This window comes from Mycolicibacterium sp. XJ662 (genome assembly GCF_053484035.1).
Window position 1 is genome coordinate 1 of sequence record NZ_JBEFTL010000004.1, and the last position, 112881, is coordinate 112881.

Consider the following 112881-nt stretch of genomic DNA (forward strand, 5'->3'; position numbering starts at 1 on the left):
CACCAAGATCATGTCGTCCTTGTTCATCACGCCGACCTTTCTGAGTTCCTTACCGTATGGCCAACAGTTTAGCTTCCGGACCGTTGCCGTGGCGTATAACGTTGTCCTAGCGACAACCTACGGCGACGTGAGGTGAAGATGTCCCGAATAGCACCGTCAGCGGCGTTCGATTCCATACCGACCGACGGTCTGGGTCAGGGTGACCGGATCAACCTCGGGGTGGCGTCGATACTCGGCCATCGGCCCGAAGTCGCCGGTGCACTCGGCACCCTGAAGGCGGCGCTGGTTTCGAGTGGGACGTTGGCGCCCCGGCTCGTCGAGCTGGTGCGCTTGCGCATCGCGTTTCACAACCAGTGCCGAAGCTGTATGTCGGTGCGCTACCAGAGCGCGATCGACGACGGTCTGACGGAGGCTGCGGTGTGTTCGCTGGAGAAGCCCGGTGACGCCGACGACCTGTCGCCCGCCGAGAGCAGTGCGCTGCGGTTCGCCGACCTGTTCGCCACCGATCATCTGGCGATCGACGACGCGGTATATGACGATCTGCGACGCCATTTCACCGAGCAGGAACTCGTCGAGCTCGGTGTGCACTGCGCCTACGCGCTGGGGATGGGCCGGTTGACCGCGACGTGGGACGTCACCGACGATGTGCCCGACGCGTTCCGGGCGACGTCGGAACCACGTGTGGCGCCGTGGGATTCTGACGGCGTCGTCGCCTCGGGCTAGCCGGTACGGCGGCCAAATGCCGGTCGAGGCGGTCTGGCATGATGTCCCTTCTCCAGATCTAGACCAGATCTCGCACGGGGGGACGAAATGAGCGCCGACACCGCCGATCCCGATCTGGTTAGTGGGATCCCTCGCCGGCGCATCGTAGTTGCGTCGATGGTGGGCACCACCATCGAGTTCTACGACTTCTACATCTACGCGACCGCCGCCGTCTCGGTGTTTCCACACCTGTTCTTCCCGAAAGGCGATCCGACGACGGCGCTTCTGGCGTCGCTGGCCACCTTCGGCCTGGCCTTCGTGGCCCGTCCGCTGGGCTCGGTGCTCTTCGGCCACTTCGGCGATCGCGCCGGTCGCAAGGTCACGCTGGTCGCCTCCCTGCTCCTGATGGGAATTGCGACGTTCGCGATCGGGCTGCTGCCGACCTACCATCAGATCGGCCTCGCCGCGCCCGCGTTGCTGGCCATCATGCGCTTCTCGCAGGGCTTGGCGCTGGGCGGGGAATGGAGCGGGGCGGCCCTGCTGGCGACCGAGACCGCCAAACCCGGCAAGCGAGCCTGGGCCGCGATGTGGCCGCAACTCGGAGCACCGTTTGGCTTTCTGCTGGCCAACGGACTCTTCGTGTTGCTGCTGCTATGGATCGGACACAGCAACATCGCGCCCGACCTTGACGGACCTTTCCTGACGTGGGGCTGGCGTATACCGTTCCTGCTGAGCGCGGTGATGGTGGCCATCGGTCTCTACGTTCGGTTGCGCCTCGTCGAGACGCCGGTATTCGCCCGCGCGGTTGCCCGCGGCGAGAAGGTGAAAGTTCCTCTTGCCGAGGTATTTCGAACCAGCTGGCGTCCGCTGATCATCGGCACCTTCGTGATGCTGGCGACCTACACGATGTTCTATCTCATGACGACCTGGGCGCTGAGCTACGGGACGGCGAAGCGGACACCAGACGGCGGAGGTCTCGGGTTCGCGTACGTCGACTTTCTGGAACTACAGCTGTTCGCCGTGTTGTTCTTCGCCGCGACGCTGCCGCTGTCCGGTGTGGTCTCCGACCGCTTCGGCCGCCGGGGACCCCTACTGGTCGTCACTGCGGCCATCATGGCCTTCAGTGCCCTGTTCGTCCCGTTGCTCGCCTCGGACACGGCCTCGCATGGCACGATGTTGCTCTTCTTGATCGTTGGAATGACGTTGATGGGGTTCACGTTTGGTCCCATGAGCGCGGTGTTGCCTGAACTGTTCCCGACGAATGTGCGCTATACGGGCTCAGGGGTTTCCTACAACGTGGCAAGCATTCTGGGTGCTGCGGTGGCGCCGTTCATCGCCACCTGGCTGGCAACACAATACGGCGTCGGCTGGGTCGGCCTGTATCTTTTCGTCGCGGCGTCACTGAGCTTCATCGCGATACTGGTCATGCGCGAGACCAAGGACGCCTCCCTGGATAGCGTCGAGGTGTTGGCTCCAGACCGCTTGCTAGGCTGAGAACCCAATCCCCTCAACATTATTCGCTGCGCAGGTAGATGGCCCGGACGGTGTCCACGGTGTCGGCCTCGGCGGGGCTCTTGTCGTCGCGGTAGCGCAACACCCGGGCGAATCGCAGCGCCATCCCGGCCGGATACCGCGACGACGTCTGCACTCCGTCGAGCGCGATCTCGACGACCTGCTCGGGACGCACCTTGACGACATAACCGTCCGTCGGGCCGTCGGCCAGTTCGAGGAACCTGGCGGTCTGCCATTGCAGCATCGCGTCGGTCATGCCCTTGAAAGTCTTTCCGAGCATGACGAACTCGCCGGACTCGGGATCCCTGGCGCCGAGGTGGATGTTGGACAGTTTGCCGGTGCGACGGCCCGAGCCCCATTCCACCGCCAGCACGACGAGGTCGAGCGTGTGCACGGGTTTGACCTTGAGCCAGCCCGCGCCGCGGCGCCCGGCCTCGTACGGCGCCGTCGGCGACTTCGCCATGACGCCTTCGTGACCGGCGGCCAACGTCGCATCGAGGAACTCCTGCGCGGCATCGACATCGTCGGTGACCAGGCGGTCGACCCGCTGACCGTCGGGAATGATGGTGTCCAGCACCGCGATGCGCTCGCTCGTCGGGTGGTCCAGCAAGTCGACACCGTCGAGGCGCAGCACGTCGAAGACGAACACGGACAAGGGCTGCGCCGTGCGGGCCGCCTCGATGTCGACCGACTTGCCGAACCGCGACGCGGTGACCTGAAACCGGTGCGGACGGTTGTCGGAGCGCAGCGCGATCGCCTCGGCGTCGGCGATGAGCTCGGTCACCGGCCACGCCAGGGCGGCGTCGACGACTTCGGGTAGCCGTGTGGTGACGTCGTCGAGGCTGCGGGTGTAGATCGACACCGCATCGCCGGCCCGATGGATCTGCACCCGGGCGCCGTCGAGCTTTGCCTCGAAAACCGCTGTGCCACTGAGGCGTTCGAGTGTTTCCGCGACCCCGGTGGCAGTCTGCGCCAGCATCGGTCCGACCGGCCTGCCGACCTCGAGGGTGAACTGCCGCAGGCCCGCCTCGCCGTCGGTCAGTGCGGCGGCCGCGACGGCGGGAAGCGCGCCGCCGAGCATGGCGGCGCGGCGCACCGTGGCCGCGGGTACGTCGGCGGCCTTGGCCACGGCGTCGGCCATCACGCCGGCCAGCGCGCCCTGACGCAGTTCGCCGCTGAGCAGCCGGCGCAGGAACGTCTGCTCGCCGTCGGTGGCGCGGCCGAACAGATCGGTGAGCAGCCCGGCGCGTCGCGCTTGTGACCCCTTGCCTGACACCGCCCCGATCTCGGTGAACCGCGCGTCGACCTCCAGCACCGTCAGCGACGGTTCGGCCGCCGGCGCCGGCACCGAACGCAGCGCCGCCCACCCCACCCCGATCTGGCGTTGCGGCAACTCGCCCGACAACCACGACACCGCCACCGCGACCAGTCGCGCGTCGCCGTCGTCGCCGGCACGCCGCAGCAACTCGGCGATCCGGGCGATCTTGGCCAGCCGCGACGACGCGGCGCCCACCTCGGCCGACGCGGCGGCGACGTCAGACAGCAGCACCAAACCAGCCTGTCATGGCCCCCACGACCGCGCGAGCGTGCGTGAACTCTCGACAGTTCACGGCGTGTCGACCGCAGAACCGCACGCTCGCCGGTGCCGCGCGGGTGGTCACGTCACCGAGAACGACACCGCATGCCAGCCGGAGGCGCCGTCGGGCACCGGGGGCGCCACGTCTGCGGTCTGCACCGCGCCGGTGTTGTCGATGGCCCGCACGGTGATCGTGTGCGGGCCGGGTTCGGCCTGCCAGGCAAAGCTCCACAGCCGCCAGGTGTCGTCGGAGTAGCTGTCGCCGAGGTCGGCCGGGCGCCAGTCGCCCGAACCGCCGGGGCCGTCGATGCGGACCTCGACGCCGCGCACGCCTCGGGGTTGTGCCCACGCGACGCCGCCGAACGTCACCGGACCCGCCGCGACGGCCTGTCCGCTGCGGGGCACGTCGATGCGCGACTGGGTCTTGATGGGTCCGCGCGCGGACCACCCCAGCTTGGTCCAGTACGCCTCGGCGCGGTCGAACCGGGTGACCTCGAGGTCGACGACCCATTTGGTGGCCGACACATACCCGTAAAGGCCGGGTACGACGAGGCGGGCGGGATATCCGTGTGCGGTGGGTAGCGGCTCGCCGTTCATCCCGACCGCCAACAACGCCTCGCTGTCTCCGGTGAGCGCTTCGACGGGTGTGCCCGCGGTGAACCCGTCGGTCGACGTCGACAGCACCATGTCGGCGTCGGCGTGAATCCCGGCCTCGGCCAACAGGTCCCGCACCCGGTAGCCGGTCCACGCGGCGTTGCCGATCAGGTCGCCGCCGACCGGGTTGGACACGCACGTCAGCGTCACGAGCTTCTCGACGGCCTCGAACCGTTCGAGATCGTCGAAGCGGTAGGTGATTTCGTGGTCCACCATGCCGTGGATCCGAAGCTGCCAGTCGTCGCGGCTGAGCTGCGGCACCGTCAATGCGGTGTCGATCCGGTAGAACTCGTCGTTGTCGGTGATGAACGACGTCAGGTCAACGTCTTTGGGCTGCACGGCGGGCCCGGGCGGTGGGGCGGCGACGTCAGGACGCGGCAGCGCGAACGCGTCGCGGTCAGACGCCACCGACGACGTCAGCCGCGACAACACCACACCGACCACCCCGGTGGCCGCCCCGGCCGCTAATAACCCGAGCGCCAGCAGCGACAGCCGCCTGCCGGGCTCGGCCCGGTCCTCGGGCGGCGGGTCGGTGAAACGCCCGGAGACGAGCAGGCGCAACACGGCCACTCCGCACGCGGTCCCCACCAGCGTCGGCACGACGTCGGCGAGCGTCGCACCCGCGCGCGACAGCACCGCCGCACACCCGGCGGCGCCGGCCAGCACGATCGCGATGCTTCCCACCGGGACGCGGCGGCTCTCGAGCGCAGCGGTCAACGCGGCGACGAGCGCGATCACCCCCAACACCGCCACGGACAGGAAGAGCTTGTCGGCCATGCCGAACGTCGCGATCGCCCATTCCTTGACGGGGGCCGGCGTCAGGTCGATGACCACCGAGCCGACGGCGGTGCGCGCGTCAGCCTGCGGGCCGAACGCGACGGCCAGCAGTTGGGTCACGCCCAACGCCACCGCCGCGGCAGCAAGACCCGCCAGCATCCGCGTTTCCCGGGCGGGTACGGCCATGCTGCCAAGGTACTGCCCGAACGGACCCGAAACGCCGACCGGACGAGGCCGTCGGCTAAGTTGCTTTACGATTCGACGAAATTTTGGAAAGGCGGCTAGATGGAGATCGAGGGTAAGAAGGCCATCATCGTCGGGGGGGCGTCCGGTTTCGGCAAGGCGACCGCCGAGTTGCTGGCCAAGCGCGGTGCGAGCGTGGCAGTGCTGGACCGCCCGCAGTCGAAGGGCAAGGAAGTTGCCGACGCGATCGGTGGCTCCTTCTTTGAGGTCGACGTCACCGACTTTGAGGGCACCGAGAAGGTGCTGCAGCAGGCGATCGACGAGCTCGGCGGACTGCACATCATCGTGACCACCGCCGGCGGCGGCGCGGCCGAGCGCACCGTCAAGAAGGACGGCCCGCACAGCCTGGAGACCTTCCGCAAGAGCGTGGACCTCAACCTCATCGGCACGTTCAACATCAGCAGGTTGGCGGGCTGGCAGATGAGCAAGCAGGAGCCGGTCGACGACGAAAAGGAAGAGCGCGGCGTCATCATCAACACCGCCTCGATCGCCGCGTTCGAGGGCCAGATCGGACAGGTGGCCTACACCGCGTCCAAGGCCGCGATCGCGGGCATGTGCCTGACGATGGCGCGCGACATGGGCAGCCTGGGCATCCGCGCGCTCGCGATCGCGCCGAGCCTGTTCGCGACCGGCCTGACCGAGGGCATCCCCGACGAGTTCGCCAAGGCGCTGACCAAGGATGCGGCGTTCCCCAAGCGGCTCGGCAAGCCTGAGGAGTACGCGAAGCTGGTCGCCGCGATCGTCGAGAACCCGATGCTCAACGGCCAGTGCCTGCGTTTGGACGCGGGCCAGCGCTTCGCCCCCAAGTAACTGGTGATTTCGGCGCGCTCATGGACCGTGACGGGGCGTGAGCGCGCCGAAACCGCATTAGGGTGGGCGGGGTGGCGACCGTCGCCGAACACCTCATCGACGCCCTGCGGGTCAGCGGCGTGCGCCGCGTGTACGGGCTGCCCGGCGACAGCCTCAACGGGTTCACCGACGCGATCCGCCGATCGGGCGAGATCAGCTGGGAACACGTTCGCCACGAGGAGACCGCGGCGTTCGCGGCGGCCGCCGACGCGGCGCTGACCGGCGGGCTGGCGGTCTGCGCAGGCAGCTGCGGCCCCGGCAACCTCCATCTGATCAACGGCCTGTTCGACGCGCAGCGCAGCCGGGTTCCGGTGCTCGCGATCGCCGCGCACATACCGCGAGTCGAGATCGGTTCGGACTACTTCCAGGAGACCCATCCGCAGGACCTGTTCCGCGAGTGCAGCGTCTACTGCGAACTCATCAGCACCCCGGAGATGGCGCCGCGGATCCTCGAGATGGCGATGCGGGCCGCCGTCGAGGACAGCGGGGTGGCGGTGGTGGTCATCCCGGGGGAGATTTTTCTGCAACGCGCCGACGCGTCGGCCTGGAACGCGCGTCCGGTCACCGCGACGCGCTCGGTCGTGCGCCCCGACGACGAGTCGCTGCGGCAGGCCGCCGCCATCCTCAACGACGCGCGCGCCGTCACGATCCTCGGCGGCGCCGGGGTGGCCGGCGCGCACGACGCGCTGATCGAGCTGGCCGGCACCCTCAACGCGCCGGTCGTACATGCGTTGCGCGGCAAGGAGTTTATCGAGTACGACAACCCGTTCGACGTCGGCATGACGGGTCTGCTCGGGTTCGCCTCCGGCTACAAAGCCATCAAGGAGGCCGACGCGCTGCTGATGCTGGGCACCGACTTCCCCTATCCGCAGTTCTATCCCGACGACGCGAAGGTCATCCAGGTCGACATCCGGGGCCGCCACCTCGGCCGGCGCACGCCGATCGATCTCGGGCTGGTGGGCACCGTCGCCGACACGGTCGCCGCGCTGGCGCCGTTGCTGCGACCCAAGACCGACCGCGAGCACCTCGACCGTTCGCTGCGCCACTACCGCAAGACCCGCAAGTCGATGGACGAGCTGGCCGTCAACGACCGCGACCGCACCCCGATCCGGCCGGAATACGTTGCGGGCCTTACTGATCAGCTCGCCGCCGACGACGCGGTGTTCACCGTCGACGTCGGCTCACCGGTGGTGTGGGCGTCGCGCTACCTCACGATGAACGGCCGGCGCCGGCTGATCGGATCGTTCAACCACGGCACGATGGCCTGCGCGCTACCGCACGCGATCGGCGCGCAGACCGTACAGCCCGACCGGCAGGTCGTCGCGCTGGCCGGTGACGGCGGGCTGACGATGCTCTTCGGTGAGCTGGTGACGCTGATCCAGAACAAGCTGCCGGTCAAGGTGATCGTCTTCAACAACTCGTCGCTGAATTTCGTTGAGCTCGAAATGAAAGCCGCCGGGATCGTCAACTTCGGCACCGACCTCGTCAACCCCGACTTCGCCGCCGTCGCGCAGGCGATGGGCATCTTCGGCAGGCGCGTCGAGCAACCGGGCGACCTGCATCGGGCCCTCGTCGACGCGTTCGCCGTCGACGGGCCCGCGGTGATCGATGTGGTGACCGCGCGCCAGGTGCTGTCGATACCGCCGGCCATCACCGTCGAACAAGCCAAAGGCTTCTCGCTGTACGCGATTCGGACGATCATGGCCGGGCGGGCCGACGAACTTCTCGATCTGGTCACCACCAACGTGGCCCGCCGCATCCTGGACTGAACGCTCACGCCGGCCGCGGTACCGCCGACAGCAGCGATTGGCCGATCCACGTCGGAACCGCGCGGCGCACCTCGGCCGGCCCGGACACCGCGACGCTGCCGTCGAGCAGCGCGTGCTGCCACGTCACGTCGCCACGCCAAATCCGGGTGAGGGTCCGCAGGCTCGCTTCGACGGTGCCGGCCACGTCGTAGCCGGGATCGAAGTCGCACACGTCAGCCTGATCATCGGCCACCACCAGCCACCACCGTGCGGCTTTCGGCGCCACCTCGGTCAGCCGAAATGCCAACGTGGTCCGCTTGCGCGGCCATTCGGCGATGGGGATGGTGCGCCGGATATCCCACATCAGCAGGTGCGGGTCGAGATCCTGTTCGCCGAGTTCGCCGATCCACCGCACCCCCCATGCGCCGAGCGCGTCGACGACCTCGGCGAGTTCCTTGCCGCACGCCGTGAGCGTGTAGGTGGTGCGGCCGTCGACGTCGGCGCGTTCCACGACACCGGCGCGAACCAGCGATTTCAGCCGCTTGGACAACAGTGCCGGCGACATCTTCGGCACCCCGCGACGCAGATCGTTGAAGTGGCGGCTGCCGAGCAGCAGCTCACGCACGACGAGCATGGTCCATCGTTCGTCGAGCAACTCCATCGCCTTGGCGACGGGACAGAACTGGCCGTATCCGGGCATGTGCGTACCTCCGGGCCGCAACGGGCAGTACAGATATCGAACCAGGGCGGGTACAGATTTGGAACTGGAATGCGGTGATCGGCGTGCGCGACGATATCCGCACCGAGCAGGAAGGAACTGCGATGAACGACTCCGCCACCGCCGTCGACGACGGCCAGATCGCCGCCAAACACCGGGTCATGTGGGCCTCCGGGGACTATCCGAAGCTCGCGGCCGAGATCGTCTCACCGCTGGGCCCGATCCTGGTGCAGGCTGCCGGGATCGGCCCCGGTGACCGTGTGCTCGACATCGCCGCGGGCACCGGCAACGCGGCCATTCCGGCTGCGCTCGCGGGCGCCAACGTCGTCGCCAGCGACCTGTGTCCGGAACTGCTCGAGCACGGCGGCCAGCGGGCCGTCGAGCGCGGTGTCACGCTTGAATGGCGCGAGGCCGACGCACACGAATTACCTTTCGGTGACGCCGAATTCGATGTAGTGATGTCGTGTATCGGGGTGATGTTCGCGCCGTTTCACCAACGCGCGGCCGACGAACTGGTGCGGGTGTGCAGACCGGGCGGCCGGGTCGCGTTGCTGAGCTGGACCCCCGAAGGCCAAATCGGTGAGCTGTTCGCCACCATGAAGCCCTACGTCGCGGCGCCCCCGCCCGGCGCGCAACCGCCACCGCTGTGGGGCAGTGCGGATCACGTCCGCGCCCTGCTCGGCGACCGCGTCACCGACGTCGTCACCGAACGACGCACGCTGAGCGTCGGGCACTTCGGCGACGGCGCCGCGTTCCGCGACTACTTCAGGTCGATGTACGGGCCGACGATCGCGGCGTACCGCAACATCGAGGCCGACCCGGACCGGGTCGCCGACCTCGACGCCGACCTGGCCCGCCTCGGTGACGGCTTCCTGCGGGGCGGTTCCACGATGGAATGGGAGTACCTGCTGCTGACAGCGCGCAGAGCCTGACACGATGGCGGTATGTCCGATGCCGCACAGCAGCTACCCACCCTGTCCGACGACGACCAGAAGGCGCTGCAGCGCTGGGTGCGCGACCAGCGCCTGGGTTCGACTGTCACCGACGTCGAACCGCTGACCGGCGGCACCCAGAACATCGTCGTGCGGATCCGGGTCGACGGGCGGCCGATGGTGTTGCGCCGGCCGCCCCTTCACCCGCGCCCGACGAGCGACAAGACCATGCTGCGCGAGATCGCGGCGCTTCGCACCCTGGCCGGCACCGACGTCCCGCACCCGGAGTTCATCGCCGGATGCGACGACCTCGACGTGCTCGGGGTGGTCTTCTACCTGATGGAAGAGGTCGACGGCTTCAATCCCGGCAGCGAGGTCGACGAGGCCTACGTGCGCGATCCGGGCATGCGCCACCAGGTCGGCCTGTCCTACGCGGCCAGCCTGGCCCAACTCGGCAACGTGGCGTGGGAGGGCAGTCCGCTCGCCGAACTCAAACGGCCGGGTTCCTTTCTGGAGCGCCAGGTTCCGCAGTTTCTGCGGCTGCTGGAAAGCTACCGTCACGACCGGTACGACCCCGCGTCGCTGGCCGTCACCGAGCTCGCCGAATGGCTGGAGACCACCCGGCCGCCCGACGGGCAACCCGGAATCCTGCACGGTGACCCGCATCTGAGCAACGTGATGCTGCGCCGGGACAAGCCGGAACTGGCGGCGTTCGTCGACTGGGAGATGTGCACGATCGGCGACCCGCTGCTGGACCTCGGTTGGATGCTGATCTGCTGGCCGCTGGAGACCAACACGATCACCGCGGGCGCCGCGCTCGCTGCGCTCGGCGGGTTGGCGAGCCGGCGTGAGCTGCTGGATGCCTATCTCGACGCCGGAGGTCGCGAAACCTCAAGGCTGGACTGGTATGTCGCGATGGCATGCTTCAAACTCGGGATCGTGATCGAAGGTACGTGGTCGCGCTTCCTGGTCGGCCAGGCCAGTCGTGACGCGGGGGAGCGGTTGCATGCCAACGCGCAGAACCTGATCGACATCGGCACTCGAGTCGCCAAGGGCGACAGCCCGTTCGGGATCTGACGCGATGCGGTCTCAGCCATAGGTGTCGAGGGCCAGCTTGACCGCCACCGCCAGACCGGCCACGCCGATCAACACCCGCATCGGACCGGCGGGGGTATGGCGGACCACGACGGGGCCCAGGCGCGAGCCGATGAGGCAGCCGAGTCCCAGCGGCACCACGGCCCACCACTGCACCGGCGCGACACTCGCGAACACCACGGCGGCGACTAGGTTGGCGATGCCGAGTAGGAAGTTCTTGCTCGCGTTGGCGCGCGCCAGCGTCGTGTGGCCGATACGCAACAGCAGCGCCAGCAACAGCACACCGGCGGCCGCGCCGAAGTAGCCGCTGTAGATCGAGATCAAAAAGATCGACCCGGCTTCGAAAACCGTCCTCGCGGTACGACGGCGCCCCTTCGCGGTCGCCACGTCGGCGTTGCTGCTCCGCGGTAGCAGGATCGCCAGCGACGCCACCCCCAGCAGTACCGGCACCAGACGCTCGAAGCTCCCCGGCGGCGTCGACAGCAGCAGCAGCGCGCCGAGAGCCCCGGCCAGCGCGGCCAGCGGCATCATCCGCAACAGCCACCGGCCCTGTCCGCGAAGCTCCGGGCGGGACCCGAGCACCGAACCGACGCCGTTGAACACCAACGCCACCGTGTTGGTGACGTTGGCGGTGACGGGCGGTAACCCCGCGACAAGTAGCGCCGGGTAGGTGGCTACCGACGCGAGTCCCGCGATGCTGCCGGTGAGTCCGCCGATCACACCCGCCGCGAATAGCAACGCCCAGTTCATCGGCGGCTCACGTTACGTCCTGCGCACACCGCCGGCATGTCGGGCACCGAGTGCGGGAGGAAAAGCAATTGCACACCTGCTCGCCGAGCGTCTAGCATCGGCACCGTGCCAAGGCGACTTGTAGTAGTAGCAACCCGCAGCGGGGTCTGATCACGACCGACCCCTCGCTGTGGGTCGAAGCTACTACTTCCGTCGGTCACTCCTATGAGCAGAAGACCGGCACATGTCCCTTGCAGTCACCACACGACCCACCCTCACCGGGGCGGCGCGCTTTGGAATCCCGTTGCCTCGCGGCCTACGTGAGGAGGCCGATGCAATGTCGTTTGAATCGTTCGTCAGCGAGTACGCGCCGAGCGCCGGGCCGCTGCAGTTGCGTACCTGGTCCTGCGCCGACGGCCACCGTCGCGCGACGCGGCTGGGGCCGCAGGCCCGGTCTTACCAGGCAACCCTGGCCATCGGTGAGCGGGTCAGCACGTCGTCGGCGGCGGCGTCAGGTCCGGTCGCCGCGTTGACGGCGATGCTGTACGACGACCTCGGCATCGCCGTCGAGACCACCGCTTTCCACCAGGTGCCCGCCGGTGAGCGCACCGCGACGTTCATCCGCGGCTCCGACGGCGCGCGCTCGGAGTGGGCGATGGGCCTGTCGGACGACCCGACGCGGTCGGCGCTCGACGCGGTGATCGCCTGCGCCAACCGGCTGATCACGGTGCAATAGGCCCCGGTCAGCGCAGCGGGCGCAACACGATCGGCATACCGTCCATCGGCATGGGCATACCGGCGTAGTCGTAGCTCGGCTTGTAGCCCGGCCGCGGCAGCTCGAGGCGGTACTTGCGCAGCAGCCGGTGCATCACGGTCTTGATCTCGAGCTGACCGAACACCATGCCGATGCACTTGTGCGCGCCGCCGCCGAACGGGGCGAACGCATAACGGTGCTTCTTGTGCTCCGCGCGGGGTTCGGCGAACCGGTCGGGATCGAACTTCTCGGGGTTCGTCCACAGCTCCGGCAGCCGGTGGTTCATCCCCGGCCACGTCACGACGTTGGTGCCGGCCGGAATGTAGTGACCCAGCAGATCGGTGTCGCGCACGGTCTGGCGCACGTTGAACGGCAGCGGGGTGACCAGCCGCAGCGATTCGTTGATCACCAGGTCGAGGGTTTCCAGCTTCTCCAGCGCCTCGATGTCCAGCGGCCCGTCACCCAGCCTGGCCGACTCGTCGCGGCAGCGCTCCTGCCACTCGGGGTTGGCGGCGAGGTGGTAGCCCATCGTGGTCAACGCCGACGTCGACGTGTCGTGGGCGGCCATCATCAAGAAGATCATGTGGTTGACGATGTCTTCGTCGGTGAAGCTGTTGCCGTCCTCGTCCTCGGCATGGCACAGCACCGAGAGCATGTCGGTGCCCCCGGCGTGGCGGCGCTCCTTGACCCGCTCCTCGAAGTAGTCCTCGAGCACCTTGCGGGCGCGCAGCCCGCGCCACCACTTGAACGGCGGGACGCTGGTGCGGATGATCGCGCCGCCGGCGCGGGTGGTGATGGTGAACGCCTCGTTGACCTTGGTGACCAGTTCCTGGTCGGTGCCGGGCTCATGTCCCATGAACACCACCGAGGCGATGTCGAGGGTGAGTTCCTTCAGCGCCGGATGCAGCAGGAACCGCGCGTCGTTGGCCACCCAGTCCTCGGCGACCACCTTTGACGCCACCTTGTCGATGTGTTCGACGTAGCCGGTCAACCGGGTGCGAGTGAACGCCTCCTGCATGATCCGGCGGTGGAACATGTGCTCTTCGAAGTCGAGCATCATCAGGCCGCGGTTGAAGAACGGGCCGATGACCGGATGCCAGCCCTTCTGCGAGTAGTCCTTGTTCTTGTTGGAGAACACGGCCTGGGTGGCGTCGGGCCCCAACGCCGACACCGATGCGAGGGCCGGGGAGTGGGCGTAGTGCACGGGGCCGTATTTGCGGTAAACCTGCAGCACATAGTCCGGTCCGCCGCGGAAGGCCTCGATCATGTGCCCCAGAATCGGCAGGCCTGAATCACCCATGACCGGTTTGAGCCCGCTGCCCGCCGGCGGCTCCGCCAGCACGAACTGCGGCCACTCCCGGTTGTTCAGCCGCCGCTCGAGAGGACCGAGCGGCAGGTTGTTCAACGTCGGGGTCAACCGGCGTTTCGCCTGGTCGATGAGGTAATCCTTGGTGCTGATGGTCGGCATCGGACACTCCTGAAAACGGCAAGCTGTGGTGGATGTCACCTGACACCCATCCTGGTATTCTCTCTTGACGCCTGTCAAGTTTGGGCATAGGTGCGTCGCGATGAAAAGGTCTTAAGCCATGACGGCTGAAGTGAAGGAGACACGTCGGAGCCGCGGTGATCGTCAGCGCGATGCGATCGTGCGCGCGGTGCGCGAACTGCTTCAGGAACGATCGTTCGCCGACCTGTCGGTGAGCACCATCAGCGAGCGCGCCGGGGTGGCCAGGTCCGGCTTCTACTTCTACTTCGATTCCAAGTACGCGGTGCTGGCGGTGATCCTCGCCGACGCCGGCGAAGAACTCGACAAGCTCACGCACAACTTCGCGCCCCGTGAACCGGGGGAGACCCTGTCGGATTACGCCAAGCGGATGGTCGGCAGCGCCGCGGCCGTCTATGCGACCAACGACCCGATCATGCACGCCTGCGCGGTGGCCAGAAACACCGACGCGCAGATTCGGGAAATGATGGACGATTTCGCCGACGGCATCATCGACAAGATCGTCAGCCTGGTGGAGCAGGACGCCGACGCGCGTCCCATCTCCGATGATCTGCCCGCCCTGGTGCGCACCCTGGCGGCGACGACGACGATGACACTCACCCACGACAGCGCGTTCATCGGCCGCGGGCGCGATCCCGCGCGGGCCATCGAGATCGTCGAGCGGTTGTGGCTGTACGGGCTGTGGGGCGGGTCGGACCTGCGCGAGAACCAGCGCGACGGGTAGGTAATCTCACCGCCATGGCGCAGCGAGGCGGTTTCAGCGGTAAGCGTTGTTTTCTGACCGGGGCCGCCAGCGGCATCGGCCGTGCGACCGCGTTGAAACTGGCCGCCGAGGGCGCCGAGCTTTTCCTCACTGATCGTGACGCCGAGGGTCTGGAGACCACCGTCGCCGACGCGAAGGCGCTGGGCGGCCACGTGGCCCAGTACCGGGCCCTGGATATCTCCGACCACGACGCGGTGGCAGCCTTCGCCGCAGACATCCACGCCGAGCATCCTGCGATGGACGTCGTGATGAACATCGCCGGGGTGTCGGCGTGGGGCACCGTGTCGACGCTGACGCATCAGCACTGGAAGTCGATGGTCGACATCAACCTGATGGGCCCGATTCACGTCATCGAGGAGTTCGTTCCGCCGATGGTCGCGGCGGGCCAGGGCGGGCATCTGGTCAACGTGTCATCGGCGGCCGGGCTGGTCGCGTTGCCATGGCACTCGGCATACAGCGCAAGCAAATACGGGTTGCGCGGCCTGTCCGAGGTGCTGCGGTTCGACCTCGCCCGCCACCGCATCGGGGTGTCGGTCGTGGTGCCCGGCGCGGTGAAAACCGGTCTGGTGCAGACGGTTCAGATCGCCGGTGTGGACCGCGAGGATCCCCGCGTCAAGAAGTGGACCGACAGGTTCAGTGGCCACGCGATATCACCGGAGCACGCTGCCGACAAGATCCTCAAGGGCGTGCGCCGCAACCGATTTCTCATCTACACCTCGGCCGACATCCGGGCGTTGTATCTGTTCAAGCGGGTCGCATGGTGGCCCTACAGCGTCGCGATGCGTCAGGCCAATGTCCTGTTCACCCGCGCGTTGCGCCCTGACGCACGGCGCCGCTAGCGGTTGCCCCAGTCCCACGGCGGCGCGGTCAGCAGTCCCAGTCCGTCGACACGGGTTTCGCCGAGATCCTTGTACAACCCGATCTCCACTGCAGTCGCTTCCTTGTCGGCCGCCTCGGCGACGGGCAAGGTGTCCAGGAACTCCAGCAGCGCCTTCGAGTGCGTGACGACGACGACCTGGGTGGTGGTTGCCGCCGCGCGGATCAACGTCGCCAGCGGGCGCACCAACTCGGGGTGCAGCGAGGTCTCCGGTTCGTTGAGCACCATCAGCGACGGCGGTCGTGGGCTCGACAGTGCGGCCGCCCACAGCAGGAACCGCAGTGTGCCGTCGGATAATTCCGCGGCGCGCAGCGGTCGCAGCATGCCCTGTTGGTGTAGCCGAAGGTCGAACAGGCCGTCGTGCACGGCCACCGACACGGTGGCCCCGTCGAAGGCCTCCGCGACGGCGTGCGGCAGATCGTCGAACCCGGCCTCGAGCGCGGTCTGGATGGCCGCGGCCAGATCACTGCCGTCGTCGGACAGCACAGGCGTGCGCGTGCCGACCTGACGCTGACGCGACGGTGCGGCGGCGTCCACCCGGAAACCGTCGTAAAACCGCCAGTCCCGCAGCCGGTCTCGCACGGCGGCGAGTTCGGGATGCGCTCCGGGGTGGGCATATTCGGCGAGCACGCTGCGGTACGGCGGCAGCGCCTGTGACAGCTTGTCGAATCCCCGGCCGGATTCCGCGCGCGCCTCGGCGTAGTCACGGGTGCGACGCACCAGCGTCGAGACGGGACGCATCACCGGGCCGACGAACACCGCCTCGCGCTTGATTTCCGGATCCCGCGCGAACAGGGAATTGTGCCCGGCCATCTGGGGCAGCCCGAGATCCACCAGGTAGCCGAAATCATCTGAGGCGAAACCTAGTTCGAGTGAGACGGGGCCGATGCGGGTGGTGCCCTCGACGCGGCCGCTTTTGCGTGCGGCGCCCAGTTGCTCGGGACCAGCCCACAGCACGGACTCCAGCCCGCCCTCACGGGCCAGCGAGCCGATCACCTCACCGCGCCCACAGTCGGCCAGCAGCCGAAGCGCACGGTAGAGCGACGACTTGCCGGTGCCGTTGGCGCCGGTGACCACGGTGAGCGGGGCCAGCGGCAACACGATATCGCGCAGCGACCGGTAGCCGCGGATCGCGACGGTCTGCAGCACTTGTCAGCACCCGCCTTCCGGTGGTGCGGTGGCACGGATCCCGGCAAGTACCACGTCGACGATGCGTTCCGCGTCCTTGCGAGTGAACGTGCGGGTGCCGCGGTTGACGATCAGGCGTACTGGACCGGCCATCATCTCGCCGAGGAATACGCTGTCAACTGCCGGCAGCTCACCTCGGTCCTCGGCGAGGTTTACCCGATGTTGTAAGGCAGCTCCCCGCTCTTCGAGGATCATGGTCACGGTCTGTCGGACGGCGGGGTTGTCGTCGGTGACCTTCATTGCCTGTTCGAGTGCTCGGCCGAACGGGGTCTGCAGGCCGGAGGCGATTCCCATCAGGTAGTCCACCAGATCATTGCGGAGGTCACCGCTGTCGGTGACGGACGCGAGACGCTCGGCGTATTGCAGCAGGGCGGCGGTGACCAGCTTCTCGCGGTCCGGCCAGTTGCGGTACACGCTGGCCCTGTGTACGCCGGCGAGCTCGGCGACTTCCTCGTAGCGAAAGCCGGTGATTCCGTGCCGCGCGACGAGTTCGGCTGTCGCGCTGAGAATCTGAGCGCGCACGCGGGCGTTGCGACCGCCAGGGCGGCGGCCCGGCGACCGATCCGCGGTGCCGTGGACCATTCTTCCGCCCCTGTCTTTCCGTCGGGTGTCGATTCTTGTCAGGTCCGATGTTGCGGTGCAAGCGTGTCTGCGTCTAGTGTGCAATTAAAGCGACGATTTGTCGATTTAGAGTTTCCGTCGATCGGCTGGTTCGCCGCGACGAGAGGTCGTCACGTTCAGGCTCCGTAGCCGGTTGTCGCACCCGCCCGTGCAAGCCATTTGGGGAAGGACCGTTCTTGAACGACAGGTCAGCTGCACCAGCCTCGTCGTCGCGGGAACACAAGTGGAGTGGGCGGCTGATCCTGTGGACGGTAGTCCTCGTCTGCGCGAACGTCCTCGCCGACGTCGTCGTCGGTTCGCCCATGATGGTGCTGCCGCAGTTGCTCGATCATTTCGACACCGACCAGGCTGCTTGGTTGAACGCCAGTGCCATGCTGGCCGGAGCCATCTGGTCACCACTGCTCGCCAAGAGTTCCGACATCTTCGGCAAACGCCGCATCTTGATCGGCACCCTGCTATTGGCGTGCGCCGGGGCGCTGATCTGCCTTATTGCCCCCACCGTCTGGATCTTCCTCGTGGGACGTTTTCTCCAAGGTGCCGCCTTCGCCGCGGTCTTTCTCACGGTGACCCTCGTTCGCCAGATCTGCTCTCCCCGCACGGCGATGGCTGTGGTCGGGGTCTTGACCTCAGGATCGTCGATCGTGGGCGTCGTCGAGCCCTTCCTGATGGAGCCGGTGATCGAGGAGTTCGGTTTTCGGGGAGTGTTCGTCGTCGCGGCGTTGCTCGCCGCGACGGCCGCGCTGTGTGTCCGCACTTTCATTCCGGAGTCCCCGATTCGCGGAGCCGGACGCGTCGACGTGGCCGGCGCGCTTCTCCTCGGTGGCGGACTCGGCGCGGTCCTGGCGTACGCCAGCCTCGGACGAGACGTCGGGTGGTTGTCCGGGGGCATGCCCGCGCTGCTGGTCTTCGGTTGCGCTGCGTTGATCTGCTGGGCGTTCAGAACACTTCGCGTCGACGAACCGATCATCGACATCCGTGCCCTGACCCGGCCAATCCTGTTGACGCTGCTGGCTTTGGTTTTGGCCGCGGGCGCCTTCCGAAGCATGCTGCAACTGACCAGTCTCGTCGCGCAGGTGCCAGCGCACCTCGGGCTCGGCTACGGGCTGGGCAGCGGAGAGGCGGTCGCCATGCTGCTCGCCGCCCCCAACCTCGGCATCGTCATCGGCGGTGTCGGCGCCGGCTGGATCGCCGGGCGCGTCGGCCCTGAACTGCCGCTGCTCGGCGGCGTGGCACTCGGGATCGGGGGAACGTTCGCGATGTTGGCGGGCGTGTCAGTCGTCGCGCTCGCGGTCGTCTGCGCCGGCGTGCTCGGTATGGCCGCCGGGGCGATCGGCGCATCCGGATACAACCTGGTGACGAGCCTCGAGACGCCGGAGAGGCAGGGCACGAGCGCCGGTCTGGTCTCGGTCGTGCTCGCTTTGGGTTCGGTGATCTTCAATGTCGCCGGAGGCGAGATCCTCAGGGCCACTCGAGCAGGCGGTCACTTCGCCGGCGACGTGGCAGTGAGCACCGCGACCGGTGTCTACTTCTACATCTTCATGGCGGGCACCGTCATGACGCTGGCGGCGGTGCCTGCGACTGTGCTGATCCGAAACCGGTGGGTGTCACATCGGGCGCCCGCGCTGCTCGATCAGTAGCCGCCTTCGGGCGGCGCCAGTTCCAGTCGCACACCCAGCAGCCGCACCGGCCGGTCCAGTTCGAACTGGCCGAGCAGATCCAGTGCCGTCGCCGTGATGATCTGCGCGTCGACGGTCGGCGCGGCCAGCTTGCGGATCTTGGTCCTGGTGTAGAAGGTCTTGGTACGCACTGTCACCGCCACCCGGACCACGACGCGGTTCTGCTCGACGACCTCGGTCAGCGTCTGCCGCGCCAGGTCGACGACCGCCGCGTCCATCTCTGCGCGGTCGGTGAGATCGGTGGGGAAGGTGACGACGTGGCTGCGTGATCGGGGTATCCACGGCGTTGCGCTGACGTCGGCGTCGCCACCGCCCTTGGCCAACAACAAGATCCACAGCCCGGTCGTGGGCCCGAACGTCGACGTCAGCGTCGTGGCGTCGGTGACGGCCAGATCGGCGACGGTGGTGATGCCCATCGTGGCAAGTCTTTTGGCGGTCTTGGGCCCGACGCCCCACAACGCGTCGACCCCGCGGTCACCCATCACCGCCGTCCAGTTCGCGTCGGTCAGCACGAAAACACCCGCCGGCTTGCCGAACCCGGTGGCGACCTTGGCCCGCTGCTTGTTATCGCTGATGCCGACCGAACACGACAGGCCCGTCTCGTCGGCCACGACCTCGCGGATCCGTTCGGCCAGCGCGACGGCGTCGGCCGCGTCGTCGAGTTCGGCACCGACATACGCCTCGTCCCAACCCCACACCTCCACCGGGTGGCCGAAGTCGCGCAGCAGCCCCATCACTTCCTCGGAGGCGGTGTCGTAGGCGTCGGTGTCCAACGGCAGAAACGTCGCATCCGGGCACTTGCGGGCCGCGGTGCGCAGCGGCATGCCCGCGTGCACCCCGAACTCGCGCGCCGGATACGACGCGCACGTGACAACCTTGCGGGGTTCGTCGGGGATCCCGTTGCCGCCGACGATGATCGGCAGGCCTTCGAGTTCGGGGCGTCGGCGTACTTCGACGGCGGCCTGGAACTGGTCGAGGTCGACGTGCAGGACCCAGCGCGTCATTGCCCGCACAGTTTGCGGGCCACCGACTCCCACGCATCGCCGAGGCTGTCCAACGTCGCACCACGCTCGACGAGTTGGTGGTGCACGTAGTCGACGTCGAGCAGCGCGAGCAGCGCGGCGGCCTGCGCGTCGAGGTCACCGGAGGTGCCCGCTTCCTCGAGCAGCACTCGAAGGTGGCGGTGATGCAGCGTGATCGGCGGGCTGAACCGCGTCTGCGGATCGCGGTTGGCGTCTGACATCAGCGCGTGGTGGATGTGGACGAACTCGAGACGGCTGCGCCCGTAGGCCAGCAGCCGCTCCACTGGCGGCGCCCCGGGGCCGAGCGGGGGAGGGCCGAACAGGAAGGCCTGCTGTGCGGCCTTCTCGTCCTCGTCGAGCAGCACGATCATCAGTCCCGCCCGGCTGCCGAACCGGCGAAACAGCGTGCCTTTGCCGACGCCGGCGGCCGCGGCGATGTCATCGGTGCTGACCGCATCGGCGCCGCGTTCGGCGATCAGGCGACGCGCGGCTTCGAGAAGCAGCATGCGATTGCGCGCCGCATCGCCTCGCTCCTGAGGCTCTTGGTCGGTGACCGGCAACTCGGTGAGGGGACGAGGTGCGGTCATCACACCAGTTTAAGTCAAGCGGAATTAATCGGACTATAGTCCGGTTCTGCTGTGAGAGATTTCGAACGAACCGAGAAGGAACGCGACATGGTGGACATCAATGTGTTGGTGCTGGTGGGCAGCTTGCGGGCGGGCTCCATCAACCGTCAGTTGGCCGAGTTGGCGGCCGAAACCGCTCCGGACGGGGTGACTCTGCGGCTCTTCGACCGGCTCGGCGAGCTGCCCTTCTACAACGAGGACATCGACAACGACGCGGAGCACGGGGGCGTCCCCGAACCGGTTGCGGCGTTGCGTCAGGCGGCCACCGACGCCGACGCCGCGCTGGTCGTCACACCCGAGTACAACGGCTCCATCCCCGGCGTGCTCAAGAACGCGATCGACTGGCTCTCGCGGCCGTTCGGCGCCAGTGGGCTCCAGGACAAGCCGTTGGCCGTGATCGGCGCCGCGCTGGGTCGCTACGGCGGCGTGTGGGCGCACGACGAGACGCGCAAGTCCTTCGGGGTCGCTGGGCCGCGGGTGGTCGAGGATCTGCACCTGTCGGTGCAAAGCACCGTTTTCGACGGTAAGCATCCCCGCGAGAACGCCGAAGTGGCCGCCAACCTGCGCGACGTCGTCGGCAAGTTGGTCGCCGAGGTCGGTTAGCCGGCGGCGGCCGACGGCCTCCGGCGGGGCCACCGATTAGTTTGCTGGCGCGGGTGTGCGCCCGGTCGGGCAGCCGGGTTTTGTCGGAGCGGGGTGGTAAACCGAGCGGTGTGGGGCGCCGCACGCGACGGTGTGATGTACGACACGCCGGGGGTGTCGGACCGGACGGCTTACGACCTGCGAATTTCAGAAATGTTATTCAGAACATCTGGTATCCCTTCGCAATGTCGGACACTAGGTGTAGTGTTTCGAGCACCGACAGACCACCGCGGTACGTGTACCGCTTCAGGGTCAGCCGGGGCCCCCGAATCCGGCGCGGTCGGTTTCCGACCCTCCGAAGAGGGAGTACCGGCAGCCAGGAATTTCGGAGGTCTTCGGGCCGCTGAAGTAGAGCGGGATGTAGTAACCGACGAGTTGCCAGTCTCAGTGCAGTGACAGTTGTAGAGGAGCCGTACCGAAGATGAGCCAGCCATCGATCACCGTGTACACCAAACCCGCCTGCGTGCAGTGCAACGCCACGTACAAGGCGCTCGACAAGCAGGGCATCGCCTACGAGACGGTCGACATCAGCCTCGACACCGAGGCCCGTGACTACGTGATGGCGCTGGGTTACTTGCAGGCGCCGGTCGTGGTGGCCGGTAACGAGCACTGGTCGGGCTTTCGGCCCGATCGCATCAAGGCGCTGGCAGGCGCGGTCGCGGTTACGGCGTAGCGGCCGCATCCGCGGCGCAACAAATAGAGGAATCGGATAGCCGAAGACATCAGGAAGGAGTCGGCGATGAGCAATCTCGTCTACTTCTCCAGCGTGTCGGAAAACACCCACCGCTTCGTCGCGAAGCTGGGGCTGCCGGCCATCCGGATCCCGCTGCACGGACGCATCGAGGTCGACGAACCTTATGTGCTGGTGTTGCCCACCTACGGCGGTGGGCGCGCCACACCGGACATCAACGACGGTGGCTATGTCCCCAAACAGGTCATCGCATTCTTGAACAACGAACACAACCGGTCGTTGCTCCGCGGCGTCATCGCCGCGGGTAACAACAACTTCGGCGCGGAATTCGCCTACGCGGGCAACGTGGTGTCCCGCAAGTGCGGCGTGCCGTACCTCTACCGCTTTGAACTCATGGGAACTCCCGACGACGTGCAAGCCGTTCGTGCGGGCCTGGAAGACTTTTGGAAGGACCAGACGTGCCACCAACCGTCACAGATGCAGAGCCTGTAACCGCCGCGACCACCACCGGCGGTGGCCATACGCTGCCCGGCGAAACGGATTACCACGCGCTCAACGCGATGCTGAACCTGTACGACGCCGACGGAAAGATCCAGTTCGACAAGGACCGGGAAGCCGCGCACCAGTTCTTCCGCGAGCACGTCAACCAGAACACGGTCTTCTTTCACGACATCGACGAGAAGCTCGACTATCTGATCCAGCAGAACTACTACGAGCGTGAGGTGCTCGACCAGTACTCGCGCAACTTCGTCAAGACGCTGCTCGACCGTGCGTATGCGAAGAAGTTCCGGTTCCCGACGTTCGTCGGCGCGTTCAAGTACTACACCAGTTACACGCTGAAAACCTTCGACGGCAAGCGGTATCTGGAGCGCTTCGAGGACCGCGTCGTGATGGTGTCGCTGACACTGGCGGCCGGTGACACCAAGTTGGCCGAGCAGCTGGTCGATGAGATCATGGACGGCCGATTCCAGCCGGCCACCCCGACGTTCCTGAATTCAGGTAAGAAGCAGCGCGGTGAGCCGGTTTCGTGCTTCCTGTTGCGCATCGAAGACAACATGGAGTCGATCGGGCGCTCGATCAACTCCGCGCTGCAGCTGTCCAAGCGCGGCGGTGGGGTCGCGTTGCTGCTGAGCAACATTCGCGAACACGGCGCACCGATCAAGAACATCGAGAACCAGTCCTCGGGCGTCATCCCGATCATGAAGCTGCTGGAGGACTCGTTCTCCTACGCCAACCAGTTGGGTGCGCGCCAGGGGGCGGGTGCGGTGTATCTGCACGCCCACCATCCCGACATCTACCGCTTTTTGGACACCAAACGCGAGAACGCCGACGAGAAGATCCGCATCAAGACGTTGTCGTTGGGTGTGGTTATTCCCGACATCACGTTCGAGTTGGCCAAGAAGAACGAGGACATGTACCTGTTCTCGCCGTACGACGTCGAGCGGGTCTACGGCCTGCCGTTCGCCGACATCAACGTCACCGAGAAGTACTACGAGATGCTCGACGACGCGCGCATCCGCAAGACCAAGATCAAGGCGCGCGAGTTCTTCCAGACGCTGGCCGAGTTGCAGTTCGAGTCGGGCTATCCGTACGTCATGTTCGAGGACACCGTGAACCGGTCGAACCCGATTGACGGCAAGATCACCCACTCGAACCTGTGCTCGGAGATCCTGCAGGTCTCCACACCGTCGCTGTTCAACGAGGATCTGAGCTACGCCCGTGTGGGCAAGGACATTTCGTGCAACCTGGGATCGCTGAATATCGCCAAGGCGATGGACTCGCCGGACTTCGCGCAGAGCGTCGAGGTGGCGATCCGGGCGTTGACCGCGGTGTCGGATCAGACCCACATCTACTCGGTGCCGTCGATCGAGCAGGGCAACAACGACTCGCACGCGATCGGGCTGGGGCAGATGAACCTGCACGGGTACCTCGCGCGGGAGCGGATCTTCTACGGCTCCGAAGAGGGCATCGATTTCACCAACATCTACTTCTACTGCGTGCTGTATCACGCGTTGCGGGCGTCGAACCGGATCGCGATCGAACGGGGTTCGGCGTTCAAGGGATTCGAGCGCTCCAAGTACGCCTCGGGCGAGTTCTTCGACAAGTACACCGAGCAGGTCTGGGAGCCCAAGACCGCCAAGGTGCGCGGATTGTTCGACGATGCGGGCATCCGCATTCCGAACCAGGATGACTGGCTGCGGCTCAAGGAGTCGGTGCAGAAGCACGGCATCTACAACCAGAACCTGCAGGCGGTGCCGCCGACGGGGTCGATCTCCTACATCAACCACTCGACGTCGTCGATTCACCCGATCGCCAGCAAGGTCGAGATCCGCAAGGAAGGCAAGATCGGGCGCGTGTACTACCCGGCCCCGTACATGACCAACGACAACCTGGAGTACTTCCAGGACGCCTACGAAATCGGCTACGAGAAGGTCATCGACACCTACGCCGCGGCCACCCAGCACGTCGACCAAGGGCTGTCGTTGACGTTGTTCTTCAAGGACACCGCCACCACCCGTGATGTCAACAAGGCGCAGATCTACGCCTGGCGCAAGGGCATCAAGACGCTGTACTACATCCGGTTGCGTCAGATGGCGTTGGAAGGCACCGAGGTGGAGGGCTGCGTCAGCTGCATGTTGTGACGACCGGTCGCCGAGTGTGGGCTTGTCGTACACGATTTGCGGGTTGAGCGTGCATTAAGCCAACACTGGGCGCTGACGCGTTGCATACTGCGACATGCGCTACGACGCGTTCATCTCCTACTCGCACGCGGCCGACGGCCGGCTGGCGCCGGAGTTGCAGCGTGCGCTTCAGCGACTGGCCAAACCCTGGTACCGGCGCCGGTCGCTGGAGGTCTTCCGCGACGAGACCGGGCTGGCCGTGGACCCGCACTTGTGGAACGCGATCGTGCGGGCGCTGGATGAGGCCGAATGGTTCCTGCTGCTCACCTCGCCGCAGGCCGCCGCATCGGTGTGGGTGAACCGAGAGATCGAGCACTGGAAAGCGCATCGGCCCGTCGACCGGATCCTCCCCGTCCTCACCGACGGGCACTGGGAGTGGGACCCGGACAAGGGCGACTTCACCGACGACTCCGACGCGGTGCCACCCGCGTTGCGCGGGGTGTTCACCGACGAGCCGCGCCACCTGGATCTGCGCTGGGCACACGAAGAGGACCAACTCGACCTGCGCAACAGCCGATTTCGCAATGCGGTCGCGGAGGTGGCCGCGCCGCTGCACGGCCGCACCAAAGACGAGATCGAGGGTGAGGACGTCCGCCAGCACCGTCGTACCAAGCGCATCGCCTGGTCGGCCGTCTCGGCATTGGCCGTGTTGACCATTGCCGCGATCGCAGGCGCCGGCATCGCGGTCTACAACGCGAATCAGGCCGAACAGCGCCGGGTGCAGGCCGAAGCGCAGCGGCTGGCCGCGCAGAGCAGAACCGAACTCGAACGACCCGACCTCGCGTTTCTGCTCGCCGCGCACGGTTACCGGATGCACCCCGGCCTGCAGACCGAAGGTGCCCTGCTCACCGCCGTCGCCAACCTGCCCGAGTTCAAACAACGCATCCCCGTCGACGCGCCGGTGACCGCAGTCGCCGTATCCGACGCCGCCGACCGGGCGTGGATCGGCACGGCAGACGGCAAGGTCGTGGCCCATAGTTTCACTACCGGCGACGAAATCGGCCGTGCCGACGACCAATTCGGCCGCGAGGTGGTCGCGATGGCCCCCGCCGCGGCCGGCGCCGACGCGGTTGTGGTCACCGACGGCACCGTCGTCGCCACACTCGACAGCGCGTTACGGGCGGCCGTGGTGCGCACACCGGATACCGCGGTCACCGCGCTGGCTGTGCACCCGGCGACGGGCCGCATCGCGGCCGGCACGACCGCAGGCGGCGTCCTGGTGTGGGATGCCGACAGTTCCGCGCCGACGACGACTTTCCCCGTGGTGCACAACGCTCCCGAGCAGTTGTCGTCGGTCACCGCGCTCGCGTGGACGCCCGACGGCGGGCTGGTGGTTGCGGGCCAGGACGGTGCGATTCGGCTCTTCGACGTCACTAGACCCGACCGGCCCGTATGGGAGCAGTCAAAGGCCGGAACTTCGGCCGACGAGGGACCGGTGAGTTGGGTGTCGGCACTGACCGTCGTCGACGACGGCACCGTCGTCACCGGTGGCAGTGACGGAACGGTGGGGTTCTGGAACGGCGCGGACGGAACGCCGACGCCCGCCGGCCGCAACGAAATTCACGCCGATGCGGTGACCGGGCTCGTCACCACCGGTGACGGTCCCGAGGCCGGGTCGGTGGCCTCGGTGTCCGAGGACGGGTTCGCCATTTATTGGAACCACCTCACCGGTTCGCCACCGCTGCCGCCGGTCAAGGTCGACGAGCAGGCCGCCACCGCCGTGGCATGGGATCCCGCGGATCCCGCCCAGGGCGTCACCGGCGGAACTGCAGGCGGCGCTTTGCTTCTGGACTACGGCGAAGACCGCCGCCGCCCCCTGGCCCGCCCCGTCGAAGGCTGGACCGATGCGGTGGCGGTCGCCATCTCACCCGCAGCCGACCGGCTGGCCGTGGTGCGTGCGACCGTCGAACCCTCGGGCTCCGGTGAAAGTGCACAGGGGCAACTGACCACCGAGTTAACGCTCACCGACGTGGCCGAACCCGATCCGGCGGGCCCGTCGGCGACGATCGACGGCATGGTGGACGAGGTCGTGTTCACACCCGACGGCACCCGCGTGTTGGCCAGCACCACCGAAGGCGACGTGGTGGTGTGGGACGGCGTCGCGGAGGCGCCCACCGCCACCCGGGTCGCGCCCGGCGAACCGGCGAGCCAGCTGGCCATCTCACCCGACGGCGTCACGGTGGCCACCAGGTGGATGAACACAGCGTCCCAGTCGTTCGAGGCCGCGCCCGTGCGGCTGTGGCGGTTGGACGGCAACGAACTCGTCGAACAGGGTCAGTTCGCGGGCCCGCCACTGGCTTTCGGTCTCGCGTTCACCCCGGACGGGTCGCGTCTGGTGATCGGCGGCTCCGGTGAACTGGTCATCCATCGTCTGGCGGACGGCACGACCACCACCGTGGAACTGGACAACGATGAGACGCGTTCGTTGGCGGTCGCACCCGACGGCAACACCATCGCGGTCAGCCTGTGGAGCGGCCCGGTCCGGTTGTTCGACACCGAGACCGGCAAGCCGACCGGGGACGATCTTCGGGTGGCCAAACGGGTAACCGACGTCGCGTTCCGGGGCAACAGTGAACTGGCCACCGTCTCGGAGGACGGCAGCATCATCTTCTGGGATCTGACCAGTCGGACCAGGCTCTCGGATCGACCGCTGACGGCTGTGGACCGCGGCGCGGGCGCGGGTTTCGCGTTGGCGCCCAGCCTGGCGCTCGCGCAAGATGTGGCCTTGACAGCCTCGGTGGCCGATCGCCGCCTGGTCCGCTGGTCGCTGAACCCGACGGACTGGATCGCCGAGGGGTGCGCCGTGCATCAGCGCGACCTGACCGACGCCGAGAAGGACCGCTACGACCTCGAGGGCGCCGACCCGATCTGCGAAGGAACTCAGAAGAACCGGTAGCCCTGCCGGCTGATCGAAAAGCCGCGGCCGGTCTCGACGTCACGACACGTGATACCCGACGTCGCGCTCTCGCACCGCAACACGCCCGCGCTGGTGGACTGTCCGTACCCGAGCGGCCCGCCGCCGGCGAGCGCGGTGTCACCGGCGCAGACGAACCGAGGTGACGCGCCGGCGTCGAGAATCAGTCCCTGGCCGTAGTTGTACGGGCAGTCCGGCGGCGGAGGCGGTGGCGCCCAATCGCGTTCGCGGATATCGCAGCGCACCTGCGACGAGTCCATGATGCAGCCGATGTTGTCCGACGGCGACGTGAAACCGAACAGGTCGTCGGCGGCGTGCGCGTCGGGCGGCGCAACGGTGAGTAGCGCACCGGCTACCGCGGCGGCGGCGAGACCCATGGTGACCCGCGTGCGCGGCGGTGTGCGATGTGATGTCATGTGCGGCCCTTTGCTGGTGTCAGTGTGAGAATCCCACGCCGACGGGTGTTTCGGTGAGTGGTCCGTCATATCGCCGGGTGAACTGCTCGCCGGGCACCACCCACTGTTCGCCCTGCTCGCCCTGCACCACCCAGTCACCGTCGGCGGCGCGGGCGGGACCTTCGAGCGTGGCGACGGTTTCGCCCGCCTCGGCGGGCCTGGCCTTGACGATGCCGCGCCGCTGCCAACGGTCGCCGTCGATGTGCTGGTAGGTGTCGCGGAAGATGTCGTCGCGCACCGACCACCAATCGCCGCCGTCGGCGTCGCGCACAGCCCAGTCACCCGCCTCGGCGGCCATGGTTTCACCTGAGCCCGTCGTCCAGGTCCACGCGCTGTCGCGCTGTTCGGCGACCACCTGGCCGGTGCGGCGAAAGTGCTTCCATCCGTTGTCGTTTCGCGGCGGGCGGGACCGGTAGCCGAGTTCCCGCAGCTTCGACAGGGTGGCGGCCAGGCTGGCCAGCGCCGCCTTCAGCAGATCCGGATCGGCTTCGATGCGTGACCAATCCACCAGTTTGTCGTGAATTCTGCGCGCATCGTCACGCTGCGTGCCGTAGCGCCAGCCCGCGGCACGGTAGTAGCGGCACCAGTCCTCGTGTTCGGCGCGTGCCATGGCGATCGCCTTGTCGCGCTCAAAACCCAACAGCCGCAACTGCTCAAGTGGCTGCAAACCGCGAAGGTTGGGCGCTTCCACCTCATCGGTCGTGTCGTTCCACGCGTTCCAGGTGTGCCCGCCGATCTGCTCGACCATCCACAGGGCGTTGCGGACCTGACGTCGATTGGACCCGCGGTAGAACTCGTCGAGCTCCGCCCACGGCCGGCTCGCGGCGCTGCGATGGCCGGCCTCGGCGGCGTAGCGATCGTGAATCAGCCGGGCAGCGCGCTCCCACGCGTCTTGTGCCTGACCATCGGGCAGGTCCATGCTCAGCCGGTAGGTTCGCAACCTGCCGACCAGCGACAGCCGATCTTCGGTGACCCGCGCCGTCGCATCCCACGCGTAGATCGGTGTGGTGGGAAACCGGGCGGCCAGCCGGGTGCCGGTCGTCGTGTCGACAGATGAGGCGGTGGAGCTGTCGCGGTCGACGAAAACCACTGCGGTGCCGGCGGCGTCGTCGGCGAGCAACGACGCCAGCAGCGGCACCGATGCCGTCTCGGTCACCGCCTTGACCCGCATGCTGCGTGCCGACAAGCCCAACCGTCGCCGCGACAGCGCGAAATCCTGCTGGTACTCCTCGGCGTTCTCGGCGACGAGGACCAGGCGAGGCAGCGGCTTGGCGTCCGGAGCGGCGTAATAGTCACGCTCCAACTGCCGCTGGGCCATGTTCGAACACAACGCCAGCGTGAGCGGGGACGTACCACAGATCAGGATCTGCGCGACGCCGTCGGTCGAAATGATCCTGTCCAGCAACCTACGGGCGGTGACCTCGTACTTGCCGACGGCGTCGGCGGCCCACCGGGTGTCCGAACCGCCGAAATGCATTGCCCGCCACGCCTCGGCCTGCCACGGGTCGTCGATGCGGACGATCAACGGCAGGCGCCGTTTTCGGCTGGTCTCATCCAGCCGATCCGCAATGACCTTCAGCCGCAACAGATTGCTTGACGGATCGGACGAGAGCAGATACAGCCGGTCGAGCTTGCGCCACAGGGACAACGCCCGCAGGGTCTCCGGTCGGTCGAAGTCCACCGCGATCACCCGTGCACCGTGGTTGCGGACCTCGGGCACGCACGGATGGTCAAGGCTGGTGGTGATCAACACCAGCGTGCTACGTCCCTCCATGGTCCGGGCGATGGCGCTGACCATGGACAGCGTGTCATCGTCGACGTCCACCACCGCGGTGACCGACCGGGCGAAATGCACACGAAGCCGGTCCGCTCGCGACCGAAACAACGCCGCCGCCACGCCGACGACGCTGAGGAAGATCGCCGCCAGGGCCGACAGCCGCGCGATCTCCAGCGCCACCGGGGTGGGCGAGGGGCATGTCTGGCCGCTCAGCGATTGATCGGCCGTGCCGCCCTTGACCACATACGCGGTGAACATCAGGGGCCGGAAGAAGCGCGGATGCGCGTCGTCGTGGCAGTCCCAGTACGACGCCAGCCCCAGTGCGGTGCTGATCAGCGCCAGCCCGGCCACGATCGCCACCGGAGCGCCGGGGCGTCGCACCCCCTGCGAACGGACGAGCAGAACTGCGAGCACCACCAGGACCGCCACCACGAAGGCGATCGTCGGCACCGACCCCGGTTCGCCGAACCACCGCAGCGACGAAGGCGCCCGGTCTCGAAGCTGCGGGGCCAGCGCCAGAGCGAGAAGGTAGCCGAGCACCGGCAGCGCGATGACTGCTGCGACTCTCACGCCCCAGACCCGGGCCCCGGTGTGCACTGACGACCTCCCCTCTGCGGTTTCGGTAAGTGTGGCGTCGAGCGTCGCCGGACGCAGTGAAATGCGACGACATAGTCGCGAAGAACACAGGAGGTAAGGCTTGCCTAATGGCTGGTGGAGGCATAGGTTTAGCCGAAATAGATTCCTCTAAATGGAGCCCGCGATCGGAAGGACACGACCGGAATGACTGAGAGGCAAACGCTTCCGCTCGCAGAGCGCTCCGATGCCGACCTGCCCGGCCACTGGCTGCTGGCCCGCCTGGGTAAGCGGGTGTTGCGCCCCGGCGGTCTGGAGTTGACGACGCGGATGCTCTCGGTGGCGCGTGTCGGCGGCGCCGACGTCGTCGAACTCGGACCCGGCCTGGGACGCACCGCACGCGACATCGTCGCGTTGCGCCCGCGGTCTTACGTCGGGGTCGACGACACCGCGGCGGCGGGCGAGGCCGTGCGGGAGATCGTCGAACCGGTCGCGGGAAAGGTGGTCGTCGCGAGCGCGGCGGAGACCGGTCTGCCCGCCGACAGCGCCGACGTGGTGATCGGCGAGGCCATGCTGACCATGCAGGGTGACAAGACCAAGCGTGCGATCGTCGCCGAGGCGTTTCGGGTGCTGCGCCCCGGCGGCCGGTACGCCATCCACGAACTGGGTCTGCAGCCCGACGAGATCGCCCAGGAGACCAAGGACGACATCCGCCGCGAGATGTCCCGCGCGATCAAGGTCAACGCCCGTCCGCTCACCGCCAACGAGTGGGTGCAGATGCTCAGCGATGCCGGGTTCACCGACATCACCATCGACTACGCGCCGATGGCGCTGTTGAATCCGCGGCGGGTGCTGGCCGACGAAGGTCTGCTCGGGGCGTTACGGATCGCCGGCAACCTCATCGTCAAAGCTTCCGCCCGCCGTCGCGTCCTGGGCATGCGGCGAACCTTCCAGCGGCACCGGCGATCGTTGACCGCGGTCTCCGTCGTCGGTGTCGTCCCGTCGTCCTAACCGCTGACGCGATGCCGATGCGGCACCACGGAGTCGTTTCGCTGGCCGAGCGGACGGCAGGACAACAGCGGCAGCGGGTCATGGGCCTGATTCGGACCGCGGAGGGTCCCATCGACGCACAGCACGTCGCCGACCAGTTGGGCGTTCACGTCACCACGGCCCGGTTCCACCTGACCGCGCTGGAAGATCAGGGCCTCATCCGGCGCGGCGACGGCATCAAAGGTGCAGGCGCCGGACGGCCACGGCTCACCTACGAGCTGGCGCCGAGCCTGGACTACGCCGACATCGTCGCGCTGTTCGCCGCGCATCTGGGCGGCACGGCGCAGGAACGCGAACAGCGTGCGCTGCGCATCGGCGCGGACCTGGCGCACCGGGTGCGGGTGGCACGCCGCCGTGAGGAGACGACGATCACGGATCTGGTGGTTGCGACGTTGGGGGAGTTGGGGTTTGAGGCGCGCTCAGTGCTCAACTCGTTCGACGAGGTGACGGTGCAGATCTGTACCTGTCCGCTGGCCGAGGTCGCCGCCACCGCACCTGAGGTCGTGCGCGGGATCCAGCAGGGCCTGATCCAGGAAGTGATCGACTGCAACGTCGAGGCGATCGGCCGGCGCTACCTGGCGGCCGTCACCCCGGATGCGCGCGCGGGCTCCTGCGAAGTGAGCCTGATGCTGCGGCCCGGCTAGCCCGCAGCCCCGCCGATGGTCAGCGTGCCGTCGTCGTTGATGGTCCAGTCGGGGTTGACGGCGACCTCCCATACGTGGCCGTCGAGGTCGGCGAAGTAGCCGGAATACCCGCCCCAGAACACCTTTTCGGCCGGTTTGAGAAGCGTGGCCCCCGCGGCCTGCGCCTGGGCCAGCACCGCGTCGACGTCGGCCTCGGTGCGCTGGTTGACCGCGATCGTGATGCCGCTGAACCGGCCGTCGATGCGCTGCCGGGTGTCCTCGGCGAGGTCGTCGCGGCCGAACAGCGCCAACGCGACACCGGGTAGTTGATAGAACACGACACCCTCGGCCGACTGGGTGGCCGTCCAGCCCAGGCCCTCCTCGTAGAAGCGCCGGGCCCGCGCCAGATCGTCGACGCCGAGGGTGATCAAGCTGATGCGTTGTTCCACGCCGGGCACGTTACGCCCGACGGGTGACAAGTCGGCTATTTCACCGTGTGCTGCGGACCCTGCGCCTTCTTGTACAGCGCCTTGAGCATGCGGTCGCGGAACGCGGCGTTGTCGATGAGCTTGACACCGGCGTTGGCGAACCTGGGATAGCCCAGCATCTTGTGGAAGTAGCGGCCGCGCCGGTACTCCCTGCCCCACGCCTCTTCCATCCGCAGCGCGTAGTTGGTGAAGTCGTCAGGCCCGCTGTTGGTCAGCGCAGCGATCGCGCATTCGCCTGCGGCCAAACCGGATTCGAGCGCCTTGGAGATACCGGCGCCGGAGGCCGGCTTGCCCGCACCCAGCGAATCGCCGGCGAACAGCACACCGGGACGCCACGGCGGCCAGGCGGTGAAACCCATCGGCAGCCGCCAGGCGCGCACGCTCTTGTTCTTTTTGAGTTCCTCGATCGGCGGCAATTCCCACTCCGGCGGCAGCGTGCGCAGGAACTCGCCGAGGAACTTCGTCGCGTTGATCGACTGCCAGTTCTTGTAGCTGTTGACGTAACCCAGCCCGATGTTGAACACGCCGTTCCCCATCGGGAACACCCAGCCGTAGCCCGGCAACTGATCACCTTCGAAGGCCAGCTTCAGGTAGATGTCGAGGCTGTCGGAGTCGGGCCGGTTGGCGGGCATCTCCGAGCGGATCGCGATCGCCGAATAACCGTTGTACTCCGAATCGATCTTCAACGCCCGCTTGATCGGGGAGTAGGCGCCGTCGGCGGCGATCACCGCGTCGCCGTAGACCTTCTCGCCGCTCTTGAGCGTCACACCGACGACGCGGCCGTTCTCGACGATCGGGGCGCTGACCTCTGCGCCCTGGCGCACCTCGGCGCCGGCGGATTCGGCATGTTTGAGCAGCACCGTGTCCAGGTGCGTGCGGCTGACGGTGTGGCCGTGGTCGGGCATGCCGGGACGGCGGGGGAACGACAGCTCCCACTGGCTAGGGCTGAACACCGTGACGCGGTTGACGCGGTGGAAGGTGGCGACCTCGTCGGCCAGGCCCATTTTCTGCAGGTAGCTGACCGCCCGGGCGGTCAGGCCGTCGCCGCACGGCTTGTCGCGGGGAAACTCGGCCTTGTCCAAGACCACTACCTTGGCGCCGGTCTGCGCGGCCTGCCACGCCGCCGCCGACCCCGACGGCCCGCCACCGGCAATGACCAGGTCGTATCGCTGCGTCATGAATCTCGTCTCGTCGATCGGTTGTCGCCGCGATATTACCCGCGTCGGCGCTGTCCTTCTCGTCGGAGGACCGCGGCGCAACGTCGCTGGACCAGCGCCGTTTCGAGCCGTCCCCGGCATGGTCTGAGCAGGTCAGCCGGTTCCAGCGGTACAGTGATCGGGTGCGACGAGGGGCGAGGCCGCGCGCAGCCGGCGAAGCGGGTGTCAAGGTCGACGCCCGCAGCGAACGCTGGCGTGAGCACCGCAAGAAGGTGCGGGCCGAGATCGTCGACGCCGCGTTCCGCGCGATCGACCGCCTCGGACCCAATGTGAGCGTGCGCGAGATCGCCGAGGAGGCCGGGACGGCCAAGCCAAAGATCTACCGCCATTTCGTCGACAAATCCGACATGTTCGCCCAGATCGGCGAGCGGATGCGCGACATGTTGTGGGCGGCGATCATCCCGTCGATCAACGTGGAGACCGACTCCGCCCGCGAGATCGTCGGCCGCGGCGTGCAGCACTACGTCGACCTGGTCGACCAGCACCCCAACGTCGTGCGGTTCCTGCTGCAGGGCCGCTTCGCCGACCAGTCCGCGGCCGCGATGACGACCGTCAACAAGGGACGCGACATCACGCTGGCCGTCGCCGACATCATCAGCAGCGAGCTCGAGGACATGGCCCTGGACCCGGCCGCGTTCGAGTTGGCGGCGTTCGCCATCTTCGGCACCGCGGCCTCGGCGACCGACTGGTGGCTGGGCGCCGACGACGACAGCCCACGTCGCATGCCCGCCGACGAGTTCATCGCGCACATGACCACGATCATGATGGGCGCGATCAACGGCACCGCGGAGTTGCTCGGCGTCAAGATCGACGTCAACGAGCCGCTGCACACCGCGGTGCGCCAGCAACCCGTCGCGTGAGGCCCGATCCGGCCGAACGTGGGTTACCCGCACGCATCCGGCCGCGGGAGTGTGCGTCGACGCCACACTCGGCACGGTGAGTGTCGGCGTCATTGACACCCGCCCCCGTGAGCCGGAGACTTGAGTAAGTACCCGGTACCGGCGTTCCCAGGAAAGAGGCCCAATGATGACGGTGGCCGAGCAGGCGGACCAGGCAACGGCCGCCAAACCCGTGCACACCCGCACGTTGATCATCGGTACCGGATTCTCCGGTCTCGGGATGGGCATCGAGCTGCAGAAGCAAGGTGTCGAGTTCCTGATCCTGGAGAAGGCCGACGAGATCGGCGGCACCTGGCGCGACAACACCTATCCGGGATGCGCATGTGACATCCCGTCGCACATGTACTCGTTCTCGTTCGAGCCCAAGCCCGACTGGAACCACATGTGGTCGTTTCAGCCCGAGATCTTCGACTACCTCAAGGGAGTGGCCGACAAGTACGGGCTGCGTCGGCATATCCGGTTCAACCAACACGTCGACCGCGCGCACTGGGACGACGCGGAAATGCGCTGGCATGTGTTCACCAAGGACGGCCGGGAGTACGTTGCGCAGTTCGTGGTGTCCGGTGCCGGCGGATTGCACATCCCGATGATCCCCGACTTCGAGGGACTCGACGAATACCAAGGTGCGGCTTTTCATTCCGCGGAGTGGGACCACAGCGTCGACCTCACCGACAAACGGGTCGCGGTGATCGGCACCGGCGCTAGCGCGATCCAGATCGTACCCGAGATCGTCAAAGACGTTGCCGCACTGCATCTTTACCAGCGCACCCCGGCGTGGGTGATGCCGCGGCCCAACAACCCCATCCCGGAGTGGATGCAGCAGGTGTTCACCAAGGTTCCGGGCACCCGCCAACTGCTGCGTGCGGCCATCTACTGGGGTCACGAAGCTGTCGGCTTCGCGATGACGCGCCAACCCCGGCTGCTGAAGATCGGTGAGCTGCTGGGCAAATGGAACATCAACCGGTCGATCAAAGAACCCGAGTTACGCCGCAAGCTCACCCCGGACTACCGGGCCGGCTGTAAGCGGATCCTCAACTCAGACACCTATTACCGCGGCATCGCCAACCCGAAGACCGAGGTGATCACCGAGGGCATCGCGCGGTTCACGCCGCGGGGCATCGTCACGGCCGACGGGACCGAACGCGACGTCGACGTCGTCGTCTTCGGCACCGGCTTTCACGTGACCGACTCGTACACCTACGTGCACATCAAGGGCCCGGGCGGTGAGGACCTGGTGGACCGGTGGAACCGGGAGGGCATCGCGGCGCTGCGCGGCATCACGGTCGCCGGCATGCCCAACCTGTTCTTCCTGCTCGGCCCGAACACCGCGCTGGGGCACAACTCGGTGGTGTTCATGATCGAGTCGCAGATCCGGTACGCCGCCCAGGCCATCGCCGCCGTCGACCGGGCCGGTGTGCAGGCGTTGGCGCCGACCCGCGAAGCGCAGGACCGCTACAACGACAAGCTGCAGGACGAACTCGCGGACACGGTGTGGAGCACCGGCGGGTGCCAGAGCTGGTATCTCGATGAGCACGGCGTCAACCGGACGCTGTGGAGCGGGATGACGTGGCAGTACTGGTTTGCCACCCGCCGATTCGACCCCTCGGAGTACCGGTTCTGGGACCGGCCGCGCGACACGCCAACACAAGATGTCGCGGTTCCAAACGTAGTCGCCCCCCAGGGGTAGTGTCCGGGGCAGAGGTTTCCAACGGGTTTCCAACGTTCCAAGGTGGGTGCTGTGAGCGAAGGCGTGAAGCTGATCGATCGGGTCTCGGCGATCAACTGGAACCGGCTGCAAGACGAGAAAGATGCCGAGGTCTGGCACCGGCTGACCGGCAATTTCTGGTTGCCGGAAAAGGTGCCGGTGTCCAACGACATCCCGTCATGGAACACGCTGACGCCGGCCGAGAAGCAACTCACCATGCGGGTGTTCACCGGCCTGACGCTGCTGGACACGATCCAGGGCACCGTCGGCGCGGTCAGCCTGATCGCCGACGCGATGACCCCGCACGAGGAAGCGGTCTACACCAACATCGCGTTCATGGAGTCGGTGCACGCCAAGAGCTACAGCAACATCTTCTCCACGTTGTGCTCGACGGCTGAGATCGACGATGCGTTCCGCTGGTCGGAGGAGAACCCGAACCTGCAGCGCAAGGCCGAGATCGTCATGCAGTACTACAAGGGTGACGAGCCGCTCAAGCGCAAGGTGGCCTCCACGCTGCTGGAGAGCTTCCTGTTCTATTCGGGCTTCTATCTGCCGATGTACTGGAGCAGCCGCGCCAAGCTGACCAACACCGCCGACATGATCCGGCTGATCATCCGCGATGAGGCCGTGCACGGCTACTACATCGGCTACAAGTACCAGCGCGGCCTGGCCGCCGAGGACGCCGCCAAACAGCAGGAGCTCAAGGACTACACCTACGAGTTGCTGTTCGAGCTCTACGACAACGAGGTCGAGTACACCCAGGACCTCTACGACGAGGTCGGCCTGACCGAGGACGTCAAGAAGTTCCTGCGCTACAACGCCAACAAGGCGCTGATGAACCTCGGCTACGAGGCGCTGTTCCCGCGTGACGAGACCGACGTCAACCCGGCGATCCTGTCGGCGCTAAGCCCCAATGCCGACGAGAACCACGACTTCTTCTCGGGGTCCGGTTCGTCGTATGTCATTGGGAAGGCGGTCAACACCGAAGACGAGGACTGGGACTTCTAACGTCGGCGCTCAGCCGTTCTTGTGCGGCAGAAACTCCTGGGCCTTGGTCTTGAGGCCCGTGACGATGAAGCCCCAACGGTCCTCGTCGCCCTTCAGCACCGCCGTCGCGGCTGCCTTGGCCTGATCCCACTCCGCGTGCGGCGGAATCGGCGGCATGTCCGGGTCGGTGAACACGTCGAGAACCGTCGGCCGGTCCGCGGCCAACGCATCGCGCCACGCATCGTGGAGTTCTTCGGGGTCCTTGATCACCATCGCGTTCAACCCGAGCCCGGCCGCGAACGCCGCATAGTCGACATCCGGAAGAGACTGGGACTCAACGAATTTTGGCGCGCCGGCCATCGCGCGCATCTCCCATGTCACCTGGTTCAGGTCGTTGTTGTGCAGGATCGCGACGATCAGCCGCGGATCGTCCCACTCCTGCCAGTACCGCTTGACCGTGATCAGTTCGGCCAGCCCGTTCATCTGCATGGCGCCGTCGCCCTCGAACACGATGACGGGCCGCTCGGGTGCGGCGAATTTGGCGCCGATGCCGTAGGGCACCCCGGGACCCATCGTCGCGAGCGTGCCCGACAGCGACCCGCGGATATCGTCGCGGAAACGCAACATCCGGGCATACCAGTTGGCCGCGGAGCCGGAGTCGGCGGTGACGATCGCGTTGCTGGGAAGCTGCGGGGACAACTCGGCGAAAAGCCGCAACGGGTTGATCGCGTCCGTGGAGACCATGGCCTCCTTGTGCATGGTCTCCCACCACCGCGCCACCGTCGACGCGACCGTTTCCCGCCACGACCGGTCCGGTTTGCGTTCCAGATGCGGAATCAGCGCGCGCAACGCGGCCTTCGCATCCGCCACCACGTTGACCTCATACGGGTAGCGCATGCCGATCATCTTGGGGTCGATGTCGATCTGCACGGCGCGGGCCTGGTCGAACGGCGGCAGGAACTGCGAATAGGGAAAGCTCGAACCGACGGTCAGCAACGTATCGCAGTCGCGCATCAACTCATAGGACGGGCGAGTGCCAAGCAGCCCGATTGCACCTGTGACCCAAGGTAATTCGTCGGAGAGCGCATCCTTACCCAGCAACGCTTTCGCCGCGCCGGCACCCAGCAGGTCGGCCACTTCGGCGACCTCCTCGTGCGCTCCGCGCGCACCCGCGCCCACCAGGATCGCCACCTTCTCACCCGCGTTGAGCACCTCGGCCGCCCGCGCGATCGCCGCATCATCGGGCGCCGGCATCGGCCACTCGGTCCCGAGGCTCGACGGCACCATCTTGAACTCGTGCGTCGGCGGTGAGTACTCGAGTTCCTGCACGTCGCCGGGAATGATCACCGCGGTGGGCGCCTGCTCGCTGAGTGCGACGCGGATCGCGCGGTCCAACACGTTGGGCAACTGTTCGGGCACCGTCACCATCTGGACGTAGTCGCTGGCGACATCCTTGTAGAGGCTGAGCAGGTCGACCTCCTGCTGATAGGAGCCCCCGATCGCGGTGCGGTCGGTCTGACCGACGATGGCGACGACGGGGACATGGTCGAGTTTCGCGTCGTACAACCCGTTGAGCAGATGGATGGCGCCCGGCCCCGACGTCGCCATGCAGATGCCGACCTTGTTGCCGAACTTCGCGTAGCCGACGGCCTCGAACGCGCTCATCTCCTCATGCCGGGACTGGATGAACCGCGGGTTGTTATCGGCGCGGCCGAACGCCGCCAGGATCCCGTTGATCCCGTCGCCGGGGTAGCCGAAGACGTGCTCGACGTTCCATGCGCGCAACCGCTCGAGCAGGAAGTCGGCGACATTCTGGCTGGCCATGAAGTCTCCCTTCGATTCGGGCGTATTGCGTCGGCCGCTGCGCGAGGCGCGCGGCGGGCCGGTCACCCTCGCTCATCTCGTACCCCCTCAGCGCTCGCCCATACCCGACGATTTCTGTGCGTCGGCTGGGAACTAGCTGAGGGTCTCCTGCTGGCCGATTGTTGCGATGACGCAAATTCGGCTAATATCGTTGCCACGCAACATAGTTCACCCGTTAAGCGAAGGCGACTCGGGATTATGCGCGAGACACGCCGGCCAACCGTGTTTAGAGATAGATCTGCCGGTCTACAGAAGAAGTACGGGGTGATGAGCGACCCCCCGGTTGCTCGACGGACGGCAGGAGTGGCTGATGCCTGAGGTGGAATTGCATCACGACGGACACCCGGAGTTTCGGCGCAAAGTTCGCTTCGACTGGTCGAACCTGCCCGTGCACTGGGTGCCGGGCAACCCCTTCTGCACGCACATGGTCAACGTCCTGCACCTGTTGCTGCCCGAGGGGGAGCGCCACTTCATCAAGGCGGTGTTGGAAGCGTCGTCGCAGGTCGACGATCCCGAACTGGAAGCGGCCATCAAACCATTCATTCAGCAGGAGTCTTGGCACGCGTGGGCGCACCAGGTGGTGTTGGACCGGATGGCCGAACAGGGCATCGACACCGCCGGCTACACCGACCGCCTGGGACGGACGTTGTCGGTGACGCTCGGTGATCCGCCGAGGTTCTTCCCGGCGCCGCTGAAGCGGTGGTGGTTGTATCGGCGTCTGGCCGATGTGGCGTCCCTCGAACACTTCACGGCCGTGCTCGGCCAGTGGATCCTGCAGAACAAGGGCCTGGAGAACGCGGGCGCGCACCCCGAGATGCTCGACCTGCTGCGCTGGCACGGCGCCGAGGAGGTCGAGCACCGCTCACTGGTGTTCGATGTCTACCAAAACGTGTGCGGAAGCTACTGGATCAGGGCGTCCTCCATGTTGATGACCGCGCCGCTGTTCGTCGGCTGGTGGATCGCCGGCGCCCGCTACCTGATGGCCCACGACGCATCCATCGATACGAAATGGCGCTGGCGGGACTGGCGGCGCGCCGCGCGCAAGGATCTGCTGCCCGACCCCTGGCACATCCTGGTGGCCGTCCCGCTGCGATACATGCGTCGCGGGCACCATCCCGGTCCCGAGGCCGACACCCAGATGGCGCTGGATTACCTCGCGTACTCGCCGGCGGCGCGGGACGCCCGTGAACGCGCCACAGCACACGAGCGGGAGGCCGCGGTGCAGGCGGCCCACAGCTAGATAGGAGCGACGGATGAAGGTGTACGTCGACCTCGACACCTGCGACGGCAACGGGGTCTGCATGAGCATCTGCCGCGAGGTGTTCGACGTCCGCGACGACGGTCTTCACCTCCTGCAGGAGCAGCCAGACGAGGACCTACAGCAGAAGCTGGTCGGCGCGCAAGTGTCGTGTCCAACCCAAGCGATCACAGTGCAGGACTGACCCATGGCATCGGATCGTTCCCCGCGGAAGATCGTGGTCGTCGGCGCCGGAGTGGCCGGCGCCATGGCGGCGCAAACGTTGCGGACCGAGGGCTACGACGGTGAGCTGACGCTGATCGGTGCCGAACGGTACGCGCCCTACCACCGGCCGCCGTTGTCGAAGAAGCTGCTCACCGGCGAGGTACACCGGGCCGGTATCGACATGGCGCCGCAAAACGAGTTCAGCGCGCGGGTGCTGCGCGGCGCCAGCGCCGTCGGCGTCGACATGGCATCGCGCACCGTCGCCGTGCATGACGACGGCCAAGAGCAGACCGTGGAGTTCGACGGCCTCGTGATCGCCAGCGGCGCCGACGCCCGCCGCTGGCCCGGCGGCCCGGCGCCCGACGGCGTGCTGGCGCTGCGCACGGTCGACGACTGCCTGGCGATCCGCTCCAGACTCGGCAAGCGCTCCCGCGTCGTGGTGATCGGCGGCGGGTTCATCGGCACCGAGGTCGCGGCGAGCCTGAACTCGATGGGACACAAGGTCACTCTGCTTTCCCGAACCGAATCACTGCTGCAGGCGGCACTCGGTGTGGAGATGGGAAACTGCTGGACCGATCTTCATCGACGGCACGGCGTGGACGTGCGCGTCGGTGTCCACGTCGACGGGTTCGTCGGCGACGAGCATGTGAAGGCTGTCCGGCTGAGCGACAAGTCAAAGATCAAGGCCGACCTGGTGCTCATCGGCCTCGGGGTCGAGCCGGTCACCGACTGGCTGCAGGGCTCCGGCATCAGAATCGACAACGGCGTGGTGTGTGACGCCACCGGTGCGGCCGAGGGCGTGACCGGTGTCGTGGCCGCTGGCGATGTCGCGCGCTGGTGGCATCCGCTCTACCAGGAACATCTGCGTATCGAGCACTGGGATCACGCCTCGCGGCAAGGGATCACCGCGGCACGGAATTTGCTGGTTGGGCCCGACGACGCCCAAGAGTACGACGCCGTGCCGTACTTCTGGTCCGACCAGTACGATCTCAAGCTCCAATTAGTGGGCGTACCAACAGGTTACGACACTGTCGCGGTCGTCGAAGGCGACTTGGGCGCAGGGCAATTCGTCGCCGCCTACGGTAAGCGAGGCCGCACGATCGCGGTGCTCGGCACCATCCCGGACCGAGTGCACGAGTACCGAGAAATCATCACCGACGGTGCCGCGTTTCCGCCGCGCCGTCAGATGCAGCCCGCTTAGCGGCATCCGGACGAGTTCACGGGAAACCGGCCTGTGGTGATCAGGGCCGTGAGAACATTTCCGGCTGAAGGTGATGGCGTGAACGGGACATGGAGACCGACATGATTCGTCAGGCAGCGACGGTTCTGGGGGCGGCCCTTGCCGGTGCGCTGATGCTGGCGCCGCAGGCGGCGGCCGAACCGGGGCAGCAGGTACTGGTCGATTCCGGTGCGGTGCGGTGCGATCTGAGCGCCGACAACCACGCGTTCGGGACGGGGCCGGTGGCGGTCTGCGCGCTGACCAACGGCCAACCCTGGGGTATGGCGCCGTACGAGTCATCCAAATGGAACCAGCGGCTGAACCTGCTGGTCACCCGGGGCACCGGTGAGTTCTATTGGGACCGAGGCGATCTGCCCGAACCGGCGTCGCCTCCGGTGCCCGTCGACGGCGGGGAGTACCAGGTCAACGGTTGGACCGTCCAACCGGAGGGGCTGCGCACCAAAATCACCTACGTACCCACCGGCCACGGGATCTACGTCAACGCGGGCAACATCCGTAAGTTCTGATCAGTTGATCGGCGCGTTGATCCAGCGCAGGTCTTCCAGCACGCCGCGGGCGGCGACGATGCCTCCGCCGCCGTGCCATACCTCGTTGTTGACCGCGAACACGCGGTTGTCACGGTTGGCCGACAACCTCTTCCACGCGTCGCTTTCCATCACGGTGGTGGCGTGCTCCTTGGCCTCGGTCGTGGTGAACGAGACGTAGACGATGTCGCCGTCGGCGGCGGACAGATCGGGGGAGTCCGACAGGTCGGCGTCGGTAATGCCGATCTCGGTGTAGGGCCTGTCGGTAAACCGTTGCGCCGCAGGACGGTCCACGCCGACATCGGCCAGCACGCTGGCCGCAAAGTTGTTCGCGCCGTAGACCCGCATCGTGGTGTCGGTGAACTGCACCACAGACGCCTGGAAATGGGTCGCGTCGTTTTCGGCTCCGGTCCTGTCGGCGGCCCTCTCGAAGCCCTCGATCAGGCCGCCGGCAGCGTCGGCACGTCCGGTCGCCGCGCCCACCGTGCCCAGGTTGTCCTGCCAGGCCGCGCCCGGGGCGCCGGTGAACACCGTCGGCGCGATCTGCGATAACGCGCCGAACTCCTCGGGTGTCAGCGCTTCTGACCCCAGAATCAGGTCGGGCTCCGCGGCCCGGATGCCCTCGAGATCCGGTGCGCTGCGCGTGCCGACACCCGGCACATCGTGGATCACCGAACCGAGGTAGGACGGTTGCTCGGAGTAGCCGTCCGGCAGCGCCGCGGCCACAATGCGCGATTGCAGCCCCAGCGCGCACAGGGCGTCGAGTTGATCGCCGGAGAGCGCCACGATGCGTTGTGGGTCCGCACGCACCTCCGTCTCGCCCGCGGCGTGGCGGACGAGGCGATCCGGCGGCCCCGGGTCGACGGCAGCGGGTTCGGGGGCACACGACTCGTCGGGGCGGCGTTGGTTGCCGAGCACACCGGCGCCAGCAATCTTAGTCGTGCTGGTAACGACCGACCCGGCCTCGGGTCCCGGGGCCTCGCCGCCGCCCTGACCGCATCCGCTGATCAGCGCCACCGTCGCTGCGGCAGTGATGAGCGGCGTCGCCGACCGGGCAGCCCACACGCCGATGCGCGCTCTGCTGATCAGCACGTCGCCGACGGTAACATCCGCGGCGCTCCACGCTGGTCAATCACCGTTACGGGCGAAGTACGACGTTATGTAGGACCACCCCGACACCCGTCTTTTAGGGAAGCTAGGATTCATCGTTGATGACTGGGGGTGTAGCCCCGACCAGACGTATGGAGGACCTGTTGGTAGCGCAAGCGCCCCCAATCGGACAGCTCGAAGCTCGTCGTCCTTTTCCCGAGCGGATGGGGCCCAAGGGCAACCTGCTCTACAACCTGATCACGACGACCGATCACAAGCTGATCGGCATGATGTACTGCGTCGCCTGCTTCATCTTCTTCTTCATCGGCGGGCTGATGGCGCTGTTCATGCGCACCGAGCTGACGGCGCCGGGACTGCAGTTCCTGTCCAACGAACAGTTCAACCAGCTGTTCACCATGCACGGCACGGTGATGTTGCTGTTCTATGCGACCCCGATCGTGTTCGGGTTCGCCAACCTGGTGCTGCCGCTGCAGATCGGCGCCCCCGACGTGGCGTTCCCGCGGCTCAACGCGTTCTCGTTCTGGCTGTTCTTGTTCGGCGCCTGCATCGCGCTCAGCGGCTTCATCACCCCCGGCGGCGCGGCTGACTTCGGCTGGACCGCCTACGCCCCGCTGTCCAACGCGATGCATTCGCCGGGCGCGGGCGGTGACCTGTGGATCTTTGGCCTCGGCGTGTCCGGTCTCGGCACGATCCTGGGTGCGGTCAACATGATCACGACCGTGGTGTGCATGCGCGCCCCGGGCATGACGATGTTCCGGATGCCGGTGTTCACCTGGAACATCCTCGTCACGTCGATCCTGGTGTTGATCGCGTTCCCGCTGCTGACCGCCGCGCTGTTCGCGCTGGCCTACGACCGCCACCTCGGCGGCCACATCTACGACCCGGCCAACGGCGGTGTGCTGTTGTATCAGCACTTGTTCTGGTTCTTCGGCCATCCCGAGGTGTACATCATCGCGTTGCCGTTCTTCGGCATCGTCAGCGAGATCTTCCCGGTGTTCTCCCGTAAGCCGATCTTCGGCTATACGACGCTGATCTACGCGACAATCGGTATCGCGGCGCTGTCGATCGCGGTGTGGGCGCACCACATGTACGCCACCGGGGCGGTGCTGCTGCCGTTCTTCTCGTTCATGACGTTCCTGATCGCGGTGCCGACCGGTATCAAGTTCTTCAACTGGATCGGCACGATGTGGAAGGGGCAGTTAACCTTTGAAACGCCGATGCTGTTCTCGGTCGGCTTTCTGCTGACGTTCCTGCTCGGCGGCGTCACGGGTGTGCTGCTGGCCAGCCCGCCGCTGGACTTCCACGTCACCGACTCGTATTTCGTGGTGGCGCACTTCCACTACGTGCTGTTCGGCACCATCGTGTTCGCCACGTACGCCGGCATCTACTTCTGGTTCCCGAAGATGACCGGGCGAATGCTCGACGAGCGGCTGGGCAAGCTGCACTTCTGGCTGACGTTCATCGGCTTCCACACCACGTTTTTGGTGCAGCACTGGCTCGGCGACCAGGGCATGCCGCGGCGCTACGCCGACTACCTGCCCACCGACGGGTTCACCACGCTGAACGTGGTGTCGACGGTCGGCGCGTTCATTCTCGGGGTGTCGGTGCTGCCGTTCACCTGGAACATCTTCAAGAGCTGGCGTTACGGCGAACCGGTCCTCGTGGATGACCCGTGGGGCTACGGCAACTCGCTGGAGTGGGCGACCTCCTGCCCGCCGCCGCGGCACAACTTCACCGAACTGCCGCGCATCCGCTCCGAGCGGCCCGCCTTCGAACTGCACTACCCGCATATGGTGGAGCGGATGCGTGCCGAAGCTCACATCGGACGTTCCCATGTACCTGCGGACAGCCCGCTCGTCGACCAATCCAGTTAGCGGATACGGCGTTCGGCGATGAGCATGCCGAGAGCGTGGCCGCCGGTCGAGCCTCCCGGTGAGTGCTCATGACCGGCAAGAAGCGCAACCGCTCATCGCTGTTGATCACCGTCACCGGACGCGATCAACCGGGTGTCACCTCGGCGTTGTTCGGGGTGCTGTCCCGGCACAAGGTCGAGTTGCTCAACGTCGAACAGGTCGTCATCCGCGGAAGGTTGACGTTGGGGGTGTTGGTGGCCGCCGCGGCGGACGTCGCCGCCGGTAACCAGTTGCGCGACGAGGTGACGACCGCGATCCATGGCGTCGGCCTGGACGTGACCATCGAACCCAGCGACACCCTGCCCGTGCTGCGCGCACCGTCGACGCACACCATCGTCGTGCTGGGCCGGCCGATCACCGCCGAGGCGTTCGGCGTGGTGGCCCGGGAACTGGCGGGCCTGGGGGTCAACATCGACACCATCCGTGGCGTATCCGACTATCCGGTAACGGGTTTGGAGCTGCGGGTGTCGGTGCCGGTGGATGGCGACGTGGAGCAGGTGCAGAGGGCGCTGGCCCGCGTCGCGGTCGCCGAACGCATCGACATCGCGCTCGAGGACTACAGCCTGTCGCGACGAGCCAAGAGGCTCATCGTCTTTGACGTCGACTCCACGCTGATCCAGGGCGAGGTCATCGAGATGCTGGCCGAGCGCGTCGGCGCGGCGGCCGCGGTGGCCGAGGTCACCGAGGCCGCGATGCGCGGGGAACTCGACTTCGCCGAGTCGCTGAACCGTCGCGTCGCGACGCTGGAGGGCCTGCCCGCGTCGGTGCTCGAGGACGTCGGCGAGCAGATCGAGCTGACCCCGGGCGCCAGGACCACGTTGCGCACGCTGCGCCGTCTTGGCTATCACTGCGGCATCGTGTCTGGCGGCTTCCGCCAGGTGATCGCGCCGCTCGCGCACGAGTTGATGATGGACTTCGTCGCCGCCAACGAACTCGAGATCGTCGACGGCAAGCTCACCGGCCGGGTGGTCGGGCCGATCATCGACCGGGCCGGAAAAGCCAAGGCGTTGCGTGATTTCGCCCAGCAAGCCGGGGTGCCGATGGAACAGACGGTGGCCGTCGGCGACGGCGCCAACGACATCGACATGCTCGCCGCCGCCGGGTTGGGTGTCGCGTTCAACGCCAAACCCGCGCTGAAGGAAGTCGCCGACGCGTCGCTGAGCTATCCCTATCTGGACACGCTGCTGTTCGTCCTCGGCATCACCCGCAGCGAGATCGAGGCGGCCGACGCCCGCGACGGGGTGATGCGCCGCGTCGAAATCCCCGACGACGAATAGCCTTTCCTCCGCGAGCAGCTGTAAGTGCGCTAGACCACCACGGTCGTCGGCTCCGGGGACACCGACCCGGTGACGCTGTGCCATGCCCGGGCCAGTAACTCCACAGCCGCGCTCAACTGCGCCTCGGGCAGCGTGTAGGGCACGCGGACGAACCGCTCGAGCGTGCCGTTGACGCCGAACCGGGGACCCGCGGGCAGGTCGAGGCCCAGGCGCGAGGCCGCCGCCGACAGGGCGGTGCTCATCGGCGCGGGCAGCCGCACCCACAGCGACATGCCGCCGACGCCCGGGCCCGGCTCCCAGTCGGGCAAATGATGGCACAACAGCTCCAGCAGGTGTGCGCGACGGATGCGCAGCATTTCCCGGCGTTCGGGCAGCAGTTCGTCGTGGCGCACGAGAAGCCTTGCCGCAGCGCACTGTTCGAGAACTGCGGTGCCCATGTCGACGGATGGACGCATCGCCGCGATGGTCGCGATCGTTGAGCGCTCGGCGCGGATCCAGCCCACCCGCAGCCCGCCCCAGAACGACTTCGACATCGACCCGACCGTGAGCACCAGATCACGCCGTGAGCGCATCTCCGCGCCCAGCGGCGCCGGCGCAGGCTGGTCCAGCCACATGTCCAGGATCGACTCATCAATGACGGTGCGGGTGCGGGTTTCGGCGATGATGCCGGCCAACCGCTTGCGGTCCCGCACGGGCATCGTCAACCCGGTGGGGTTGTGGTTGTCCGGAATCAGGTAGGCCAGGCTCGGCGACATCTGGTGCACCGAGGCCGCCAACGCGTCGAGGTCCCAGCCGTCCTCGATCATGGCGACCGGAACGGGTCGCGCCCCCGCGGCGGTGATCGACGACAGCGCACCGTGATACGTGGGTTGTTCGACCAGCACGCGGTCGCCGGGTTGGACGTAGGTGGTGAGGATCAGGCCGATCGCGTGCAATGCGCCCGTGGTGACCATGACCTCGTCGGGGTCAGTGGGAAGCCCACGCTCACAGTATCTTTCGGCGATGGCGGCGCGCAGCGCGGTGATGCCGACGAGCTCGTGACCCGGTTCATGCAGGTACGGGGTCACGTCGTGGGTGGCCTGGGTGAACGCATGGACGACGGCGGCGGCGGGCGCGGACAGCGCCGCCGCGGCCAGGCTCACCGACGGCGGTGCGGCCTCGGCGCGCACCTCGGGGGCGACCGGCAACGCGGTGGTGCTGCGCGCACCGCGGCGCGCGTGGAGATAGCCGTCGTCGCGCAACTGGGTGTAGGCGGCGGTGACCGTGGTGCGCGACACCCGCAGCGCATCGGCGAGCGCCCTTTCACTGGGCAGTTGCGCACCGACCGGTAGGCGGCCGTCGACGATCAGCAACCGAATGGCATCCGACAGTGCCCGATACGCGGGTCCACTGCGACTGGATGTACGCCAGTTCCCCAGTTCACGGGCCAAATGGCCGACGCTGAGGGCAGGTCCGGGCAGATCGGTCGTCATTTACATGCCAGTATGTGCCAACTGGCTATTGAAAGACAATCCAGTTGGCCGAAACTATCGCAGGATGGGAACGAAGTGGACATCGTGGCTGGGCCAGGAGCTGAGCAGGTTGTTCAGTTGGCAGGTGCCGAACGGTTGCGCCGAATTCGTCGACCGTGACGCCGAACGGATGGCACGTGAACTGGAGCTCATCCGGATGCGCTTTCCGCACCACTCCTGAGCGGCTTCGGCGTGGCCCGTCACGGTGAGCGTGACCGAATGCGCCGAATTCACTTGACTACGATGGGCGCGTGCCAGTCGCCGACGATCCAGCCGACCCTGACCTGCTGATCGATTTCACCGAGGTCACCCTGCGGCGCGGCGGCCGGACCCTCGTCGGCCCGATCACGTGGTCGGTCGAACTCGACGAACGCTGGGTCATCATCGGCCCCAACGGGGCAGGCAAAACGTCGCTGCTGCGCATCGCCGCCGCGATGGAACACCCGTCGTCGGGCGCGGCGTACGTGCTCGGGGAGCGGCTCGGCCGGGTCGACGTGTCCGAGCTGCGGTCGCGGGTCGGCCTGAGCAGCTCGGCGCTGTCGCAGCGGGTGCCCGAGGCCGAGCTGGTGCGCGACCTGGTGGTCTCGGCCGGCTACGCGGTGATGGGCCGGTGGCGCGAGCGCTACGACGAGGTCGACTACCACCGGGCCGTCGACATCCTGGAGAGCGTGGGCGCCGAGCACCTGGCCGACCGCACCTACGGCACCCTGTCGGAGGGCGAACGCAAGCGGGTCCTCATCGCCCGGTCGATGATGACCGACCCCGAGTTGCTGCTGCTCGACGAACCGGCCGCCGGGCTCGACCTCGGCGGGCGCGAGGAACTGGTGGCCCGCCTGGCGGATCTGGCCGCCGACCCCGATTCACCGGCGCTGGTGCTGGTGACCCACCATGTCGAGGAGATCCCGCCGGGCTTCACGCACTGTCTGCTGCTGTCCGAAGGACAAGCCATCGGTTCCGGGCTGCTGCCCGACGTGTTGACCGCGGAGAACCTGTCGACGGCATTCGGGCAGTCGATCGCCGTCGATGTCATCGACGGGCGCTACTTCGCCCGTCGCACCCGCTCAAGGGCGGCCCATAGGAGACGTGCATGACCGAAGAACCCCTGACCCCGCGCCCCGCCGCGACCGTGATGTTGATCCGCGACAAGCACCCCGACGCCGGCAGGGGAGTCGAGGTGTTTTTGATGCGGCGGCATTCGGCGATGGAGTTCGTCGGCGGCGTCATGGTGTTTCCCGGCGGCGGGGTCGACGACCGCGACCGCAACGCCGATATCGCGTGGATGGGCCCGGAGCCGTCGTGGTGGGCGCAGCGGCTCGGTGTGGATGTGGAACTGGCCGAGGCGCTGGTGTGCGCGGCGGCCCGCGAGACGTTCGAGGAGTCCGGTGTGCTGTTCGCCGGTGCCGCCGACGATTCCGACGTGCTCGTCGACGACGCGTCGGTGTACCGCGACGAACGCCAGGCGCTGGTGGACCGGTCGCTGTCGTTCGCCGACTTCCTGCGCACCGAGAAGCTGGTGCTGCGCGCCGATCTGCTTCGGCCGTGGGCGAACTGGGTGACGCCGAAGGAAGAGCGCACCCGCCGCTACGACACCTACTTCTTCGTCGCGGCGCTGCCCGACGGTCAGCGGGCCGACGGTGAGAACACCGAGACCGACGCGGCCGACTGGATCACCCCCGAGGACGCCCTTGAGGACTTCGCGGAGTCGAAGACGTTCCTGCTGCCGCCGACGTGGACACAGCTGGACTCGCTGGCCGGGCGGACGGTCTCCGAAGTGCTTGCGGTGGAACGTCAGATCACCGCGATCGAACCGCATCTGGCCGCCGAGAACGGCAACTGGGAGATCGAGTTCTTCGACAGCGACCGCTACAACGCCGCCCGCAACCACCGCGCGCCCGACAACTACACCCCGGGCGCACCGCTGGCATGAACGAGTTCGTCGCCGTGCACACCGGCGATCAACAGCCCGGCATCGCCACGCTGCTGCTGTCGCGCGCCCCGACCAACGCGCTGACCCGCCAGATGTACCGCGAGATCCGCGCCGCAGCCGCCGACGTCGGCAGCCGCGACGACGTGCGTGCCGTCATCGTCTTCGGCGGCCACGAGATCTTCTCGGCAGGCGACGACGTCGCCGAGCGGCGGACGCTGAACACCGCAGAAGCCGCCGTCGCCGCCCAGGAATGCCGGGCGGCCGTCGACGCGCTGGCCGCCGTCCCCAAACCCACCGTCGCCGCCATCACCGGCTACGCGCTGGGCGGTGGGCTCACGCTGGCGCTGGGCTGTGACTGGCGGGTCGCCGGCGACAACGTCAAGTTCGGCGCGACGGAGATCCTCGCCGGCCTGGTGCCCGCGGGCGGCACGGCACGGCTGGCCCGCGCCGTCGGCCCGAGCAAGGCCAAGGACCTGGTGTTCAGTGGCCGCTTCGCCGGTGCCAAGGAGGCGCTGGCGCTGGGTCTGATCGACCAGATGGTGGCACCCGACGGTGTCTATGACGCGGCGGTGGCGTGGGCCGAACGGTTTGTCGAGCATCCGGCGCAGGTACTGGCTGCGGCCAAGGCCAGCTTCGACGTCTAGGCTGCCTGCCATGAGCCTTGACGAATCCGGTGTGCGCGAGCCGGCTCCTAATCCGCATGCCACCGCGGAGCAGGTAGAGGCGGCCCGTCACGACTCCAAGTTGGCGCAGGTGCTGTACCACGACTGGGAAGCCGAGAGCTACGACGACAAGTGGTCGATCTCCTACGACAAACGCTGCGTCGACTACGCCCGTGACCTCTTCGATGCGACGGTGCCCGAACACGAGCTGCGCAACCTGCCCTACGACCGGGCACTGGAGCTCGGCTGCGGCAGCGGGTTCTTTCTGCTGAACCTGATCCAGGCAGGCGTGGCGCGGCGCGGCTCGGTCACCGACCTGTCGCCGGGCATGGTCAAGGTCGCCACCCGCAACGGCGAGAACCTCGGGCTGGAGATCGACGGCCGGGTGGCCGACGCCGAGGGCATCCCCTACGACGACAACACCTTCGACCTGGTGGTCGGCCACGCGGTGTTGCACCACATCCCCGACGTCGAACTGTCGCTGCGCGAAGTGGTCCGGGTGCTCAAGCCCGGCGGCCGCTTCGTGTTCGCCGGCGAGCCGACCAACGCGGGCGAAACCTACGCGCGGCCCCTGTCGACGCTGACGTGGCGGGCCGTGACGAACGCGACCCGGCTGCCGGGGCTCGGCGGGTGGCGCCGACCGCAGGCCGAGCTCGACGAGTCCTCACGCGCGGCGGCGCTGGAGGCGGTCGTGGACCTGCACACGTTCGACCCGGCCGACCTGGAACGGATGGCCGCGAACGCCGGTGCGGTCGAAGTATCCACCGCCACAACGGAATTCACCGCGGCAATGTTGGGCTGGCCGCTGCGCACGCTCGAGGCCGCGGTGCCGCCCGGGCGGTTGGGTTGGAACTACGCCAAGTTCGCGTTCCACAGTTGGATCACGTTGAGCTGGGTCGACGACAACGTGTGGCGTCGCTTCGTGCCGAAGAGCTGGTTCTACAACGTGATGGTGACCGGGGTCAAACCGTCCTGAAGTTCGGCCTCGACCACGTCGGCTACCTGCGCAGCGACGCCGGCGCGCAGGCGTTGCGCGAAATCGCCGGGCTCCCGTTGACCCACTCCAGCCTGATCGCCGATATCGCTTGGGCGCGTGAGCGTTTCGGCGAGCACGCCGCGGTGCTGGTGGAGACGACGGTGCTGCGTCGCAAGGCCGCGGCCAAACTGCCCGCCGCCGACGGCTGGTTGTTCACCGACGAGGCGTTGCAGCAGGCCACCGCCGAACCGGTGGCACGCCACCGCGCCCAACGCTTGGCGGGCGCACACGTGCATGACGCCACCTGCTCGATCGGTACTGAGCTTGCCGCGCTTGCGGATTCGGCCGACATCGTCCTCGGCAGCGATATGGATCCGGTCCGGCTCGCGATGGCCCGGCACAACGTGCCCGCCGTCGATCTGTGCCGCGCCGACGCGCTGCGCCCGATCACCCGAGGTGCCGTCGTCCTGCTCGATCCGGCGCGGCGCCGCGGTGGACGACGCCGGTTCGACCCGCGCGACTACACCCCGGCGCTCGACGCGCTGCTGCAGGTGTACCGCGAGCACGACGTCGTCGTGAAGTGCGCTCCCGGAATCGATTTCGGCGCGGTGCGCCGGCTCGGCTTCACCGGGGAGATCGAGGTGACCTCGCTGGCGGGTAGCGTGCGCGAGGCCTGTTTGTGGTCGGGCGCGCTGGCCGAGGCGACCGTCACCCGGCGCGCCACGATCCTGGACACGGGCGAGCAGCTCACCGACGCCGAGCCCGACGACTGCGCGGTGGCACCGGTGGGCCGCAGGATCATCGACCCCGACGGCGCCGTCGTACGTGCCGGTCTGGTGCGCCACTACGCGGCCCGGCACTCGCTGTGGCAGCTCGACCGCGACATCGCCTATCTGTCGGGGGACCGGCTGCCCGACGGTGTGCGCGGTTTCGAAGTGCTGGAGCAAATCGACTACAGCGAACGGCGACTGCGCCAGGCGCTTTCGGCGCGCGACGTCGGCGCCCTGGAAATCCTGGTACGCGGGGTCGATGTGGACCCCGACAGGCTGCGGTCGCGGTTACGGCTGCGCGGATCGACGCCGGCGTCGGCAATCATCACCCGGATCGGAACCGGTCCGGCAAGCCGGGCAACGGCATTCATTTGCCGTCCGTCGCGGTGAGCGGTTACGTACCCTGTCCCTGACGCGCCGGTGTGGTTGCCGGCGCCTGCTGCAAGGATGTCCGACGATGCGCATGCTCACAGGAACTGCCCTATTGGCAGCAGGTGTGGTTGTCGGCTCCCTCGGCGCTCCGGTGGCGTCGGCGCAGACGGCCTGTCAGGAACTCGGCGGCGTGGTCAACGCCGACCAAATGTGCCAGGTCCACGCCGAAGGGCCCACCTACCAACTCGACTTCAAGTTCCCCACCGGTTACCCGGATCCCGCACCGGTGGTGGCTTACCTGACGCAGGCTCGGGACGGCTTCGTCAACGTCGCGGAGATGCCCGCTTCCTACAACCTGCCCTACGAATTGGACGCAACAGGCGCCAGCTACCGCTCGGGTCCGCCGAACGCGGGCACCAGGAGCCTGGTGTTCACGTTGTGGCAGAACCTCGGTGGCGCCCATCCGCAGACCTTCTATCAGGCGTTCAACTGGAACGTCGGCAAGAATGCGCCGATCACGTTCGACAACCTGTTCAAACCGGGCAGTAAACCGCTTGACGTGATCTACCCGGAGGTCGATCGGTACCTGCAGAACGAATACGGCACGGTCAACCCCGTTCCGCCCGGCAGCGGTAAGGATCCGATCAACTACCAGGACTTCGCGCTGACCGACGACGCCCTGATCTTCTTCTTCACCCAGGGCTCGTTGCTCCCGGAGTCCGCGGGACCGGTGGAGGCGTCGGTGCCGCGCTCCGTCGTCGCGCCCATTCTGGCGCTCTAAGCGGGCGCGAAGCCGTAGACGACACCGTCGCTGGTGGCGGTGACGACGCGGCCGTCGTCGCCGATCGAGACGCCGACGGGCCAGCCCGTCGCCTCGGGCAGCGGATAGGTGTTGACGGTGTGGCCGTCGGCGGGGTCGAACGTCATCAGCGCCAGCCCGTCCTCGCCGTCGCGGACCACGGTGTAGGCCACGTCGGATCCGGCCTGGCTGGACGTCGACAGGGTCGTGACGTCGTCGCGGGTCCAGAGCACCTCGCCCTCGTCGCCGGTGTCTTTGATGCCGACGAGTTTTGCGCCGGGTCCGCCGCCCGCCACAATCAGCCCGTCCGGCGAAACCGACGGTGGCGTCTGCGCGAGATAGTCCAGCGGCACCGACCACTTCGGGGTGCCGTCGGCGGCGTCGAGCGCCCAGAGTCGCTGGTCGCGGCCGTTGACGTACACCGTCGTACCGTCCGCCGAGAAGACGGGACTGGCCAACGGTCCGCCGCCGACGGCGTCGCTGGTCCAGTCGCGGGTCAGCAGCGGAGTCTGGCCGGGCCGGTAGCGCAGCGCGACGAGGACCGGCGCGTCGGCGCCGGGTTCCCACAGGCTCAACACGATCAGTCCCGGCGTCGGCGCGAACGCCGGCGCGGCGGCCACCGGGCAGCGCGCGCGGGCCGGTTGGCAGTCGGCGAGCCCGCGTTCGGAATCCGTCGGGTCCACGCCGGCCACCAGGTCCAGCGGCGTACCCACCACGACGCCGTTGTGGGCGTCGAACACCAGCACCTGACCGAGGTGGGTGACGACCAGCAGGTGCCCCGGCTCCAGAATCCGTGGTGTGGTCGGCATTCCGATCACCGGTTTGCGCCATCGGATCCACTGTGTGGTCGGAAAAGTCAGCACGGCGCCGGGTTGGCCGACATAGAGGTTGTCGAACCCGTCAAGAAGCGGGCTGAACACGCCGCCGCCCTGCACCAGCCGGGTGCACCAGCGTTGGCGGGCGTCGTTGTCGGCCTCCCACACCATCAGCGAACAACCGGCCGGGGTCTGTGCGTTGATCCCCAGGTAGCCGTTGTTTCCCAGCGCGACGGCGGACTGCAGATCCCCCTTGACTGAGCGGGTCCAGTCCAAGCGGAGCGTGTCGGCGCCGGGATGGGGCGTGTAGCTGCTGTTGCGCGCGTCGCCGTATTGGGCCGGCCAACCCTCAGCGGGCTTCGCCTCCACCCAGGAGTCGGTGTTGCCGCACCCCGCCAACGCGGCCGTGACCAGCGCCGTCGACGCGAGCACGGTCAATCGCCGCAACACGGGTTCCTTCCTCTGCGGAGTACGCGAAGCACACGTGAGGGTAACCGCTCGAGGCCAGAGCCCTCGCGTAGGCTTTCCGGCCATGACGACCATGTGGGGCGCACCGCTGCACAAGCGGTGGCGGGGGTCGCGGCTGCGTGACCCGCGCCAGGCGAGGTTCTTGACGATGGCGTCGCTGCGGTGGGTCCTGGCCAACCGGGCCTACAGCCCGTGGTATCTGGTGCGCTACTGGCGGTTGTTGAAGTTCAAGCTCGCCAACCCCCACATCATCACCCGCGGCATGGTGTTCCTCGGCAAGGGCGTGGAGATCCAGGCCACCCCCGAGCTCTCGACGATGGAGATCGGCCGGTGGGTCCACATCGGCGACAAGAACACCATCCGCTGCCACGAGGGTTCACTGCGGTTCGGGGACAAGGTGGTGCTCGGTCGCGACAACGTCATCAACACCTACCTCGACATCGAGTTGGGTGACTCGGTGCTGATGGCCGACTGGGTGTACATCTGTGATTTCGACCACAGGATGGACGACATCAACGTGCCGATCAAGGATCAGGGCATCGTCAAGGGCCCGGTGCGCATCGGCCCGGACACCTGGATCGCCACCAAGGTGACGGTGCTGCGCAACACCTCGATCGGGCGCGGCTGCGTGCTGGGGTCGCACGCGGTGGTCAAGGGTGAGGTGCCGGACTTCTCGATCGCCGTCGGCGCGCCCGCCAAGGTCGTCAAGAACCGGCGGCTGGCGTGGGAGACCTCGGCGGCCCAGCGCGCCGAACTGGCCGCGGCGCTGGCCGACATTGAACGCAAAAAAGCCTCGCGCTGACCCGTTTGCCCCCCTTTTTGCGTGAGCGTGCGTGTTTGAGCCCGACACGCCGTCAGTTGGGCCGAGTTTGCGCACCGTCGGCGGCTGACCTCAGCGGTCGGGCAACGCGTGTTCGACGATTGTGCGGCGCCGATGCGGTTGGCGCTCAGCGCGTTTGGCGGCCAGGTACACCTGGGCGGTCTCCTCGGCGACGGTGTCCCAGGCGAAGTCTGACGTGAGCCGTTCGCGCGCGGCGACGGCCATCTCCTGAGCGGCCCGCGGGTCGTCGAGCACGGTGCGTACCGCGGCGGCCAGGCCGGCGATATCCCTTGGGGCGTAGGACATGCCGGTGCGACCGTTGATCACGGCCTCACCCAAGCCGCCGACGTTGGAGGTCACCAACGGGGTGCCGGTCGCGGCGGCCTCCAGCGCGACGATGCCGAACGGTTCATAGTGGCTGGGCAGCACGGCGGCGTCGGCGGTGTGTAACAAGTCGACCAGGTCGGCGTGGTTGAGATGGCCGACAAACGATGTGGCCTTGAGCACCTTGTGCTTTCGCGCCTGCTCGACGAGCCAAGTGTGCTGGGTACCGGTGCCCGCGACGGTCAGCGTGGTGCCGGGGTGGGTGCGCCGGATACGGGGCAGTGCGGCGATGGCGTCGTGCACGCCCTTCTCGTACTCGAGCCGGCCCAGGTACAACAGCTGTGGCGGGCCGGTGCGTGGCTGTCGCTTCGCGAAAGGCCAGTGCGCAACGTCGATTCCGTTGCGGATCACCCGCGTCTCGGCCAGGCCGGGACCGAACAACTCGGTGATCTCGTCGGCCATCGATGCCGAACAGGTGATCAGCGAGTCGGATTCGTGAACCAGCCACGACTCCACCGCGTGCACCTGGCGGCTGATCGGTCCCGACACCCAGCCCGAGTGCCGACCCGCCTCGGTGGCGTGGACGGTGGAAATCAGTGGTACGTCGAAGTATTCGGCCAGCGCGATCGCCGGGTGCGCGACCAGCCAATCGTGCGCGTGGACGACGTCGGGTTTCCACGGTTCGGCATCGGCTCCCTTGATCGCCAACCCGGCCCGCACCATCGCGTGCCCCATCGCCAACGTCCAGGCCATCATGTCGGTGCCGAAGTCGAACTCGTGCGGGTCCTGGGCGGCGGCGACGACGCGCACACCCTCGCGAGTGTCGTCGGAGGTGGGGTGGCTGCTGGGGTCGGTGCCGCTGGGGCGACGGCTGAGCACCACCACCTCGTGTCCGGCGTCGGCCAGTGCCGTGGCCAGATGGTGCACGTGCCGGCCGAGGCCGCCGACGACCACCGGCGGGTACTCCCACGACACCATGAGGACTTTCACGCGATACCGCCGATGCGACGCGTGGGCCGCTGGGCCCACCGCTTGCGAGGGGAACACGCACGCTCGCGCATGAGGGCGGGGGCGGGGACGGTCATCGGGGTAACCGCCTGGCGTCCAGCGCACCGAACAGTCCGTCGGCGCGGTTCCAGCCCCCGGCCAGTCGCTGCGCCTGATCGGCGCGACCCGAGGCCATCGCGTCGGCGATCTCGCGGGTGGCGTGTGCATGCAGATGCGCGCGGTAGCGCGCATAGTCCGCGGCCGTGTCCTTGCTCACCATGAACGGCCAGTCGCTGGACACCGTCAACAGCGTCTCGCGAAGAATCTGGTCGGCCACGAAATTGCGCGCAGGCGGGGTGTCGGTCTCGCCGAGCGCCTTGTCCACGGTCGACAGCGCGGTGTCGACGACTTCGCTGTTCAAGAGGACCATGTCGCTGACCTTCTCACCGGCCCACACCTGCCAGTCCTTGCCCGAACCCCATGAGCTGGGCGGCAATTCGACAGCCGGGCCGACGTAGCCGTCGGCGATCGCATCGGACAACGTGCCGATCCGCACCCCCGCCTCCGGCAGCGCGCGCAGCACCCGGCTGAGCCATGCGGGGCCCTCGTACCACCAGTGTCCGAACAGCTCGGTGTCGAACGCCGCGATCACGTGGGCGGGCCTGCCGATCCGGTCGCTCTCGTCGATGAGCCGCCGGCGCACCAGGTCGACGAAATCCGCGACGTGGTGTTCGATTGCGCGCTCGGCGCGCTGCGGATCGTAGGGCGCCTTGTCCTCCGACGCGACATTGCGGCCGGTCACCCGCGCGGGCTTGAGCCCGGTGGTGTGGTCGTAGGTGTGGAAATCGCGGTACGCCGAGTGGCCGGGATAACCCGACTTGGGCGACCACACCCGGTAGCTCACCGTCAGGTCGCGGCCGAATGCGACGACGTCCGAACCGGCCACGGTGCGGCCCAGCGCGGTGTCGCCGTGCAGCGACGGCCCGTCGACCATGAAATGGCCGACACCCGCTGCGGCATAGTCGTTTTCCATACCCGGCGCGTACGCGCACTCGGGTGCCCAGATTCCCTTCGGCGTGTGCGCGAACCGCAGCGATGCGTCGGCGAGGCCTTCGCGCAGCGCGAACTCGCGCAGCCGCGGATGCAGCAGCGGCTGGAACGGGTGCGCCAACGGGCCGCCGAGCAACTCGATCGTCTCGGCGTCGATCAGCTCGCGCAGCAGCGGGCTGCCGCCGTGCAACCACAGCGTCTCGAAGTCGGCAAGCGCGCGCTCAGTCTCGGCCAGTTCGCGAATCCCGAACTGGCGCAACGGCGCACCGAGTGTCGTCGCCTCCACCGCGCGCAGCTGCCAGTTCGCCAGCCAATGGTGCATACCGGTCAGGCAATAGGGGTCGTCGAGCTGGGCGGTGAGCACCGGTGTCATACCGAGCGTCACAACGTGGCGACGCTCTGCTGCGGCGAGCTCACGAAGGACACGCATCAGCGGCAGGTAGGCCGCCGACCACGACTGGTAGAGCCACTCCTCGCCGACCGGCCAGCGACCGTGATGGGCCAGCCACGGCAGATGGGTGTGCAAAACGAGCGTGAACAAACCCGGTACGGGCGTCGAAGTCGTCACGGCCGCACCGCGATTGCCACCAGGTCAAGGCTGTCGTCGATGTTACCGTCCGCGGCGTCGACGAGATCGAAATCCTCGGTACGCACCGACGCCACGTCGGCCAGCAGATCGGCGGGCCAGGGTGCGTCGGCCAGCGCGCGGGCGATCTGGGCGTCGATGATCGAACCGCCGTGGCGGGCGTCGAGTTCGCTCAGCCGGCGCCCGTGGAAAACCCCGCACATGCGCTCCATCCGAAAACCCGCGGCGCTCAGGAGGTCCGTCAACTCCGCGGCGTTGAGCTCGCGGGTGTGGAACGGGTTGACCGGCGTGTCGCGGCCGGGGGAGAAGGTGATCCGGTTGGGCGTGGACATCAGCAGCACACCGCCCGGCCGCAGCACCCGCAAGCACTCGGTGACGAATTGCCCTTGGTCCCAGAGATGTTCGATCACCTGGAAGTTGACCACCACGTCGACCTCGCCGTCGGTCAGCGGTAACGCGGCCAAACTTCCGTGGCGCATCTCGACCCGTGGATAGCGTGCGCGCACGTGAGCGACGGTCGATTCGTCGTAATCCAGACCGATCACGCGGCGCGCGACGTCGGCGATCAGGTCCGCGCCGTAACCCTCGCCACAGCCCGCTTCGAGGACGTCGCGGCCCGCGCAGCGGTCCGCCAGCCGCTGGTACACCACCTCGTGGCGGCGGAACCAGTAGTTCTCCTCCGGCAGGCCCGGAACCGTGCGTTCCCCGGTCAGGGGGAGGTCCGAACCGCCAGCAACGAATGCGCTCATTGCAAGGCAGGCTAACGCGTATCGGCTCGGAGGCGAACGGTTCACCACCTACGTGCTGCAAGAACGCGAGCTTCGACCCGCTATTGTGTTCCTGCGAACCGCCATAAGTTACTCACTAGTAACATGGTGTTTGTTGCTTCAAACGTGGTAAAGCAGGCCGGCCCCTCCGGCCTCTTCAAGGAGGACGAACCAGACTCATGACGAACATCGTGGTCCTGATCAAACAGGTCCCAGACACTTGGTCGGAGCGCAAGCTCACCGACGGCGACTTCACCCTCGATCGTGAGGCCGCCGACGCCGTGCTCGACGAGATCAACGAGCGTGCTGTTGAAGAAGCGCTGCTGATCAAGGAGAAAGAGGGCGGCGACAGCACTGTGACGGTGCTCACTGCCGGCCCCGAGCGCGCCACCGAGGCCATCCGCAAGGCCCTGTCGATGGGCGCCGACAAGGCCGTGCACCTTGTCGATGACGGTATGCACGGCTCCGACATGGTGCAGACCGGCTGGGCGTTGGCGCGCGCGCTGGGCACCATCGAGGGCACCGAGCTAGTCATCGCCGGCAACGAGGCCACCGACGGCGTCGGGGGAGCGGTTCCGGCGATCGTGGCCGAGTACCTGGGCCTGCCCCAGCTGACCCACCTGCGCAAGGTGACGGTCGAGGGCGACAAGGTCACCGGCGAGCGCGAGACCGACGACGGCGTCTTCACACTCGAAGCGCCGCTGCCTGCAGTGGTGAGCGTCAACGAGAAGATCAACGAGCCGCGCTTCCCGTCCTTCAAGGGCATCATGGCCGCCAAGAAGAAGGAAGTGACCACGCTGACGCTGGCCGACATCGGCGTGGAGGCCGACGAGGTGGGCGTCGCCAACGCGGGCTCGAAAGTGCTGTCTTCGACGCCGAAGCCGCCGAAGACGGCCGGCGAGAAGATCACCGACGAAGGCGACGGCGGCACCAAGGTCGCCGAGTACCTGGTTGCTCAAAAACTCATCTAGTTCCGACTTCGCAGAAAGACGTAGAAACTCATGGCTGAAGTACTCGTGCTCGCAGAGCACGCCGATGGTGCCCTCAAGAAGGTCACCGCTGAACTGATCACCGCGGCCCGCGTGCTGGGCGAACCGTCCGTTGTGGTGGTGGGCCCGCCCGGGAGCGCCGAGCCGCTCGTCGAGGGGCTGAAGGAGGCCGGCGCCGCCAAGATCTACACCGCCGAGTCCGACGAGGCGCAGAACTACCTCATCACCCCGTATGTCGACGTGCTGGCTTCGCTGGTCGAGTCGGCCAGCCCCGCAGCGGTGCTGCTGGCCGCGTCGGCCGACGGCAAGGAGATCGCCGGCCGGCTGGCCGCGCGGACCGGCGCGGGTGTGTTGACCGACGTCGTGGACGTGCAGGAGGGCGGCAAGGCCGTCCACTCGATCTTCGGCGGCGCCTACACCGTCGAGGCCGAGTCCACCGGTGAGCTCGCGGTCATCACGTTGCGTCCCGGTTCGGTGGAGGCCGCGGCCAGCGCCGGGGCCGGCGAGGTCGTCAGCGTCGAGGTGCCGGCACAGGCCGAGAACGCGACGAAGATCACCAAACAGGAACCTGCGGTGGCAGGCGACCGTCCGGAGCTCACCGAGGCCACCGTCGTCGTCTCCGGCGGCCGCGGCGTCGGCAGCGCCGAGAACTTCTCGGTCGTCGAGGACCTGGCCGATGCGCTCGGTGGCGCCGTCGGTGCGTCGCGCGCCGCCGTCGACTCCGGCTACTACCCGGGCCAGTTCCAGGTGGGCCAGACCGGCAAGACCGTTTCGCCGCAGCTCTACATCGCGCTGGGTATCTCCGGTGCCATCCAGCACCGCGCCGGTATGCAGACGTCGAAGACGATCATCGCGGTGAACAAGGACGAGGAGGCGCCGATCTTCGAGATCGCCGACCTGGGCATCGTCGGTGACCTGTTCAAGGTCACCCCGCAGCTGACCGATGCGGTCAAGGCCCGCAAGGGTTAACCGACCGGCAGCACGCGAACGCCCCGACGCATGCGTCGGGGCGTTTTGCGTTGTCGGGGCACCGCAAGGACTACGGATTCTCAAGGGTTCGACGGACACCACGTGCGTGCGAGCGTGATCGTGCGACCGCAACGAAAGGTGTTCGACATGAAGATCACGGTTATCGGTGCCACCGGCCTCATCGGCTCCAAAGTGGTTCCCCTGCTCGAAGCCGGCGGCCACACGGTGGTCGCGGCGTCCCGCGGAAACGGGCTGGACGTGCTCACCGGCGAAGGTGTGGCCGACGCGCTCGATGGCGCCGACGCGCTGGTGGACCTGACGAACTCGCCGTCGTTCGAGGATGACGCGGTGATGCAGTTCTTCACCACCTCGACCACCAACCTGGTGCGGGCCGCCGCCCACGCCGGCGTCGACCACTATGTGGCGTTGTCGATCGTCGGTGCCGATGGGCTGCCCGAAAGCGGCTACATGCGGGCCAAAGTCGTCCAGGAGAGGATCCTGCGCGAATCGGGGCTGCCCTACACGATCGTGCGGGCCACGCAGTTCCAGGAGTTCGCCGAGGCCATCACCGAATCGCTGACGATCGACGGTCAGGTGCGCGCCCCCGACGGGATGATCCAGCCGATCGCAGCCGACGACGTCGCGGCACAGGTGGCCGGCGTGGCCGCGGCGCCGGCCCGCAACGGCTACGTCAACATCGGCGGACCCGACAAGATGTCGTTCGCCGAGATGGCCAGGTCGGTGCTGCGCGCCAAAGGCGACGACCGGCCCGTCGTCGTGGACTCGCAGGCCACCTACTTCGGCACCCCGGTCGATGACCACAGCCTGGTCACCGGCGACGACGCCGTCATCACGCAGATCCGCTTCGCCGACTCGATGGCCAACCGGTAGCGGCAACTCGTCACCTAGCGCTCACGGACACGTCACTTGCGCGATGCCGTCCGGAGATGCGGCGGCGCGACCGTGCAGCCATGAGCACTGCTTCTGTCCTCATCCCCGCCGGCCAGGCCGGCACCGTTTCCGCTCCGCGCTACACCCTGCTGCTGTCCACCGACGCCGCGCTGATCGAGGCCGCGCAGCGGCTGCGCCACGACGTGTTCAGCACCGAACCCGGCTTCCAACTCAATACCGCCACCGACGCCGACCGGTTCGACGAGTTCTGTGACCATTTGCTGGTCCGCGACGACGCCTCCGGGGAGCTGGTCGGCTGCTACCGGATGCTGCCTCCGCCAGCGGCCATCGCCGCGAAAGGGCTCTACACCGCAACCGAATTCGACGTGCGCGGGCTCGACCCACTGCGCCCTCACCTGGTCGAGATGGGCCGCGCGGTGGTGCGTGCGGATCACCGCAACGGCGCGGTGGTGCTGCTGATGTGGGCCGGCATCCTGGCCTACCTGGACCGCCGCGGCTACGACTACGTGACCGGCTGCGTGTCGGTGCCGATCCACGGCGCCGACGACGCCGTCCCCGGGCGGCAGATTCGCGGGGTGCGCGACTTCGTGCGGCGCCGACACGCCGCCCCGGCGACGTACACCGTGCACCCGTACCGACCGGTGATCGTCGACGGTAAGGGCCTCGATGACATCGACCCGCCCGCCAAGGTCAACGTCCCGGCGCTGATGCGCGGCTACCTGCGCTTGGGCGCGCAGGTGTGCGGGGAGCCCGCGCACGACCCCGACTTCGGGGTGGGCGATTTCCCGGCGCTGCTGGACAAACGCCGCGCCGACACCCGCTATCTGCGCCGGCTCAGATCGGTGCAAGTGGCCGGCGGGATCGCGTCGTGACCAGCCCGTGGCTGCCGCAGGCGACGTGCGATGCCGGCTGCGTCGACGCCGGCGCGACGACGCCCGGTAACCGTGTGGTGGTCGCGTGGCGTGTCGCGGTGCGCGTCACGCTGGCGCTGGCGACGTTGTCGGCGACGCCGCTGATCGCCACGCCCGTGCCGGGCAGATCCCGCGTCCAGCGCAGCTACTGCCGGCTGATGTTGCGCTGCCTCGGTGTGCGAATCACCGTGTCGGGCGGGCCGATTCGCAACCTGCCCGGTGTGCTGGTGGTCAGCGGGCACGTGTCGTGGGTCGACGTGTTCGCGATCGGCGCGGTGATGCCCGGCCGCTTCGTCGCCAAATCGGAACTGATCAGCTGGCCGGGTCTGGGGTTGCTGGCCCGGCTGGTGAAGGTCATCCCGATCGAGCGGGCCAACCTGCGGAGGCTGCCCACCGTCGTCGACACCGTCGCCGCCCGGCTGCGCGCCGGGCACACCGTCGTCGCGTTTCCGGAGGGCACCACCTGGTGCGGGCTGGCGCACGGCCCGTTTCGGCCCGCGATGTTTCAAGCCGCCGTCGACGCGGGCAGGCCGGTCCAACCGCTGCGGCTGAGCTACCACCACCGCGACGGCCGGCCGTCGACCACCGCCGCCTACATCGGCGACGACAGCCTGCTCGCGTCGATCCGCCGGCTGATGACCGTACAGCGCACGATCGTGCGGGTGCAGGTCGCGTCGCTGCAGTTGCCGGGCGGCGACCGCCGTGAGCTCGCCGCCCGCTGCGAATTTGCGGTGCGTGGCAGCCGGACCCGCCGGGGCGGAGCGCACGCGTTGGCGGCCTGACCGCGGGACCCGGACCATGCCGACCCGGCCGCTAGACTTGAACGGTTATGACCTCGCCGACTTCGCGCCCGAGGGGCTCATCAGGGCCGGTCTACCTCGATCACGCCGCCACCACCCCGATGCACCCCGCTGCCATCGAGGCGATGACGGCCGTGCTGGGCACCGTCGGCAACGCATCCTCGCTACACGGCACCGGGCGCGCGGCGCGCCGCCGGATGGAGGAGGCCCGCGAGGCGCTGGCCCACCTGCTGGGCGCGCGGCCGTCGGAGGTGATCTTCACCGCGGGCGGCACCGAGAGCGACAACCTGGCCGTCAAGGGCATCTACTGGGCCCGCCGCGACGCCGAGCCCCGACGCCGCCGCATCGTCACCACCCCCGTCGAGCATCACGCGGTGCTGGACGCGGTGCAGTGGCTCGTCGAGCACGAAGGCGCCGAGGTGAGTTGGCTTCCTGTGCAGCCGGACGGTTCGGTGCCGCCGGCCGCGCTGCGCGAGGTGTTGCAGCGCCACGACGACGTCGCCCTGGTGTCGGTGATGTGGGCCAACAACGAAGTCGGCACGATTCTGCCGGCCCCCGAACTGGCGGCCGTCGCAGCCGAATTCGATGTGCCGATGCACAGCGACGCCGTGCAGGCCGTCGGCCAGATCCCGGTCGACTTCGCGTCCAGCGGCCTGTCGGCGATGAGCGTCACCGCACACAAGTTCGGCGGGCCCACCGGTGTCGGGGCGTTGCTGCTGCGCCGCGACACCGCCTGTGTGCCGCTGCTGCACGGCGGCGGCCAGGAACGCGATGTCCGTTCGGGCACACCGCATGTCGCCGGCGCGGTGGCGATGGTAGCGGCCGCCAAGGTGGCAGTGGAGGGTCTGGACGCCCACAGCGCCCGGGTGACGCGACTGCGCGATCGGCTGATCGAGGGCGTGTTGTCCAGCATCGACGACGTGCATCTCAACGGGGCCGTCGGGTCGGGCCGGCTGCCGGGCAACACCCACTTCACCTTCCGTGGCTGCGAAGGCGACTCGCTGTTGATGCTGCTGGACGCCAAGGGAATCGAGTGCTCGACGGGTTCGGCGTGCACCGCGGGGGTGGCGCAGCCGTCGCACGTCCTGATCGCGATGGGCACCGACCCCGCCCACGCCAGGGGGTCACTGCGGTTCTCGCTGGGGCACACCAGCACTGAGGCCGACGTCGAGGCCGCGCTTGCGGTTCTACCCGCCGCCGTAGAGCGCGCCCGTCAGGCGGTGCTGGCCAGTTCGGGAGCGGTGGACTAGTGCGGGTCCTCGTGGCGATGAGCGGTGGTGTCGACTCCTCGGTCGCCGCCGCCCGGATGGTCGATGCCGGCCACGACGTCGTCGGCGTGCACCTGGCCCTGTCGGCAGCGCCCGGCACGTTGCGCACGGGGTCGCGGGGATGCTGCTCGAAGGAAGACGCCGGCGATGCCCGACGCGTCGCCGACGTGCTCGATATTCCGTTCTACGTATGGGATTTCGCCGACCGCTTCGCCGAGGACGTGGTCGAGGACTTCGTATCGTCATACGCGCGCGGTGAGACGCCGAACCCGTGTGTGCGGTGCAACGAACGCATCAAGTTCTCCGCGTTGGCGGCGCGCGCGTTGGCGCTGGGCTTCGACGCGGTGGCCACCGGCCACTACGCGCGCCTGGTCGACGGTCGGCTGCGCCGCGCGGTGGACCGTGACAAGGACCAGTCCTACGTGCTGGGTGTGCTGACCGCCGAACAATTGCGCCACGCCCTGTTCCCGATCGGCGACACCCCCAAGGCCCAGATCCGCGAGGAGGCCGCGCGTCGCGGCCTGGCGGTGGCTGATAAGCCCGACAGCCACGACATCTGCTTCATCCCGTCCGGGGACACCCGCGCGTTCCTCGGCGCCCGCATCGGCGTGCGCAGGGGAGCCGTGGTCGACACCGGCGGTACGGTCCTGGCCGAACACGACGGTGTGCACGGCTTCACCGTCGGACAGCGCAAGGGGTTGGGCATCGCCGGCCCCGGCCCCGACGGTCGGCCCCGCTATGTCACCGGAATCGATGCCGAAACGAGCACCGTGTACGTCGGCGCCGCCGAGGAACTGGACATCTGGACGCTGGCCGGCGAACGCCCCGTGTTCACCTCGGGCGTCGCGCCGACGGGACCGGTGGAGTGCGTCGTACAGGTGCGCGCCCACGGCGGGATCGCCGACGGTGTAGCGCAACTGAGCGACGAACAGTTGGTGGTCGACCTGCGCGCTCCACTGCGCGGGGTGGCGCCCGGCCAGACCATGGTGCTGTATCGCCCCGACCCGCAGGGTGACGAGGTCATCGCGAGCGCGACCATTCGTCGCTGAACCACAGACGGTGGTTCCGTCCCCGGATAACGGCTAATATAAATGAGTCACATCCGTTAAATCCGGGATCGGAGGCCGCCGAGTGGACGACGAAGCCCAAGCGGCCGCGGCCCGGCCGCCACGAGATCGGTTGCCGCGCAACCGGCAACGAGAACGAATCCTCGCGTTGGTGCGCAACCACGACGGCGCGGTGGATGCCGCCGCAATCGCATCGCAGATGGGCCTGCACGTGACGACCGTGCGCTTTCATCTGGACGCGCTGTGCGACGAGCAGGCGATCGTGCGCACGCGGTTGCCCCGCGCCGGGGCCGGTCGGCCGCGCACTGGCTACCTGGCGGTGCAGGACCGCCTGGACTACCGGGTTCTCGCCGAGGTGCTGGCCATGGAACTCGGCAGAACCGAGGAGGTCCGCCGCGAGCGGGCCGAGCGTGCCGGGCGACGCTGGGTGGACCGGATGAGTTCGGCGCCCGAGGACGATGCGGGGTCGGGCGAGGCGGCCGGTGATGCGCTCGAGCGCCGGGCTGTTGCGGCAGCCAAAGTCTTTGCCCGCATGGGCTTTGCGCCCGAGCTCCTCGCGCCGGAGCGATCGTGTCAGCGGCGCGAGCGGATCATCAGGCTGCATGCCTGCCCCATACGTGAACTGGCGCGGTCGCACCCCGAAGTCGGCTGCGGCCTTCACCGCGGGGTGTTGGCGGGACTGGTTCGCGATACAACGATGTCCGCGGAGCTCGAGCCGTTCGTCGAGCCCGAGCTCTGCCTGGCGAGGGTGGTGTCAAATGACTGAAGCTGCAGGATATGTGCAACTGCTCGTGCCGACCCTGTGGCTCGGCATGGTGCTGGCCATATCGTTTCTCGAAGCACCGCTGAAGTTCGGGGCGCCCGGCGTGACGCTGCCGATCGGGCTCGGCATCGGCCGACGCGTGTTCAAAGCCCTCAATGGTGTCGAGATCGTGCTTGCCGTGGTGCTTTTGGCGGCCACCCTGATTGCCAAGCCCTCGACGGCGGTGTTGATTCTGGTGTTGGTGGCAGCGGCGGTGCTGGCCGTTCAGGTGGTCTTCGTGCGTCCGCCGCTGACAAAGCGCTCGAACCGGGTCCTCGCCGGTGAGACGCTGCCCCGCTCGAACATGCACTACGTCTACGTGGGCCTGGAGCTCGTCAAGGTCGGCGCGCTGATCGCCCTGGCCATCGTGTTGGTCTCCCGGGTGGTCGAATACCTGCTTTGACCGTCGATTCAGTGCGGCGTCAACGCGCGGTTGCGAATGTGGGCTTCGGCGCGAATGCGCGGCACCATGTGGGGATAGTGCAGTTCGAACGCGGGCCGCTCGGAGCGGATGCGCGGTAGTTCGGTGAAGTTGTGCCGCGGCGGCGGGCATGTGGTGGCCCATTCCAGCGAGTTGCCGTAACCCCACGGGTCATCGACGAGAACCGGTTCGCCGTAACGCCAGCTCTTGAACAGGTTCCAGGTGAACGGCAGCATCGAGACCCCGAGGGTGAATGCGCCGATTGTGGACACGACGTTGAGCGTGGTGAAGCCGTCGGTGGGCAGATAGTCGGCGTAGCGGCGCGGCATGCCCTCGTTGCCGAGCCAGTGCTGCACCAAAAACGTGGTGTGGAAGCCGATGAACGTCAGCCAGAAGTGCAGCTTGCCGAGTCGTTCGTCGAGCATTCGCCCGGTCATCTTGGGAAACCAGAAGTAGATGCCGGCATAGGTGGCGAAGACGATGGTGCCGAACAGCACGTAGTGGAAGTGCGCCACGAGGAAGTAGGTGTCGGTGACGTGGAAGTCCAGCGGCGGGCTGGTCAGCATCACCCCGGACAGGCCGCCGAGCAAGAACGTGAGAAGGAAGCCCACGGAGAACAGCATCGGCGTTTCAAAGGTCAACTGGCCCTTCCACATCGTGCCGATCCAGTTGAAGAACTTGATGCCCGTCGGCACCGCGATCAGATAGGACATGAACGAGAAGAACGGCAGCAGCACCGCGCCGGTGGCAAACATGTGGTGCGCCCAGACGGCGGTGGACAGCGCCGCGATGCCGACGGTGGCGTAGATCAGCGTGGTGTAGCCGAAGACCGGTTTACGGGAGAACACCGGGAAGATCTCGGTGACGATGCCGAAGAAGGGGATCGCGACGATGTAGACCTCGGGGTGGCCGAAGAACCAGAACAGGTGCTGCCAGAGAATGACGCCGCCATTGGCCGGGTCGTAGACGTGCGCGCCGAGATGGCGGTCGTAGGCCAGGGCGAACAGCGCGGCGGTCAGCAGCGGAAAGACCATGAGCACCAGGATCGAGGTGACCAGGATGTTCCAGGTGACCACCGGCATCCGGAACATCGTCATCCCGGGTGCGCGCATGCACACCACCGTCGTGATCATGTTGACCGCGCCCAGGATGGTGCCAAGGCCGGCCAACCCGAGCCCGAAGATCCACAGGTCACCACCGGCACCCGGGGAGTGGATGGCGCTGCTCAACGGCACGTACCCGGTCCAGCCGAAATCGGCTGCACCGCTGGGGGTGAGGAAGCCCGACACGGTGATCAGCGCACCGAACAGGTAGAGCCAGTAGCTGAACGCGTTGAGCCGCGGGAAGGCCACGTCGGGGGCGCCGATCTGCAGCGGGAGGATGCAGTTGGCGAACCCGAACACGACGGGTGTCGCATACAACAGCAGCATGATCGTGCCGTGCATGGTGAACAGCTGGTTGTACTGCTCGTTGGATAAGAACTGCAGGCCGGGCGCCGTCAGCTCGGTGCGCATCAGCAGCGCCATCAGCCCGCCGGCCACGAAGAAGGCGATCGACGTCGCGATGTACATGATCCCGAGGACCTTGGGATCGGTGGTGGTCAGCAGCTTGTAAACCAACGAGCCCCGCACAGCTCGGGTGGGCGGGGAAGGTCGGGTGGGGGCGAGCTCCTCAAGGACGCTCATGAGCCGTCACGCTCTGTGGCGCAATCTGTTTCAACGATCGGACGCATAGTCGTCCCCTTTTCGCCGAGTACGTTGTTTAAATGACTATAGTCCTCTAAATCTGACGGCGGAATATCGGGCTGTGGGGTTTCTTACAACTTCTAGTTGTAGTAACGTGCGGGGTATGACGTACGTAATCGGTCAGCCCTGTGTGGACGTCAAAGACCGCGCCTGCGTAGAAGAGTGCCCAGTGGACTGCATCTACGAGGGCGGCCGCATGCTCTACATCCACCCTGACGAATGTGTGGACTGCGGTGCCTGCGAACCGGTGTGCCCGGTGGAGGCGATCTACTACGAGGACGACCTGCCCGAGGAACTGGAGCCCTACACCGAGGACAACGCCAGGTTCTTCACCGAGACGCTACCGGGGCGCAGCGAGCCGCTCGGTTCGCCCGGCGGCGCGGCAAAGCTGGGCCCCATCGACGCCGACACCGAACTGGTGACCAACCTTCCGCCCCAGGGGGAGTGATGCGCCGGCGGCGGCGCGATCGCATACTCGACGCGTTGCGTAACTCCGCCGAGGCGCGCAGCATCGCCAGCCTGGCAAGCGAAATCGGAGTGCACCCCAACACGATTCGATTTCACGTCGATGCGCTGGGAAGGAACGGCCTCGTCGAGCAGGTGCCCGATCGGGCGGCGACACGGGGTCGCCCGCCGGCCCGGTACCGTGCCACCCGCAGGATGGATCCCGCCGGGCCGACGAACTATTTCCTTTTGGCGGCGGCGATGACGGACTACTTCGCGGCCCACGCGCCCGACCCGGTACGCGACAGCACCCGTTTGGGCCGATCGTGGGGTACGACGCTGACCAAGGACCGGATGCAACGGGCGTCGTCTGCGCGGCAGGCCGTCGACGACCTGGTCGATGTGCTGGCCGAGACGGGGTTTCGTCCTGAGCAGCCGACGGGGCGGGTCGTGCGCGACATCAGGTTGCGGCACTGCCCGTTCCTCGAGGTGGTCGACCGTCACCAGCCCGTGGTCTGCGCGCTGCACCTCGGGCTGATGCAGGGAGCGTTGACCGCGATGCAGTCACCGTTGGCCATCGACGGCCTGGACCCCTTGGTCGAACCGGATCTCTGCGTCGCGCACCTGCGAAACTAGTTCGGAACCTTGTCCAGGATATTGGCCATCACGATGGTGGGCACCGAGGCCGGAAACCTGCACGCCGTCACCTCGACCAGCACGACGTTTTTCACGCGGTACTCCCGTCCGCACCCGTTGTCGGTGCGGGTCTGTAAAGAATCGGCTCCGAACGTGGCCTCACCGACGAACATCGGTCCCAACGGCATTGCCCGACAATCGTCTGCGCGCGCGACCAGATTGTCGAAGGCCCGGCGCGCGGTGTCGGGATCGCGGTAGGCGGCCGCGCCCTGCGAGATCAGGCCCCCGCCGGGTGGATGCTGAAACGTCGTCTTGTGGAACTCCTCGATGTCAGGGCCGAAGATCTGGGTCTCGGCGAACACCCATCGGCACTGCGGCGGTGTCGATTCGGCGAACTGGTCGATATCGACGGGGATCTTGCCGTCCATCGTCGGAATGACGGTGAGGTCGTCGCCGGCTCCGGTGATGGCGCGCATCTGCGCCTGGTCGAGCATGATCGTGTCAACGTCCAACGGGGACAACGAATCATCGTCGATGCCCGGTACGGCCCGCACGGCACTGCCGCTGATCGCCTGAGTGCAGCCGGCCGCCACCAGCGCCGCTGCGCACCACAGGACCGCCGATCCCGCCGCTACCCGCATGGCCTTCCTCCCAACCCTTGAGAAACGAGGTTAGCCCGATCGCATACTGTCAAACGAGTGAGCGTTTTCGCTGCCGCGACCGGAATCGGATCCTGGCCTGGAACATCGGCGCGTCAGGCCGCCGAGGTGATCGTCGGCGAACTGCACACGCTGCCGCACCTGGCCGAGTTACCGGCCCGCGGTGTCGGCGCCGACATGATCGGACGCGCGGGCGCGCTGCTGGTCGACATCGGCATCGACACCATGCCGCGCGGCTACCGCATCGCCTCGGGTCGCAGCGCGGTGTCGCGGCGCTCGATGAGCCTGCTCGACGAGGACATCGACGCCTTCGAGGAGGCGTGGGAGAAGGCGGGTCTGCGCGGCGGATCGCGGACGGTCAAGGTGCAGGCGCCCGGGCCGATCACGCTGGCGGCCCAACTCGAGCTCGCCAACGGCCACCGCGCCATCACCGACCGCGGCGCGCTACGCGATCTGGCGGCGTCGCTGGCCGAGGGGCTGGCCGTGCACCGCGCGCAGCTGGCCCGGCGGCTGGAGGCCGCCGTCGTCGTACAGGTCGACGAACCGCTGCTGACCGACGCCCTGGACGGCAGGCTCACCGGGGTGACCAGCATGACACCCGTGCACCCGGTCGACGAATCGGTCGCGATCGAGCTGCTCGACGACTGCGCGGCCACCGTCGGCGCCGATGTGATACTGCACAGTTGCGCCTCCGAGGTGCCGTGGAATCTCTTGCAGCGCACCGCAATATCGGCGGTATCGGTCGACGTCGGCACGCTGGGCGCCGCTGACCTCGATGGGATCGGTGAGTTCGTCGAATCCGGTCGCACGGTGCTGCTGGGCGTCGTCCCCGTCGCGGCGCCGGCGGTCCGCCCGGACGCCGAAGAGATCGCCAAGGCGGCGGCCGCCGTCACCGACCGGCTCGGGTTACCTCGATCAGTGCTGCGGGAAAGGATTGGCATCACGCCGGCCTGCGGGCTCGCCGGAGCCACGCCGCAGTGGGCGCGCACCGCCGTCGAGCTGGCGCAAAAGGTCGCCGACGGGTTCGCCGAGGATCCGGACGCGATCTGACGGGGCCGGCTCGCCCCGGCTCGCCCCTTCGCCCCGCTCGCCCCGCTCGCCCCGCCGATTTCTGCGCCAGGGCTGTGCCTCGCGCCGGATCGCGACCCTCCGGCAGAAATCAGCGAAGAAACGCAAACAAAACGCAACCGCAGGGTTGCGCATCGGGTGTCCGCCCGTTAGCGTCACAGGCAACCAGGAGGTTGCACATGAATTCCGATCGAATCGAAAAGCAAATCGTGCTGAAGGCTCCGCTCGAACGGGTCTGGCGGGCCATCAGCGACGCCGACGAGTTCGGCCAGTGGTTCGGCGTCCGTTTCGACGCGCCGTTCGTCGAAGGCGCCGAGCTCACCGGGGTCATGACGCCGACGGCGGTCGACGAGGACATCGCCAAAAGCCAAGAGGCGTATGAGGGTATCGCGGAGACCTGGTGGATCGTCGCGGTCGAACCACCGCGGCGACTGGCCTATCGCTGGCGCCCATACGTCGTCGAAGAAGGCGAGGACGGGCCCACCACGCTTGTCGAGTTCACGCTGCAGGAGACCGCCGACGGTGTGTTGTTGCGCATCGTCGAGTCCGGTTTCGATGCCATCCCCGCCGATCGTCGGGCGTCGGCGTTCGAAGACAACAGCACGGGATGGGCGACGCAAACCGAACTGGTGCGCAGGTACGTCACGATGAGCGAGACGGTGTGAGCGCCTCGGCCCTCGTCGAGCGGGCACCGGTGTTCGATGCGTTGGGCGACGCCAACCGGCTGCGCATTCTGACCCGGCTGTGCGACGGCGGGCCCAGTTCGACGACCGAAGTGACGCAAGCGGTGCCGGTCACCCGGCAGGCCGCCACAAAGCATCTGGTGCTCTTGGAAGCTGTCGGCCTGGTGAGCAGCCAGCGTCGTGGTCGGGAACGCATCTGGCGGATCCAGCCCGAGCCGCTGACCGACGCCAGCGACTACCTGACGAGTTTGTCGCGTCGCTGGGATCGTGCGATCGACCGATTGCGCGCTTACGTCGAAGATGAATAGTGAGCAGGTCTGACAATTTGCGTGGCTTAGGCGAGATTGTCGATGTTCGCCATTGCCGCGTGCGACAATCATGGTGGTTCAGCGCCGAATCGTCTTTGCCAGTCGCAGGAGAGTAATGGTGGCCCGACTAAACCCGCGCGGGGCGGCGGTCGTCGGTGTCGTATCGGTATTTCTCCTGATCGGCGGCCCCGGCATGGCGACGGTGACAGCGGATCCGGGCGGTTCGCGCGGCGGCGGCTCGGATCGCGGATCCAGCGCCGACCGCGGCGGCGGGCACGGTCGCGGCGGCTCGAAGAGCAACCACAACCACCGCGGCGATCGCCACGACTTCGACCGCGGACGCCGAGGCGACGACCGCGACAACAACGGCGGCTGGAACCGCGCCGGCAGCGACGGCCCCCAGTCCCGCGTCGGCTCCGGGCGCGAACTACCTCAGCAAGCCGCACCGAACGCACGGGCCGGCGTCGCCGCCCGCGCTCCGGTCAGCGAGGCGCCGCCGCGGGCGAACCCGCCTGCGATCGGCGGCCGTTCGGCCATCGCCAGCAGCCCGCCCGTCGAGGCACCGGCCCCGGTCGTCCCTGCACTCGAGACCGGCGCCACCGGCGCGGACGGCTCCGAACCGGCCGCCGGACCGGCGAACACATTCGAGGCGCCCCGGGTCATCGTCGGCAACGGCCGCGAACCCGGCCTGCAGAGCACCGATCCGGCGCCGCGTTGGCAGGCCCCCGCGCCGACCCCGGCCGTCGCGCCGCCTGCGCCCCCGCCTGCGACACCTCCGCCCCATCCGACCCCTCCGGCACCGCCGAGGTGGCTGCCCCATTTCTCCGCGCCGCCGGCCTTGGCGAAGCAGTTCTCGGTCGCGCCGACGGCCGACTGGACGTCGTTGTGGGGTCTCATCGGGTTGCTGTTGCTCCCCGCCGCCGGTGCCGCGTTGGGCTACCGGCAGGCGCGCGCCGCGCAGACGGCCGACCGCCTGCACCGGCGCTGAGTCAGCTACGCAGGTCCTTGCGCAAAATCTTCCCGGACGCCGATTTGGGGATCGCGTCGATGAAAGCTACCTGACGCACCTTCTTGTACGGGGCGACCTGACCGGCGACGAACTCCATCACCTCGTCCTCGGTCAGCTGTGCGTCAGACTGCTTGACCACGAACGCTTTCGGTACTTCTTCGCCGTCGGCGCCGGGCACCCCGACCACCGCCGCGTCGGCGACGCCCGGATGACCCAGCAGCACCGCCTCGAGTTCGGCGGGTGGCACTTGATAGCCCTTGTACTTGATCAGTTCCTTGAGGCGGTCGACGATGTACACGCAGCCGTCGGCGTCGATCTGCGCCAGATCACCGGTGTGCAACCAGCCCTCGTCGTCGATGGTCTCCCGGGTGGCGGCCGCGTTGCCGAGGTAGCCGGCCATCACGTTGGGCCCCTTGAACCAGAGCTCACCGGTTGTGCTGAGACCCTCTGCGGGCGGGAGGATTTCGTCGCCGGTCTCGGGGTCGACCAGCTTGGACGCGGCGTTGGACACCGTCCAGCCCACCGAGCTCAGCGGCGCGACCATGCCCATCTCCTGGCGTCCGCCGTCGAACGGGGTGATGTGGCTGACCGGGCTGAGCTCGCTCATCCCGTAGCCCTGAACCACGGTGCAGCCCAACCGTTTGGCGACGGCGTGGCCGAGATCGGCGTCCAGCGGTGCGGCCCCCGACATCACGGTGTTCAGCGACGACAGGTCGTATTCGTCGACCATCGGGTGCTTGGCCAGCGCCACGGCCACCGGCGGCGCGATGAACACGATCGTGCACTTGTGGGTGGCGATGTTGGACAGGAAGGCCTCGAGGTCGAAGCTGCCCATGATCACCAGCCGGGCGCGCGCATGCAGTGCGGCGTTGAGCAGCACCGTCATTCCGTAGATGTGGAAGAACGGCAGCACCGCCAGGATCGTGTCGTCGGGCACCATGCCGTGCAACGGCCTGATCTGCGCGACGTTGGCCACCAGGTTGCGGTGCGTGAGCATCACGCCTTTGGGGTTGCCGGTGGTTCCCGCACTGTAGGGCAGCACCGCCAGATGTGTCGACGGTGCGAAGCTGACGTCGGGCGGTCGCAGGCCCGGTTCCATCAGATCGGCGGCGTTGGGATGGCCGGTGGCGGCCAGCCCGTCCCCGTCGAGCACGACGAGGTTCTCGTCGGCCAACCCGACCGCGCGTGCGGCCTCTTGAGCTTGGGCCAGCAGCAGTGTCACGGTGACCAGCATCTTGGCTTTCGAATCGGTCAGCTGCTTGGCGATGTCCTTGGCGGTGAACAGCGCATTGACGGTGGTGGCCGTCGCCCCGGCACGCAGGATGCCGTGAAACGCCACGGCGAACCCCGAACTGTTCGGCGACAGCAGCGCGACGACGTCGCCGACACCGATCCCGCGTCCGGCCAGGGCGCCGGCGAACGCGTCGACGCGGCCGATCATCTCGCGATAGCTGGTCTCGCGGCCGGACTTGGCGTCGATCAGGGCGATCCGGTCGAGGTCGTCCTCGGCGATATCGCCGAACAGGAAGTCGTAGACGTTGGTGGACGGAATGTCGACTTCGGGAAAGGGACTGGCGAAACTCAAGACGCCTCCGATCGGATGATGGTCCGCCGCTTACCCGCTCACCCTACGTCGAGGCGGTTGATGAGCTTCTTCGGCGCTACCAATCGAAACGACGCGTCGATCAGCTCACGCACCTCGCCCCAGTCGATCTTCTTGGTCGCGGTCAGATCCAGGCCCAGCCACCCGGACGGCCCCATGTAGGCGGGGTAGTAGAAGCGGCGGTCGGCTTCGAGCGCACGGCGGTCGCTTTCGTCGACCTTGACCAGGACCGAATGCGGGTACTGGACGTATTGGCCCTTGGTCTCGGTCTTGGCGCTGCCGCCGTACATGGCGAAGATCTTCGGGGCGCAGAACACCGGCCTGCCCCAGGAGATTTTCTCGAACGCCTCGGGAAACCCCAACGCGATCTCACGCACCTGCGCCAGCCCAAGGTCGTCGTCGCGGAACATGATCGGGTGCGGCATGCCCGACAGGGTAACGGCGGGACTGCGCGCCGGTGACGTCAAACCGACGCAATGGTCGATTCGGCGGCCGGAAACCAGCCGAAGCGTCGGTCTGGAAGACACCGCTGATCTGGGCGCACGACGGTGGCTGTCGGCGGGCTCGGTTAGCCTTCGAGGGTGAGTTCCGAGGCAACGCCGGACCCCGAGAAGACGCTGGCCGAACAGGTCGAGGACGCCCCCGACGCCGACGTGCGACGGCGCTGGCAGGAACTGGCCGACGAAGTGCGCGAGCATCAGTTCCGCTACTACGTGCGCGACGCGCCGATCATCTCCGACGCCGACTTCGACAAGCTGCTGCGGGAACTGGAGGCGCTCGAGGACGAGCATCCCGAGTTGCGCACCCCCGACTCGCCGACGCAGTTGGTCGGCGGCGCCGGCTTCGCGACCGACTTCACCGCTGCCGAACACCTGGAGCGGATGCTCAGCCTGGACAACGCCTTCACCCCCGAGGAGCTGGCCGCGTGGGCCGCGCGCATCAAAGACGAGATCGGCGACGACGCACACTTTTTGTGCGAGCTCAAGATCGACGGGGTGGCGCTGTCGCTGGTGTACCGCGACGGTCGGCTGGAGCGCGCCGCGACCCGGGGTGACGGACGCACCGGCGAGGACGTCACGCTCAACGCCCGCACCATCGACAACGTTCCCCAAAAGCTCACCGCCACCAAGGAATGCCCGCTGCCGAAGGTTCTGGAGGTACGCGGCGAGGTGTTCTTCCGGGTGACCGACTTCGAAGAACTCAACGCCGGCCTGGTCGCCGAAGGCAAGCCTCCGTTCGCCAACCCGCGCAACAGCGCGGCCGGATCGTTGCGGCAGAAGAACCCGGCCGTCACCGCGCGCCGCAAACTGCGGATGATCTGCCACGGCATCGGTCGCGCCGAGGGCTTCCGCCCGGACTCGCTGCACGAGGCGTACCGCGCGCTGCGGGCGTGGGGGCTGCCGGTTTCCGAGCACACCGCCCGGGTGCAGGGGATGGAGGCCGTCACCGAGCGCATCGCCTACTGGGGTGAACACCGCCACGAGGTCGAGCACGAAATCGACGGCGTGGTGGTCAAAGTCGACGAGGTGGCGCTGCAGCGCCGACTCGGGTCGACGTCGCGGGCGCCGCGGTGGGCGATCGCCTACAAGTACCCGCCCGAGGAGGCCCAGACCAAACTGCTCGACATCAAGGTCAACGTGGGCCGCACCGGCCGGGTGACGCCGTATGCGTGGATGGAGCCGGTCAAGGTCGCCGGTTCCACGGTCAGCCAGGCCACGCTGCACAACGCCTCGGAGGTCAAACGCAAGGGCGTGCTGATCGGGGACACCGTGATGATCCGCAAGGCCGGCGACGTGATCCCGGAGGTGCTGGGACCCGTCGTGGATCTGCGCGATGGCTCCGAGCGCGAATTCGTCATGCCCACAACGTGTCCGGAGTGCGGCACCACGCTGGCGCCGGCCAAGGAGGGCGACGCCGACATCCGCTGTCCGAACACCCGGTCCTGTCCGGCGCAACTGCGCGAGCGAGTGTTTCACCTGGCCGGCCGCGGCGCGCTCGACATCGAGGGCCTGGGCTACGAAGCGGCCGTCGCGCTGCTCACCAGCGGGGTCATCACCGACGAGGGTGACCTGTTCACGCTCGGCAGCGAAGACCTGTTGCGCACCGAGCTGTTCCGCACCAAGGACGGCAACTTGTCGGCCAACGGCAAGCGGCTGCTGGTCAACCTGCACGAAGCCAAAACCCGTCCGCTGTGGCGGATCCTGGTCGCGCTATCGATTCGGCACGTGGGCCCGACGGCTGCGCGGGCACTGGCCACCGAGTTCGGCAGCCTGGAGGCGATCATGTCGGCCTCCGAGGAACGGCTGGCCGCGGTCGAGGGTGTCGGGCCGACGATCGCCGCGGCGGTCACCGAATGGTTCACGGTCGACTGGCATCGCGCGATCGTCGACAAGTGGCGCGCTGCGGGGGTGCGCATGGCCGACGAACGCGACCAGAGCATCGAACGCCACCTCGAGGGGCTCTCGATCGTCGTCACCGGGTCGCTGGCCGGGTTCTCCCGCGACGACGCCAAGGAAGCCATCGTCGCGCGGGGCGGTAAGGCGGCGGGTTCGGTGTCGAAGAAGACCGCCTATGTGGTCGCCGGTGATTCACCCGGGTCCAAGTACGACAAGGCGGTCGAACTCGGTGTGCCGATCCTCGACGAGGACGGCTTTCGCCGGCTGCTGGAAACCGGACCCGACGGGGTGTGACTTCTTTCTCCTCTCCCCGAGATCGACGAAATGGCGAGAACTACTCGCACTTTCCCGCGCAAATGTCCCTGTCGGCGACAGGGGAGGTGCGGTGAAGGAGAGCCGCGCGCGTTTGTCACCCCGGCCCACCGGGCACCCGAGTGGACGAGTGACAAGGAGTTCTGATGGCAATCTGCGATACCTGTGGCAATGAGTACGACAAGGCGTTCACCGTGACGTGGGGCGATGGTGAGAGCGCAACCTTCGACAGCATCGAATGCGCCGCCTCGCAGTTGGCGCCCGAATGCGCACACTGTGGCTGCCGCATCCTGGGCCACGGCATCGAAACCCCCGACGCGATCTTCTGCTGCGCACACTGCGCGCGCAAAGACTCCAACGCCGACGTCAACGACCGCTACCCGGTGCCGGCCGGCGGCTGACTCACCGGTAGCCCTTGCGGATATCGTCGACGATGCGCGGATGGTCCAGCGTCGACGGCGCCAACCACTGCGGACGCACGTCGCCGCCGAATACCGTCGCCGCGTCGAGCACCTGCTGATCGAGGTACCGCAACTTTGGTGCGTCGGCGGGAACCGTCGGCGTCGGCGCGCTTGACCCGTTGCGCGCCAACACCATGCCCCAGTCGCCGAACGTCGGCACATGCACGTGGTAGGGCGTGACGGCGTAGCCGGCCGCCCCGATCGTGGAGACCGTGCGCCAGAACGCCGTCGGCGTCGCGAACGGGCTGCCGGCCTGCACCGCCATCAGCCCGTCGGCGGCCATCACCCCGCTGATCAACGCATAGAACTCCACCGAGTACAACCGGCCCAGCGCCGGGGTATCCGGGTCGGGCAAATCGACGATCACCGCGCCGAAACCGCCCGGCGGTAGGCGGTCGGGCGGGGTCTCGCGCAGCCACCGCATCGCGTCGTCGAGGACGACATCGACCCGCGGATCGTCGAGCGCGCCGCCGTTCGCCTCGCGCAGCGTGGTGCGGGCCATCTGCACCACCGCGGGATCCAACTCGACCTGCACGATCGTGTCGACCCCGGGCTGGCGCAACACTTCCCGAGCAGCCAGGCCGTCACCGCCACCGAGGATCAGCACCGAGCGCGCACCCTCACCGAGCGCGGGATAGACCAGGCTCTCGGTGTACCGGTACTCGTCGCGGGTCGAAAACTGAAGCCCGCCATCGAGATACAGCCGGGTGTCATCGCCGCGGCGGGTGACCACGATCTCCTGGTACGGCGATCGTTCGAGCGCGACGATCGGATCGGCATACAGCCGTTGCCGTGTCGAGGTCTCGATGTCGCCGGCGCGCACCAGCAGCGTCACCAACACCGCCAGTGCGGTCGCCAAAACCGCCAGTGCCGTGGCGAATTCGCGTGCGCTGACAATCCGGCGCAGCAGGAACACCGCCACCACCGCGGCCGCCACCACATTGATGACACCCGTGGCCGCGGCACCGCGAATCATGCCCAGCTGCGGCAACAGAATGAACGGCCAGATCAGCCCACCGATCAGCGCACCCAGATAGTCGGCGGCATTGAGGTTGGCCAGCACCCGCCCGGTGTCGGCGGCGCCGGAGATGCGGCCTCGCTGCAGCAGGGTCATCAGCAGCGGCACTTCGGCGCCCACCAGGCTGCCGATCAACAGGGTGCCCACCACGAGCACCCACAGTGAACCGCCGACGAACGCGAACGCCACGTACAGCGCGGCCGCCGATAGGCCGCCGATCAACGCCAACAACGTCTCGACGGCGATGAACGTGATGGCCGCCCGCCCCAGCAGCGGTTTGACCAGCAGCGCCCCGGCCCCGAGCGCGGCGACATAGCCCGCGACGATCAACGACATCGCGACGATGCCACCGCCGTGCAGGCTCGCCGACAGCGTCAGCAGGGCCAGTTCGTAGACCAGTCCGCACGCCGCGCACGCCGCGACCGCCGCGAGCAGCAGGGCGCGCCACCGCGTCGTCCCGACCTGCGGCGCCGCCTCCGGTGGACGCTCGGTCGCCGTCATGACAGCGCGGCGGCGTTCACCCCTCCCACGGCCAGCAACGTCACGGCGGTGGCGATGGCCGCGGGATGCAGACGCTCATCGGCGATGAGGTCGCGGAAGCGCCCGGGGACCACGATTTCGAGCACGATGAGCGCCACGCCCTGCAGCGCCACCCCGACCAGCCCGTACACCGCGGCATCCACCAGGCCCTGGCCCAGTTCGCTGGAGCTGGCGATGATCGCGGTGGCGACCACCAGCGCCAGCGCGGCGTACATGCCGCACGCGACGGCGACGGCGTTGGGTCGCCGCTCGACGAACACCAGCTGGCGCAGGTTGCCCGGCGTGAGCGCGTCGACCATCACAAAACCGGCCGCCAGCACAAAGACGCCGATCGCGAAGTACAGCAGCGCGGCAACGACGTTCTGCACGAGGTTTTCACCGCTGACCGTTCCGAATTCGACGGCGGCGGAATACATGTCGAGGGGCATCTGCTCTCCTTAACTCATTGGTCTTGGTGCGCACATCATTTCGACCCACCCGGGCCGCCAGGACTGCCGCCCGCACCGCCCGCCGGAGACCCGGGGAAGAAACCGGGCCCCAGGAATATGAAACCGCCGTGGCTGTATCGGGCGTTGGTGTCCTCGACGCGGATACTGCAGGGGCGATTGCCGTCCGGCCCGACGATGACGATGTCGTCGTCGTAGCGCAGGTACTGCGAGCCGCGGTCGGTGGCGCGCGCCTCCGGGCTCTTGTAGTCGGCCAGCCGGTCGGCCACCTCGGCCGGTGAGCCGTTGCACTCGTAGCTGGTGGCCTGTGCGCCGTGCGAATACGCGGGGTAGGTCTCGGCCACATGTGTTCGGATGTCGGGCAGCATCGACACGCCGATGATCAAGCACACGATCCCGCCGAGGGCGAGCCCGCCGGACAGCCAGAACAGGCCGGTGCGGCTCATGGCCGCCACCGGCTGCTCGTGTGCACGACGGTGCCGCCGCCATCGGGATCCGGGTAGAGGTGCCAGGTCCGCCACCGCCACCCGTGGCCGTCGGGTTCGGCGGCCAACGCCGTCAACGCGGCGTCATCGCCGGGGAACGCGCCGCCCAGCCATCCGGGCTCCCGCGCGCAGCGGGTACGCAAAAGCTGCGCCAGCGCCCGAAAGCTGCTCTCGCCGTGGGTCTCCTGACGTGACTCGAGCAGGTAGCCGGCGGCGGCGGCGCGGTGCGGCAACTCGGTGGAGGCCTCGGCAGTACACGAAACCTCCTCCGAGAAAGCATGTTTCGGGTGTTCGACGGTGACCATGTGGGAGGCTCCGAGCACCCCGAGCACGAGTTCGCCGCCGTCGGGATGGGTCAGCCGGCAGGCGGCCAGGGGTGTCGGCGCGGCGGCGTTGAGCGCGAGCCGCAGCCCGGCCCCGGAAACGTCGGCCGGGCTGACGGCCAGGTGGTGCAGGGGCAACGACGTTCCTAAGCGTTGGGTGGTGGAGCCGGGTACACGGTCAATTCGCCTGGAAGCACCGGGTTTCCGACGGAAACCTCCCACGGCATGTCCGCTGCCCAACGCTCGAACCCGAGAAACGACGTCTCGTCGGCATCGGCGTAGTCGACGAATTCCATCTCGCCGCCCGCGGGTAGGCCGGTGGTGCCCTCGGTCGTGAAGGAGGCGCGACCGCGTTCGGTCTGCCGGTAGGAGACCCCGTCCACCTCGAGTGGACCGTTGGGTTGTTGCGTGACGTCCTTGCGCCGCCGCCACGTCATCAGTTCCAGCCGGCCCTCGTCTTCTTCGACGCTGAACCACAACGGTTCGCTACCGCCTTCGAGTAGGTGCTCCCACCACACGAACGGTCCCTGACGCAGTGTGACCGAACCGCGCACGACGTAGTCCAGCCCGCCGTGGGAGACGATCGCGCCTGGCCCGAGCTGGCGCGGCCCGAATTGCGGCATGGTCGCAGCGAACTTCAACGGGTCTTGGCGTCCGGTGTCGGTTTCGGACTTCTTCGGCCGGCGCAACGCCACGACCAGCACGACGATTGCCGCGATGAGCAAGATGATGGCGACCAGGATTAGCAACGTGTCCACGCAGAGCCCTTCCGTACGGTTTGCGGCGGTGCGTCAAGCGGATATCAGCTCACGGTACAGGCTGGCTGGTGTCCCGGGTCAGCGCAGAATCGTCGCGACGATCCCGGCCAGGTAGCCCAACCGGGCGATCTCCGAGGGCCGGAACTGCGGTCCGCCCGGTCGCCCGACCACGAGCGCCGTGTGAGGATCACCAAGGGGCGCGGCGGCCAGCGTCGTATTCATTTCGCGCCACAGGTCGGGCACCCAGTCGGCCGTCGCGTCCAGCGCTTCGGGACGCTCCAGCGGCAGCCAGGGTGTTTCGGCCGTTCTCGTCTCCGGTGCGCCCCCGCTGCCGACGACGCGGTGCGGCCCGGATTCGGCCAGCCGGACCACCGAGGCCCACCCGACCCGCAGCACCCGGGGCGCCTCGTCGACGAGCACCTGCAGCTTGTCCTTGTCGGAGGCCGCCGCCACGCGGTCGATGAGCTCGAGTTCACGATGGGCCTCCAGCAGCCCGGTGTGCGGACGTACGGAATCGACGCGGACGCCGTCGATCTTCTCGGCGGCGGTGATCAACATGTCGGGCATCGCACCAGGCGGCAGCTCGACGACGAGGTCGTCGATCGCGATTCCCGAACCCCGTTCGACCACGTCGAGGGACAGGATGTCGGCGCCCACCGAACCGAGCGCCACGGCCAATCCGCCGAGGCTGCCCGGCCGGTCCTCGAGCTGGACGCGCAGCAGATACGAAGGCACGCGCACACTGTTACACAGCCTCCGGTGATCGGCAGCGCGGGCGCTGATCCGGCGGTCGTTAGGGTTGACGGCGTGTCACAGATCTCTCGAGACGAGGTTGCCCACCTCGCGCGCCTGGCCCGGCTCGCCCTGACCGATGACGAGCTGGACGGCTTCGCCGGCCAGTTGGACGCCATCATCGGTCACGTCAGCCAGATCCAGGCCGTCGACGTCGCCGGCGTCGAGGCCACCGACAACCCGCTGAAAGACGTCAACGTGTTTCGGCCCGACGAGGTTGTGCCGTCGCTGACCCAGGACGAAGTCCTGGCAGCGGCGCCGACGGCCGTCGAGGGCCGGTTCGGCGTTCCGCGCATCCTCGGGGAGGCCGAATGAACGAGCTCCTGCGGTCGGACGCGGCGACGTTGGCCCACAAGATCGCCACCAAGGAGGTGTCCTCGGCGGAGGTCACCAGGGCGTGCCTCGATCAGATCGCTGCCACCGACGAGCGCTACCACGCGTTCCTGCACGTCGCCGAGAACCGCGCGATGGCCGCGGCCGCCAGGGTCGACGCCGCGGTGGCGGCCGGGGAGGCGTTGCCTTCGCCGCTGGCCGGTGTCCCGGTGGCGCTCAAGGACGTCTTCACCACGACCGATATGCCCACCACCTGCGGGTCCAAGATCCTCGACGGCTGGCGCTCGCCGTACGACGCGACCGTGACCGTGCGGCTGCGGGCGGCGGGCATCCCGATCCTGGGCAAGACCAACATGGACGAGTTCGCGATGGGCAGCTCCACCGAGAACTCGGCATACGGCCCCACCCGCAACCCGTGGGACGTCGAGCGGGTGCCCGGCGGATCCGGCGGCGGCAGCGCCGCAGCGTTGGCGGCGTTTCAGGCGCCGCTGGCCATCGGTACCGACACCGGCGGGTCGATCCGGCAACCCGCGGCGCTCACCGCGACCGTCGGGGTGAAGCCCACGTACGGGACGGTGTCGCGCTACGGGCTGGTGGCGTGCGCGTCGTCGCTGGATCAGGGCGGGCCGTGCGCGCGTAGCGTGCTCGACACCGCGCTGCTGCACCAGCTGATCGCCGGACACGACCGGCGCGACTCCACGTCGTTGGACGTCGAGATACCCGACGTGGTGGGTGCGGCGCGCGCCGGCGCTTCCGGTGACCTCAAAGGTGTGCGGGTCGGGGTGGTGCGCCAGCTGCGCGGCGACGGCTATCAACCGGGGGTGCTCGAGTCGTTCAACTCCGCGGTCGCCCAGCTCACCGCGCTGGGCGCCGAGGTGACCGAGGTGGATTGCGCGCACCTCGACTACTCGACGGCCGCCTACTACCTGGTCCTGCCGTCGGAGGTGTCGTCGAACCTGGCGCGGTTCGACGGTATGCGCTACGGCGTGCGCGTCGGCGACGACGGCACCCACAGTGCCGAAGAGGTGATGGCGTTGACGCGCGCTGCCGGCTTCGGTCCAGAAGTCAAGCGCCGCATCATGATTGGCACCTACGCGCTGTCGGCGGGCTACTACGACGCGTACTACAACCAGGCCCAGAAGGTCCGCACGCTGATCGCGCGTGACCTCGACGAGGCCTATCAGCGCGTCGACGTGCTGATCTCGCCGACCACCCCGACCACCGCATTCGGGCTGGGGGAGAAGGTCGACGACCCGTTGGCGATGTACCTGTTCGACCTGTGCACGCTGCCGCTGAACCTGGCGGGCCACTGCGGTATGTCGGTGCCGTCCGGCCTGTCCTCCGACGACAACCTGCCGGTGGGCCTGCAGATCATGGCGCCCGCGTTGGCCGATGACCGGCTGTATCGGGTCGGCGCCGCCTACGAAGCCGCGCGGGGTCCGCTGCCGACGGCCATCTAGCCGCCGGGCGCACGCAAGTTGTACGCAAACGTCGAGTAGGGGCGCAAACAACCGTGCGCTCGGGAAGGATGGGGGCATGCGTATCGGAGTTCTGACCGGTGGCGGTGACTGTCCTGGCTTGAACGCGGTGATCCGGGCGGTCGTTCGCACCTGCGACGTGCGATACGGGTCCTCGGTCGTCGGATTCCAGGACGGCTGGCGGGGCCTGCTGGAGAACCGACGCATCCAACTCGCCAACGACGACCGCAACGACCGGCTGCTGGCCAAGGGCGGCACGATGCTCGGCACCGCCCGGGTGCATCCGGAGAAGTTGCGCGCCGGGCTGGAGCAGATCAAGCAGACGCTCGACGACAACGGCATCGATGTGCTCATCCCGATCGGCGGCGAAGGAACGTTAACCGCCGCGCACTGGCTCTCCGAGGAGAACGTCCCGGTGGTCGGGGTGCCCAAGACCATCGACAACGACATCGATTGCACGGACGTGACATTCGGTCACGACACCGCACTCGGCGTGGCCAGCGAGGCCATCGACCGGTTGCACAGCACCGCCGAATCCCATCAGCGGGTGATGCTCGTCGAGGTGATGGGCAGGCACGCCGGCTGGATCGCGTTGAACGCCGGCCTGGCGTCCGGCGCGCATATGACGCTGATTCCCGAGCAGCCCTTCGACGTCGAAGAAGTGTGCCGGTTGATCAAGGCACGGTTCGTGCGTGGTGATTCGCACTTCATCTGTGTGGTGGCCGAGGGCGCCAAACCTGCCCAGGGCACGATGCAGTTGCGGGAAGGCGGGCTCGACGAGTTCGGCCACGAGCGCTTCACCGGGGTGGCGCAGCAACTCGGCATCGAGGTGGAAAAGCGCATCAGCAAAGAAGTCCGGGTCACGGTGCTCGGGCATGTGCAGCGCGGCGGTACGCCCACGCCCTACGACCGCGTGCTGGCGACCCGGTTCGGCGTCAACGCCGCCGACGCCGCGCACGCGGGGGAGTACGGGATGATGGTGTCGTTACGGGGTCAGGAGATCGGCCGGGTCTCGCTGGCCGATGCCACCCGGCAGTTGAAGTTGGTGCCGCAGAGCCGATACGACGACGCCGCGGAGTTCTTCGGCTGACGACGACGGTGCTCATGTGCTGTCGAGGGCTTCACGGCGCAGCATCTGCCACATCGTGGGAACCTGCTCGATTGTCGAGACGACGACGGTCTTTGCCGCGGTGGTCATGTCGCCGACCAGCCGGGTCATGTAGTCGGCGAGGTCGACGCGCGCTGTGAACGCGCCGACCGGATTCACCTCTCCGGCAACATATTCGGTGGGAGTGGGCAGATCGAACAGCCCGGACGGTCGCACCACCGTCCAATCGAGGCCGCTGCCGTACACGATGTTCTCCATGCGGCGCTGGTCGTCGTAGGTGCTCTTGCCGATGGTGCGCGTGATGACGGGTTCGATGATTCGCAGGGCGAACGGGGGATCGACGCGGTTGGGATAGTCGTGCGCGCCGGTGGAGCTCACCGCGACCAGCCGACGCACGTCGTTGGCGCGCATGGCCGCCACGATGTTCTTCACCCCGACGGAATACGTGTCGATCGGCCCGAAGCGAAACGACACACCCAGGCTCGACAACACGGCGTCGGCTCCGGCGACGACGCCGGCGATGGCCGCGGCGTCTCGTGCGTCGGCGCCTGCCACCTCCAGCTGGTCGTCGGCGAACGGAAAGTCGGCCGGTCGCCGCGTCACCGCGATTGCGGAGTGGCCGGCGTCCAGTACGCGCCGGGTCACCAGTCGGCCGGTCGGTCCGTTGGCGCCGAAGATCGCGATACGCATAAATCTCCTAACTAGTCATGGCAGTATGATTATCACGATAGGTGACTATCACCATGAGTGCTAGTCTCGCCGGATGGGTGAGCGCTCGCACGGCATCAGTGCGCTGCACGAACGCATTCCGTTCCTGTTGTCCCAACTCGGCGTGTACCTCGCCGAGGACTTCGTGCGCCGGCTCGAACCGTTCGGCGTCGAGCCACGCACCTACGCGGTGCTCAAGGCTCTATCGGCCGACGACGGCCAGTCGCAACGCCAGCTGTCCGCGCAGCTGGGCATCCACCGCAACGTGATGGTGACGGTGGTCGACAAGCTCGAGGCGCAGGGCCTGGTCACGCGGATGCCGCATCCCGGCGATCGCCGGGCGTTCGCCGTGACGCTAACCGACAAGGCGCGCAAACTGCTGCCGGAGCTCGACGCCGAGGGCCGCGCGCAGGAGGACGAAATCACCGCGACGTTGACGGCCGCCGAGCGCAAGAACGTGTTGCGTCAGCTGCAGCGGATGTCCGCCGCAGCGGGCCTGATACCCGGCGTGCACCCAAAACTGGGCTGACCGCACCCCACTAGACTTGCGGGCATGACTGTCGCCGCTCCCGAACTGCTCGACTACGACGACGTGATTGCGCGCTACGAGCCGGTGCTGGGCCTCGAGGTGCACGTCGAGCTGTCGACGGCGACGAAGATGTTCTGCGGCTGCGCCAACAAGTTCGGGGCCGAACCCAACACCCAGGTGTGCGCGGTGTGCCTGGGGCTGCCCGGTTCGCTGCCCGTGCTCAACGAGAAGGCGGTCGAATCGGCGATCCGCATCGGGCTGGGGCTCAACTGCGAGATCGTGCCGTGGTGCCGGTTCGCGAGGAAGAACTACTTCTATCCGGACATGCCGAAGAACTACCAGATCAGCCAGTACGACGAGCCGATCGCGATCAACGGCTATCTCGACGTCCCACTCGACGACGGCAGCACCTGGCGCGTCGAGATCGAGCGGGCGCACATGGAAGAGGACACCGGCAAGCTGACGCATCTGGGCAGCGAGACCGGCCGCATCGAGGGCGCGACGACATCGCTGATCGACTACAACCGCTCCGGTGTGCCGCTGATCGAGATCGTCACCAAACCCATCGAGGGCGCCGGCGAACGCGCACCCGAGATCGCGCGTGCCTACGTCACCGCGTTGCGGGATCTGCTGCGCGGGCTGGATGTTTCGGACGTGCGGATGGACCAGGGCTCCATGCGGTGCGACTCCAACGTCTCGCTCAAACCGATCGGACAGGCAGAGTTCGGCACCCGCACCGAGACCAAGAACGTCAACTCGCTCAAGAGCGTCGAGGTCGCCGTCCGCTACGAGATGCGCCGTCAGGCAGCGGTTCTGGAGTCCGGTGGTCGAATCACCCAGGAAACCAGGCACTTTCACGAGGACGGACACACCTCACCGGGACGTAGCAAGGAAACCGCCGAGGATTACCGGTATTTCCCCGAACCCGACCTCGAGCCGGTGGCGCCCGATGCGGAGTGGATCGAGCGGCTGCGCAAGACCATCCCGGAGCTGCCGTGGGTGCTGCGCAAGCGCATTCAGGACGACTGGGGAATCTCCGATGAGGTGATGCGCGACCTCGTCAACATCGGTGCGCTCGACCTGATCGCCGCCACCGTCGACCACGGTGCCTCCAGCGACGCGGCCCGGGCCTGGTGGGGAAACTTCCTGGTGCAGAAGGCCAACGAGGCCGGAGTCGAACTCGACGCGCTGCCGATCACGCCCGCGCAGGTGGCCGCGGTGGTCAAGCTCGTCGACGACGGCAAGCTGTCGAACAAGCTCGCCCGTGAGGTCGTCGAGGGGGTGCTCGCCGGCGAGGGCGAACCCGAACAGGTGATGGCCGACCGCGGCCTCGAGGTCGTGCGCGACGACTCGGCGCTGCAGGCCGCCGTCGACGAGGCGCTGGCCGCCAACCCCGACGTCGTCGAGAAGATCCGCGGCGGCAAGGTGCAGGCCGCGGGCGCGATCGTCGGCGCCGTCATGAAGGCCACCAAGGGTCAGGCCGACGCGGCGCGGGTCCGCGAACTGGTGCTCGCCGCCTGCAGCTGACCCGCGGTGAAACGGGTTACGTCTGGTCCTCGTTGCGACGCGGGAACCCACCGCCCTGCGGGAACAGCGGGAAGACGACGTCGTCGAGCTTCTCCGCATCGCCCGCGGTCTTGTTGACCGTCGCGCCCCACACGTTGCCGTCCGGTGAGAGCGCCAACGCCCACGCGTGGCCGTGCTGGTCCTGGCGCACCACCTCCGGGTCGCCGGTGACCGCGCCGGTGTCCGGGGCCAGCCGCACCGCGACCGTCTGCTTGGTGTCGACCAGGTTCACCAGCACCGTGCCGTCGAGCGCCGCGCAGCCCGCCACCCCCGGACGGTCCGGCCAGGTCCACACCGTCGAGGTCTTCGAGTCCTTGGTGATGCGCTGCAGCCGATCAGCGGTCGGGGTGCGGTCGGTGATGTAGAGCGAGCCGTCCGAATGGTCGATGCACATGCCGCCTGCCGACCCCATCCCTGCGAGCGCGGTCGTCGTCGGCGCCTGGTTGACGGTCGTGGGCTGCTCGATACGCAGCACCTTGCCGGCCAGCGAAGCCGGGTTGGCGGCATCGGCGGGGTTGCCCGCGTCACCGGTCTGCACCAGCAGCGTCGTCGGACTGGTGAAGATCAACGAGCCCGTGTTGCCGGCCGCGCCCTTGGGGATGCCGGTCAGGATCGGCTTGGGAACGTCGCCGTCGGCGATACGGATCACCCGGTTGTCGGTCGGAGTGCTGACGTAGGCGTACATCAGCCGGTCCTGCGAATACGTCGGCGACAACGCCATGTCCATCAACCCGCCGTCACCGGACCCGTCGACCGGCAGCGTGACCTTGACCTTCGGCTCGGCCCGTACCGACACCTCCTTGACGGCGCCGGTGACCCGCTCGGCGACCAGCGCCGACTGGCTGTCGGGAAGCATGATCAACCCGCTGGTGCTCTCCAGGCAGCCCTGCATGACGCCGGGTGCCGGACACTCCTTCGGGAACGGTTTGGGCGGCAGCGGCGGCGGAGGTGTCGGCGTCGTCGTGGGCCCCGGCGCCAGCTGCGGCTCGGTGGTGAACGGCTGGGACTGCGCGTCGTCGAACCGGGCACATCCGGACCCGACCAGCAACGCCGCGCATACGACGGCGAACACGGTCCGCATCGGCCGGCGCAGTTTCATGCGAGCCAGGTTACGGATCGTTCGGCGATACGCGCCACGCAGACCGCCGCGACGGCTGCGTCAACCGGGCGAATAAGCGGCGAAAGCGCCGTGCCAATCCTCGGTTCCGGGGTGACAAGCACTTACTCTGGCAACGTGACCAGTCAACCCCAAGACCCACGCGCCTGGCAGCGGCCCGACGACGCGGCCCACCGGCCCGTGTCGGCAAGCCTGGTCGACCCCGAGGACGATCTGCCGTCCGCCAACTACGCGGGGGATTTCGAAACCACGACGATCCCGCATTACGACTCGAGCGGCTCGGCGCCGGCGGCGTCGGGGTTCGGGCTGCTCAACGATCCCGAACCGTTGCCGTACGTGCAACCGGGGCAGGCGACGGGCACCTACAGCCCCGAACCGGCCGCGATCCAACCCGATCCGTACGCCGGCGGAAGCGACCGCCGCGGCACCCAGGACCTGGGCCTGCTGCTGCTGCGGGTGGCCGTGGGCGTGCTGTTCATCACCCACGGACTGCAGAAAGCATTCGGGTTGTGGGGCGGCCCCGGCCTGGACGGCTGGAAAGCCGACCTGGCCGCGATGGGCTTCCAGTACCCCGACATCCTGACCTATGTGGCGACCGGCGGTCAGATCGCCGCCGGTGTGCTCTTGATCCTCGGCTTGTTCACCCCGGTCGCGGCTGCCGGGGCGCTCGCCTACCTCGTGACCGGGGTGCTGGCCGAGGCGATGATCGCCCACGAGGAAGCCAGGCTCGCGTCGTTCCTCACCGACGGCCACGAATACCAGGTGTTCCTGGCGGTCGCCGTCGCGGCGATCATCCTCGTCGGACCCGGCAGGTACGGGCTCGACGCCACACGCGGCTGGTCGCGGCGGCCCTTCATCGGGTCGTTTGTCGCGTTGCTGCTCGGCGTCGGGGCCGGCGTGGCGATCTGGGTGCTGCTCAACGGCGGCAACCCGCTCGGATAGCGGCTACGCGTACGGGTTGGGGACGCGACCTCCGCTGGCCTCGGTCAACAACGGCAGCGTCGAGAACGTCACCGCGGGCAGCCGCACCCGTCGACCGTCCTTGAGGTGGGCGTAGGCCGACGTGCCCTTGTCGAACTGCAGGCCGGCGACGTCGTCCCAGTTCATGGTCTGGCTGTCGAGAAACGTGCGCGCGGTCACCGTGGTGGCATCAGCCACCGTGCGACACCGGATGATGTATGCCGACAGCAACACCGGGATCACCATCAGCACCACTGTCCAGCTGGGACCGGCCAGCACGATCGCGAGCAGACCCAACGTCACGAACCCGACCGCGATATGGGCCGTCGGCGAAATCCGGATGACGACGGGCTTTTGCTCGGCAGGGGAGCTCACCCGGCTATCTTCGCATTTGGTGCGCATGCGCCGCCAACGCCACCGAGGTGCGGTGATTTGACCTTTGACCAGTGCAGAGGCTACCGTCGACGGTTATGCAGGCCCCGGGATTGCTCGTAGTAATTGGGAAGCGCGTTGATGCCGCGCTGGCCCCAAGCCGGGCATAGCCACCAGCATCGACGCGCGACCCTCGTACAGCAGCCCAGCTGGCGGGGGTTTTTTCTTGCCCCATTACCGATTTGAGACCCTAGATACGGATCCGCACAGGATTTAGGAGAGACAGACACCGTGAGCGCACCTACCACGCGGCCACTGGAGCAGTCGGCGAGCACGCCCAACGGCGGTGCCGCTGCTTCCGCCGGCTCAAGACCAGCAGCCCCGGCCGAACGCATTGAGCCACAACAACTCACCGGAGCGCAGGCCGTGATCCGGGCGCTGGAGATGCTCGACGTCGACGTCGTGTTCGGAATTCCCGGCGGTGCGGTGTTGCCGGTCTACGACCCGCTTTTCGACTCGCAGAAGCTGCGCCACGTGCTGGTCCGCCACGAGCAGGGCGCAGGCCACGCCGCCAGCGGCTACGCGCACGCCACCGGAAAGGTCGGGGTGTGCATGGCGACCTCGGGCCCCGGTGCGACGAACCTGGTCACCCCGTTGGCCGACGCGCACATGGACTCGATTCCCGTGGTGGCGATCACGGGTCAGGTCGGGCGCGCCCTGATCGGCACCGACGCGTTCCAGGAAGCCGACATCTCCGGCATCACGATGCCGATCACCAAACACAACTTCCTGGTCCGCAGCGGCGACGACATCCCGCGGGTGATCGCCGAGGCGTTCCACATCGCCGCGTCGGGCCGTCCCGGTCCGGTGCTGGTCGACATCCCCAAGGATGTGCTGCAGGGTCAGTGCACCTTCACCTGGCCGCCGCAGTTCGACCTGCCCGGCTACAAGCCCAACACCAAGCCGCACAGCCGCCAGGTGCGCGAGGCCGCCAAGCTGATCACCGCCGCCCGCAAGCCGGTGCTCTACGTCGGCGGCGGCGTGATCCGCGGCGAGGCCAGCGAGGAGCTGCGTCAGCTCGCCGAGCTGACCGGCATCCCCGTCGTCACCACGCTGATGGCCCGCGGGGCATTTCCCGACAGCCATCCGCAGAACATGGGCATGCCCGGCATGCACGGCTCGGTGTCGGCGGTGGCCGCCCTTCAACGCAGCGACCTGCTGATCGCGCTGGGCACCCGCTTCGACGACAGGGTGACGGGCAAGCTGGATTCGTTTGCGCCGGAAGCCAAGGTCATTCACGCCGACATCGACCCGGCCGAGATCGGCAAGAACCGCTTCGCCGACGTTCCGATCGTCGGTGACGTCAAGCACGTGATCACCGACCTGATCGAGGTTTTGGGTCGCGACGGCGCGGCCGATAACATCGCGATCGACAACTGGATGGAGTACCTGCGCGGCGTGCAGGACACCTACCCGCTGAGCTACGGTCCGCAAAGCGACGGCAGCCTGTCGCCCGAGTACGTGATCGAAACGCTGGGCAAGATGGCCGGCCCCGACGCGGTGTATGTGGCAGGCGTTGGGCAGCACCAGATGTGGGCCGCGCAGTTCGTCTCCTATGAGAAGCCGAAAACCTGGTTGAACTCCGGTGGTCTTGGCACCATGGGCTTCGCGGTCCCGGCCGCGATGGGCGCCAAGTTCGGCCGGCCAGACACCGAGGTGTGGGCGATCGACGGCGACGGCTGCTTCCAGATGACCAACCAGGAGTTGGCCACCTGCGCCGTCGAGGGCGCGCCGATCAAGGTCGCGGTCATCAACAACGGCAACCTCGGGATGGTCCGGCAGTGGCAGACCCTGTTCTACGAAGAGCGGTACAGCCAAACGGATCTGTCCACCCACTCCCGGCGTATCCCGGATTTCGTCAAGCTGGCCGAGGCGCTCGGTTGTGTCGGATTGCGTTGTGAGCGAGCCGAAGACGTCGAAGACGTCATCAAACAGGCCCGCGAGATCAACGACCGCCCGGTGGTGATCGACTTCATCGTCGGCGCCGACGCCCAGGTGTGGCCGATGGTGGCCGCGGGCACCAGCAACGACGAGATCCAAGCTGCCCGCGGCATCCGGCCACTGTTCGACGACCCGGAAGAAGGACACGCCTGATGGCGCCCAAGACGCACACGCTGTCGGTGCTCGTCGAAGACAAACCGGGCGTGCTCGCCAGGGTGGCGTCGCTGTTCTCCCGGCGTGGGTTCAACATTCAGTCGTTGGCGGTCGGTGCCACCGAACACAAGGACATGTCGCGGATGACCATCGTGGTCAGCGTCGAAGAGGCCCCGCTCGAACAGATCACCAAACAGCTCAACAAGCTGGTCAACGTGATCAAGATTGTCGAGCAGGACGAGGAGAACTCCGTCGCGCGTGAACTGGCGCTGATCAAGGTCCGCGCCGACGCGGCCACCCGCGGGCAGGTCATCGAGGCCGTTAACCTGTTCCGCGCCAAGGTCGTCGACGTGTCCACCGAATCCCTGACCGTCGAGGCGACGGGCACCCAGGACAAACTGGATGCGCTGTTGCGCGTGTTGGAGCCCTACGGGATCCGAGAGCTGGTGCAGTCCGGGATTGTGTCGCTGTCGCGTGGACCGCGCGGCATTGGCACCGTGAAATAGGCACCCAGAAGTTAGCCGAAAACCGAAGACAGGAAAGAAGAATCACTGTGGCAGTAGAGATGTTCTATGACGACGACGCCGATCTTTCGATCATTCAAGGACGCAAGGTCGGTGTCATCGGCTACGGCAGCCAGGGCCATGCGCACTCGCTGAGCCTGCGCGACTCGGGTGTGCAGGTGAAGGTGGGCCTGAAAGAGGGCTCGAAATCGCGCGACAAGGTCGCCGAGCAGGGGCTGGAGGTGGACACGCCTGCCGAGGTGGCCAAGTGGGCCGACGTCATCATGCTGCTGGCGCCCGACACCGCACAGGCCGACATCTTCAAGAACGACATCGAGCCCAACCTGCAGGACGGCAACGCGTTGTTCTTCGGTCACGGTCTCAACATCCACTTCGATCTGATCAAGCCGCCGGCCAACGTCACCGTCGGCATGGTGGCCCCGAAGGGCCCCGGCCACCTGGTGCGCCGCCAGTTCGTCGACGGCAAAGGGGTGCCGTGCCTGGTCGCCGTCGAACAGGACCCCAAGGATGAGGGCCAGGCACTGGTGCTCTCGTACGCCAAGGGCATCGGCGGCACCCGTGCCGGGGTCATCAAGACCACTTTCAAGGACGAGACCGAGACCGACCTGTTCGGTGAGCAGGCCGTGTTGTGCGGCGGCACAGAGGAACTCGTCAAGACCGGCTTCGATGTGATGGTGGAGGCCGGTTACGCCCCCGAGCTGGCGTACTTCGAGGTGCTGCACGAGCTGAAGCTCATCGTCGATCTGATGTATGAGGGCGGCATCGCGAGGATGAACTACTCGGTGTCCGACACCGCCGAGTTCGGCGGCTACCTGTCCGGGCCGCGGGTGATCGACGCCGACACGAAGAACCGGATGAAGCAGATCCTCGCCGAGATCCAGGACGGCAGCTTCGTCAAGAAGTTGGTGGCCAACGTCGAGGGCGGCAACAAGGAGCTCGAGCGGCTGCGCAAGGAGAACGCCGAGCATCCGATCGAGGTCACCGGCAAGAAGCTGCGCGATCTGATGAGCTGGGTGGACCGCCCGCTGACCGACACGGCCTAATTTTTCGGCGATTTCGGCGCGCTCAGGCCCCCTGACGGGGCGTTTGCGCGCCGAAATCGCGGGGGGTTAGGGCGCCAGCGACGGCAGCTCTTTGATGCCGAACTCGCGGCGCAGCGCGGTGCGCGCGGCGTAGAAACCCGCCAGGCCGTGCACGCCGCTGCCCGGCGGTGTGGCCGATGAACACAGATACGCCTTGGGAATCGGCGTCGCCCACGGGTTGACCCGTGGTGTGGGGCCGACCAGCGCGTGCAGCAGCGTGTTGCCGCCGACGCCGATGTCGCCGCCGACGAGGTTGGCGTTGTGACCGGCCAGCCGCGACGCCGGGATCGACCGGGCGGCGACGACGGTGTCGCGGAAGCCGGGCGCGAAACGTTCGAAGATCTTCGTCACCGTCTCGGTCTGGTCGACGTCTGACCCCGACGGCACATGCGCGTAGGTCCACAGCGGGCGGCGGCCCTGCGAATCGATGCGGGACGGATCGGCCAGGTGCGGCAGGGCCGCGAGCACCATCGGCCACTGCGCGTGCCGCCCGTCGGCGACTTCGCGTTCAGCGTGTGCGGCCTGTTCGCGCGTCCCGCCCATGTGCAGTGTCGGCGCGTCCGCCATCCGCGGGTCCGTCCACGGAATGTCTTCGGAGAGAACGAAATCCACCTTGGCCACCCCAGGGCCGTACCGGTAGCGCTCGAGCGCTTTCCGGTACGGGCCGGGCAGTTCGTCGCGGTAGATGTGCAACAGCGCCGTCGGTGCGGTGTCGTAGAGCACGACGCCCTCGGGTGGCTCGGTGATCTCCTCGTTGGCCACGATCGAACCGCCGTGCGCGCGTAGATCGGCCATCAACGCATCGGCGATCGCCTGGCTTCCGCCGACCGGGATGGGCCAGCCCACCGTGTGGGCGAGCGTCGCCAGCATCAACCCGCCGCCTGCCGACACCAACGACGGCATCTGGGAAATGACGTGTGCGGCAACACCGGTGAACAGGGCGCGGGCGTCGACACCGCGCAGCAAGCGCCACGCCGGGGTGCCCTGCTCCAGCACCCGCAGCCCCAGCTGCACCGCGCCGATCGGATCGGAGGGGATCGACCGCTTGTCGCCGAGCAGCAAATCGATCACGGCGTCGTCGCGGTCGACCAGCGGACCGAGCAGGCGCCGCCACGAATCACCGTGGCCGAGCTCAGCGCAGGTGCGGTCGAGATCGTGGTAGCCGATCGCCGCGGGTCTGCCCGGTAGCGGGTTGGCGTAGGAAATCTCGGGCACCCTCAGCGCCACCCCCCGGGCCGGCAGGTCGAACTCCGCGAGGAACGGCGAGGCAAGCGCAAGCGGGTGCACCGCAGAACAGATGTCGTGGGAGACGCCGGAGAACTCCGGGTCGGCCAGGGTGCGCGCACCACCGCCGAGGGTGGGTTGGGCTTCGAATACCTGTACCGAGAGTCCGGCTCGTGCGCAGACGACAGCGGCGGCCAGTCCGTTGGGTCCACTGCCTACGACGGTGATGTCCACGCCCGTGATTCTCCCGCCCGTCACCCGGTGATCGAAGCCCATTAGTCTGACCGGGTGAGTCTGCCCGTTGTATTGATCGCCGACAAGTTGGCTGAATCCACCGTCGCCGCCCTTGGCGACCAGGTAGAAGTTCGCTGGGTCGACGGCCCGGACCGAGAGAAGCTGCTGGCCGCGGTGCCCGACGCCGACGCGCTGCTGGTGCGCTCGGCGACCACCGTCGACGCCGAAGTGCTGGCCGCAGCGCCCAAACTCAAGATCGTCGCCCGGGCCGGTGTGGGCCTGGACAACGTCGACGTCGACGCCGCCACGGCGCGCGGCGTCCTGGTCGTCAACGCGCCGACCTCCAACATCCACAGCGCCGCCGAGCACGCGCTGGCGTTGATGTTGGCCGCCGCGCGCCAGATTCCCGCCGCCGACGCGTCGCTGCGCGAGCACACCTGGAAGCGTTCGTCGTTCTCCGGCGTCGAGATCTACGGCAAGACCGTCGGCGTCGTCGGACTCGGCCGTATCGGCCAGCTGGTCGCTCAGCGGCTCGCCGCGTTCGGCACCCATGTCATCGCCTACGACCCGTACGTGTCGCCGGCGCGCGCCGCCCAGCTCGGCATCGAACTGCTTGCGCTCGACGAGCTGCTCGGCCGCGCCGACTTCATCTCCGTGCACCTACCCAAGACACCGGAGACCGCTGGCCTGATCGGCAAGGAGTCATTGGCCAAGACCAAGCCGGGCGTCGTCATCGTCAACGCCGCGCGCGGCGGGCTGGTCGACGAGGACGCGCTGGCCGACGCCGTGCGCTCCGGGCATGTGCGCGCTGCGGGTATCGACGTGTTCGCCGCCGAGCCGACGACCGAGAGCCCGCTTTTCGACTTGCCCGACGTCGTGGTCACACCGCATCTGGGCGCCTCCACCGTCGAAGCCCAGGATCGCGCGGGTACCGACGTGGCCGCCAGCGTGAAGCTGGCGCTGGCCGGGGATTTCGTGCCCGACGCGGTCAACGTCGCAGGCGGCGCAGTCGGTGAGGAGGTCGCGCCGTGGCTGGACCTGGTGCGCAAGCTGGGCCTGCTCGTCGGCGTGCTCAGCGATGAGCTGCCGCTCTCGCTGTCGGTGCAGGTCCGCGGCGAACTGGCCTCCGACGAGGTTGAGGTGCTTCGACTTTCGGCGCTGCGGGGACTGTTCTCCGCCGTCATCGAGGATCCGGTGACGTTCGTCAACGCGCCTGCCCTCGCCGCCGAACGCGGGGTGGAGGCCGAGCTGAGCACCGCAACGGAAAGCCCCAACCACCGCAGCGTTGTCGATGTGCGCGCGGTCTACGCCGACGGGTCCACCGCCAATGTGGCCGGCACCCTGTCGGGCCCGCAGTTGGCGGAGAAGATCGTCCAGATCAACGGGCGCAACTTCGATCTGCGCGCCGAGGGTGTGTACCTGATCGTCAACTACATCGATCAGCCGGGCACGCTGGGCAAGATCGGCACCTTGCTCGGCGCCGCAGGCATCAATATCCACGCCGCCCAACTCAGCGAGGACGCCGAGGGACCCGGCGCGACGATACTGCTGCGCATCGACCGTGACGTGCCCGCCGACGTGCGGACCGCGATCGCCGATGCGGTGGAGGCGATGCTGCTGAAAGTGGTGGACCTGTCGTGAAATTGGCAATCGTCGCCGGTGACGGTATCGGCCCCGAGGTGGTCGGCGAGGCCGTCAAGGTGCTCGACGCGGTGCTGCCGGGCGTGGACAAGACGCACTACGACCTGGGCGCGCGGCGCTATCACGCCAGCGGCGAGGTGCTGCCGGATTCGGTCCTCGACGAACTGCGCGGGCACGACGCGATCCTGCTGGGCGCCATCGGCGACCCGTCGGTGCCCAGCGGGCTGCTCGAACGCGGTCTGCTGCTGCGGATCCGGTTCGAGTTGGACCACCACATCAACCTGCGGCCGGGACGGCTGTATCCGGGCGTGACCAGCCCGCTGGCCGGCAACCCCGAGATCGACTTCGTCGTTGTACGCGAAGGCACCGAGGGTCCCTACACCGGCACCGGCGGTGCGATCCGCGTCGGCACACCCAACGAGATCGCCACCGAGGTCAGCGTCAACACCGCATTCGGTGTGCGCCGCGTGGTCAAGGACGCGTTCGGCCGGGCGCAGCAGCGGAGCAAGCATCTGACGTTGGTGCACAAGAACAATGTGCTGACCTACGCCGGCACGCTGTGGTGGCGCACCGTGCAGGAGGTGGCCGCCGACCACCCGGATGTCGAGGTGGCCTACCAGCACGTCGACGCCGCGACCATCCACATGGTCACCGATCCCGGCCGGTTCGACGTGATCGTCACCGACAACCTGTTCGGCGACATCGTCACGGACCTGGCCGCCGCGGTGTGCGGGGGTATCGGCTTGGCGGCAAGCGGCAATATCGATGCGACGCGGACGAACCCGTCGATGTTCGAACCGGTGCACGGAAGCGCACCCGACATCGCCGGACAGGGCATCGCCGATCCGACGGCGGCGGTCATGTCGGTTGCGCTGCTGCTGGCCCATGTCGGCGAGCATGACGCGGCCGCCCGGGTGGACAAGGCCGTCGAACACCATCTGGCCACCCGCGGCGAAGCCAAGATGTCGACGACGCAGATCGGCGATCGGATCGCGGCGGCGCTGTAGTTGTTGCAGCCCTGTTCGCGAGACCTACACCAGGGCCGCGCTCACGATCGAAATCACAGCCCTGGGGTACGTTTCGCGGAAGGGGTGTGGTCACCCGGCACGAGGGGCACCGCTGCGAACGGCAGCAGCGCGCAGATTGCGAACGCCGCGGGATAGCCGACCGCGCCGATGACTGCACCGAACAACGGGGCCGCGGCCGCGCTGGCCAGATGCTGGCTGGTGTTCTGGGTGCCCAACGCCCGACCGCTCCAGAAGGGGCCGGCGATCTCGGCGATCGCGGTGAACGCCAACCCGTTGTCGGACACGGTGATCACCGACGCGACGACCATCAACGCCACGCTCGTCGGCGAATCGAGCCAGTCCGTCAGCGCGAGCAGGGCCATCGACGCCGCGGCGGCCATCGCGATGGTCCGGATCGGACGTAGCCGAGACCCCAGCAGATCCGACCAGCGCCCGGCGGCGATGCGGCCGCCGGCGCCCAACACCTGCGCCAGCGTGACCATCGCGCCCGCGGATTCGGCCGACCAGTTGTGCTCGGCCATCAACCACGCCAACGTGAACGTCCACAGCACCGCCTGCGGTACCACGAGCAGCACGGAGACCGCGTGGATGCGCCAGAGCAGACCCGATTCGCGGTATGGGTTGGCCAGCACCTCGTCGGCGGCCTCTGCGCGCGGCGGGCGGGGCGGGTCGATCACGGCTACCGCACACACCACCGCGGAGACCCCGCACACCACCGCGGGAAACAACAGCGCCGCAGATACCCCGTGCGTCTCGGCGATACGTGGAATCACCAAGGCGCCCAATGCGACCCCCAACGGAACCGCGGCCTGACGGATGCCCATCACCAGGCCACGCTGCTCGGGAGGAAACCAGCCGACCACCAACCGGCCGCTGGCCGAATTGCTGCTCGCCGCAGCCATACCGCCCAGGAACAGAAACCCGCCGACCGCCCACAGCGATTCCACCGACGCGGCCGCCACCGCGGCCGCGGCGATCAACGCCGAACCCACTGCAAGCACGAAGCGTTCACCGATCCGGTCGACCACATAGCCCCACGCGATCAGCGTGACGACAAGGCCGAAGCCGGCCATCGACGACAGCAGACCCGCCGATGCGAGGTTCAGGCCCCGCTCGGCCTGCAGCGTCGGGATCAGAAAGGCCACACCGTTGATGAACACGTTGGCGCTGGTGGTCGCCGCCAACCCGATCGCCAACATCGACCAGCGCAGCGCGGTGCTGGTCGATCCGTCGGTCACCGGGCCATCGTCGCACGGTGGTCTCACATCGCTGAACTCACATTTCAAAATATGAGACGTGCGGGCGCGGGGAGCGGCCGCATGCGCGACGATCGCGGCCCATTAGGCTAACCGTCATGCGCCTTGGCCGAATCGCGAGTCCCGACGGGGTGGCCTTCGTCAGCATCGAAGGCCCCGCCGATGATCCGACACAAGCGGTCGCCCGCGAAATCGCCGAACACCCGTTCGGGACGCCCAACTTCACGGGCAGGCAGTGGCCGCTGGCCGACGTGCGCCTGCTCGCCCCGATCCTCGCCAGCAAGGTCGTGTGCGTGGGCAAGAACTACGCGGCCCACGTGGCGGAGATGGGCGGGCAGACGTTCGATGACCCGGTCATCTTCATGAAACCCAATACCGCGATCATCGGGCCCAACGTGCCGATTCAGCTGCCGGCCGACGCCGACCCGGTGCACTTCGAAGGTGAGCTCGCCGTGGTCATCGGCCGCCCGTGCAAGGACGTGCCCGCAGCCCGCGCGGCAGACAGCATTCTCGGCTACACGATCGGCAACGACGTCTCCGCGCGCGACCAGCAGAAGAAGGACGGGCAGTGGACCCGTGCCAAGGGGCACGACACCTTCTGCCCGGTCGGGCCGTGGATCGTCACCGATCTCGATGCCTCCGACGTCGAAATCCGTACCGAGGTCAACGGCGAGCTCAAACAGAACAGCAGAACGTCGTTGATGATTCATGACATCGGAGAGATCGTGGAATGGGTCTCGCACGTGATGACGTTGCTGCCCGGTGACCTGTTGTTGACCGGTACCCCCGAAGGTGTCGGCCCCATCGAGGACGGCGATACCGTCAGCATCACCGTCGGCGGTATCGGAACGCTGACCAATCCCGTTGTCCGCAAAGGAAAGTCATGACCGTACGAGTACGGTTCTGCCCATCGCCGACCGGCACCCCCCATGTCGGGCTGATCCGCACGGCGCTGTTCAACTGGGCCTACGCCCGGCACACGGGCGGCACCTTCGTGTTCCGGGTGGAGGACACCGACGCCCAACGCGACAGCGAGGAGAGCTATCTGGCGTTGCTGGACGCATTGAACTGGCTCGGGCTGAATTACGACGAGGGGCCGGAGGTCGGCGGACCCTACGGTCCTTACCGGCAGTCCGAGCGCGGCGACATCTACCGCGACGTGCTGAGCCGACTACGCGAAGCGGGGGAGGTTTATGAGGCCTTCTCCACCGCCGAGGAAGTCGAGGCGCGCCATGTGGCCGCGGGACGAAACCCCAAACTGGGCTACGACAACTTCGACCGTGACCTCACCGAGGCGCAGCGCGCGGCGTTTCGGGACGAGGGCCGTAGGCCGGTGCTGCGGTTGCGCATGCCCGACGAGGCGATCACCTGGCGCGACATGGTTCGCGGTGAGACCACCTTCTCTGCCGGCAGCATGCCTGACTTCGCGTTGACCCGCGCCAGCGGAGATCCGCTGTACACCTTGGTCAATCCCGTCGACGACGCGTTGATGAAGATTACCCATGTGCTGCGCGGAGAGGACCTGCTGCCGTCCACACCGCGCCAGATCGCGCTGTACCGTGCCTTGATCCGAATCGGGGTTGCCGAGCGCATTCCCGAGTTCGCGCACCTGCCAAGCGTTCTGGGCGAAGGCAACAAGAAGCTCTCCAAGCGCGACCCGCAGTCCAACCTGTTCGTCCACCGCGAGCGCGGGTTCATCCCCGAGGGGCTGCTGAACTACCTGGCGTTGCTGGGCTGGGGAATCGCCGACGATCGTGACCTTTTCACGCTCGACGAGATGGTGGCTGCCTTCGACGTGGTCGACGTGAACGCCAACCCCGCCCGTTTCGACCAGAAGAAGGCCGACGCGCTCAACGCCGAACACATCCGGATGCTCAGCGCCGACGAGTTCGCCGCGCGGTTGGCGGCCTACTTCGCCGAGCACGGCTACACCACAGGGCTCGACGAGAAGCGTTTCGCCGAGGCCGCCGATCTGGTGCAGACCCGCATCGTGGTCCTCGGCGACGCGTGGAACCTGCTGAAATTCCTCAACGACGACGAGTACCGGCTCGACGAGAAGGCCGCGGCCAAAGAGTTGAAGGCCGATGCGGTCCCGGTGCTCGAGGCCGCGCTGGGCGCGCTCGAAGCAGTCGGCGAATGGAACACCGCGGCGATCGAAGCGGCGCTGAAGGCCTCGCTGTTGGAGAGTTTGGAGCTCAAGCCACGCAAGGCGTTCGGTCCGGTGCGGGTGGCGGCCACCGGCGCGGCGGTCAGCCCGCCGCTGTTCGAATCGCTGGAACTGCTGGGTCGCGACCGCACCCTGCAGCGGCTGCGCGGCGGGCGTGATCACGCCGCGGCGGCGTGAAAGGCGCCCGCAAATCTTTGGTAGTCTGCACGTCGGCCCGACACAACACGCGGCAACGGTTCACCCGCCGCGTGACTGGTCGGAATAATAGTCTGTGACCAGCGGTTATAGGCAGCCAGTGGGGTATGGTGTAATTGGCAACACAGCTGATTCTGGTTCAGCCATTCTAGGTTCGAGTCCTGGTACCCCAGCCAATCCACCGGGATTGGGCCGACATATCTCGCTGAGCTATGCTGGCCATCCGGAAAGCAGTTCTGGCCCCCGTCGTCTAGCGGCCTAGGACGCCGCCCTCTCACGGCGGTAGCGTGGGTTCGAATCCCATCGGGGGTACAAAACACCTCGTCGTCGGCGCTGCGCCGGCAGGCTCGGTGAGCGGTTTCACAGCCGTCTGGTGAGCGCATCAGCCGCGGCCAGCAGGTCAGCGGCCCAGCGTGCGCCCGGCCGTCGGCCCATCCGATCGATCGGCCCCGAGACCGACACCGCCGCGACCACCGCGCCGCGACCGTCGCGCACCGGGGCCGAGACACTGGCCACCCCGGGTTCGCGTTCGGCGACGCTTTGCGCCCAGCCCCGCTTGCGAACCTCGGCTAGCGCCCGATCGGTGAATTTGGCGCCCGGCAGCACGCTCTGCTGTGTCGCGAGGTCCGCGTAGGCCAAAAGCACCTTGGCCCCCGAGCCGGCCGTCATCGGCAGCCGAGTACCGACCGGCACCGTATCGCGAAGCCCGGCAGGGGGTTCCAGAGCCGCCACACAGATTCGCGCGGTGCCTTCACGGCGGTAGAGCTGCACGCTCTCGCCGGTGATCTCGCGCAGCCGCGGTAGCACCACCGCACCCGCAGCCAACAGCGGATCGTTGACCTGCCCGGCCAATTCGGTCAATCCGGGACCCAACCGCCACCGTCCGTCGCCGTTGCGCGCGAGCAGGCGATGGGTCTCCAGGCCGGCAGCCAGCCGGTGCGCGGTGGCGCGGGGCAACCCGGTGCGCTCGCACAGTTCGGCAAGGCCACAGGGCGACTCGGCGACCGCGTGCAGGACGCCCACCGCTTTGTCGAGCACGCCGATGCCGCTATCCTGTCTCATAAGAAGATACTAACGTCCCAGATTGTGAGATAGTCAAATGTCTACCGCGAATAAGCCGCGCACTTTGGCGCAAAAAGTGTGGGACGACCATGTGGTCGCCAAGGGCACGGGCGAGGGCGCGGCACGCGAACCCGATCTGATCTACATCGACCTTCATCTGGTGCACGAAGTCACCAGCCCGCAGGCGTTCGACGGGCTGCGGCTCAACGGCCGCACCGTGCGACGGCCCGATCTGACGATCGCGACCGAGGACCACAACGTGCCCACGATCGACATCGACAAGCCGATCGCGGATCCGGTGTCACGCGTTCAGGTCGAGACCCTTCGGCGCAACTGTGAAGAGTTCGGCATCCGGTTGCATCCGATGGGCGACGCGGAACAGGGCATCGTGCACATCATCGGACCGCAACTCGGGTTGACCCAGCCGGGCATGACGGTCGTGTGTGGTGACAGCCACACTTCGACCCATGGCGCATTCGGTGCGTTGGCGATGGGCATCGGCACCTCGGAAGTCGAGCATGTCCTTGCGACGCAGACCCTGCCGTTGCGCCCGTTCAAGACCATGGCGATCAACGTCGACGGTGAATTGCCGCCAGGGGTCAGCGCCAAGGACATCATCCTCGCGGTGATCGCGAAGATCGGAACCGGCGGTGGCCAGGGGCACGTCATCGAATACCGGGGCAGCACCATCGAATCGCTGTCGATGGAAGGCCGGATGACGATCTGCAATATGAGCATCGAAGCCGGCGCGCGGGCGGGCATGGTGGCGCCCGACGAGACGACGTTTGAATTCCTACGCGGTCGCCCGCACGCGCCGCAGGGCGCGCAGTGGGACGAGGCGGTCGAGGCGTGGCGCCAACTGCGCACTGACGACGGTGCCGAATTCGACACCGAGGTGTACATCGACGCCGCGACTCTGAGCCCGTTCGTCACCTGGGGGACCAACCCCGGGCAGGGTGTGCCGCTGGCGGGATCGGTGCCCGACCCCGAACTGATGCTCGACGACGGTGCACGCCAGGCAGCCGAAAAGGCGTTGGCTTACATGGACCTTCGGCCGGGGATGGCCATGCGGGAGATCGCCGTCGACACGGTCTTCGTCGGCTCGTGCACCAACGGCCGGATCGAGGACCTGCGGGTGGTGGCCGACGTGTTGAAGGATCGCACCGTCGCCGACGGTGTCCGGATGCTCATCGTGCCGGGTTCGATGCGGGTACGTATGCAAGCCGAATCCGAAGGCCTCGGCGACATCTTCACCGCCGCGGGCGCCGAGTGGCGCCAGGCCGGGTGCTCGATGTGTCTGGGGATGAACCCCGACCAGCTGTCACCGGGCCAGCGCTGCGCATCGACGTCCAACCGCAACTTTGAAGGTAGGCAAGGCAAAGGCGGCCGTACCCACCTGGTGTCGCCGGCCGTCGCCGCCGCCACCGCGGTGCGCGGCACGTTGTCTTCGCCCGCCGACCTGTCCGTAGCCACGACCCGATAAGGGGAGCCGTCATGGAAGTATTTCGCACTCACACCGGCATCGGGGTGCCGCTGCGCCGGTCCAACGTGGACACCGACCAGATCATCCCGGCGGTCTATCTGAAGCGGGTCACCCGAACGGGTTTCGAAGACGGGCTGTTCGCCGCCTGGCGCAACGATCCGTCATTCGTGCTGAACCTGCCGCCGTTCGACAGGGGTTCGGTTTTGGTCGCCGGACCCGATTTCGGCACCGGTTCCTCACGCGAGCATGCGGTCTGGGCACTGATGGACTACGGCTTCCGAGTCGTGATCTCGTCACGCTTCGCCGACATATTTCGGGGCAATGCGGGCAAGGCCGGGCTCTTGGCGGCCGAAATTTCTCAGGATGACGTCGAAGTCTTGTGGAAGCTGATCGAGGAGCAGCCCGGGCTGGAAATCACTGCGAATCTTCAAGATCGAAATATCGTCGCCGGAACGGTTATGGTGCCGTTCACGATTGACGATTACACGGCCTGGCGACTGCTCGAAGGACTCGACGATATAGGCCTTACGCTGCGGAAATGCGATGACATCGAATCGTATGAGGCACGTCGGCCGAGCTGGAAACCGCGCACGCTGCCGGCGTGACAGTCGGCCCCGGCGAGCCGAAATCGCCATTGTCGATGCCGCTTCCTTAGCCCCCCGGCAGGAGTTCAAGGGGGGCAAGAAAGTTCGCCATTTTCGCTTGAAATTGCGCGTGGCTCTTGGAAATCAATAGGTAATGGGTTTACCGTGTCCACTAGTCGGTCCAAGGAGGGCCACTAGTTTCGGAGGTTTGCATGAATAAAGCGGAGCTCATCGACGTACTCACGGAGAAGCTGGGCACCGATCGTCGGCAGGCAACCGCTGCGGTGGAGAATGTCGTTGACACCATCGTGCGTGCGGTCCATAAGGGTGACAGCGTCACCATTACCGGCTTCGGCGTTTTCGAACAGCGTCGTCGTGCCGCCCGTGTCGCGCGTAACCCGCGCACAGGCGAGACCGTGAAAGTCAAGCCCACGTCGGTACCGGCGTTCCGGCCCGGCGCGCAATTCAAGGCGGTTGTCTCTGGGGCGCAGCGCCTCCCGGCCGAAGGCCCGGCCGTGAAGCGCGGCGTGACAGGGGGCACGGCCCGCAAGGCCGCCAAGAAGACGGCGAAGAAGGCTGCCAAGAAGTCGCCGGCGAAGAAGGCCGCTACCAAGCGGACTGCTGCCAAGAAGACCGCGAAGAAGGCACCGGCGAAGAAGGCTGCGAAGAAGTCGCCGGCGAAGAAGGCCGCTACCAAGCGGACTGCTGCCAAGAAGACCGCGAAGAAGGCACCGGCCAAGAAGGCCGCTACCAAGCGGACTGCTGCCAAGAAGACCGCGAAGAAAGCTCCGGCCAAGAAGGCCGCAGCCAAGCGCGGCCGCAAGTAAGTTCCTACACACAGATACGCCGTGGGTCGCAGCGACCCACGGCGTATCTGCGTGCTACGACTTGGCCGCTAACGGGCTTTCGATATGGTCGGCAGCGATCAGCTTGCCGGCGAACATCGACATCACCCAGGTACTGCCTTTGCGGTTGCGCGACTTGTCCGGGCGCACGCCGTCGCGTTCGCACCACCATTCGATCAGGCCCGGAATCACCTTGCCCTGTGTGCAGATCACCGGGATACCGTCGGCGGCGGCGATTTCGAGAACGCGGCGCCGCGTCGCCTTGTGGTTGTCCGAATACGCTTCCTCAGTCAACAACGGTTCGGGCTCGATGGTCGTCGCCAACTCCTCGGCCAGCGGCTCCAATGTCTGCACGCATCGTGCCCGATCGGCGGCGTAGAGGGTGTCGGCGCCGAACGCCGACAGCACACCGACCAGTGATTCGGCCTGGGCGCGGCCGCGCTTGTCCAATGGGCGCTTTCGGTCGTCGCCCTTGTAGCGGGACTTGCTCCCCGCGGTGCCGTGCCGCACGATCAGCACTGTCTTGGTGTCGACGGGAAGCTTGATGAAGCGGCGCAGCACCTTTCGATCGTGCGGATATTCCAGTTGTTTCATCGCCTCGGAAACGGGTAACCATTTCAGTTCGTCGACCTCGTCGGTCGGGCTGAAATTTCCGTCTACTGTGCGTGCCGCCCAGTAGCGGACCTTCTTGACGCCTTCTTCGACGGGATAGCTCACCGAGGCGAGCCGGCGGCCTAGATGTGCGGTGTATCCGGTCTCCTCACAGACTTCACGCACAGCGGTAACGGGCTCGGTCTCGCCCGGATCGAGCTTGCCCTTCGGTAGCGACCAGTCGTCGTAGCGGGGTCGGTGAACGATCGCGACCTCCGGCGCGGCCGGGTCACCGTTCGGGCGCCACAGCACCGCGCCCGCGGCATATATCGGCTTATCGGCACCGGCGACGTCGGATGTCTCCTTCGGCACGTCAACTCCTGCAGCTCAATCCGGTGCCACCTGATCGCGTCACGGATGCCGGCGACTCTCCATCAACGACACCTGATGGTCGCGCACCGTCTCACCGTGCTGTGGTGAGGCTGTCCATTTTCCGTCCATGTCCAGTTCCCAGCAGCGGGTGGCGGGGTTCAGCGCCGACTCGAAGATGTCGTGCAGTTGCGCCTTCAGACGCCGATCCTTCACGTGTGCCATCACTTCCACTCGGCGGTCGAGATTACGATGCATCATGTCAGCGCTGCCGATCCAGAACTCGTCGATGGCGTTGAAGTGGATAATCCGTGAGTGTTCGAGGAAACGGCCGAGGATCGAGCGCACCACGATGTTCTCGGAGTAGCCGACGGCTTGCGGCCGTAGTGCACAGATCCCGCGCACCACGACCTCCACGCGCACGCCGGCCTGCGACGCTCGGTAGAGCGCGTCGATCACCTGCTCGTCGACCAACGCGTTGGCTTTCAGCCGGATCCGGCCCTCCCCGCCGTCCCGGGTGGCCGCGATCTCGCGTTCGATGCGTTCGATGATGCCCTTGCGCACGCCGTACGGGGCGACCAACAGGTTGCGGTAGTTGTCCTTGCGGGAGTAGCCCGTCAGCGAGTTGAACAAGTCGGTCAGATCCGCGCCGATGTCGGGTGCCGCGGTCAGAAGGCCGATGTCCTCGTACAACCGGGCGGTCTTGCTGTTGTAGTTGCCGGTGCCGATGTGACAGTAGCGCCGGATCGTGGAGCCCTCGCGACGCACCACGAGCGCGGTCTTGCAATGGGTTTTCAGCCCGACGAGTCCGTATACCACGTGCACACCCGCTTGTTCCAGCGTGCGCGCCCATTTGATGTTGGCCTGTTCGTCGAAGCGCGCCTTGATCTCGACGAGCGCCACCACCTGCTTGCCCGCTTCGGCGGCGTCGATGAGCGAGTTGACGATCGGCGAGTCACCCGAGGTGCGGTACAGCGTCTGCTTGATCGCCAACACGTTGGGGTCGGCCGCGGCCTGCTCGATAAACCGTTGCACGGTCGTGGAGAACGAATCGTAGGGGTGGTGGACCAGCACATCGCCGTCGCGCAGGGTCGCGAAGATGCTCTTGGGCGTCTCGCGTTCCCCGAACGCGGGCGGAGTCGCGGGTACGAACGGCCGGTCCTTGAGGGCCGGGCGGTCGAGCCGGTAAACCTGCCACAGCGCCGAGAGGTCCAAAAGGCCCGGCACCTCGATGACGTCGCCGGTGTCCACCTCGAGTTCACGCAACAGCAACTCGAGCATGCTCTCGGTCATGTCGTCGGAAACTTCCAAGCGCACCGGCGAACCGAAACGCCGCCGCGCCAATTCCCGCTCCAGCGCCTGCAGAAGATCCTCGTCGCGGTCTTCCTCGACCTCGAAATCGGCGTTGCGGGTGATGCGAAACGCATGGTGCTCGACGATCTCCATGCCCGGAAACAGCACGGGAAGAAACGCCGCGATCAGTTCCTCCATCGGAAGAAACCGCGCGACATGGTCGGCGTCGTCGCGGGCCCCGAGTTCGACGAACCGGTCCACGTTGTCGGGCACCTTGATTCGGGCGAAATGCTGGCCGCCGTCGTCGGGGTGTTTGACGGTGATCGCCAGGTTCAGGCTCAACCCGCTGACGAACGGGAACGGGTGGGCGGGGTCGACGGCCAACGGGGTGAGCACGGGGAACACCTGCTCGTGAAAGTAAGTGGACAGCCGGGTGCGTTCGGCCTCGTCGAGTTCGGACCATGTCACGATCACGATGCCTTCGTCGGCCAGCGCGGGGCGCACGGAGTCGAGGAAGACGTGCGCATGCCTGTCGGCGATCTGTTGTGTGCGTTCACTGATCCGGCGCAGTTGTTCCCGCGGCGACAGGCCGTCGGCCGAACGTACCGACAGCCCCATCTCGTCGCGGCGTTTGAGACCCGCGACACGCACCATGTAGAACTCGTCGAGGTTGGACGCGAAGATCGCCAGGAACTTGGCCCGCTCCAGCAACGGCAGCGACGTGTCGGCGGCCAGTGCGAGCACCCGCGCATTGAAATCCAGCCAACTCAATTCGCGGTTGAGATAACGATCCTCGGGCAGCGCATCCTCGACCGCAGGCGATGTCGCCGCAGGCGGGGCTTTCGGCGCCGCATCCGCCGGGGACGGCCTCGCCGGCCGCGCCGAGCCCACGTCCGGGGCCGCCGTCGACGTCGCGGTGGACGTCGAGGGCGCATCGTCGGCGCGGATCTGGGTTTCGGCTTCCGTCATGCCTTGATGATCCCTTACCGCCGGTGGTCGTGCCACCGCCTCAGCGTGTTGAATCGATCGCTGCCGCGGTCGCCGCGCCGACGCCGAGCCGACGCGCCACCAGCAGATCGTCGGGGGTGTCGATGTCACACCGCAGGCCCGGCCACGGTCCGGTCAACTCGATGGCACCGGAGTTGCGATGGCGTCGCGCAGAATCGGCACCGAACTGAGGCGTCAACGCCACACCGAACGCCAGTAGCGCCGACGTGCCGGTGCCGTGCCGGTCGCCGACGAAACTACGCCGGTATCGACGGCCGGCGGCGATCGCGTCGGCAAGCTCCTGCGGCTGTAGTGCGGGCAGGTCACCTTGCAGCACAACGATATTGGGAGTCTCGGCGCGCACCTCGGCCTCAGCCACGGCGATGGCGTTGTTCAGCGGGTTGCGATGGCCCTCGGGGGTCGGGTCGGTGAGCACACGTGCGCCGAGTCCGCGCACGGCATCGGCGGCGTCGTCGTCGGGTGTCACAACGGTGATGCCCCGCACGTCGGCGACCGCCGACGCGGCGGTGATGGTGTCGATCAGCATGGCCAGCACGACGTTTTCCCGGGTGCCCGCGGAGAACACCGGAGCCAGCCTGGTCTTGGCGGCCCCGAGTCGTTTGACGGCGATCACCAGCCCGATGTCGCCCTCGCCTGACCCGCTCATACGCGCCATCCTGCCAGCAGAGTTCTGCGCGCTAGGGTGAAGGCGTGGTCAAGGCAGCGGTGATGGGTGCCGGTGCGTGGGGCACGGCGCTGGCCAAGGTGCTCGCCGACGCCGGCACCGAGGTGAGGTTGTGGGCCCGTCGTTCCGAGCTGGCCGACGAGATCAACACCACGCACCGTAACTCCACATATCTGGGCGATGTTGCGCTGCCACCGTCGATCCGCGCGACCAGCGATCCCGCCGATGCGCTTTTCGGTGCCTGCACGGTGCTGCTGGCGGTGCCGTCGCAGACCCTGCGCGCCAACCTCGAACAGTGGAAGGACGCGATCGGCGACGACGTGACGTTGGTCAGCCTGGCCAAGGGCATCGAACTCGACACGCTGATGCGGATGAGCCAGGTGATCGTGCAAGTCACCGGCGCGGACTGGGAACGCGTCGCCGCGGTCAGCGGCCCGAACCTGGCCAGCGAGATCGCCCAGGAGCAACCCGCCGCCACCGTGGTGGCCTGTAGTGACTCCGGGCGCGCGGTCGCGTTGCAACGCGCCATGTCCACCGGTTACCTCCGCCCGTACACCAACGCCGACGTGATCGGCGCTGAGGTCGGCGGCGCATGCAAGAACGTCATCGCGCTGGCATGCGGGATGGCGGCCGGCGTGGGACTGGGGGAGAACACCGCGGCCGCCATCATCACCCGCGGACTCGCCGAAATCATGCGCCTGGGAATCGCGTTGGGCGCCAAGCCCGCGACGTTGGCCGGGCTGGCCGGCATCGGCGACCTGGTCGCCACATGCATGTCACCGCACTCACGCAACCGGTCCTTCGGCTACCGGCTTGGTCGCGGCGGCACGATGGAATCGGCGATGCTGGCCGCAGGCGGTCAGGTCGCCGAAGGTGTCGCATCATGCCAATCGGTGCTGGCGCTGGCGCAGAGCTACGACGTGGAGATGCCGTTGACCGACGCCGTTGTGCGGGTATGCCACAAAGGGTTATCGGTCGACGAAGCGGTCGCACTGCTGCTCGGTCGTAGCACGAAGCCGGAGTAACGGGATGGACGCCCAGTACGGCGACTCCACCCGCAGCGTCAAAGCGGTGGGCACAGAAGCCATTCCGGGCAGCCCGGTGACGCCTCCTCCGGTGCCTGCGGCCGCCTACCACCTCTCGCCCGACGAGACCGAGCCGGTGGATTTCTACGGCCGCAACTCCAACCCGACATGGCGTCGTCTCGAGGCGGCGCTCGCCGAACTCGAAGGTGCGGCAGCGGCGCTGACGTTCGGCTCCGGTATGGCCGCGATCACCTCCGCGCTGCGGGTGCTGGCCAAACCGGGCACGAAATTGCTCATCCCGGCCGACGGCTACTATCAGGTCCGTCGCTATGCCGCTGAATACCTTGTGCCACACGGGGTTACGGTAACCGAAGCGGTTTGTGCCGACATGTGCGCGGCAGCCGCCGACGCCGACGTCGTCCTCGCGGAGACACCGGTGAACCCCGGGCTCGACGTCGTCGACCTGCACCGGTTGGCGATGCACTGCCGAAGCCGCGGCACCGTCCTCGTCGTCGACAACACCACGGCGACGCCGCTGGGCCAGCAGCCGTTGTCGTTGGGCGCCGATCTCGTGGTCGCCAGCGCCACCAAGGGGTTGTCGGGCCACAGCGATCTGGTCGCCGGCTATGTGGCGGGCAGTCACCCCGAGTTGATGGAGGCCGTGGCGCGGGAGCGGCTGTTGGCCGGGCCGATCCTCGGAGCGTTCGAGGCGTGGCTGGTGTTGCGTGGCATCGGCAGCGCGGGGCTGCGGTTCGAACGGCAGTCCCAGAACGCCCAGGCGCTGGCGGTGATGTTGCGCAGCCACCCGGCGGTGCGTTCGGTGCGGTACCCGGGGCTGCCCGACGACCCGTCGCACCGGGTCGCCGCACAACAGATGAAACGCTTCGGCGGGCTCCTGGGCGTCGAACTCGAGAGCGCCGAGGCGGTGCACGCGCTGGTGGAGCGCAGCACGCTGTTGATCTCCT

General features: G+C 67.5%; 108 protein-coding genes and 2 tRNA genes (1 of these 110 only partly in view). 71 read left to right on the forward strand and 39 right to left on the reverse strand.

Annotated features, from left to right (window positions below; genetic code table 11):
- Positions 1-138: 138 nt before the first annotated feature.
- Together ABQE93_RS13450 and ABQE93_RS13455 are read left to right on the forward strand one after the other, a co-directional pair.
- Entirely contained in the window at positions 139-723 is a 585-nt protein-coding gene (locus ABQE93_RS13450) for a carboxymuconolactone decarboxylase family protein (protein ID WP_448408684.1), read from the forward strand.
- A gap of 87 nt (positions 724-810) precedes the next feature.
- Positions 811-2196, forward strand: coding sequence for an MFS transporter (locus ABQE93_RS13455; protein WP_448408682.1), 1386 nt, complete (start codon positions 811-813; stop codon positions 2194-2196).
- 19 nt (positions 2197-2215) lie between these two features.
- Here ABQE93_RS13455 and ABQE93_RS13460 read toward each other — a convergent pair whose 3' ends face one another.
- Positions 2216-3763: an ATP-dependent DNA ligase gene (locus ABQE93_RS13460; protein WP_448408680.1), complete on the reverse strand. Its 1548-nt coding sequence runs from the start codon at positions 3761-3763 to the stop codon at positions 2216-2218.
- Positions 3764-3871: 108 nt separating this feature from the next.
- On the reverse strand, positions 3872-5407 hold the full coding sequence (locus tag ABQE93_RS13465; RefSeq protein ID WP_448408679.1) for a molybdopterin-dependent oxidoreductase: 1536 nt from the start codon (positions 5405-5407) through the stop codon (positions 3872-3874).
- Between the two features lie 99 nt (positions 5408-5506).
- On the opposite strand from ABQE93_RS13465, the gene ABQE93_RS13470 reads away from it, so the two are divergent.
- Positions 5507-6274 (forward strand): SDR family NAD(P)-dependent oxidoreductase, encoded by a 768-nt coding sequence (locus tag ABQE93_RS13470; RefSeq protein ID WP_448408677.1) that lies wholly within the window; start codon positions 5507-5509, stop codon positions 6272-6274.
- Between the two features lie 71 nt (positions 6275-6345).
- A complete protein-coding gene (poxB, locus tag ABQE93_RS13475; RefSeq protein ID WP_448408676.1) occupies positions 6346-8082 on the forward strand; it encodes a ubiquinone-dependent pyruvate dehydrogenase in 1737 nt (578 codons plus the stop codon).
- 4 nt (positions 8083-8086) lie between these two features.
- Here poxB and ABQE93_RS13480 read toward each other — a convergent pair whose 3' ends face one another.
- Positions 8087-8761 carry a winged helix-turn-helix transcriptional regulator gene (locus ABQE93_RS13480; protein ID WP_448408675.1) on the reverse strand — a complete coding sequence of 225 codons (675 nt, stop codon included), beginning with the start codon at positions 8759-8761 and terminating at the stop codon, positions 8087-8089.
- 122 nt (positions 8762-8883) lie between these two features.
- Here ABQE93_RS13480 and ABQE93_RS13485 point away from each other — a divergent pair, with 122 nt between their 5' ends.
- Both ABQE93_RS13485 and ABQE93_RS13490 read left to right on the forward strand, forming a co-directional pair.
- Positions 8884-9711 carry a class I SAM-dependent methyltransferase gene (locus tag ABQE93_RS13485; RefSeq protein WP_448408720.1) on the forward strand — a complete coding sequence of 276 codons (828 nt, stop codon included), beginning with the start codon at positions 8884-8886 and terminating at the stop codon, positions 9709-9711.
- Positions 9712-9723: 12 nt separating this feature from the next.
- Positions 9724-10788, forward strand: a complete 1065-nt coding sequence (locus ABQE93_RS13490) for a phosphotransferase family protein (RefSeq protein ID WP_448408674.1) — start codon at positions 9724-9726, stop codon at positions 10786-10788.
- A 12-nt stretch (positions 10789-10800) separates the two neighbouring features.
- Here ABQE93_RS13490 and ABQE93_RS13495 read toward each other — a convergent pair whose 3' ends face one another.
- Positions 10801-11556, reverse strand: a complete 756-nt coding sequence (locus ABQE93_RS13495; RefSeq protein ID WP_448408672.1) for a sulfite exporter TauE/SafE family protein — start codon at positions 11554-11556, stop codon at positions 10801-10803.
- Positions 11557-11779: 223 nt separating this feature from the next.
- Between ABQE93_RS13495 and ABQE93_RS13500 the strand changes: the two genes are divergently transcribed.
- The gene (locus tag ABQE93_RS13500) at positions 11780-12271 is read left to right on the forward strand and encodes a 2-isopropylmalate synthase (RefSeq protein ID WP_448408670.1); all 492 of its coding nucleotides are present in this window, start codon (positions 11780-11782) and stop codon (positions 12269-12271) included.
- 7 nt (positions 12272-12278) lie between these two features.
- Here ABQE93_RS13500 and ABQE93_RS13505 read toward each other — a convergent pair whose 3' ends face one another.
- On the reverse strand, positions 12279-13757 hold the full coding sequence (locus ABQE93_RS13505; protein ID WP_448408669.1) for a cytochrome P450: 1479 nt from the start codon (positions 13755-13757) through the stop codon (positions 12279-12281).
- Positions 13758-13875: 118 nt separating this feature from the next.
- On the opposite strand from ABQE93_RS13505, the gene ABQE93_RS13510 reads away from it, so the two are divergent.
- Entirely contained in the window at positions 13876-14517 is a 642-nt protein-coding gene (locus ABQE93_RS13510) for a TetR/AcrR family transcriptional regulator (protein ID WP_448390622.1), read from the forward strand.
- 14 nt (positions 14518-14531) lie between these two features.
- Complete coding sequence (locus ABQE93_RS13515; protein WP_448408667.1) at positions 14532-15395, forward strand: SDR family oxidoreductase; 864 nt, start codon at positions 14532-14534, stop codon at positions 15393-15395.
- On the opposite strand, the gene ABQE93_RS13520 is transcribed toward ABQE93_RS13515, so the two are convergent.
- Both ABQE93_RS13520 and ABQE93_RS13525 read right to left on the reverse strand, forming a co-directional pair.
- Positions 15392-16582 (reverse strand): AAA family ATPase, encoded by a 1191-nt coding sequence (locus tag ABQE93_RS13520; protein ID WP_448408666.1) that lies wholly within the window; start codon positions 16580-16582, stop codon positions 15392-15394. The two genes, ABQE93_RS13515 and ABQE93_RS13520, sit on opposite strands and share 4 nt — an antisense overlap.
- A gap of 3 nt (positions 16583-16585) precedes the next feature.
- Positions 16586-17143, reverse strand: a complete 558-nt coding sequence (locus ABQE93_RS13525) for a TetR/AcrR family transcriptional regulator (RefSeq protein ID WP_448408664.1) — start codon at positions 17141-17143, stop codon at positions 16586-16588.
- A gap of 275 nt (positions 17144-17418) precedes the next feature.
- Between ABQE93_RS13525 and ABQE93_RS13530 the strand changes: the two genes are divergently transcribed.
- Entirely contained in the window at positions 17419-18879 is a 1461-nt protein-coding gene (locus ABQE93_RS13530; RefSeq protein WP_448408662.1) for an MFS transporter, read from the forward strand.
- Here ABQE93_RS13530 and ABQE93_RS13535 read toward each other — a convergent pair.
- Complete coding sequence (locus ABQE93_RS13535) at positions 18873-19922, reverse strand: DNA polymerase IV (RefSeq protein ID WP_448408660.1); 1050 nt, start codon at positions 19920-19922, stop codon at positions 18873-18875. The genes ABQE93_RS13530 and ABQE93_RS13535 overlap by 7 nt on opposite strands.
- The gene (locus ABQE93_RS13540) at positions 19919-20527 is read right to left on the reverse strand and encodes a TetR/AcrR family transcriptional regulator (RefSeq protein WP_448408658.1); all 609 of its coding nucleotides are present in this window, start codon (positions 20525-20527) and stop codon (positions 19919-19921) included. The genes ABQE93_RS13535 and ABQE93_RS13540 overlap by 4 nt, the downstream gene beginning before the upstream one ends.
- 87 nt (positions 20528-20614) lie before the next feature.
- On the opposite strand from ABQE93_RS13540, the gene ABQE93_RS13545 reads away from it, so the two are divergent.
- The 5 genes from ABQE93_RS13545 (at position 20615) to ABQE93_RS13565 (ending at position 27476) form a co-directional block, all read left to right on the forward strand.
- On the forward strand, positions 20615-21169 hold the full coding sequence (locus ABQE93_RS13545) for an NADPH-dependent FMN reductase (RefSeq protein WP_448408656.1): 555 nt from the start codon (positions 20615-20617) through the stop codon (positions 21167-21169).
- Positions 21170-21629: 460 nt separating this feature from the next.
- Positions 21630-21881: a redoxin NrdH gene (locus tag ABQE93_RS13550; RefSeq protein WP_448390678.1), complete on the forward strand. Its 252-nt coding sequence runs from the start codon at positions 21630-21632 to the stop codon at positions 21879-21881.
- A 66-nt stretch (positions 21882-21947) separates the two neighbouring features.
- Complete coding sequence (nrdI, locus tag ABQE93_RS13555; protein ID WP_448408654.1) at positions 21948-22391, forward strand: class Ib ribonucleoside-diphosphate reductase assembly flavoprotein NrdI; 444 nt, start codon at positions 21948-21950, stop codon at positions 22389-22391.
- The gene (gene nrdE / locus ABQE93_RS13560) at positions 22358-24541 is read left to right on the forward strand and encodes a class 1b ribonucleoside-diphosphate reductase subunit alpha (RefSeq protein ID WP_448408652.1); all 2184 of its coding nucleotides are present in this window, start codon (positions 22358-22360) and stop codon (positions 24539-24541) included. The genes nrdI and nrdE overlap by 34 nt, the downstream gene beginning before the upstream one ends.
- Positions 24542-24635: 94 nt before the next feature.
- On the forward strand, positions 24636-27476 hold the full coding sequence (locus ABQE93_RS13565; protein ID WP_448408651.1) for a toll/interleukin-1 receptor and WD40 repeat domain-containing protein: 2841 nt from the start codon (positions 24636-24638) through the stop codon (positions 27474-27476).
- On the opposite strand, the gene ABQE93_RS13570 is transcribed toward ABQE93_RS13565, so the two are convergent.
- Both ABQE93_RS13570 and ABQE93_RS13575 read right to left on the reverse strand, forming a co-directional pair.
- The gene (locus tag ABQE93_RS13570) at positions 27461-27910 is read right to left on the reverse strand and encodes a DUF6636 domain-containing protein (protein WP_448408649.1); all 450 of its coding nucleotides are present in this window, start codon (positions 27908-27910) and stop codon (positions 27461-27463) included. The two genes, ABQE93_RS13565 and ABQE93_RS13570, sit on opposite strands and share 16 nt — an antisense overlap.
- A 19-nt stretch (positions 27911-27929) precedes the next feature.
- The gene (locus tag ABQE93_RS13575; protein ID WP_448408647.1) at positions 27930-30296 is read right to left on the reverse strand and encodes a hypothetical protein; all 2367 of its coding nucleotides are present in this window, start codon (positions 30294-30296) and stop codon (positions 27930-27932) included.
- Between the two features lie 210 nt (positions 30297-30506).
- On the opposite strand from ABQE93_RS13575, the gene ABQE93_RS13580 reads away from it, so the two are divergent.
- Complete coding sequence (locus ABQE93_RS13580; protein ID WP_448408646.1) at positions 30507-31310, forward strand: class I SAM-dependent methyltransferase; 804 nt, start codon at positions 30507-30509, stop codon at positions 31308-31310.
- A gap of 17 nt (positions 31311-31327) precedes the next feature.
- On the forward strand, positions 31328-31993 hold the full coding sequence (locus tag ABQE93_RS13585) for a helix-turn-helix transcriptional regulator (RefSeq protein WP_448408644.1): 666 nt from the start codon (positions 31328-31330) through the stop codon (positions 31991-31993).
- On the opposite strand, the gene ABQE93_RS13590 is transcribed toward ABQE93_RS13585, so the two are convergent.
- Both ABQE93_RS13590 and ABQE93_RS13595 read right to left on the reverse strand, forming a co-directional pair.
- The gene (locus ABQE93_RS13590) at positions 31990-32421 is read right to left on the reverse strand and encodes a VOC family protein (protein ID WP_448408642.1); all 432 of its coding nucleotides are present in this window, start codon (positions 32419-32421) and stop codon (positions 31990-31992) included. The two genes, ABQE93_RS13585 and ABQE93_RS13590, sit on opposite strands and share 4 nt — an antisense overlap.
- Before the next feature lie 35 nt (positions 32422-32456).
- Positions 32457-33638 (reverse strand): geranylgeranyl reductase family protein, encoded by a 1182-nt coding sequence (locus tag ABQE93_RS13595; protein ID WP_448408640.1) that lies wholly within the window; start codon positions 33636-33638, stop codon positions 32457-32459.
- Positions 33639-33799: 161 nt separating this feature from the next.
- Here ABQE93_RS13595 and ABQE93_RS13600 point away from each other — a divergent pair, with 161 nt between their 5' ends.
- The 3 genes from ABQE93_RS13600 to nrdF all read left to right on the forward strand — a co-directional run bounded on the left by ABQE93_RS13600 (position 33800) and on the right by nrdF (position 37289).
- Positions 33800-34537: a TetR/AcrR family transcriptional regulator gene (locus tag ABQE93_RS13600; protein WP_448408639.1), complete on the forward strand. Its 738-nt coding sequence runs from the start codon at positions 33800-33802 to the stop codon at positions 34535-34537.
- A gap of 166 nt (positions 34538-34703) precedes the next feature.
- Positions 34704-36263 carry a flavin-containing monooxygenase gene (locus ABQE93_RS13605; protein WP_448408638.1) on the forward strand — a complete coding sequence of 520 codons (1560 nt, stop codon included), beginning with the start codon at positions 34704-34706 and terminating at the stop codon, positions 36261-36263.
- 51 nt (positions 36264-36314) lie between these two features.
- Positions 36315-37289, forward strand: a complete 975-nt coding sequence (gene nrdF, locus ABQE93_RS13610) for a class 1b ribonucleoside-diphosphate reductase subunit beta (protein ID WP_448408637.1) — start codon at positions 36315-36317, stop codon at positions 37287-37289.
- Positions 37290-37298: 9 nt separating this feature from the next.
- Here the strand turns inward: nrdF and ABQE93_RS13615 are convergent, their stop codons facing one another.
- Positions 37299-39092 (reverse strand): thiamine pyrophosphate-requiring protein, encoded by a 1794-nt coding sequence (locus tag ABQE93_RS13615; RefSeq protein WP_448408636.1) that lies wholly within the window; start codon positions 39090-39092, stop codon positions 37299-37301.
- Positions 39093-39441: 349 nt separating this feature from the next.
- Between ABQE93_RS13615 and ABQE93_RS13620 the strand changes: the two genes are divergently transcribed.
- The 4 genes from ABQE93_RS13620 (at position 39442) to ABQE93_RS13635 (ending at position 42339) form a co-directional block, all read left to right on the forward strand.
- Positions 39442-40371: a metal-dependent hydrolase gene (locus ABQE93_RS13620; protein WP_448408635.1), complete on the forward strand. Its 930-nt coding sequence runs from the start codon at positions 39442-39444 to the stop codon at positions 40369-40371.
- Positions 40372-40384: 13 nt separating this feature from the next.
- A complete protein-coding gene (locus ABQE93_RS13625) occupies positions 40385-40573 on the forward strand; it encodes a ferredoxin (RefSeq protein ID WP_448408634.1) in 189 nt (62 codons plus the stop codon).
- A 3-nt stretch (positions 40574-40576) separates the two neighbouring features.
- Positions 40577-41794, forward strand: coding sequence for an NAD(P)/FAD-dependent oxidoreductase (locus ABQE93_RS13630; RefSeq protein WP_448408632.1), 1218 nt, complete (start codon positions 40577-40579; stop codon positions 41792-41794).
- A 101-nt stretch (positions 41795-41895) separates the two neighbouring features.
- Positions 41896-42339, forward strand: a complete 444-nt coding sequence (locus tag ABQE93_RS13635) for a hypothetical protein (protein WP_448408630.1) — start codon at positions 41896-41898, stop codon at positions 42337-42339.
- On the opposite strand, the gene ABQE93_RS13640 is transcribed toward ABQE93_RS13635, so the two are convergent.
- Complete coding sequence (locus ABQE93_RS13640) at positions 42340-43449, reverse strand: iron-siderophore ABC transporter substrate-binding protein (protein WP_448408629.1); 1110 nt, start codon at positions 43447-43449, stop codon at positions 42340-42342. It abuts the gene before it with no gap.
- A gap of 161 nt (positions 43450-43610) precedes the next feature.
- On the opposite strand from ABQE93_RS13640, the gene ctaD (ABQE93_RS13645) reads away from it, so the two are divergent.
- Both ctaD (ABQE93_RS13645) and serB read left to right on the forward strand, forming a co-directional pair.
- Positions 43611-45341, forward strand: a complete 1731-nt coding sequence (ctaD, locus tag ABQE93_RS13645; RefSeq protein WP_448408719.1) for an aa3-type cytochrome oxidase subunit I — start codon at positions 43611-43613, stop codon at positions 45339-45341.
- A 68-nt stretch (positions 45342-45409) separates the two neighbouring features.
- Positions 45410-46657, forward strand: coding sequence for a phosphoserine phosphatase SerB (gene serB, locus ABQE93_RS13650; RefSeq protein ID WP_448408627.1), 1248 nt, complete (start codon positions 45410-45412; stop codon positions 46655-46657).
- A gap of 29 nt (positions 46658-46686) precedes the next feature.
- Here the strand turns inward: serB and yczR are convergent, their stop codons facing one another.
- On the reverse strand, positions 46687-48129 hold the full coding sequence (gene yczR, locus ABQE93_RS13655; RefSeq protein WP_448408626.1) for a MocR-like transcription factor YczR: 1443 nt from the start codon (positions 48127-48129) through the stop codon (positions 46687-46689).
- A gap of 64 nt (positions 48130-48193) precedes the next feature.
- Here yczR and ABQE93_RS13660 point away from each other — a divergent pair, with 64 nt between their 5' ends.
- From ABQE93_RS13660 to ABQE93_RS13690, 7 genes are all read left to right on the forward strand, one after another.
- Positions 48194-48349 (forward strand): hypothetical protein, encoded by a 156-nt coding sequence (locus ABQE93_RS13660; protein ID WP_448408625.1) that lies wholly within the window; start codon positions 48194-48196, stop codon positions 48347-48349.
- Between the two features lie 70 nt (positions 48350-48419).
- On the forward strand, positions 48420-49259 hold the full coding sequence (locus ABQE93_RS13665) for an ABC transporter ATP-binding protein (protein ID WP_448408623.1): 840 nt from the start codon (positions 48420-48422) through the stop codon (positions 49257-49259).
- Positions 49256-50095 carry an NUDIX hydrolase gene (locus ABQE93_RS13670; protein WP_448408621.1) on the forward strand — a complete coding sequence of 280 codons (840 nt, stop codon included), beginning with the start codon at positions 49256-49258 and terminating at the stop codon, positions 50093-50095. Before ABQE93_RS13665 ends, ABQE93_RS13670 begins: the two co-directional genes overlap by 4 nt.
- A complete protein-coding gene (locus tag ABQE93_RS13675; RefSeq protein ID WP_448408620.1) occupies positions 50092-50739 on the forward strand; it encodes an enoyl-CoA hydratase in 648 nt (215 codons plus the stop codon). The genes ABQE93_RS13670 and ABQE93_RS13675 overlap by 4 nt, the downstream gene beginning before the upstream one ends.
- Positions 50740-50749: 10 nt before the next feature.
- Entirely contained in the window at positions 50750-51733 is a 984-nt protein-coding gene (locus ABQE93_RS13680; protein ID WP_448408617.1) for a class I SAM-dependent methyltransferase, read from the forward strand.
- Positions 51691-52893 carry a THUMP-like domain-containing protein gene (locus ABQE93_RS13685; RefSeq protein ID WP_448408718.1) on the forward strand — a complete coding sequence of 401 codons (1203 nt, stop codon included), beginning with the start codon at positions 51691-51693 and terminating at the stop codon, positions 52891-52893. The genes ABQE93_RS13680 and ABQE93_RS13685 overlap by 43 nt, the downstream gene beginning before the upstream one ends.
- Positions 52894-52960: 67 nt before the next feature.
- On the forward strand, positions 52961-53656 hold the full coding sequence (locus ABQE93_RS13690; protein ID WP_448408616.1) for an esterase: 696 nt from the start codon (positions 52961-52963) through the stop codon (positions 53654-53656).
- Here the strand turns inward: ABQE93_RS13690 and ABQE93_RS13695 are convergent.
- Positions 53653-54939: a BamB-related PQQ repeat family beta-propellar protein gene (locus tag ABQE93_RS13695; RefSeq protein ID WP_448408614.1), complete on the reverse strand. Its 1287-nt coding sequence runs from the start codon at positions 54937-54939 to the stop codon at positions 53653-53655. The genes ABQE93_RS13690 and ABQE93_RS13695 overlap by 4 nt on opposite strands.
- Before the next feature lie 82 nt (positions 54940-55021).
- Between ABQE93_RS13695 and ABQE93_RS13700 the strand changes: the two genes are divergently transcribed.
- A complete protein-coding gene (locus ABQE93_RS13700) occupies positions 55022-55759 on the forward strand; it encodes an acyltransferase (RefSeq protein ID WP_448390706.1) in 738 nt (245 codons plus the stop codon).
- Between the two features lie 90 nt (positions 55760-55849).
- Here ABQE93_RS13700 and ABQE93_RS13705 read toward each other — a convergent pair whose 3' ends face one another.
- The 3 genes from ABQE93_RS13705 to ABQE93_RS13715 form a co-directional block, all read right to left on the reverse strand.
- Positions 55850-57091: a glycosyltransferase family 4 protein gene (locus ABQE93_RS13705; protein ID WP_448408613.1), complete on the reverse strand. Its 1242-nt coding sequence runs from the start codon at positions 57089-57091 to the stop codon at positions 55850-55852.
- Between the two features lie 91 nt (positions 57092-57182).
- Entirely contained in the window at positions 57183-58706 is a 1524-nt protein-coding gene (locus ABQE93_RS13710; RefSeq protein WP_448408612.1) for a 1,4-alpha-glucan branching protein domain-containing protein, read from the reverse strand.
- Entirely contained in the window at positions 58703-59473 is a 771-nt protein-coding gene (locus ABQE93_RS13715; RefSeq protein WP_448408611.1) for a class I SAM-dependent methyltransferase, read from the reverse strand. Before ABQE93_RS13715 ends, ABQE93_RS13710 begins: the two co-directional genes overlap by 4 nt.
- 197 nt (positions 59474-59670) lie before the next feature.
- On the opposite strand from ABQE93_RS13715, the gene ABQE93_RS13720 reads away from it, so the two are divergent.
- The 9 genes from ABQE93_RS13720 (at position 59671) to ABQE93_RS13760 (ending at position 67612) form a co-directional block, all read left to right on the forward strand.
- Complete coding sequence (locus ABQE93_RS13720) at positions 59671-60462, forward strand: electron transfer flavoprotein subunit beta/FixA family protein (protein WP_448408610.1); 792 nt, start codon at positions 59671-59673, stop codon at positions 60460-60462.
- 30 nt (positions 60463-60492) lie between these two features.
- The gene (locus tag ABQE93_RS13725) at positions 60493-61449 is read left to right on the forward strand and encodes an electron transfer flavoprotein subunit alpha/FixB family protein (RefSeq protein WP_448408608.1); all 957 of its coding nucleotides are present in this window, start codon (positions 60493-60495) and stop codon (positions 61447-61449) included.
- A gap of 147 nt (positions 61450-61596) precedes the next feature.
- Positions 61597-62340 (forward strand): SDR family oxidoreductase, encoded by a 744-nt coding sequence (locus ABQE93_RS13730; RefSeq protein ID WP_448408607.1) that lies wholly within the window; start codon positions 61597-61599, stop codon positions 62338-62340.
- 80 nt (positions 62341-62420) lie between these two features.
- Positions 62421-63233 (forward strand): GNAT family N-acetyltransferase, encoded by an 813-nt coding sequence (locus tag ABQE93_RS13735; RefSeq protein WP_448408606.1) that lies wholly within the window; start codon positions 62421-62423, stop codon positions 63231-63233.
- Positions 63230-64054 carry a lysophospholipid acyltransferase family protein gene (locus ABQE93_RS13740; RefSeq protein WP_448408604.1) on the forward strand — a complete coding sequence of 275 codons (825 nt, stop codon included), beginning with the start codon at positions 63230-63232 and terminating at the stop codon, positions 64052-64054. Before ABQE93_RS13735 ends, ABQE93_RS13740 begins: the two co-directional genes overlap by 4 nt.
- A gap of 47 nt (positions 64055-64101) precedes the next feature.
- On the forward strand, positions 64102-65322 hold the full coding sequence (locus ABQE93_RS13745) for a cysteine desulfurase family protein (RefSeq protein WP_448408602.1): 1221 nt from the start codon (positions 64102-64104) through the stop codon (positions 65320-65322).
- Positions 65322-66389 carry a tRNA 2-thiouridine(34) synthase MnmA gene (gene mnmA, locus ABQE93_RS13750; protein ID WP_448408600.1) on the forward strand — a complete coding sequence of 356 codons (1068 nt, stop codon included), beginning with the start codon at positions 65322-65324 and terminating at the stop codon, positions 66387-66389. The genes ABQE93_RS13745 and mnmA overlap by 1 nt, the downstream gene beginning before the upstream one ends.
- An 82-nt stretch (positions 66390-66471) precedes the next feature.
- Positions 66472-67173, forward strand: a complete 702-nt coding sequence (locus ABQE93_RS13755) for a helix-turn-helix transcriptional regulator (protein ID WP_448408598.1) — start codon at positions 66472-66474, stop codon at positions 67171-67173.
- A complete protein-coding gene (locus ABQE93_RS13760; protein ID WP_448408596.1) occupies positions 67166-67612 on the forward strand; it encodes a hypothetical protein in 447 nt (148 codons plus the stop codon). Before ABQE93_RS13755 ends, ABQE93_RS13760 begins: the two co-directional genes overlap by 8 nt.
- Positions 67613-67620: 8 nt before the next feature.
- Here ABQE93_RS13760 and ctaD (ABQE93_RS13765) read toward each other — a convergent pair whose 3' ends face one another.
- Positions 67621-69315, reverse strand: a complete 1695-nt coding sequence (ctaD, locus tag ABQE93_RS13765) for an aa3-type cytochrome oxidase subunit I (protein WP_448408595.1) — start codon at positions 69313-69315, stop codon at positions 67621-67623.
- 163 nt (positions 69316-69478) lie between these two features.
- Here ctaD (ABQE93_RS13765) and fdxA point away from each other — a divergent pair, with 163 nt between their 5' ends.
- Both fdxA and ABQE93_RS13775 read left to right on the forward strand, forming a co-directional pair.
- Positions 69479-69823 (forward strand): ferredoxin, encoded by a 345-nt coding sequence (fdxA, locus tag ABQE93_RS13770; protein ID WP_448408594.1) that lies wholly within the window; start codon positions 69479-69481, stop codon positions 69821-69823.
- Positions 69823-70455: a helix-turn-helix transcriptional regulator gene (locus tag ABQE93_RS13775; protein ID WP_448408592.1), complete on the forward strand. Its 633-nt coding sequence runs from the start codon at positions 69823-69825 to the stop codon at positions 70453-70455. Before fdxA ends, ABQE93_RS13775 begins: the two co-directional genes overlap by 1 nt.
- On the opposite strand, the gene ABQE93_RS13780 is transcribed toward ABQE93_RS13775, so the two are convergent.
- Positions 70452-71096 (reverse strand): sensor domain-containing protein, encoded by a 645-nt coding sequence (locus ABQE93_RS13780; RefSeq protein WP_448408590.1) that lies wholly within the window; start codon positions 71094-71096, stop codon positions 70452-70454. The two genes, ABQE93_RS13775 and ABQE93_RS13780, sit on opposite strands and share 4 nt — an antisense overlap.
- 57 nt (positions 71097-71153) lie before the next feature.
- Between ABQE93_RS13780 and ABQE93_RS13785 the strand changes: the two genes are divergently transcribed.
- The 4 genes from ABQE93_RS13785 to ABQE93_RS13800 all read left to right on the forward strand — a co-directional run bounded on the left by ABQE93_RS13785 (position 71154) and on the right by ABQE93_RS13800 (position 74161).
- The gene (locus ABQE93_RS13785; protein WP_448408588.1) at positions 71154-72164 is read left to right on the forward strand and encodes a uroporphyrinogen decarboxylase/cobalamine-independent methonine synthase family protein; all 1011 of its coding nucleotides are present in this window, start codon (positions 71154-71156) and stop codon (positions 72162-72164) included.
- A 197-nt stretch (positions 72165-72361) separates the two neighbouring features.
- Positions 72362-72847, forward strand: a complete 486-nt coding sequence (locus ABQE93_RS13790; RefSeq protein ID WP_448408586.1) for an SRPBCC family protein — start codon at positions 72362-72364, stop codon at positions 72845-72847.
- A complete protein-coding gene (locus ABQE93_RS13795) occupies positions 72844-73173 on the forward strand; it encodes an ArsR/SmtB family transcription factor (RefSeq protein ID WP_448408584.1) in 330 nt (109 codons plus the stop codon). Before ABQE93_RS13790 ends, ABQE93_RS13795 begins: the two co-directional genes overlap by 4 nt.
- A gap of 118 nt (positions 73174-73291) precedes the next feature.
- On the forward strand, positions 73292-74161 hold the full coding sequence (locus tag ABQE93_RS13800) for a hypothetical protein (protein ID WP_448408582.1): 870 nt from the start codon (positions 73292-73294) through the stop codon (positions 74159-74161).
- Position 74162: 1 nt separating this feature from the next.
- Here the strand turns inward: ABQE93_RS13800 and ABQE93_RS13805 are convergent, their stop codons facing one another.
- On the reverse strand, positions 74163-75767 hold the full coding sequence (locus ABQE93_RS13805; protein ID WP_448408581.1) for a 4-coumarate--CoA ligase family protein: 1605 nt from the start codon (positions 75765-75767) through the stop codon (positions 74163-74165).
- A 38-nt stretch (positions 75768-75805) separates the two neighbouring features.
- Complete coding sequence (locus ABQE93_RS13810) at positions 75806-76210, reverse strand: MmcQ/YjbR family DNA-binding protein (RefSeq protein ID WP_448408579.1); 405 nt, start codon at positions 76208-76210, stop codon at positions 75806-75808.
- A gap of 156 nt (positions 76211-76366) precedes the next feature.
- Between ABQE93_RS13810 and ligA the strand changes: the two genes are divergently transcribed.
- Both ligA and ABQE93_RS13820 read left to right on the forward strand, forming a co-directional pair.
- Positions 76367-78475 (forward strand): NAD-dependent DNA ligase LigA, encoded by a 2109-nt coding sequence (gene ligA / locus ABQE93_RS13815; RefSeq protein ID WP_448408577.1) that lies wholly within the window; start codon positions 76367-76369, stop codon positions 78473-78475.
- 164 nt (positions 78476-78639) lie between these two features.
- Positions 78640-78894, forward strand: a complete 255-nt coding sequence (locus ABQE93_RS13820; protein ID WP_448408575.1) for a metallothionein — start codon at positions 78640-78642, stop codon at positions 78892-78894.
- A gap of 1 nt (position 78895) precedes the next feature.
- Here the strand turns inward: ABQE93_RS13820 and ABQE93_RS13825 are convergent, their stop codons facing one another.
- From ABQE93_RS13825 to ABQE93_RS13850, 6 genes are all read right to left on the reverse strand, one after another.
- Complete coding sequence (locus ABQE93_RS13825; protein WP_448408574.1) at positions 78896-80473, reverse strand: polyamine aminopropyltransferase; 1578 nt, start codon at positions 80471-80473, stop codon at positions 78896-78898.
- Positions 80470-80928 carry a DUF350 domain-containing protein gene (locus tag ABQE93_RS13830; protein ID WP_448408717.1) on the reverse strand — a complete coding sequence of 153 codons (459 nt, stop codon included), beginning with the start codon at positions 80926-80928 and terminating at the stop codon, positions 80470-80472. Before ABQE93_RS13830 ends, ABQE93_RS13825 begins: the two co-directional genes overlap by 4 nt.
- A gap of 47 nt (positions 80929-80975) precedes the next feature.
- Positions 80976-81404, reverse strand: coding sequence for a DUF4247 domain-containing protein (locus ABQE93_RS13835; RefSeq protein ID WP_448408572.1), 429 nt, complete (start codon positions 81402-81404; stop codon positions 80976-80978).
- Positions 81401-81904: a DUF2617 family protein gene (locus tag ABQE93_RS13840; RefSeq protein ID WP_448408570.1), complete on the reverse strand. Its 504-nt coding sequence runs from the start codon at positions 81902-81904 to the stop codon at positions 81401-81403. The genes ABQE93_RS13835 and ABQE93_RS13840 overlap by 4 nt, the downstream gene beginning before the upstream one ends.
- Before the next feature lie 8 nt (positions 81905-81912).
- Positions 81913-82524, reverse strand: a complete 612-nt coding sequence (locus tag ABQE93_RS13845; RefSeq protein ID WP_448408568.1) for a DUF4178 domain-containing protein — start codon at positions 82522-82524, stop codon at positions 81913-81915.
- Between the two features lie 78 nt (positions 82525-82602).
- Positions 82603-83259, reverse strand: coding sequence for an ACT domain-containing protein (locus tag ABQE93_RS13850; protein ID WP_448408567.1), 657 nt, complete (start codon positions 83257-83259; stop codon positions 82603-82605).
- A gap of 72 nt (positions 83260-83331) precedes the next feature.
- Here ABQE93_RS13850 and gatC point away from each other — a divergent pair, with 72 nt between their 5' ends.
- From gatC to ABQE93_RS13865, 3 genes are all read left to right on the forward strand, one after another.
- On the forward strand, positions 83332-83631 hold the full coding sequence (gene gatC, locus ABQE93_RS13855) for an Asp-tRNA(Asn)/Glu-tRNA(Gln) amidotransferase subunit GatC (protein WP_448408566.1): 300 nt from the start codon (positions 83332-83334) through the stop codon (positions 83629-83631).
- Positions 83628-85109: an Asp-tRNA(Asn)/Glu-tRNA(Gln) amidotransferase subunit GatA gene (gene gatA / locus ABQE93_RS13860; protein WP_448408565.1), complete on the forward strand. Its 1482-nt coding sequence runs from the start codon at positions 83628-83630 to the stop codon at positions 85107-85109. Before gatC ends, gatA begins: the two co-directional genes overlap by 4 nt.
- 76 nt (positions 85110-85185) lie before the next feature.
- The gene (locus ABQE93_RS13865) at positions 85186-86217 is read left to right on the forward strand and encodes an ATP-dependent 6-phosphofructokinase (RefSeq protein WP_448408563.1); all 1032 of its coding nucleotides are present in this window, start codon (positions 85186-85188) and stop codon (positions 86215-86217) included.
- 12 nt (positions 86218-86229) lie between these two features.
- On the opposite strand, the gene ABQE93_RS13870 is transcribed toward ABQE93_RS13865, so the two are convergent.
- Positions 86230-86925 (reverse strand): NAD(P)-dependent oxidoreductase, encoded by a 696-nt coding sequence (locus tag ABQE93_RS13870; protein ID WP_448408561.1) that lies wholly within the window; start codon positions 86923-86925, stop codon positions 86230-86232.
- Between the two features lie 73 nt (positions 86926-86998).
- On the opposite strand from ABQE93_RS13870, the gene ABQE93_RS13875 reads away from it, so the two are divergent.
- Positions 86999-87472 carry a MarR family winged helix-turn-helix transcriptional regulator gene (locus ABQE93_RS13875; protein ID WP_448408560.1) on the forward strand — a complete coding sequence of 158 codons (474 nt, stop codon included), beginning with the start codon at positions 86999-87001 and terminating at the stop codon, positions 87470-87472.
- A gap of 24 nt (positions 87473-87496) precedes the next feature.
- A complete protein-coding gene (gatB, locus tag ABQE93_RS13880) occupies positions 87497-88999 on the forward strand; it encodes an Asp-tRNA(Asn)/Glu-tRNA(Gln) amidotransferase subunit GatB (protein WP_448408558.1) in 1503 nt (500 codons plus the stop codon).
- A gap of 16 nt (positions 89000-89015) precedes the next feature.
- On the opposite strand, the gene ABQE93_RS13885 is transcribed toward gatB, so the two are convergent.
- Positions 89016-90137, reverse strand: a complete 1122-nt coding sequence (locus tag ABQE93_RS13885; RefSeq protein WP_448408557.1) for a PQQ-dependent sugar dehydrogenase — start codon at positions 90135-90137, stop codon at positions 89016-89018.
- Between the two features lie 135 nt (positions 90138-90272).
- Between ABQE93_RS13885 and ABQE93_RS13890 the strand changes: the two genes are divergently transcribed.
- On the forward strand, positions 90273-91097 hold the full coding sequence (locus ABQE93_RS13890; protein ID WP_448408555.1) for a DoxX family protein: 825 nt from the start codon (positions 90273-90275) through the stop codon (positions 91095-91097).
- Positions 91098-91100: 3 nt separating this feature from the next.
- On the opposite strand, the gene ABQE93_RS13895 is transcribed toward ABQE93_RS13890, so the two are convergent.
- The gene (locus ABQE93_RS13895) at positions 91101-91517 is read right to left on the reverse strand and encodes a PH domain-containing protein (RefSeq protein ID WP_448408553.1); all 417 of its coding nucleotides are present in this window, start codon (positions 91515-91517) and stop codon (positions 91101-91103) included.
- A gap of 261 nt (positions 91518-91778) precedes the next feature.
- Between ABQE93_RS13895 and ABQE93_RS13900 the strand changes: the two genes are divergently transcribed.
- The 3 genes from ABQE93_RS13900 to ilvC are packed head-to-tail and all read left to right on the forward strand — an operon-like array spanning position 91779 to position 95208.
- Positions 91779-93641, forward strand: a complete 1863-nt coding sequence (locus ABQE93_RS13900; RefSeq protein WP_448408552.1) for an acetolactate synthase large subunit — start codon at positions 91779-91781, stop codon at positions 93639-93641.
- The gene (ilvN, locus tag ABQE93_RS13905; RefSeq protein WP_448408551.1) at positions 93641-94147 is read left to right on the forward strand and encodes an acetolactate synthase small subunit; all 507 of its coding nucleotides are present in this window, start codon (positions 93641-93643) and stop codon (positions 94145-94147) included. Before ABQE93_RS13900 ends, ilvN begins: the two co-directional genes overlap by 1 nt.
- A gap of 59 nt (positions 94148-94206) precedes the next feature.
- Positions 94207-95208: a ketol-acid reductoisomerase gene (gene ilvC / locus ABQE93_RS13910; RefSeq protein ID WP_448408716.1), complete on the forward strand. Its 1002-nt coding sequence runs from the start codon at positions 94207-94209 to the stop codon at positions 95206-95208.
- Positions 95209-95274: 66 nt separating this feature from the next.
- On the opposite strand, the gene ABQE93_RS13915 is transcribed toward ilvC, so the two are convergent.
- The gene (locus ABQE93_RS13915; protein ID WP_448408550.1) at positions 95275-96705 is read right to left on the reverse strand and encodes a phytoene desaturase family protein; all 1431 of its coding nucleotides are present in this window, start codon (positions 96703-96705) and stop codon (positions 95275-95277) included.
- Positions 96706-96759: 54 nt separating this feature from the next.
- Here ABQE93_RS13915 and serA point away from each other — a divergent pair, with 54 nt between their 5' ends.
- Positions 96760-98346 (forward strand): phosphoglycerate dehydrogenase, encoded by a 1587-nt coding sequence (gene serA / locus ABQE93_RS13920; protein ID WP_448408549.1) that lies wholly within the window; start codon positions 96760-96762, stop codon positions 98344-98346.
- Complete coding sequence (locus ABQE93_RS13925) at positions 98343-99353, forward strand: 3-isopropylmalate dehydrogenase (RefSeq protein ID WP_448408548.1); 1011 nt, start codon at positions 98343-98345, stop codon at positions 99351-99353. The genes serA and ABQE93_RS13925 overlap by 4 nt, the downstream gene beginning before the upstream one ends.
- Positions 99354-99406: 53 nt before the next feature.
- On the opposite strand, the gene ABQE93_RS13930 is transcribed toward ABQE93_RS13925, so the two are convergent.
- A complete protein-coding gene (locus ABQE93_RS13930; protein ID WP_448408715.1) occupies positions 99407-100573 on the reverse strand; it encodes an MFS transporter in 1167 nt (388 codons plus the stop codon).
- Between the two features lie 155 nt (positions 100574-100728).
- Between ABQE93_RS13930 and ABQE93_RS13935 the strand changes: the two genes are divergently transcribed.
- The 4 genes from ABQE93_RS13935 to ABQE93_RS13950 all read left to right on the forward strand — a co-directional run bounded on the left by ABQE93_RS13935 (position 100729) and on the right by ABQE93_RS13950 (position 103304).
- A complete protein-coding gene (locus ABQE93_RS13935; RefSeq protein ID WP_448408547.1) occupies positions 100729-101517 on the forward strand; it encodes a fumarylacetoacetate hydrolase family protein in 789 nt (262 codons plus the stop codon).
- Positions 101514-102974 (forward strand): glutamate--tRNA ligase, encoded by a 1461-nt coding sequence (gene gltX, locus ABQE93_RS13940; protein WP_448408546.1) that lies wholly within the window; start codon positions 101514-101516, stop codon positions 102972-102974. Before ABQE93_RS13935 ends, gltX begins: the two co-directional genes overlap by 4 nt.
- Before the next feature lie 119 nt (positions 102975-103093).
- Positions 103094-103168 (forward strand) — tRNA-Gln (locus ABQE93_RS13945).
- Positions 103169-103231: 63 nt separating this feature from the next.
- Positions 103232-103304 (forward strand) — tRNA-Glu (locus ABQE93_RS13950).
- A gap of 48 nt (positions 103305-103352) precedes the next feature.
- Here ABQE93_RS13950 and ABQE93_RS13955 read toward each other — a convergent pair.
- Positions 103353-104054, reverse strand: a complete 702-nt coding sequence (locus ABQE93_RS13955; protein WP_448408544.1) for an IclR family transcriptional regulator — start codon at positions 104052-104054, stop codon at positions 103353-103355.
- A 37-nt stretch (positions 104055-104091) separates the two neighbouring features.
- On the opposite strand from ABQE93_RS13955, the gene leuC reads away from it, so the two are divergent.
- The 3 genes from leuC to ABQE93_RS13970 all read left to right on the forward strand — a co-directional run bounded on the left by leuC (position 104092) and on the right by ABQE93_RS13970 (position 106948).
- Positions 104092-105537, forward strand: a complete 1446-nt coding sequence (gene leuC / locus ABQE93_RS13960; protein ID WP_448408542.1) for a 3-isopropylmalate dehydratase large subunit — start codon at positions 104092-104094, stop codon at positions 105535-105537.
- An 11-nt stretch (positions 105538-105548) separates the two neighbouring features.
- Positions 105549-106142 (forward strand): 3-isopropylmalate dehydratase small subunit, encoded by a 594-nt coding sequence (leuD, locus tag ABQE93_RS13965; RefSeq protein WP_448408540.1) that lies wholly within the window; start codon positions 105549-105551, stop codon positions 106140-106142.
- A gap of 191 nt (positions 106143-106333) precedes the next feature.
- Entirely contained in the window at positions 106334-106948 is a 615-nt protein-coding gene (locus tag ABQE93_RS13970; protein WP_448390759.1) for an HU family DNA-binding protein, read from the forward strand.
- A 54-nt stretch (positions 106949-107002) separates the two neighbouring features.
- On the opposite strand, the gene mutT1 is transcribed toward ABQE93_RS13970, so the two are convergent.
- The 3 genes from mutT1 to cofC are packed head-to-tail and all read right to left on the reverse strand — an operon-like array spanning position 107003 to position 110873.
- Entirely contained in the window at positions 107003-107929 is a 927-nt protein-coding gene (gene mutT1, locus ABQE93_RS13975; protein ID WP_448408539.1) for an 8-oxo-(d)GTP phosphatase MutT1, read from the reverse strand.
- Between the two features lie 39 nt (positions 107930-107968).
- Positions 107969-110188 (reverse strand): RNA degradosome polyphosphate kinase, encoded by a 2220-nt coding sequence (locus ABQE93_RS13980; protein WP_448408538.1) that lies wholly within the window; start codon positions 110186-110188, stop codon positions 107969-107971.
- Between the two features lie 40 nt (positions 110189-110228).
- On the reverse strand, positions 110229-110873 hold the full coding sequence (gene cofC, locus ABQE93_RS13985) for a 2-phospho-L-lactate guanylyltransferase (protein ID WP_448408536.1): 645 nt from the start codon (positions 110871-110873) through the stop codon (positions 110229-110231).
- A 44-nt stretch (positions 110874-110917) separates the two neighbouring features.
- On the opposite strand from cofC, the gene ABQE93_RS13990 reads away from it, so the two are divergent.
- A complete protein-coding gene (locus tag ABQE93_RS13990) occupies positions 110918-111916 on the forward strand; it encodes an NAD(P)H-dependent glycerol-3-phosphate dehydrogenase (RefSeq protein WP_448408534.1) in 999 nt (332 codons plus the stop codon).
- Positions 111917-111920: 4 nt separating this feature from the next.
- A protein-coding gene (locus ABQE93_RS13995) for a cystathionine gamma-lyase (protein ID WP_448408533.1) crosses the window boundary here: on the forward strand, positions 111921-112881 show its 5' portion. 143 nt of this gene lie beyond the right edge of the window; only the first 961 of its 1104 coding nucleotides appear in the window; it begins with the start codon at positions 111921-111923; its stop codon lies beyond the right edge, outside the window.

Bases quoted from the DNA above. Each gene is read 5' to 3' on its own strand.
- ABQE93_RS13580 (WP_448408646.1), top strand. From the start codon at position 30,507: ATGACTGAGAGGCAAACGCTTCCGCTCGCAGAGCGCTCCGATGCCGAC.
- ABQE93_RS13700 (WP_448390706.1), top strand. From the start codon at position 55,022: ATGACGACCATGTGGGGCGCACCGCTGCACAAGCGGTGGCGGGGGTCG.
- ABQE93_RS13825 (WP_448408574.1), bottom strand. From the start codon at position 80,473: ATGACGGCGACCGAGCGTCCACCGGAGGCGGCGCCGCAGGTCGGGACG.
- ABQE93_RS13735 (WP_448408606.1), top strand. From the start codon at position 62,421: ATGAGCACTGCTTCTGTCCTCATCCCCGCCGGCCAGGCCGGCACCGTT.
- ABQE93_RS13885 (WP_448408557.1), bottom strand. From the start codon at position 90,137: ATGAAACTGCGCCGGCCGATGCGGACCGTGTTCGCCGTCGTATGCGCG.
- ABQE93_RS13955 (WP_448408544.1), bottom strand. From the start codon at position 104,054: ATGAGACAGGATAGCGGCATCGGCGTGCTCGACAAAGCGGTGGGCGTC.
- ABQE93_RS13615 (WP_448408636.1), bottom strand. From the start codon at position 39,092: ATGGCCAGCCAGAATGTCGCCGACTTCCTGCTCGAGCGGTTGCGCGCA.
- cofC (WP_448408536.1), bottom strand. From the start codon at position 110,873: ATGAGCGGGTCAGGCGAGGGCGACATCGGGCTGGTGATCGCCGTCAAA.
- ABQE93_RS13730 (WP_448408607.1), top strand. From the start codon at position 61,597: ATGAAGATCACGGTTATCGGTGCCACCGGCCTCATCGGCTCCAAAGTG.
- gatB (WP_448408558.1), top strand. From the start codon at position 87,497: ATGACTGTCGCCGCTCCCGAACTGCTCGACTACGACGACGTGATTGCG.
- ABQE93_RS13595 (WP_448408640.1), bottom strand. From the start codon at position 33,638: ATGACGCAGCGATACGACCTGGTCATTGCCGGTGGCGGGCCGTCGGGG.
- ABQE93_RS13550 (WP_448390678.1), top strand. From the start codon at position 21,630: ATGAGCCAGCCATCGATCACCGTGTACACCAAACCCGCCTGCGTGCAG.
- ABQE93_RS13470 (WP_448408677.1), top strand. From the start codon at position 5,507: ATGGAGATCGAGGGTAAGAAGGCCATCATCGTCGGGGGGGCGTCCGGT.
- ABQE93_RS13690 (WP_448408616.1), top strand. From the start codon at position 52,961: ATGCGCATGCTCACAGGAACTGCCCTATTGGCAGCAGGTGTGGTTGTC.
- ABQE93_RS13775 (WP_448408592.1), top strand. From the start codon at position 69,823: ATGCGCCGGCGGCGGCGCGATCGCATACTCGACGCGTTGCGTAACTCC.
- ABQE93_RS13745 (WP_448408602.1), top strand. From the start codon at position 64,102: ATGACCTCGCCGACTTCGCGCCCGAGGGGCTCATCAGGGCCGGTCTAC.
- ABQE93_RS13660 (WP_448408625.1), top strand. From the start codon at position 48,194: ATGGGAACGAAGTGGACATCGTGGCTGGGCCAGGAGCTGAGCAGGTTG.
- ABQE93_RS13515 (WP_448408667.1), top strand. From the start codon at position 14,532: ATGGCGCAGCGAGGCGGTTTCAGCGGTAAGCGTTGTTTTCTGACCGGG.
- ABQE93_RS13455 (WP_448408682.1), top strand. From the start codon at position 811: ATGAGCGCCGACACCGCCGATCCCGATCTGGTTAGTGGGATCCCTCGC.
- ABQE93_RS13510 (WP_448390622.1), top strand. From the start codon at position 13,876: ATGACGGCTGAAGTGAAGGAGACACGTCGGAGCCGCGGTGATCGTCAG.
- ABQE93_RS13680 (WP_448408617.1), top strand. From the start codon at position 50,750: ATGAGCCTTGACGAATCCGGTGTGCGCGAGCCGGCTCCTAATCCGCAT.
- leuC (WP_448408542.1), top strand. From the start codon at position 104,092: ATGTCTACCGCGAATAAGCCGCGCACTTTGGCGCAAAAAGTGTGGGAC.
- ABQE93_RS13605 (WP_448408638.1), top strand. From the start codon at position 34,704: ATGACGGTGGCCGAGCAGGCGGACCAGGCAACGGCCGCCAAACCCGTG.
- yczR (WP_448408626.1), bottom strand. From the start codon at position 48,129: ATGACGACCGATCTGCCCGGACCTGCCCTCAGCGTCGGCCATTTGGCC.
- ABQE93_RS13720 (WP_448408610.1), top strand. From the start codon at position 59,671: ATGACGAACATCGTGGTCCTGATCAAACAGGTCCCAGACACTTGGTCG.
- ABQE93_RS13970 (WP_448390759.1), top strand. From the start codon at position 106,334: ATGAATAAAGCGGAGCTCATCGACGTACTCACGGAGAAGCTGGGCACC.
- ABQE93_RS13980 (WP_448408538.1), bottom strand. From the start codon at position 110,188: ATGACGGAAGCCGAAACCCAGATCCGCGCCGACGATGCGCCCTCGACG.
- ABQE93_RS13895 (WP_448408553.1), bottom strand. From the start codon at position 91,517: ATGCGCACCAAATGCGAAGATAGCCGGGTGAGCTCCCCTGCCGAGCAA.
- ABQE93_RS13930 (WP_448408715.1), bottom strand. From the start codon at position 100,573: ATGTTGGCGATCGGGTTGGCGGCGACCACCAGCGCCAACGTGTTCATC.
- ABQE93_RS13810 (WP_448408579.1), bottom strand. From the start codon at position 76,210: ATGCCGCACCCGATCATGTTCCGCGACGACGACCTTGGGCTGGCGCAG.
- ABQE93_RS13715 (WP_448408611.1), bottom strand. From the start codon at position 59,473: ATGAGCGCATTCGTTGCTGGCGGTTCGGACCTCCCCCTGACCGGGGAA.
- ABQE93_RS13625 (WP_448408634.1), top strand. From the start codon at position 40,385: ATGAAGGTGTACGTCGACCTCGACACCTGCGACGGCAACGGGGTCTGC.
- ABQE93_RS13495 (WP_448408672.1), bottom strand. From the start codon at position 11,556: ATGAACTGGGCGTTGCTATTCGCGGCGGGTGTGATCGGCGGACTCACC.
- gltX (WP_448408546.1), top strand. From the start codon at position 101,514: ATGACCGTACGAGTACGGTTCTGCCCATCGCCGACCGGCACCCCCCAT.
- ABQE93_RS13485 (WP_448408720.1), top strand. From the start codon at position 8,884: ATGAACGACTCCGCCACCGCCGTCGACGACGGCCAGATCGCCGCCAAA.
- serB (WP_448408627.1), top strand. From the start codon at position 45,410: ATGACCGGCAAGAAGCGCAACCGCTCATCGCTGTTGATCACCGTCACC.
- ABQE93_RS13500 (WP_448408670.1), top strand. From the start codon at position 11,780: ATGTCCCTTGCAGTCACCACACGACCCACCCTCACCGGGGCGGCGCGC.
- ABQE93_RS13935 (WP_448408547.1), top strand. From the start codon at position 100,729: ATGCGCCTTGGCCGAATCGCGAGTCCCGACGGGGTGGCCTTCGTCAGC.
- ilvC (WP_448408716.1), top strand. From the start codon at position 94,207: ATGTTCTATGACGACGACGCCGATCTTTCGATCATTCAAGGACGCAAG.
- ABQE93_RS13875 (WP_448408560.1), top strand. From the start codon at position 86,999: ATGGGTGAGCGCTCGCACGGCATCAGTGCGCTGCACGAACGCATTCCG.
- ilvN (WP_448408551.1), top strand. From the start codon at position 93,641: ATGGCGCCCAAGACGCACACGCTGTCGGTGCTCGTCGAAGACAAACCG.
- ABQE93_RS13675 (WP_448408620.1), top strand. From the start codon at position 50,092: ATGAACGAGTTCGTCGCCGTGCACACCGGCGATCAACAGCCCGGCATC.
- ctaD (WP_448408595.1), bottom strand. From the start codon at position 69,315: ATGAGCGTCCTTGAGGAGCTCGCCCCCACCCGACCTTCCCCGCCCACC.
- ABQE93_RS13480 (WP_448408675.1), bottom strand. From the start codon at position 8,761: ATGCCCGGATACGGCCAGTTCTGTCCCGTCGCCAAGGCGATGGAGTTG.
- ABQE93_RS13620 (WP_448408635.1), top strand. From the start codon at position 39,442: ATGCCTGAGGTGGAATTGCATCACGACGGACACCCGGAGTTTCGGCGC.
- ABQE93_RS13635 (WP_448408630.1), top strand. From the start codon at position 41,896: ATGATTCGTCAGGCAGCGACGGTTCTGGGGGCGGCCCTTGCCGGTGCG.
- ABQE93_RS13465 (WP_448408679.1), bottom strand. From the start codon at position 5,407: ATGGCCGTACCCGCCCGGGAAACGCGGATGCTGGCGGGTCTTGCTGCC.
- ABQE93_RS13505 (WP_448408669.1), bottom strand. From the start codon at position 13,757: ATGCCGACCATCAGCACCAAGGATTACCTCATCGACCAGGCGAAACGC.
- ABQE93_RS13585 (WP_448408644.1), top strand. From the start codon at position 31,328: ATGCGGCACCACGGAGTCGTTTCGCTGGCCGAGCGGACGGCAGGACAA.
- ABQE93_RS13830 (WP_448408717.1), bottom strand. From the start codon at position 80,928: ATGTATTCCGCCGCCGTCGAATTCGGAACGGTCAGCGGTGAAAACCTC.
- ABQE93_RS13790 (WP_448408586.1), top strand. From the start codon at position 72,362: ATGAATTCCGATCGAATCGAAAAGCAAATCGTGCTGAAGGCTCCGCTC.
- ABQE93_RS13865 (WP_448408563.1), top strand. From the start codon at position 85,186: ATGCGTATCGGAGTTCTGACCGGTGGCGGTGACTGTCCTGGCTTGAAC.
- ABQE93_RS13490 (WP_448408674.1), top strand. From the start codon at position 9,724: ATGTCCGATGCCGCACAGCAGCTACCCACCCTGTCCGACGACGACCAG.
- leuD (WP_448408540.1), top strand. From the start codon at position 105,549: ATGGAAGTATTTCGCACTCACACCGGCATCGGGGTGCCGCTGCGCCGG.
- ABQE93_RS13760 (WP_448408596.1), top strand. From the start codon at position 67,166: ATGACTGAAGCTGCAGGATATGTGCAACTGCTCGTGCCGACCCTGTGG.
- ABQE93_RS13535 (WP_448408660.1), bottom strand. From the start codon at position 19,922: ATGACGCGCTGGGTCCTGCACGTCGACCTCGACCAGTTCCAGGCCGCC.
- ABQE93_RS13835 (WP_448408572.1), bottom strand. From the start codon at position 81,404: ATGAGCCGCACCGGCCTGTTCTGGCTGTCCGGCGGGCTCGCCCTCGGC.
- fdxA (WP_448408594.1), top strand. From the start codon at position 69,479: ATGACGTACGTAATCGGTCAGCCCTGTGTGGACGTCAAAGACCGCGCC.
- ABQE93_RS13870 (WP_448408561.1), bottom strand. From the start codon at position 86,925: ATGCGTATCGCGATCTTCGGCGCCAACGGACCGACCGGCCGACTGGTG.
- ABQE93_RS13565 (WP_448408651.1), top strand. From the start codon at position 24,636: ATGCGCTACGACGCGTTCATCTCCTACTCGCACGCGGCCGACGGCCGG.
- ABQE93_RS13540 (WP_448408658.1), bottom strand. From the start codon at position 20,527: ATGACCGCACCTCGTCCCCTCACCGAGTTGCCGGTCACCGACCAAGAG.
- ABQE93_RS13630 (WP_448408632.1), top strand. From the start codon at position 40,577: ATGGCATCGGATCGTTCCCCGCGGAAGATCGTGGTCGTCGGCGCCGGA.
- gatA (WP_448408565.1), top strand. From the start codon at position 83,628: ATGAACGAGCTCCTGCGGTCGGACGCGGCGACGTTGGCCCACAAGATC.
- ABQE93_RS13725 (WP_448408608.1), top strand. From the start codon at position 60,493: ATGGCTGAAGTACTCGTGCTCGCAGAGCACGCCGATGGTGCCCTCAAG.
- ABQE93_RS13780 (WP_448408590.1), bottom strand. From the start codon at position 71,096: ATGCGGGTAGCGGCGGGATCGGCGGTCCTGTGGTGCGCAGCGGCGCTG.
- ABQE93_RS13820 (WP_448408575.1), top strand. From the start codon at position 78,640: ATGGCAATCTGCGATACCTGTGGCAATGAGTACGACAAGGCGTTCACC.
- ABQE93_RS13450 (WP_448408684.1), top strand. From the start codon at position 139: ATGTCCCGAATAGCACCGTCAGCGGCGTTCGATTCCATACCGACCGAC.
- ABQE93_RS13570 (WP_448408649.1), bottom strand. From the start codon at position 27,910: ATGACATCACATCGCACACCGCCGCGCACGCGGGTCACCATGGGTCTC.
- nrdI (WP_448408654.1), top strand. From the start codon at position 21,948: ATGAGCAATCTCGTCTACTTCTCCAGCGTGTCGGAAAACACCCACCGC.
- ABQE93_RS13670 (WP_448408621.1), top strand. From the start codon at position 49,256: ATGACCGAAGAACCCCTGACCCCGCGCCCCGCCGCGACCGTGATGTTG.
- ABQE93_RS13545 (WP_448408656.1), top strand. From the start codon at position 20,615: ATGGTGGACATCAATGTGTTGGTGCTGGTGGGCAGCTTGCGGGCGGGC.